Annotated in this window: 61 protein-coding genes; 34 read left to right on the top strand and 27 right to left on the bottom strand. The window is 44.6% G+C overall.

The genetic code is table 11. The annotated features are described in order from the left end of the window. Positions 1 to 49 precede the first annotated feature (49 nt). Together V1358_RS08660 and V1358_RS08665 are read left to right on the top strand one after the other, a co-directional pair. Positions 50 to 1,435 (top strand): hypothetical protein, encoded by a 1,386-nt coding sequence (locus V1358_RS08660; RefSeq protein ID WP_347393246.1) that lies wholly within the window; start codon positions 50 to 52, stop codon positions 1,433 to 1,435. A 164-nt stretch (positions 1,436 to 1,599) separates the two neighbouring features. Next, on the top strand, positions 1,600 to 3,663 hold the full coding sequence (locus V1358_RS08665) for a S9 family peptidase (protein ID WP_347389588.1): 2,064 nt from the start codon (positions 1,600 to 1,602) through the stop codon (positions 3,661 to 3,663). Positions 3,664 to 3,726: 63 nt separating this feature from the next. Here V1358_RS08665 and V1358_RS08670 read toward each other — a convergent pair whose 3' ends face one another. The 5 genes from V1358_RS08670 to V1358_RS08690 form a co-directional block, all read right to left on the bottom strand. Next, complete coding sequence (locus tag V1358_RS08670; protein WP_347393247.1) at positions 3,727 to 5,649, bottom strand: alpha/beta hydrolase family protein; 1,923 nt, start codon at positions 5,647 to 5,649, stop codon at positions 3,727 to 3,729. 71 nt (positions 5,650 to 5,720) lie between these two features. Further along, positions 5,721 to 8,909 (bottom strand): TonB-dependent receptor domain-containing protein, encoded by a 3,189-nt coding sequence (locus V1358_RS08675; RefSeq protein ID WP_347393248.1) that lies wholly within the window; start codon positions 8,907 to 8,909, stop codon positions 5,721 to 5,723. A gap of 970 nt (positions 8,910 to 9,879) precedes the next feature. Beyond that, complete coding sequence (locus tag V1358_RS08680) at positions 9,880 to 11,802, bottom strand: alpha/beta hydrolase family protein (protein ID WP_347393249.1); 1,923 nt, start codon at positions 11,800 to 11,802, stop codon at positions 9,880 to 9,882. A gap of 71 nt (positions 11,803 to 11,873) precedes the next feature. Beyond that, positions 11,874 to 15,062 carry a TonB-dependent receptor domain-containing protein gene (locus V1358_RS08685; protein WP_347393250.1) on the bottom strand — a complete coding sequence of 1,063 codons (3,189 nt, stop codon included), beginning with the start codon at positions 15,060 to 15,062 and terminating at the stop codon, positions 11,874 to 11,876. Positions 15,063 to 15,542: 480 nt separating this feature from the next. Then, on the bottom strand, positions 15,543 to 16,082 hold the full coding sequence (locus V1358_RS08690; protein ID WP_347393251.1) for a flavodoxin family protein: 540 nt from the start codon (positions 16,080 to 16,082) through the stop codon (positions 15,543 to 15,545). Positions 16,083 to 16,155: 73 nt separating this feature from the next. Between V1358_RS08690 and soxR the strand changes: the two genes are divergently transcribed. Continuing rightward, positions 16,156 to 16,611 carry a redox-sensitive transcriptional activator SoxR gene (gene soxR / locus V1358_RS08695; protein WP_347393252.1) on the top strand — a complete coding sequence of 152 codons (456 nt, stop codon included), beginning with the start codon at positions 16,156 to 16,158 and terminating at the stop codon, positions 16,609 to 16,611. 70 nt (positions 16,612 to 16,681) lie between these two features. Beyond that, positions 16,682 to 17,881 carry an Nramp family divalent metal transporter gene (locus V1358_RS08700; RefSeq protein ID WP_347393253.1) on the top strand — a complete coding sequence of 400 codons (1,200 nt, stop codon included), beginning with the start codon at positions 16,682 to 16,684 and terminating at the stop codon, positions 17,879 to 17,881. On the opposite strand, the gene V1358_RS08705 is transcribed toward V1358_RS08700, so the two are convergent. Further along, on the bottom strand, positions 17,878 to 18,114 hold the full coding sequence (locus V1358_RS08705) for a hypothetical protein (protein WP_347389594.1): 237 nt from the start codon (positions 18,112 to 18,114) through the stop codon (positions 17,878 to 17,880). The genes V1358_RS08700 and V1358_RS08705 overlap by 4 nt on opposite strands. A 161-nt stretch (positions 18,115 to 18,275) precedes the next feature. Between V1358_RS08705 and V1358_RS08710 the strand changes: the two genes are divergently transcribed. The 4 genes from V1358_RS08710 to V1358_RS08725 all read left to right on the top strand — a co-directional run bounded on the left by V1358_RS08710 (position 18,276) and on the right by V1358_RS08725 (position 21,022). Beyond that, on the top strand, positions 18,276 to 18,791 hold the full coding sequence (locus V1358_RS08710; RefSeq protein WP_347393254.1) for a hypothetical protein: 516 nt from the start codon (positions 18,276 to 18,278) through the stop codon (positions 18,789 to 18,791). 35 nt (positions 18,792 to 18,826) lie between these two features. Next, positions 18,827 to 19,312 carry a GNAT family N-acetyltransferase gene (locus V1358_RS08715; protein WP_347390087.1) on the top strand — a complete coding sequence of 162 codons (486 nt, stop codon included), beginning with the start codon at positions 18,827 to 18,829 and terminating at the stop codon, positions 19,310 to 19,312. A 35-nt stretch (positions 19,313 to 19,347) separates the two neighbouring features. Further along, entirely contained in the window at positions 19,348 to 20,418 is a 1,071-nt protein-coding gene (locus tag V1358_RS08720) for an energy transducer TonB (RefSeq protein ID WP_347393255.1), read from the top strand. Positions 20,419 to 20,545: 127 nt separating this feature from the next. After that, positions 20,546 to 21,022, top strand: a complete 477-nt coding sequence (locus V1358_RS08725) for a hypothetical protein (RefSeq protein ID WP_347393256.1) — start codon at positions 20,546 to 20,548, stop codon at positions 21,020 to 21,022. Here V1358_RS08725 and V1358_RS08730 read toward each other — a convergent pair. Next, positions 21,019 to 22,224 carry an anhydro-N-acetylmuramic acid kinase gene (locus V1358_RS08730; RefSeq protein WP_347393257.1) on the bottom strand — a complete coding sequence of 402 codons (1,206 nt, stop codon included), beginning with the start codon at positions 22,222 to 22,224 and terminating at the stop codon, positions 21,019 to 21,021. The two genes, V1358_RS08725 and V1358_RS08730, sit on opposite strands and share 4 nt — an antisense overlap. A 215-nt stretch (positions 22,225 to 22,439) precedes the next feature. On the opposite strand from V1358_RS08730, the gene V1358_RS08735 reads away from it, so the two are divergent. Beyond that, positions 22,440 to 23,741, top strand: a complete 1,302-nt coding sequence (locus V1358_RS08735; protein WP_347393258.1) for an NAD(P)/FAD-dependent oxidoreductase — start codon at positions 22,440 to 22,442, stop codon at positions 23,739 to 23,741. Positions 23,742 to 23,744: 3 nt separating this feature from the next. On the opposite strand, the gene V1358_RS08740 is transcribed toward V1358_RS08735, so the two are convergent. The 6 genes from V1358_RS08740 to V1358_RS08765 all read right to left on the bottom strand — a co-directional run bounded on the left by V1358_RS08740 (position 23,745) and on the right by V1358_RS08765 (position 34,988). Next, positions 23,745 to 24,506, bottom strand: coding sequence for a substrate-binding periplasmic protein (locus tag V1358_RS08740; protein ID WP_347389600.1), 762 nt, complete (start codon positions 24,504 to 24,506; stop codon positions 23,745 to 23,747). Positions 24,507 to 24,629: 123 nt separating this feature from the next. Beyond that, positions 24,630 to 25,391, bottom strand: a complete 762-nt coding sequence (locus V1358_RS08745) for a substrate-binding periplasmic protein (protein ID WP_347393259.1) — start codon at positions 25,389 to 25,391, stop codon at positions 24,630 to 24,632. 93 nt (positions 25,392 to 25,484) lie between these two features. Beyond that, positions 25,485 to 28,100, bottom strand: coding sequence for a glycosyl hydrolase family 18 protein (locus V1358_RS08750; protein WP_347393260.1), 2,616 nt, complete (start codon positions 28,098 to 28,100; stop codon positions 25,485 to 25,487). A gap of 117 nt (positions 28,101 to 28,217) precedes the next feature. Next, complete coding sequence (locus V1358_RS08755; protein WP_347393261.1) at positions 28,218 to 29,813, bottom strand: lytic polysaccharide monooxygenase; 1,596 nt, start codon at positions 29,811 to 29,813, stop codon at positions 28,218 to 28,220. A 94-nt stretch (positions 29,814 to 29,907) separates the two neighbouring features. Then, the gene (locus V1358_RS08760; RefSeq protein WP_440589878.1) at positions 29,908 to 33,108 is read right to left on the bottom strand and encodes a glycosyl hydrolase family 18 protein; all 3,201 of its coding nucleotides are present in this window, start codon (positions 33,106 to 33,108) and stop codon (positions 29,908 to 29,910) included. Positions 33,109 to 33,434: 326 nt separating this feature from the next. Continuing rightward, a complete protein-coding gene (locus tag V1358_RS08765; RefSeq protein WP_347393262.1) occupies positions 33,435 to 34,988 on the bottom strand; it encodes a methyl-accepting chemotaxis protein in 1,554 nt (517 codons plus the stop codon). A 695-nt stretch (positions 34,989 to 35,683) separates the two neighbouring features. Here V1358_RS08765 and V1358_RS08770 point away from each other — a divergent pair. From V1358_RS08770 to pelG, 7 genes are read left to right on the top strand one after another with little or no spacing between them, the layout of a single operon-like run. After that, positions 35,684 to 38,443: an endo alpha-1,4 polygalactosaminidase gene (locus V1358_RS08770; RefSeq protein WP_347393263.1), complete on the top strand. Its 2,760-nt coding sequence runs from the start codon at positions 35,684 to 35,686 to the stop codon at positions 38,441 to 38,443. Next, complete coding sequence (locus V1358_RS08775) at positions 38,440 to 41,937, top strand: tetratricopeptide repeat protein (protein ID WP_347393264.1); 3,498 nt, start codon at positions 38,440 to 38,442, stop codon at positions 41,935 to 41,937. Before V1358_RS08770 ends, V1358_RS08775 begins: the two co-directional genes overlap by 4 nt. A 15-nt stretch (positions 41,938 to 41,952) precedes the next feature. Beyond that, positions 41,953 to 42,462: a hypothetical protein gene (locus V1358_RS08780; RefSeq protein ID WP_347393265.1), complete on the top strand. Its 510-nt coding sequence runs from the start codon at positions 41,953 to 41,955 to the stop codon at positions 42,460 to 42,462. A 7-nt stretch (positions 42,463 to 42,469) separates the two neighbouring features. Continuing rightward, the gene (locus tag V1358_RS08785) at positions 42,470 to 43,837 is read left to right on the top strand and encodes a PelD GGDEF domain-containing protein (RefSeq protein WP_347393266.1); all 1,368 of its coding nucleotides are present in this window, start codon (positions 42,470 to 42,472) and stop codon (positions 43,835 to 43,837) included. Next, positions 43,800 to 44,777 carry a tetratricopeptide repeat protein gene (locus V1358_RS08790; protein WP_347393267.1) on the top strand — a complete coding sequence of 326 codons (978 nt, stop codon included), beginning with the start codon at positions 43,800 to 43,802 and terminating at the stop codon, positions 44,775 to 44,777. The genes V1358_RS08785 and V1358_RS08790 overlap by 38 nt, the downstream gene beginning before the upstream one ends. After that, positions 44,764 to 46,269 (top strand): GT4 family glycosyltransferase PelF, encoded by a 1,506-nt coding sequence (gene pelF / locus V1358_RS08795; protein WP_347389610.1) that lies wholly within the window; start codon positions 44,764 to 44,766, stop codon positions 46,267 to 46,269. The genes V1358_RS08790 and pelF overlap by 14 nt, the downstream gene beginning before the upstream one ends. After that, a complete protein-coding gene (gene pelG, locus V1358_RS08800) occupies positions 46,257 to 47,624 on the top strand; it encodes an exopolysaccharide Pel transporter PelG (RefSeq protein ID WP_347389611.1) in 1,368 nt (455 codons plus the stop codon). Before pelF ends, pelG begins: the two co-directional genes overlap by 13 nt. Here pelG and V1358_RS08805 read toward each other — a convergent pair. Next, positions 47,621 to 48,445, bottom strand: coding sequence for an endo alpha-1,4 polygalactosaminidase (locus tag V1358_RS08805; RefSeq protein ID WP_347393268.1), 825 nt, complete (start codon positions 48,443 to 48,445; stop codon positions 47,621 to 47,623). The two genes, pelG and V1358_RS08805, sit on opposite strands and share 4 nt — an antisense overlap. Before the next feature lie 144 nt (positions 48,446 to 48,589). On the opposite strand from V1358_RS08805, the gene glsB reads away from it, so the two are divergent. Continuing rightward, complete coding sequence (gene glsB / locus V1358_RS08810) at positions 48,590 to 49,510, top strand: glutaminase B (RefSeq protein WP_347393269.1); 921 nt, start codon at positions 48,590 to 48,592, stop codon at positions 49,508 to 49,510. Here glsB and V1358_RS08815 read toward each other — a convergent pair. The 4 genes from V1358_RS08815 to V1358_RS08830 all read right to left on the bottom strand — a co-directional run bounded on the left by V1358_RS08815 (position 49,493) and on the right by V1358_RS08830 (position 56,679). After that, positions 49,493 to 50,464 (bottom strand): ATP-grasp domain-containing protein, encoded by a 972-nt coding sequence (locus tag V1358_RS08815; RefSeq protein ID WP_347393270.1) that lies wholly within the window; start codon positions 50,462 to 50,464, stop codon positions 49,493 to 49,495. The two genes, glsB and V1358_RS08815, sit on opposite strands and share 18 nt — an antisense overlap. 86 nt (positions 50,465 to 50,550) lie before the next feature. Beyond that, complete coding sequence (locus tag V1358_RS08820; protein WP_347393271.1) at positions 50,551 to 52,485, bottom strand: methyl-accepting chemotaxis protein; 1,935 nt, start codon at positions 52,483 to 52,485, stop codon at positions 50,551 to 50,553. 97 nt (positions 52,486 to 52,582) lie between these two features. Beyond that, entirely contained in the window at positions 52,583 to 54,739 is a 2,157-nt protein-coding gene (locus tag V1358_RS08825; protein WP_347393272.1) for a putative bifunctional diguanylate cyclase/phosphodiesterase, read from the bottom strand. 380 nt (positions 54,740 to 55,119) lie between these two features. After that, the gene (locus tag V1358_RS08830; protein WP_347393273.1) at positions 55,120 to 56,679 is read right to left on the bottom strand and encodes a sensor domain-containing diguanylate cyclase; all 1,560 of its coding nucleotides are present in this window, start codon (positions 56,677 to 56,679) and stop codon (positions 55,120 to 55,122) included. Positions 56,680 to 56,844: 165 nt separating this feature from the next. On the opposite strand from V1358_RS08830, the gene V1358_RS08835 reads away from it, so the two are divergent. From V1358_RS08835 to V1358_RS08845, 3 genes are all read left to right on the top strand, one after another. Continuing rightward, positions 56,845 to 57,237, top strand: coding sequence for a hypothetical protein (locus V1358_RS08835; protein WP_347393274.1), 393 nt, complete (start codon positions 56,845 to 56,847; stop codon positions 57,235 to 57,237). A gap of 134 nt (positions 57,238 to 57,371) precedes the next feature. Further along, complete coding sequence (locus V1358_RS08840) at positions 57,372 to 59,894, top strand: NERD domain-containing protein (RefSeq protein WP_347393275.1); 2,523 nt, start codon at positions 57,372 to 57,374, stop codon at positions 59,892 to 59,894. A gap of 98 nt (positions 59,895 to 59,992) precedes the next feature. Continuing rightward, complete coding sequence (locus tag V1358_RS08845) at positions 59,993 to 60,505, top strand: GAF domain-containing protein (RefSeq protein WP_347393276.1); 513 nt, start codon at positions 59,993 to 59,995, stop codon at positions 60,503 to 60,505. A gap of 113 nt (positions 60,506 to 60,618) precedes the next feature. Here the strand turns inward: V1358_RS08845 and V1358_RS08850 are convergent, their stop codons facing one another. Further along, positions 60,619 to 61,038 carry a hypothetical protein gene (locus V1358_RS08850; RefSeq protein ID WP_347393277.1) on the bottom strand — a complete coding sequence of 140 codons (420 nt, stop codon included), beginning with the start codon at positions 61,036 to 61,038 and terminating at the stop codon, positions 60,619 to 60,621. 248 nt (positions 61,039 to 61,286) lie between these two features. Between V1358_RS08850 and V1358_RS08855 the strand changes: the two genes are divergently transcribed. Beyond that, positions 61,287 to 63,263, top strand: a complete 1,977-nt coding sequence (locus tag V1358_RS08855) for a GGDEF domain-containing protein (protein WP_347393278.1) — start codon at positions 61,287 to 61,289, stop codon at positions 63,261 to 63,263. 1 nt (position 63,264) lies between these two features. Here V1358_RS08855 and V1358_RS08860 read toward each other — a convergent pair whose 3' ends face one another. Both V1358_RS08860 and curA read right to left on the bottom strand, forming a co-directional pair. Beyond that, positions 63,265 to 64,740, bottom strand: a complete 1,476-nt coding sequence (locus V1358_RS08860; protein ID WP_347393279.1) for a cytochrome c peroxidase — start codon at positions 64,738 to 64,740, stop codon at positions 63,265 to 63,267. A 190-nt stretch (positions 64,741 to 64,930) separates the two neighbouring features. Next, on the bottom strand, positions 64,931 to 65,959 hold the full coding sequence (gene curA / locus V1358_RS08865; protein ID WP_347393280.1) for an NADPH-dependent curcumin/dihydrocurcumin reductase: 1,029 nt from the start codon (positions 65,957 to 65,959) through the stop codon (positions 64,931 to 64,933). Positions 65,960 to 66,265: 306 nt separating this feature from the next. Between curA and V1358_RS08870 the strand changes: the two genes are divergently transcribed. The 6 genes from V1358_RS08870 to V1358_RS08895 all read left to right on the top strand — a co-directional run bounded on the left by V1358_RS08870 (position 66,266) and on the right by V1358_RS08895 (position 73,161). Next, positions 66,266 to 68,557, top strand: coding sequence for a TonB-dependent receptor domain-containing protein (locus V1358_RS08870; protein WP_440589882.1), 2,292 nt, complete (start codon positions 66,266 to 66,268; stop codon positions 68,555 to 68,557). Positions 68,558 to 68,608: 51 nt separating this feature from the next. Beyond that, the gene (locus tag V1358_RS08875; RefSeq protein WP_347393282.1) at positions 68,609 to 69,718 is read left to right on the top strand and encodes an alkaline phosphatase family protein; all 1,110 of its coding nucleotides are present in this window, start codon (positions 68,609 to 68,611) and stop codon (positions 69,716 to 69,718) included. Then, positions 69,715 to 70,788, top strand: a complete 1,074-nt coding sequence (locus V1358_RS08880; RefSeq protein WP_347393283.1) for an alkaline phosphatase D family protein — start codon at positions 69,715 to 69,717, stop codon at positions 70,786 to 70,788. Before V1358_RS08875 ends, V1358_RS08880 begins: the two co-directional genes overlap by 4 nt. A 97-nt stretch (positions 70,789 to 70,885) precedes the next feature. Further along, positions 70,886 to 71,794, top strand: coding sequence for a histone deacetylase family protein (locus tag V1358_RS08885; protein WP_347393484.1), 909 nt, complete (start codon positions 70,886 to 70,888; stop codon positions 71,792 to 71,794). Positions 71,795 to 71,896: 102 nt separating this feature from the next. Continuing rightward, positions 71,897 to 72,637 carry a ferredoxin--NADP reductase gene (locus V1358_RS08890; protein WP_347393284.1) on the top strand — a complete coding sequence of 247 codons (741 nt, stop codon included), beginning with the start codon at positions 71,897 to 71,899 and terminating at the stop codon, positions 72,635 to 72,637. A gap of 14 nt (positions 72,638 to 72,651) precedes the next feature. Beyond that, entirely contained in the window at positions 72,652 to 73,161 is a 510-nt protein-coding gene (locus tag V1358_RS08895) for a nuclear transport factor 2 family protein (RefSeq protein ID WP_347393285.1), read from the top strand. A 44-nt stretch (positions 73,162 to 73,205) separates the two neighbouring features. Here V1358_RS08895 and V1358_RS08900 read toward each other — a convergent pair whose 3' ends face one another. Further along, entirely contained in the window at positions 73,206 to 74,090 is an 885-nt protein-coding gene (locus V1358_RS08900) for a tetratricopeptide repeat protein (RefSeq protein ID WP_440589702.1), read from the bottom strand. Between the two features lie 317 nt (positions 74,091 to 74,407). On the opposite strand from V1358_RS08900, the gene V1358_RS08905 reads away from it, so the two are divergent. From V1358_RS08905 to V1358_RS08915, 3 genes are all read left to right on the top strand, one after another. Continuing rightward, positions 74,408 to 75,076 carry a substrate-binding periplasmic protein gene (locus tag V1358_RS08905; protein WP_347393286.1) on the top strand — a complete coding sequence of 223 codons (669 nt, stop codon included), beginning with the start codon at positions 74,408 to 74,410 and terminating at the stop codon, positions 75,074 to 75,076. Between the two features lie 177 nt (positions 75,077 to 75,253). Beyond that, on the top strand, positions 75,254 to 75,958 hold the full coding sequence (locus tag V1358_RS08910; protein ID WP_347393287.1) for a spondin domain-containing protein: 705 nt from the start codon (positions 75,254 to 75,256) through the stop codon (positions 75,956 to 75,958). 11 nt (positions 75,959 to 75,969) lie between these two features. Continuing rightward, positions 75,970 to 76,692: a spondin domain-containing protein gene (locus V1358_RS08915; protein ID WP_347393288.1), complete on the top strand. Its 723-nt coding sequence runs from the start codon at positions 75,970 to 75,972 to the stop codon at positions 76,690 to 76,692. Positions 76,693 to 76,788: 96 nt separating this feature from the next. On the opposite strand, the gene V1358_RS08920 is transcribed toward V1358_RS08915, so the two are convergent. After that, on the bottom strand, positions 76,789 to 77,103 hold the full coding sequence (locus V1358_RS08920; protein WP_347393289.1) for an ExbD/TolR family protein: 315 nt from the start codon (positions 77,101 to 77,103) through the stop codon (positions 76,789 to 76,791). Positions 77,104 to 77,968: 865 nt separating this feature from the next. Further along, positions 77,969 to 78,589 carry an SOUL family heme-binding protein gene (locus V1358_RS08925; protein ID WP_347393290.1) on the bottom strand — a complete coding sequence of 207 codons (621 nt, stop codon included), beginning with the start codon at positions 78,587 to 78,589 and terminating at the stop codon, positions 77,969 to 77,971. A gap of 267 nt (positions 78,590 to 78,856) precedes the next feature. Here V1358_RS08925 and V1358_RS08930 point away from each other — a divergent pair, with 267 nt between their 5' ends. Together V1358_RS08930 and V1358_RS08935 are read left to right on the top strand one after the other, a co-directional pair. Continuing rightward, positions 78,857 to 79,555: a tellurite resistance TerB family protein gene (locus tag V1358_RS08930; RefSeq protein WP_347393291.1), complete on the top strand. Its 699-nt coding sequence runs from the start codon at positions 78,857 to 78,859 to the stop codon at positions 79,553 to 79,555. A 288-nt stretch (positions 79,556 to 79,843) separates the two neighbouring features. Further along, complete coding sequence (locus tag V1358_RS08935) at positions 79,844 to 81,010, top strand: GGDEF domain-containing protein (RefSeq protein ID WP_347393292.1); 1,167 nt, start codon at positions 79,844 to 79,846, stop codon at positions 81,008 to 81,010. Positions 81,011 to 81,131: 121 nt separating this feature from the next. Here the strand turns inward: V1358_RS08935 and V1358_RS08940 are convergent, their stop codons facing one another. The 3 genes from V1358_RS08940 to V1358_RS08950 form a co-directional block, all read right to left on the bottom strand. Continuing rightward, positions 81,132 to 81,911, bottom strand: coding sequence for an outer membrane beta-barrel protein (locus V1358_RS08940; RefSeq protein WP_347393293.1), 780 nt, complete (start codon positions 81,909 to 81,911; stop codon positions 81,132 to 81,134). A gap of 208 nt (positions 81,912 to 82,119) precedes the next feature. Next, a complete protein-coding gene (gene deoD, locus V1358_RS08945) occupies positions 82,120 to 82,821 on the bottom strand; it encodes a purine-nucleoside phosphorylase (protein WP_347389637.1) in 702 nt (233 codons plus the stop codon). Positions 82,822 to 82,835: 14 nt separating this feature from the next. After that, positions 82,836 to 84,056 carry a phosphopentomutase gene (locus V1358_RS08950; RefSeq protein ID WP_347393294.1) on the bottom strand — a complete coding sequence of 407 codons (1,221 nt, stop codon included), beginning with the start codon at positions 84,054 to 84,056 and terminating at the stop codon, positions 82,836 to 82,838. A gap of 301 nt (positions 84,057 to 84,357) precedes the next feature. Between V1358_RS08950 and udk the strand changes: the two genes are divergently transcribed. Both udk and V1358_RS08960 read left to right on the top strand, forming a co-directional pair. Beyond that, positions 84,358 to 84,987, top strand: coding sequence for a uridine kinase (gene udk / locus V1358_RS08955; protein WP_347389639.1), 630 nt, complete (start codon positions 84,358 to 84,360; stop codon positions 84,985 to 84,987). Positions 84,988 to 85,001: 14 nt separating this feature from the next. After that, positions 85,002 to 86,225 carry a NupC/NupG family nucleoside CNT transporter gene (locus V1358_RS08960; RefSeq protein WP_347393295.1) on the top strand — a complete coding sequence of 408 codons (1,224 nt, stop codon included), beginning with the start codon at positions 85,002 to 85,004 and terminating at the stop codon, positions 86,223 to 86,225. Positions 86,226 to 86,590: the final 365 nt, after the last annotated feature.

Genomic DNA, 86,590 nt, shown 5'->3' on the forward strand with positions numbered 1-86,590 from the left:
TTGAATTTTTATCGTCATAAAGAGCAAGTTAACAAACATGGACTCAACAATGACACAATTCAATAACAACAAACTAACACCTATTTTTACTGCGCTTGGCAGCCTCGCCCTGCTTACATTAGGTGCTTGTTCCAGTGATTCTGACGACAGTTCTGATACAGGTGCCATCCAGTTATATAACGGCACTATTAATGGCCCGACGATGACGCTGACAATCGAGGATGTAGCGCGTACCTCCGCGGAACTGGGCGATGTCACCACAACACATAGCTATACCAGTGATGACTATAGCTACGCCATTCAATACACCAATGACCAAGGCAACTTGGTGGATCTCCTCACTGATGATATTGAAATTAAAGGAGACACTAAATCACTCCTAGTTATGTACGGCGACATTGCCGAGCAATTAACGATGAATATTGAGCTGCCAATGGATGATTTCGATGACGAGTTTACCTTGCAGCTATTAAACATTACGCAAGAAGGCCGTCACTTCGATTTATACATGGCAGAAGATGATGGCGTGTTCGACCAAGCAGAACTAATTACATCGGCTGCGTTCGAAACGCTTTCCGAGGCAATCACTATCGAAAATGACAGCTACACCTTCTACTTGACTCAAGCGGGTGATACCACACCGATTTGGCAGTCCGATGTTGTCAACATAAGTGCTGACGAAGCCTTGGTTTTTGTATTACGTCCAAGCTATGACAACAATAGCGACTTCCTTACTATGGATATTATCTCTAACAGTAATTCAGCTTATACACTGAAGAACCAAGATGCTGGCGCACAAGTTCAGTTCTATAACAGCATGGATGAATACACTAACACCACATTCAGAGCGACTAAACACAACGAAGTGCACAGTACAGAACCGGCGTTGGCTGATACCGTGACTCCCTATTTAGAGCTATCGGCAAATAGTTACTCAATTTCCATGCTCGATGAAAGCGGCGGATCACTGGTCGACAACTATTTGCTGACATTGGAGCAAGAGCAAAGTGTACTCGGTGTGTTTTATAATGATGAACAGTATGGTCCTCGCTTACTCAGCGTTACACAAAACCTTGTTCCAAGTAGCGTAACCCATGCAATCACAGTGGTGAACTTGGTGGATCAATATGCGGGTTTGCCAGTAACGAAATTAGACTTTTACTTCACCTTAGATGGTCAGCCGATTTCACAAACCGAACACCATCTAGATGGCGTAAGCCGATATAGCACCAAATCAATCAACCTGCTCGATAAAGCCTATGAGTTTTACGCTATTTTGGAAGACAACGGCCAACAAATCGTGATTCACCAAGAAGGAGACGTCGACTTTACCGACGATGGCAACTACATTCTCATTCTAGAGCGAGACACACAAAGTTCGTCAGGCTACAAGTTAACGCCTATCCATACCGTGTTAGAAGAAACCGACGAATAAAATGCGCTAATCCCAACCAGCGTTGCTGCTTTGTAGATTAAAGTAGCAGCGCTTATCTCATCTTGTGTCACTTATCCCACTGAGCCGCACCTTAATCGCAAACATTGGCATTGTTTGGGCTGATTTGTAAAATGTTCTGCGCACACAACAAGTGAAGGACAGATATGAAATTATTGAAGACAACCTTGGCATTGGCCATGGGTTTAAGTGCCAGCGCGCACGCCATCGCTAATGACACAATTACGGTAGAAGACATCCCTAAAATAAAGAGTGTAATTCAAACCGCTGTTAGCCCAGATGGTGAGCAGGTTGCATTCACTCGCTCTTTGCCGCGTGAACTATATGTTGACGAAAATGGCTTGAACTTCAGCGAACTCTACGTGATCGACGACGAAGGTGTTGAGCGCCCTTACATTACAGGTAAGGTCAACATTAAAAGCATCAGTTGGTCAGCTGATGGCAAAGACATCTACTTCCTTGCAAAAATGGCTGATGACAAGTTTACAGCCTTGTACCACATCCCAGTCGACGGTGGTCAAGCGCAAAAAGTAATGGCATTGAAAGGCCGCTCTATCTCAAGCTATGAGCTAAGCCCTAACGGCAAGCAAGTAGCATTACTTGCAATGCCTGCTAAAGACAAGTCAGAAAAAGAACTGAAGAAGCTCGGCTTTATGGCCGAAGTTTATGAGTTAGGCCTTGATGACATGCAATTGCATATCGTTGACCTAGCTAAAGCTGACAAGCCGCTTGACCCAGAGGCGTTAAGCATTTCTGGCTATGTAAGCGACATGAACTACTCTGCAAATGGCGAAAAATTGCTAATTAAGACGCAGCCGACAGCTTTGATCGATGACAAATACACCAAGTCACAATGGCACCTATTTGATATTGCGAGCAAGCAAGTAACTATGTCATTCAAGACTGAAGGTAAGCTTGATGGTGCTGAACTTTCACATGACGGTCGCTATGTTGCCATTCTAGGCGCTGAAGATAAGCACGACCCAGCGACTGGACGCTTATTCCTTGCTGATACTGAATCTGGTGAAATAAAAGAATGGCTTCCTAACTTTATGGGCCACATCAGCGATTTTGAATGGTCAAACAAAGCCAACACCCTTAACTTCGTTGCCCAAGTTAGCCCTGAGAGCTTTATCGGGCAAATTAAAGTTGGTTCAAACAAGTACAAGAAACTGGTTAAAGAAGGCAAGTTTATTGCGGGTTCTTTAAGTATTTCTGACTCTGATAAAACAATGGCCTTGCGCGCGAACACAGCAAAACACCCAAATGAAGTATTTATGGTGCGCGGTTCCAAAGCTACGCGTCTAAGTGACTCAAACCCTTGGTTAAATGACAAGCGTTTTGCTAAACAAGAAGCGCTGACATTCAAAGCCCGTGATGGCGTTGAGATTGGTGGTGTATTGGTTTACCCACTAGATTACCAAGAAGGTAAGAAGTATCCATTGATCATGGCTGTTCATGGCGGTCCTGAGAGCCATGACAAAAATGGTTGGGTAACAAGCTACTCAGATCCTGGTCAAATGGGTGCTGCACGCGGTTACGCGGTGTTTTACCCTAACTATCGTGGCTCAACAGGCAAAGGTGTTGATTACTCAAAGCTAGGCCAAAATGACTACGCGGGGAAAGAGTTCGACGATTTAGTTGATATGAAGCAATACCTCGTGGACATGGGCTTAGTTGATAGCAAACGTGTTGGTATTACAGGTGGTTCATACGGTGGCTACGCATCAGCTTGGGGCGCAACAAAACTGACTGAGCACTTCGCGGCAAGTGTTATGTTTGTGGGCGTAACTAACCAGCTATCTAAGTTTGGTACGACCGACATTTCAAACGAAATGCATCTAGTTCACGCGCGTTCATACCCTTGGGATAAATGGCAATGGTACCTAGAGCGCAGCCCGATTTACTGGGCTGGTCAATCAAAGACGCCACTTCTTATCATGCATGGTAAAGACGACCCTCGCGTACACCCTGCACAATCTATGGAGCTCTACCGCTACATGAAAGTGCAAGGCAAAGACGTGCGCTTGGTGTATTACCCAGGTGAAGGTCATGGTAACCGCAAAGTAGCAGCGCAATACGACTACAGCTTGCGTTTAATGCGTTGGATGGACAACTACTTAATGGATGGCAACAAAGACATGCCAGAATTTGAGATTGACCACGCAGCTAAGTTAAAAGCGGTGAAAGACGCTAAAAAAGAAGATTAATTCATGGTAGTAATTCGCTGAATTAATAGTAAAAAAGCCTGCTTATGCAGGCTTTTTTTTCGGTTATTTCAAACCACAGGTATTGTCTAACCAGTCAATCAGTTCTGAATAGAACTTCTGCTTATGACCGTAGAATAAGGTATTCATGAAGTGATCCGCATCTTCTAACACCACATATTTGTGTGGCTTGTTATGCTTTTTAAGCTCACTGACAAATGCATTACTGTGCTCGATGGGCACTCGACCATCAATATCACCGTGGATAACAAGTATTGGTACGTTTACCTTTTCAACTTGCTCTACAGGTGAAACACCTTTGATAGTCGGGCGTTGAAGTCGACTTAATAATGGGTTGTCATTCAATGTTGCATTGATACGCGATAAGTCACTCACGCCCGCTCCAGCTACCGTACACTGGTACATGTTGTTTTCACGCATGGATGCAGCAAACGCCGCATAACCACCGTAACTCCAGCCAAACATCGCCACTTTATCTTTCGATGTAATGCCTTTATCAATCATGTACTGAGCAGCGTCATCCAAATCATCCTGCATATTCAAGCCCCAGTTTTTATCACCGGCTTTCCAGTGCTCTAAACCGTAACCCGTAGAGCCGCGATAGTTAGGCTGAATAACGGCATACCCATGTGACACAAGCAGCTGCGCCCACTCATCAAAGGTGATGACATCACGCACCCAAGGACCACCGTGCGGCAATACGATGCTTGGGAAAGGGCCTTTGCCTTCAGGGACTGTCAGATAAGCGCGAATCTTACGGCCATCACGGGCGTCATAAGAAATATATTTGGATTCGGCAAGTTTCGACTTATCAAGAAAGGGCATGCGCTCGCCAATTTTGATAATGCTCTTTTTATCTTTCAGTAAATAATAAGTGCCTGGATCGGTGCCCGATTGGGTCATCAGTACAATGGTATTGTAGTCATCTGAAGTGCTTGATAGTGATACAAAACTATCAGGAAACGCCTGTTTAACTCCCTCATAAACTGCCTGATATTCTGGTTCAGTGATGTAATATTCTGGGTGCTTGCTGTTATATGAGAACCCTCGGACATTACCTTGTTTGTCAAAAATGACGTTATTGGTATCCACTGTTTTCAAACCGAACAATCGGTCCGAGTACGTCTGCGTCTTCACATCAAATAGATAAACGCCTGTTTTGTCTTCGCCTTTGTTCGCAATGACATACAGTTTGTTTGGGTCTTCGTTCGATATACCTTGGATGTCAAAGGTTTCACGGTTTTCACCACTATTAGAGTAGATTTTTTTCCACTCTTCACTACCCTTTTCTCGAACAAAGGTATCGATTGATTGGTCGGCTCTATTCCACCCCGTTGCAATGCGAACATCACCGTCTTTGTCAGCAACGAAGCCGCCCGTGATCTTGTCGTTGCCTCGCATCACCAATGATTCGCGACCAGTGTTGATGTTGAGCTTAACCACATCAGGGATCCAGTTATCATTAATGTCGACTTCTACTAGCACTTCGTCTTTTTGATCTGGCAATATATCGATAATGCTAAAGCCAACATTACCTTGTTTCTTCAACGGTACGAGCCAATTACCTTTACCATCTGCATCAGTAATGGCGAACTTACTCACCCAATATTTTTTGCCACTGTCTTCAAGTAACTGACGAAATACAACGAGGATCTTGTCATCGTTTAACCAACTCACGCCCGACACCCGCATTTTGTCAGCGCCTAAGCGAACGGGGTTTTGCCCAAGTTTAGCAGTGTCATGCACTTCGATGATGTAATCACCATCCTTGGAAGTCGCACGCTGCATCACCAACTTTTTACCATTCGGTGACACTTTAATCGATTGAATTGCAGGAAGAATTGAAAAGCTCTCTATTAAGCTAATATCCTTCCCTGATGTATCTTGTTGAGCATCATTTGCTCCAGCAACCTGCGTAAACAGCAATCCGGCTACTACAAGTGATTGTATAAGACGTGTTGTTTTCATCACTTTCTCCTGAATTGAAAATGGCTTCCCGAGAGAAGCCATATCGTTATCATCAACTGATTAAGCTGGTATTAGAATGCAGCTTTGAAGTTGATGAACGGTGTACGACCAAAGATGTCATAGCCAACACCCAATGGGATGTTGTGGCTTGAGAATGAACCAGCTGGGTCAACTTTTGGTGGCTCGTCGTTGAATACGTTACGAACACCTGCGTTGATGCTGAATGAATCAAACTTGAAGTTGAAGCTGATGTTATGTACCCAGTAGTCTTCAGTGTATGCAAGAGGACGACACATAAGTGCTTCACCAGATGCATTCAATAGACCCGTACAACCGTCAGTGTATTCTTCGAATTCACCTAGGTCATCTTCTTCACCTTTACCAATGTAACGTGCTTCCCAGTTTACTGAGTAGTCGTCATAAGCAAGCTTAATACGACCGTAACCACGCCATTCTGGGTAGTCTGGCTCACCTACGTTATCATCAATTGTACCTAATACATCGTACATTGACTCGCTCATCTTCGTTGCTTGAAGATCAACTGTTAAACCAAGGTTTCTCTCATTCACTACGAAATCTTGGTCGTAGAAAATGTTGAAGTCAGTACCTTTAGACGAAATCAAACCAATGTTGATGAATGTCCCGTCTACTAGGTTGATTTGACCATTTTCGTCACGATTGATGCGTTCACAGAATGCACGGTTACCGTCTGCTGCATAACACTGATTAACGCTGTATGCTGCTGAAGGCTCCGCAATACTGTTGGTCACTTCAATATCGAAGCGAGTTGCAGAAAGTGTTAGCTCAAAATCATCGCTGAACGGTTGTTCAAAGATGAAACCGTATGTTTTAGCCACTGATGTTTCTGGGTTTAGCAACTCAGAACCACCCGAATTAACTTCTATGTTTGTAGCTTGGTTGAACGCAGGGCTACCATCTTGGCCAAGACCCAGTGATGTTGGATCGACGCCTGATGCACGACATGCGTCAAGTGTTGCTGCAGAACGCTCATCAAGAGAAGCATCATACACAAATGAATCTGGTACTAGAGGGTCACCTACACGCGCATCACCAGGAACAACACAGGTATCAGTTACGTCTGTAAAGCCAGTTGTACCGTTTAGGAAGCGCTCACGTAAGTTAGGTGCGCGGTACGAAGTACCTTTCGTTGCACGTAATGTGAACCACTCAACTGGACGATAGATTGCTTTTAAGCTGTATGTGCTTTCTGCGTCATAGAAGCTCTCTTCCGAGATACGACCTGATGCAGTTACTGTGAGTTCTTCTGCAAACTTAGCACCACGTGCAAGAGGGAAGTCCATCTCAGTGAATACTTCTTTCAAGTTACGAGAACCATCAGCTCCTTGGTCAGAGAAGTAGTGCATCAAACCGCCGTTAGCAGCAACATCATTCGGATTTGACTCAATCTCATCGCGACGGAACTCTGCACCCACGATGATGTTCACAGCCTCATTGTTCCAAGGGATATTGAACATTTCACCGCCAACAAAACCATTAACCACTAATTGGTTAACTTTGGTTTCCATGTAACGCTCAGTGAACAAGAATGCCGCTTCAGCATCCGTGAAGGCACCACCACCGGTTTGGTAGATATTGTCGGCAAATAGGTTTACTGGCACACAGCCATTTGACTCATCAGCACAGCTCACAGTGCCGTCATCAGCTACTACTGTGGCTAGAGATTGCGCAAGGCGTGCGCGGTCAATACCATTTAATGAGTTTGTACCTTTTGACGCACTGTACGACGCATAAACATCATAGTACCAACCGTGCAGATCAGCAGCTTCAAATACAGGTAGGTCACCGGTTAAACCAGCCACTACGCGGTATTGATCAACTTCCACATTGCTTTGGTCACGGTCACCACGAATATTAACAACAGGTTGAACCCATTGTGGACCCGTTGTGCCAGCACCTAGCATTTCATAACAGTCAATACCGTATACACCACATGGGTTGTAGGCGTTGTCAGCACCGACAGTAGGGAAGAACTGAGCACCAGGGCTGAATGAATCAGATTCACGCTTAGCGTATAAACCTTCGTAGTAGAAGGTTGTATTTGAATCACCACCTAGTGTGTGTTCACCGCTTAACATAATTGAGTAACGCTTATTCTGGCTTAAGTAATCACCGCTACGGTAGTAGTCAGAATTTTGGAACGCGTAGAACGGGTCAGAGAAGTCAACATCACGAAGACCATCGCCATCACCGTCAATAAACACGCCATCGCCTTTGTCAAAATCGATGATGCCGTCACCGTTGAAGTCGCCACCAACCCATCCAGGTAGATAACCTTCAAGGCTTGAGCTTACCGTAGTTTCACTGAAACCAGGAATACCCGTATTTGAGAAGCCTGGCGTTGCATATACATAGCCCCAGAAAGCGTTATTAACATACATGCGATTAGTTAGAGGGAAAATATCACAGGTACTCTCTTGAGCGATTGGGCCGTTACCTGAGTTACGAGTGATGATATCACCTTCTTCAGTTTCCCAAATACGCTCTTCACATCCTTGTAAGAATGGGTTACCAGCGCGCGATTGTGCTTTTTGGTCAGTGTACTCAGCACCAATGGTTACGAAACCATTGTCGTAAGTATTACCCCACATTGCAGAAAGTACGGATTCTTCACCACCGTCGCCTTTAGGTTGCTTGTATGAGCCCTGTACTTCGAAGCCTTCAACGTCTTTACGTAGCATGATGTTAGCAACACCCGCTACCGCGTCAGAGCCGTATACCGTTGATGCACCATCAAAAAGGTTCTCAACGCGTGAAATCATAACACCTGGAATTAGGTTCAAGTCAGCAGCGGTTGGTGCGCCACCTACACCGGCTGGAGCCATACGACGACCGTTGATAAGTACAAGCGTACGCTCAGCCCCTAGACCACGGAAGCCGATAGTTGCAGCACCCGGGCCATTATCTAGTACATAACCACCGAAGGTGTTATCAATCTGTGTACCCGATGCTTGGTTCGTTGTTTGTAGCATCTCACCTGCGTCGAAAAGACCCATTTCACGAGAGAAGTCACCGCTGATAACCTGAATAGGAGAAGCGTTTGAGAATTCAGCGCGACGGATTCGCGAACCCGTAACTTCAATGCGCTCTGGTGCTTCTTCTTCAATTGTTGTTTCTTCCTTGTTCTCTTCTTCTGCAGCATATGAAGAAAATGCAGTAACACTCGAACCAAGAAGCAAAGAGTATTGAATCGCCCTGCCGATTTTAGATTTGTTAAACATTTTTATTCCCTGAAAATTATAATAATTAAAATCCCGACCCTCTTAATAATTAAATAGCACAGAAGATCAGCCCTATATTTATTAACATGAGGAACAACAACATGACAACAAAAAAATAGATAAGTAAATATCTATATTTAAAATAAAATGTACATAACTTTTTACCTTCCCACCAAAAACAAAAAACAATAACTCACAACACAAAACACCAACTCATTGATTAGTAACGATTTTATTTAAATAGCCATGCAAGCTACATAATCCTAAAAATACAAATAGTTAACAATTCAAACCGTTAACAACTTATTTATATTGCTTAAAACAAGATAGTGCATTTACATTTTATTAATTCAAAAATACACTTACATTAATTAAACAATTAAATTATTTACCACCAAATCCTCGACATAAATTTATATACTAAATTTAAAAAGCAACTAGTGAGCTTAATTGTCTTAATATAGAAGCCAAAATTTAGTGTAAACCTACCCATTAAGCTCTCTGAATTTGCGTTCATCATCATCTAAATTGTGCATTAACACTGTCTCAGAGCAGAAATAGAGACGACATACCTTGGTGGTGGGTATGTAACAATCGACCAAAGAAGTAAATTTAGAGTATTTAGATTTCCACAATAGCCGTATCTAGGCCCCCCCTGATTGTGTCAGAGGCAACATACTGAGAGACAATTACTTAGATGTGTTGGCAAGGAAGTTAAGGAAACAGATGTAACGAATGCCGCTGCTTAATTATTAGCTTAACCTCACTCTTCATCCTTACATCCACTGAGACTTCATTAACGGTATAGGCGTTCTGAAGGAATGAGTTGAAGGTATTAGCGAATGCCTAATTTGGAATTAGCCATGCAACTAAGTTAAAAGCGGTGAAAGACGCTAAAAAAGAAAGTGAATGAGGTGAATGAGTTCACGAACTAAATGAAAAAGCCTGCATGATGCAGGCTTTTTTTCGGTTATTTCAAACCACAGGTATTGTCTAACCAATCGATGAGTTCAGAATAGAACTTCTGTTTGTGACCGTAGAACAAGGTGTTCATGAAGTGATCTGCATCTTCTAACACTACATATTTGTGTTGTTTGTTATGCTTTTTAAGCTCACTCACAAATGCATCACTATGCTCGATAGGTACTCGGCCATCGATATCACCGTGGATTACAAGTATTGGCACGTTTACCTTTTCAACTTGCTCTACAGGTGAAACCCCCTTAATAGTCGGGCGCTGCAATTTATTTAAAAGTGCGTTGTCATGAAGTCGCGCGTTGATACGCGATAAATCACTCACGCCCGCTCCGGCAACAGTACATTGGTACATGTTGTTTTCACGCATGGATGCAGCAAACGCTGCGTAACCACCGTAACTCCAGCCAAACATTGCCACTTTGTCTTTTGATGTGATGCCTTTATCAATCATGTACTGAGCAGCGTCATCCAAATCATCCTGCATCTTCAAGCCCCAGTTTTTATCACCGGCTTTCCAGTGCTCTAAACCGTAACCGGTAGAGCCACGGTAATTAGGCTGAATAACGGCATACCCATGTGACACTAGTAGTTGAGTCCATTCATCAAAAGTAATGACATCACGCACCCAAGGACCGCCGTGCGGCAGCACAATACTTGGGAATGGGCCCTCTCCTTCTGGCACTGTCAAGTAGGCACGAATCTTTCGACCATCACGCGCTTTATAAGAAATGTACTTAGAGTCAGCAAGCTTAGTTTTATCGATGAACGGCATGCGCTCGCCAATTTTGATAATGCTCTTCTTGTCTTTCAGTAAATAGTAAGTCCCCGGATCGGTGCCAGACTGGGTCATAAATGCGATAGTATTGTAGTCATCGGAGGTGCTTGATAGTGATAAGAAGCTACCAGGGAATGCCTGTTTTACACCTTCGTACACAGCCAAATATTCAGGGTCTGTTATGTAGTATTCTGGATATTTGCCACTGTAGGTATAGCCTCGGATATCGCCATGTTTGTCGAAAATTATGTTGTCTGTATCAACCGTTTTTAAGCCGAAAAGCCTGTCTGAGAACTTTCCAGTTTTAATGTCATACAAGTAAGCGCCAGTTTTATCTTCACCATTATTCGCTATGACATAAAGTTTGTTAGGATCGTCATTTGAAACAGCTTTAATCACAAACGTTTCACGGTCTTCACCGGTATTAGAGTAAATAGTTTTCCACTCATCGCTACCTTTTTCTCGAGCAAATGCATCAACTGATTGATTATTTTGATTCCAACCAGAAGCAACACGAATTTCACCGTCTTTATCAGCTATAAAGCCGTTATTTACTTTAGTACTTCCACGCAAAATCATGCGCTCGCGACCGGTTTTGATGTTGAGCTTAACCACATCAGGGATCCAGTTATCATTCACATCAACTTCAACCAAAACTTCATCTTCATGATCTGGCAGAATATCAATAATGCTGAAACTTACATTACCTGATTTTTTAAACGGTTGAAGCCAATCACCTTTTCCATCGGCATCAGTAATGGCGAACTTATTCACCCAATATTTTTTACCACTGTCTTCTAGCAGTTGGCGAAATACAACGAGGATCTTGTCATCGTTTAACCAGCTTACGCCTGACACTCGCATTTTGTCAGCGCCTAAGCGAACGGGGTTTTGCCCAAGTTTAGCTGTGTCATGCACTTCGATGATGTAATCACCATCTTTGGAAGTCGCACGCTGCATCACCAACTTCTTACCATTCGGTGATACTTGAATCGATTGAATTGCAGGAAGAATTGAAAAGCTCTCGATTAAGCTAATATCTTTCGCTGATGTATCTTGTTGAGCATCATTTGCTCCAGCAACCTGAGTAAACAGCAATCCGGCTACTGCAAGTGATTGTATGAGGTTTTTTGTTTTCATCACTTTCTCCTAAATTGAAAATGGCTTCCCGAGAGAAGCCATTTAATTTTCATTAACTTATCAAGCTGTTATTAGAATGCAGCTTTGAAGTTGATGAACGGTGTACGACCAAATGTGTCGTAGCCAACACCCAATGGGATGTTGTGGCTTGAGAATGAACCAGCTGGGTCAACTTTTGGTGGCTCGTCGTTGAATACGTTACGAACACCTGCGTTGATGCTGAATGAATCAAACTTGAAGTTGAAGCTGATGTTATGTACCCAGTAGTCTTCAGTGTATGCAAGAGGACGACACATAAGTGCTTCGCCAGATGCATTCAATAGACCCGTACAACCGTCAGTGTATTCTTCGAATTCACCTAGGTCATCTTCTTCACCTTTACCGATGTAACGTGATTCCCAGTTTACTGAGTAGTCGTCATAAGCAAGCTTAATACGACCGTAACCACGCCATTCTGGGTAGTCTGGCTCACCTACATTGTCATCCACTGTACCTAATACATCGTACATTGACTCGCTCATCTTCGTTGCTTGAAGATCAACGGTCAAACCAAGGTTCTTCTCATTTACTACGAAGTCTTGGTCGTAGAAGATGTTGAAGTCAGTACCTTTAGATGAAATCAAACCAATGTTGATGAAGCTTGCATCAACGTCGCTGATACGGCCATCCGCACCACGGTCGATACGGCTACAGAACGCAGCGTTACCGTCTGCTGAATAACATTGGTCAACACTGTATGCAGCTGAAGGCTCAGCAATACTGTTAGTTACTTCAATGTCAAAACGAGTTGCAGAGAAGGTTAGCTCGAAATCATCGCTGAACGGTTGTTCAAGGATGAAACCGTATGTTTTAGCTACTGATGTTTCAGGGTTAAGCTCTGTAGTACCACCGGTAGTTACTTCAACGCTTGTGCCTTGAGTAAAGGTGTTAGTACCGTTTTGGCCAAGACCAAGTGAAGTTGGGTCTACGCCATCAGCCGAACACGCCGCTAGTACTGCTGCGCTACGTGAATCACCGTTTGCATCATACGTAGGTGGTGCAGTTGGGTCTGTTGGATCAGATACACGCGCTTCATCAGGAACAACACACACGTCAGTTACGCTGTTGAAACCAGATGTACCGTTCAAGAAACGCTCACGTAAGTTAGGTGCACGGTACGAAGTACCTTTAGTAGCACGAAGTGTAACCCACTCAACTGGACGGTAGATTGCTTTTAAGCTGTATGTGCTTTCTGCGTCGTAGAAGCTCTCTTCTGAGATACGACCTGATGCAGTTACTGTGATTTCTTCCGCGAATTTAGCGCCACGTGCTAGTGGGAAATCAAACTCAGTAAACACTTCTTTTAGGTTACGCGAACCGTCTGCACCTTGGTCAGCAAAGTAACCCCAAGCAAGACCTTCTGCAGAAACGTCATTCGGGTTAGATTCAATCTCATCACGACGGTACTCAGCACCGATGATCATGTTCACCGCTTCGTTGTTCCAAGGAATGTTGAACAACTCACCACCTACGAAACCGTTAATCACTAGCTGGTTAACTTTGGTTTCCATATAACGGTTGCCGAATAAGAATGCCGCTTCAGCATCTGTTAGCGTACCGCCACCTTCTTGGTAGATGTTTTCAGCAAATAAGTTTACTGGCACACAGCCGTTTGACGTGTCAGCACAGCTTACTGTGCCGTCTGCTGCAACTACTGTATCAAGCGCTTGAAGAAGGTTTGATTCAAGAATTGCTTGGCGATTATCTGTACCGTTTGACGCACTGTATGAAGCATAAATGTCATAGTACCAAGCTTTCTGCTCAGCAAACTCAAAGATAGGTAGGTCGCCAGTGAAACCAGCTACTACGCGATACTGTTCAACTTCTACGTCAACACGATCACGGTCACCACGGATGTTCACGATTGGGCGAACCCACGTTGGGCCACCTTGCGCACCTAGGAATGACAAACAGTCGATGTCGCTGTAAGCACCACACGGGTTGTATGCGTTTGAAGGTGATACCCACTCAAATAACTGCGCGCCTGGGCTAAAGATTGGTGATTCACGCTTAGCGTACAAACCTTCGTAGTAGAACGTAGTGTTTGATTCACCACCCAGTGAATGCTCACCGTTAAGCATTAAAGAGTAGCGCTTGTTACGGCTTAGGTAATCACCGCTGCGGTAGTAATCAGAGTTCTGGTATGCGTAGAATGGGTCAGAGAAGTCAACATCACGAAGACCATCTAGGTTGCCATCAACAAATACACCATCGCCTTTATCAAAGTCGATGATACCGTCACCGTTGAAGTCACCAGGAACCCAAGTAGGGAAGAAACCAGCGTACGCTGAGTTTACAGTCGTTTCACTTAGGTTAGGAATGTCTGTGTTAGTAAAACCAGGCGTGTAGTACAAGCTGCCCCAGAAGTTGTTCAACTGAACACGGTTTGTAAGAGGGAAGATGTCACACACGCTTTCTTGTGCGATTGGGCCATTACCTGAGTTACGAGTGATGATATCACCTTCTTCAGTTTCCCAAATACGCTCTTCACAACCTTGTAAGAATGCGTTACCCGCACGTGATTGTGCTTGTTGGTCTGTGTACTCAGCACCAATGGTTACGAAACCATTGTCGTAAGTGTTACCCCACATTGCAGAAAGAACAGTTTCTTCACCGCCGTCGCCTTTAGGTTGCTTGTAAGAACCTTGGATTTCGAAGCCTTCAACGTCTTTACGCAGCATGATGTTAGCAACACCTGCTACCGCGTCAGAACCGTATACGGTTGACGCACCGTCAAAAAGGTTTTCAACGCGTGAGATCATTACACCCGGAATTAGGTTCAAGTCAGCAGAAGTTGGCGCACCACCTACACCGGCTGGAGCCATACGGCGACCGTTGATAAGTACAAGCGTACGCTCAGCACCTAGACCACGGAAACCGATAGTTGCAGAACCTGGGCCGTTATCTAGAACGTAACCACCGAAGGTGTTATCAATCTGTGTACCCGATGCTTGGTTCGTTGTTTGTAGCATCTCACCTGCGTCGAAAAGACCCATTTCACGTGAGAAGTCACCGCTGATAACTTGGATTGGAGAAGCGTTTGAGAATTCAGCACGACGGATACGAGAACCCGTGACTTCAATGCGCTCTGGCGCTTCTTCTTCGATTGTAGTGCCTTCCTTGTTCTCTTCTTCTGCAGCATACGCGCCAGTTACAAAAGAAGCAGAGCCAAGCAATAGCGAATAGGTTACAGCTTTGCTTAGTAATGTTTTCTTAAACATTGTTAATACCCCTGAGATGTTATTATTTTGATGTCGTATTTTGTTACATGTAAGACAATACGACTAGGCTAATACTTACATAAAAAACCCAAAAAACACAACAAAATAAGTCAATCGCAATAATAAATATTGCCCCACTGTAAATAAAACGTTACCCACACAATCAAAGGCACCCAATACCTCACTAAATACAAGCACTTAGTGATTATTTAACTAATTAAAACAATGAATTACACCACTTCACTTACTCACCTATTGCACCCAAATATTGCAACAAGGGCGCTTAGGGCGATATAAAAAACAGGTAAAATGCCCACCTCTTGTTAAATTAAAATGATTAAACGGCGTTTTCTCAGCGAATTTTTTGTTTAGAAAACACACCCACTCACTTTGTACAACTTTGTAACAACTAAGCAATTAAACCGATTCACAGCTTCGATTTGACGAGAGATTTCAGCAAAAAACTAGGGCGACTTTGCATTATTTGTTAATCATTACACCGTGAAAAAGGCGATTAAAACGTGCCATGCGGGGACGTTGACTGCGGCCGAAGATGGTTATTTTGTTCGGTTTATTCGATCTAGCGTGATAATGCGCCTTAAAACTCATACCTAAATAATCAGCTGTTAATTTGAAAGGGGCGACAAAGGCATCGACACCCTCAATTGCATTACTGGTGGACAATACTGACATGTGCTTTTTCCTCAATTGCCGTAGTTGTGGTTGCAGCTGTTTGTCGTCCATGTAGTCAGTGATTCGGTCGAAGAAGTTTTTGATGCCGATAGTGGTGTTGTACCAATACACTGGAGAAGCAAAGACCCAATGTTCAAATTTCAACAATTTCTCCATCAATTCTGTGAAATCATCATTGTGCTGCGCCGCCTCGTAGTCATAGGCATTAATTTTATAGTCATCTAAGTACAGAGTTTGTGCACCTAAGCGGCTGGCTAGCGTTTTCGCTGCTGTGTAAGTGTTACCCTTTCGTCTTGCGCTGCTAAAAATAATTATGTATTCGCTCATGTCTCATTGCCTTGTTCGATAAATAAGAATAGGCTCAGTCTAAAAGCTCAACTTAAGTTTAGGTCAATGAAAAATGACATTAGAAGCTAATTTGTCTGTTGGAACAGTCGCAAAAAGGGCTGATGTGGCAGTATCCGCGCTCCATTTTTACGAGAAAAAAGGCTTGATTCGCAGTTGGCGAAATGAAGGGAATCAACGACGGTACAAACGTGATGTGCTCAGGCGTATTGCCGTTATTAAGGCAGCGCAAAGAATGGGAATCACGCTTGAGGAAATAAAAGAGACCTTGAGTTCCTTGCCTCATAATCGCACACCGACAAAAGCAGATTGGGAAATGTTGTCGCGTCACTGGCAACAACAATTGGATGAAAAAATTGCGTATATGCAACGAGTGCGAGACTACGTAGATGGCTGTATAGGCTGCGGTTGCTTGAGCATGCAACGCTGTCCCATATATAACCCTGAGGATAAATTAGCCAGTGTCGACAGCGGCGCTGTGCTGTTGGATCACCCTGAAATTAATGACTAATACCTAGCACTCGTGTATCAATGGGGTCTGCTGACCCTAACAAAACAATAAAAATAGTAAGGCTATCTCTATGAAAAAATTTGGCCCAGGTCTTCTCGTTGCTGCCGCCTTTATTGGCCCCGGAACTATTACTACAGCTTCTGTAGCAGGTGCGAATTTTGGCTTTACCCTACTTTGGGCATTAGCTTTCTCGGTATTCGCAACCATATTATTGCAATCAATGGCTGCGCGACTTGCTGTTGTCAGTGGACTGGATTTAGCCCATGCGCTACGCGCGAATATCACTCACCCTATCGCCCAACTCATTGCTATCTGCTTGGTAATAGGCGCAATAGGCGTCGGCAGTGCAGCGTATGAAGCGGGCAATTTGACTGGTGCAGGAATTGGTCTGCAAGCACTATTTACCCACGTCCCTTCTTGGATTTGGGTGCCACTCATTGCTTTTGTCAGCGGCGCGTTACTGTACAGTGGCATATATAAGTTAATTGAAAAGGCGCTAATTGCCCTAGTTTTACTGATGAGCCTTGTGTTTATAAGCACTCTCTTTATCGCCGCACCAGATATCATGCAATTGGTTGGAGGCTTTCGTCCTAGTATTCCAGATGGCTCTGTGGTGACCATACTCGCCCTGATTGGCACAACCATAGTGCCTTACAATCTATTTCTTCATTCTGGCATCATCGCCAGAGAAAAAACTCCCCCTGAATTCACCGAAAAGGCCGTTAAAACACACAACATGGATACGACTATTTCAGTCAGTTTAGGTGGGCTTATTACGCTCGCCATCGTGGCTACAGCGAGCGTCGCGTTTTTTGGGCAAAGTTCAGGACCATTAAATGCCGCCAATATGGCCAAGCAACTTGAACCTCTTCTTGGTAGTTACGCCCAGTACTTTTTTGCTTTGGGACTTTTTGCAGCTGGGATGACAAGCGCTGTGACGGCACCGCTAGCCGGCGCCTATGCAGTGTGCGGCATGCTGGGGTGGAAACTGAATGTCGAAGATAGGCGCTTTAAGTTTATCGCATTAGCGATACTCGCCTTTGGTACTGTGGTAGCAAGCTTAAGCTTAGACCCAGTGGCAATTATTATCTTTGCTCAAGCAACGAACGCCATTTTACTACCGATTATTTGTTTATATTTATTATGGCTACTCAATAACACCAATGTGATGGGGAAATTTAAAAATTCCTTGCTATTGAACTGCTTGAGTATTCCTGTAGTGCTGACAGTAGTGGGGCTAAGTGCTTACAAATTGTATTCTCTCATTTAATCGTTGTAATTAGGCTCGCAAACCCTCTGGTTTGCGGCCTCGATGCACGAAACCTCTATCGGCTTTTGCCCACGAATTAATGCTCCCAGCACGGCTTTATCAATTTCAAACCCAAGTTCAGTCAGAGGCAGATTCTCTTGGCTAGTATCAAACTCACTATCTATTGCCACACCAATAACCGTGCAACCACCCAAGCAATGCATCATTAAAAGCACCAATAATTTGTTCGCCATAATTACCCTGTAAAGGCTGTTGTTCAACTTGGTAAACCTTAGCAAATAGCCAGCTTAAGTAGTGTAAGAATTTGTTAAATATGATTTTTATCTTCAAACTTGTATACACAAAGAAATTAGTTCACTCTTAAGAACTGCAAATAACAATCGCTAGGCGCACTATGAAATACATCATCACACTCAGCTTATTACTTATAAGCGTGTTCAGTCATGCAAGTACTAAATTGGACCCTAAACTAGCCATTTTCGAACCTTACTTGGGCACGTGGGAAGCCAGCTTTAGTATGGCTGAAGGCCAACCACCGATGACTGACGTCGGAACTTGGGAGCGCGCATTAAATGGCAAAGCAATACGTACTAAACATAGTATTAATGATGGTGTATATGGTGGTGAGTCCTTTATCTTTTGGGACAAAGAAAAAGAACAAATGGTGTTCTATTACTTCACTACGGCAGACTTTTTTACCGAAGGTACACTGGAGATAACTGAAGACGGTTCATTCATCGCTTATGAAGATGTAACTGGCAGCAGCGAAGGTATAACTCAAGTAAAATCAACTAGTTCTTTCAAAGATGGACAATTTACGGTGACGACTCAGTATTTAAAAAAGGGTGAATGGACTGAGCCACAGCAGCGCATTTACTCTCGCTCTAACAAAGAAGTTATTTTCAAATAATTGCAGCACACAAGCAAAGGATGGCAGTGCATAAGATGAGAGTGTCACTACGTGAGGGAACATTGGCTGATGCAGAATTTATTGTTGCATTGCTCAACGATCCCAGCTTTATCAATCATATTGGCGACAAACAAGTGCGCACTCAAAAGCAAGCGCACCAGTATATAAAGAACACCTTTATCGAGCCCTTGGAGTTAGGCTTGGGCTCGAGAGTAATTACTTTATTAGACGGCCAACCCGTTGGCATGGTTGGCCTTTTCCAACGCCCCATTTTAGATAGCCCAGATCTCGGTTTTGCTATGTTGAGTGAGCATCAAGGCAAAGGCCTGATGTACGAAGCCGCTAACTCCTTTTTAACTCTTCATACCCAGAAGTTTTCAACCTTGTACGGCATTACATCACAGACAAATGAAACCAGTTACTCCCTGCTTAAAAAGCTCGGCTTTACCTATTTGTCAGAAATACAGCTTGAAAATAAAACCACTAAAGATAGGCTGTTAACTCTACAACGCAAAGAATAAAACAATAACAAACGCACATCATCAAGGAGCAGATAATGCTAACAAAAATAGTCCCTTTGGCCGCCGCCATTCTCATCAGTGGCGCTGTAAACGCGACCAGTGACGACTTTAACAGTGCCTACCAGCAGTATTTGGATGCGGTTGAGTCAGGAAGTAACGTAGAAGAGTTCGCCAAGCAAGCGTATCAGTTAGGTAGCAAAAAGTTCGGAGCAAGCTCTGAAAGCACTGCGAATTTAGCAATCAATTACGCAAATGTTCTCAAAGTGAGCTCTGAGGAAGAAATGATAGCGAAAAAAAGCCTCTACAAACTCGCTATTGCCAATTTACAACAGGTTTATGGTGAGGATGACATATCAATCATCGATCCTCTTTTAGGTGTGGCCGATTCGACTAACAACTTTAGTGAAGCAAAAGATGCTACCGAACGAGCAATACAAATAGCTAAGAAGCAAGGTGAACAACAATTGGCGGCAGAGGTTTATTTAAGCTCAGCAGAAATCCTCTTGAAACAATTCAACAATAAAAAACGAAATACTATCGAAGAGTACTTGCTTGCCGCTGAAGATTACTTTGGCCAAAACCAAGTTGAGAATAGTATTAACAACGTAAAAGTTAATATGTATTTGGGAGTGTATGAAAGCCGATTTGGAGATACGTCTAATGCAATTTCGCGATTAAACCAAGTAGTAAAAGTATTCGATGATAATCTAGAGTTCGACCACCCTATCGAGCTTAAGGCCCATTCTCTATTAGTCAATTTGTATGAAGGTCAAGGTTTAAGTGATGAGGCAACAAAACACTGTGTGGCCATTGCAAAAATGAGGCCCTGGACACAAGACATCGAACAACAACCCTTGTATCAGGTTCACCCTAAGGTATCGATAGACATTGCAAAAAATGGCAGAGATAGTGCGGTCACAGTTGAGCTGACAATTGATAAATCAGGCTTCGTTTCCGACACCGAAGTGATAGCAGCAAAGGGCGATAGAGGATTCGAACGCGCAACGGTCGAAGCGGTTAAAAAGTGGCGCTACGCACCCAAATTCGAAAATGGCGAAGCCGTAGTAGCAAAAACCCAAGTGCAGATGGAATTGAATATAAAGTAGGACTGCGCACATTGAATCGCTGAGTAATGACATACTCAGCGATTATTCGCACAAAAAAGGGGCATGTAATATTTCTGTCATCTAGCTGCTGCATAATTGTCCGCAAATCATCAACAATCTATTGGATATGTCGCAGTTTCGTTCACCTTTAGCTGTATTTGCACTTCGAAATGAAGAACAGTTAGCAGACTTTGAGAGTATGACTCAACACCCGTATACATTGGGCGGCCCTTGCGCACCGGTGCAATTTTTATGTCGCTTACCAAGCAATGCGCAACAGGGTGATTATCTGCATGCGAGTGTTACTTTTGCGGAACAAAGACAATCCATGCTGACTGCACAGTATTCGTTGAACCAGCGAGACATCGACAGCAATATGGTTGCGTTGACTATGTTGAGTACCGTACCCGTGAAGTTGGCGACCTTATCTGATTTTGCCCTGTTGCAATTGAACTTACATGGTCGTCACAACATCATCAAAGAGAGCGCACAATTTACCGTAAAAGTGCACCCTGAAACTGAACTGGCTCGCCACCCCGTTTTGACACCTTCCACCAGCGTTGGTAAACGCTTGATAGGGTACTGTCAACGTTTGTTGAGCTAGTCAGGAAAGCTAAATTTCCCCATGGTAACAGCGGGCATTGAACCGCTATTATCCACTTTATCTGCAGCATTTCCCGCTAGCGTTTCGTTAGCAAGCAGCGCAAACAGTACTGCTTCTTTGGCATCCGGGTCTATTCCTAACTCAGACAGTGATGATAAGGTAATTCCCTTTGCGCTCAGGGCGCGGATCCTTTCAATAAGCAATGGGTTATGTAGTCCTCCACCGCTCACATACACACCGATTTCACCAAAGTCATTTGCCAAGGCATTCAGCTGCTTAGCAATACAGCTCGCGGAAAACTCAGTAAGCGTCGCTAATATATCCTCATGGGATAATCTCGCCACACCACTACTATCAATACATGTTTGCAAGTAAGCCAAATTAAAGACTTCAGGACCGGTAGTTTTTGGCATACCTAGAGATAAGAAGGAGTGGGCCATTAAAGACGAGAGCAATGGCGAGTTCACAGTTCCCTGTTTTGCCTTCTCACTGTCCTTGTCGTATTGCAAAGGCGCAAAATGCTGCTGGATATAGGCGTCAATCATAGTATTGCCCGGGCCTAAATCTGCGCACATCGCTTGTTGCATAGAGGCGCCCTTTGGCAGCACTGTAATGTTGGCGATACCACCAATATTGAGCAATACACGGTGTTCAGTTTTATCAGCGAAATATAAGTAATCACCATAGGCTGCTAGTGGCGCCCCTTCGCCACCAGCGGCTATGTGCTTTTGGCGAAAATCACTCAGTGTCATCACCCCAGTAGTCACCGCAACGTGACACCCGTCGCCAATTTGCAACGTCGCATTAGGAAATTCTGCAAGCCCATGCTGTTTCTGTGGGCAGTGATACACAGTTTGCCCATGACTGGCGATAGCATCGACTGCACTGACTGGCACCTGCCATTTTGCTAGGCATTGGTTAACGAGTTCGCCGTGCAACTTACCTATCCATGCATTTAAAAGCGTCAAATGCTGCAGGTCGATATCTCGTTTCGCAAAAATTTCTCGCACATATTGCTGATATTCATCTGGGTAGCTACAAGTTTCAAAGTGCGTCACCTCGATATGGGTATCAGGCCCTGCACCTGTGATCTTGCAAAGCGCGACATCAAGGCCATCCATAGACGTGCCACTCATCAAGCCAACAATAGTGCGCTGCGGCTTAGAAGATATATCGCAAAGGGTTGCTATGTGTGGGTGCATACTGATGACCTAAGAATAATTTATGCCGAATTTAAGTTATTACATATGATAACTCAATAGTTAGCCGGCTAATGACTTTTGTTAACAGAAAGCGTAAGCTTGGCCTAACTCTTCCTCAAAAACAAGAGATTGGCCAGCGCCCTTGGCCAAATATACCCAAGCGCATTTGACGCTCCGGTACGTGCATTTGGGTATGCAATTTTTGAGGAATAACTATGAACGACGAATCAATACCCCGTATCGTAATTGTCGGTGGTGGCGCTGGAGGATTAGAACTCGCTACAGGCTTGGGCCATAAATTAGGCAAAAAGCACAAAGCTGAAATCATACTCATAGATCGTAATCGTACTCACATCTGGAAACCTCTACTTCATGAGGTTGCAACTGGCTCACTCGATGCTAGCTTAGATAGTGTTGTCTATTCTGCACATGCGGCAAAGCATCATTTCATTTTTCAACTCGGCACTTTTTATAACGTTGACCGCCTGACTAAAACAATTTTACTCGCGCCCTTATTAGATGATCGCGGGCAAATCGTGCTCCCTGAGCGCGCCCTCAAATACGACAAACTTATCCTTGCTATAGGCAGCGTTAGCAACGACTTCAGTACACCCGGCGCGCAAGAGCACTGTTTCTTCTTGGATTCTGTCAGTGGTGCTGAGCGCTTTCAACACACTTTATTAGATAGTTTTACGCGTTTACAGCAAGCAGATGAAAACACATCACAGCTCAATGTCGCCATTATAGGTGCCGGTGCGACAGGCGTAGAACTCTCCGCTGAGCTTTACCATGTCACCGGTTTGTTGAAAATCTATGGGCTCGACAAAGTCAATAAAGAACGATTAAACATCCACCTTATCGAGGCCAGTAATCGCATTCTCCCCGCGCTGCCTGAACGTATCGCCACTAAAGCGACGATGGAGCTTAAAAAAATTGGCGTAACCTTACATTTGGGTAAACGCGTATTGCAAATTGATGAACGTACCATCCATTTTGAGGACCAATCTTTAGATTGCGACATAAAAGTGTGGGCTGCGGGTGTGAAAGCGCCTGACTTTTTAAAAGAACTCAATGTATTTGAGCTTAACCGCAACAACCAAATTGTGGTGAATGCCTATTTGCAAGTACATGACGATGAGAACATTTATGTAGTGGGCGATTGTTGCGCATTCACCCAAGAAGACGGCTCTCTTGTGCCACCACGAGCACAATCGGCGCATCAAATGGCCAGTACCGTAAAGAACAACCTCATTCGTGAGTACCAAGGCAAAGCGTTGCAACCTTTTATCTACAAAGACCATGGCTCGTTAGTGAACTTGGCCCGATTCAGTGCGGTAGGCAATTTAATGGGTAACCTAAGTAGTGATGTGTTTATTGAAGGTAAAATCGCCCGGTGGATGTATATGAGCTTGTATCGTATGCACCAACAAGCTGTGCATGGAACATTGAAAATGATGGCACTGTGGCTAAGTGAAAAACTAATGAGAGTGGTTAGGCCGAAAATGAAATTACATTAGACGCTAGGGTTGCACAACGTACCCTTGTTCAAGAATTTGCGCGATAGCCTCTTTGTTTTCGTCTATCGCGCGGTTTAAACGCACCATAAATTCAGCGGTTCCTTTACTATGGCTTATTAAAAAATGAACGTCTTCTGTCGCCATCACTGTCGGATGAAACTTAATGTGACTACCGGGATAAGCATGCTTTAGGTGCATCGCCACGTATTTATCTTCAAGCGCCATATCAACCCTATCTAAAAGCAACATTCTATATCGCTGGATGGGCGTGGCTACATCGAATATTTGCTTTGTAAACCTTGGGTCAGTGCGCAACCTCTCCACTTGTGGACCATAGTAAGCACCCGCATTAATCACGAGATATTTACCAAGCTCCAGTAACTCTTCAAACCCTGTCTGGGTGCCTGTTACACTGTTGGTGTTGATTAGTAGCCGCACTTCTTCTTCACGATAAGTGTTTGAGTAAACGCCATACTGTAACCTTGCGTTAGTGAAACTTGCGCCTGGCACCAAGTCGACTCTATTGGCCTCCAATTCGGTCAATAACCGCACTGAAGAGGGTAAGCGCACAAACTCCACACATTCATCCATAGATGCAGCCAATAGCGCCACAATTTCCATATCCGTGCCACTGATGGCGCGATCTGTCAGTATGATGTAGGGCGGCCAATGGGTGTTGACGCCCACGCGTATTGGCTCAGCACACTTAGCTTGTGCAAGCATAGGTAAAAGTAAAAAGCAGATCAGTAACCACCGAGCATACATCGAGCAATGATCCCCAGAACATTGTTCATTACATTATTGAAGCTAATACCCATTTACGCAATTTTAGGAGGATGTTACTTTTTGTTTTTTATTGAAAATTTGGCTGTAACACCTTTCAATTTGCTAGTTCGAAAACCGCACCGATGCCAATTTGTTTTCAATATCAGCGTGTTTACTTTCAATGGCGTTGTTAAATTTGGCGAGAAACTCGGCGCTGGCAATCTTCTTATTAATAAGAAAATACACAGGCTCACGAGCAATTGGGGCGCGACTAAAACGCAGCCCATTATGTTGACTAAGTTTTATTAGATGACTTGCAACTAGCTCATCAATCACGGTCATATCAACATGCCCGCTGGCAACCATTGCAAATCTTAATGGCACCTTGGAAACATAAACGATTTGCCGGGCAAACTTGGAATCGTCCATCACCTCTGCAACCGCCTTACCAAAATAGGTGTTTTGAGTAAGCACCATGGTTTTGTGCTGTTTCATTAACTGTCGCAACGGCAAGTCCGGGTTCACCTTAACTTGCTCATTTACCATTAAGCGTAATATTTCTTCTCGATAAGCGATGGAGAAATTTCCCAAATTTGCCCGCTCTTTGGTATAACTCGTGGCCATGAGCATGTCGATACGCCCTGCCTCGAACTCTGTTCGCATGCGGTTGGGGGAAGGTAGGCGAACAAATTGCGCGCAGTGCCCGATGTTTTCCAAAATAAGGGCGGTGATATCAAGATCCACCCCTGACAGTTCGTTATCTGTAACGACGAAATAAGGTGGCCAGTGAGCGCCGACTCCAACGCGAATGGGCTTGTCACATTGCGCAAACGCACTGTGGCTGAATACTAAAAACAGAACTACTACTACTACTCGTTTGTACACATTGGCGTTCCAGTCGAATCATAAATTAAGCCTATTTTAACAATTAAAAAAAGGCAACTTATGAAGTTGCCTTTGCTGATGGGTACGAATTAACTAGAGTGCTTTCCACACATCGGCAACACCCGGTTCTTCTCCTTGCGTCCACCATTTCGCTTCATAGCGCGTGCCATTGTGAGTCACAATCGTGCCGCCTACATAGCTTGCCGATGATTGCCAAACAAGATCACCACCGTCTGTAGGTACGCTTACGAGCTCCCACGGACCACCTAGGTCAGGTTGGTCACCTTGGCTCCACCATTTTGCTTTATATTGCAAGCCGCCATAGATCACTGTATCGCCACCCACATAGATTGCGGCTGCGTCCCAGGTGTCTCCTGGTGTTGTAGTCGTGCTATCAAGTACAGTTACATTGAATGTTTGCGTTACTTGTGCCTGGGAATCACTCACCGTAACACTGACTTGATAAACGGTGTCTTGGTTTACTTGCACTGCTGTTAACGAAACACTCGCACCATCACCCGACAACGTCAGTCCCGCGGGTACGTCCCAGCTGTAGGTAAGTGGGTCATTGTCGGCATCGTTTGCTGACACTGAAACATTGACGCTTTGTTCTTCGGTCACACTCACGTCATTGATAGCTTGTACTACTGGCGCGTTGTTTTCACCTACAACAACGTCTGCTTTTACATTGACGGTCAAAACCTTAGTCACGCTGTCTTTACCATCACTCACTGCAACACGAAGGCTGTATGAGGTATCTTGAGTGACAGAAGGAGCACTTACAGTAACCGTTGCGCTGTTTGCGTTAACCAAGCTTAAGGCGCTATCACCTTGCCAATTGAACGTCAGCGGATCATTGTCTGCATCTGTGGCCGTTGCTGTCACATTTACTGATTCACCGCTTTGCACGGTTACACTGCTAGCTACACTCACAACAGGTAATTTATTGGCGTTTGCAATGTCACCCAAACTTTCGTGCATCGCATTGAGGATATCGCCGTTGTCAGCATCAATCTCCCACGCAAACAAACCACCAAGGTTATGCTGGCGTACATACTGGCCCTTTTCTAACACAGTTTTTGGTGTATCTAAGGTGATTAGTTTACCGCTAGTGCGATTCCACACCCATGCTGCTTTGGCTTGGGCGTCATAACCCACTTCAAAACCATTTACACCTTGGAAATCAGCACCCAGCATGTTGGCTTTTACGCCCTTATAGTCAATCACGCCATCTTCCCACACGCCTTCTGTGGTTGACCCCTTAAGCTTGCCATTACCCGGTGCTGTCATTGGATTATCAGCAACCATTGCATTTTGAGGATAAACGCCTTCCCAACCACGGCCATACATTGCAGCACCGACGACAATTTTCTGCGACGGAACATTTTGCGCGAGCAACAAATTAATCGCATTGTCGATTGTGTAAGCTGGACCTTTGTATGGTTGACCATCTTCATCGACACCGGTGCCATCGCACTGACCAGGGCGGAAGTGCTCACCACAGTAAATAGCCGTTTGGTGACCAGTGATATTATTCCACGCACCGTAGAAGTCATAAGTCATGGCAAAAATATAATCCATGTACTGAACGGCTTGACCATAATCCACGTCTTGTATTTTATCTGCGCCCGCGCCGATAGCCGAAGTAAGCTCATATTCCCTACCCGTTTCAGCTTCAAGCTCATCAAGCATGGCGCGCAACTCTTGCATCAGTGCCACATATGCCGTGCCGTCATTAGCAGGATCGCCCAAGGATGGGTTTGCACCATCACCGCCTGGGTATTCCCAGTCGATGTCGACACCGTCATAAAATTTCCATGTTTTCAGGAACTCTTTCATCGACGCAACGAAAGTGTCGCGGTTCGCCTTGTCGGTGAATGAGTAGAAAGGATCTGACAGCGTCCAGCCCCCAACGGAAGGCACAATTTTCAAATCAGGGTAACGTTGTTTTAGCGCCATCATTTGCGCGTAAGTGCCGCGTATCGGGTCGTTTGCATCCACACCCGGAAGTGCTTTTTGAAATGCTGCCCATGGATCGTGGACCACTACCTCAAAATCTTGCGCGCCTTGGCAGGCTTTATCCAAAGCTTGCTTAGGACCTCCTGTTAGCGAGTCATTTGGGCCACAAATAGGAATGAAACCATACAGAATATGGCTCAGGTTATGAGCTGGAATATTAGTGACATCAAAGTCGCGGCCATAAATACCCCATTCTACAAAGTAGGCACCAGTAACCATGCCATCTTTGATGCCATAGTCGCCATTGTTCGGGTCATAGTCCATAGGCAACGGCGCTAAATGCGCACCATCCGTGTCAGCGATAACAATCGGTTTTGCATCACTGCGGGCGCACACCTGCCCTTCACATAGTTCCACATACAGGTTATGACGGCCCGCTTGTTCATAAGGGAAGCTGATAGTGCCGCCCATAACACCTGCGCCAACACTGCCTTCGTTGACCAATTGGTCATCAAAATACACCTTGTAGCTGTCGGCGCCATCACCACTGTATGCGTTCCATTTAATTTCAATATTGACAACATCTTGGCGCTGAACAAGGGCGTGATAGCCACCAGTACCTTCAAGATCGACTTCAACAAATGAGTACTCTTGTGGCTCCCAACTGATGCTGGGGGTAGAAGGAGCGCTCAAGGCACTGCCTGACGCACATGCCAACGCTATCGCTGCTGTAAGTTGTGTTAATTTCATAATTTTCTCTTTTTCTTGTGTCGTTATTTGGCTCAGCACAACGCATTCGCATAAGCCTGTTTGTTGCTGAAAAAGGCGCGTCCTTGCGACCTATAACAGCAAGGGAAATCGATATAATTAAAGTGCTTCCCACACTTGGGTTAACCCCGGCTCATCACCTTGAGTCCACCATTTGGCGCGATACTGCGCACCTTCATGAACAACAACCGCGCCGCCTGAATACGGGGTATTGATGTGCCACTGCAGTGGTTCATCAGTGTTACTGATGCGCTTCCAAGCCTCGGAAGTATCTGGCTGTGCACCTTCATTCCACCACTTTGCTTCATAGTCGTTGCCAGCAAAGCTCACTCGTTCAGAAGCTTGGTATTGCGCTGTGGCAGACCACTGTGGGTACTCGCCGATAGTGGTTTGATCATTTACAACAGTTACTTGGAAACGAGTGGACGCGCTCAAGGCACCATCATCTACTGTCACGGTGATAGTAAAATTGCTGTCACTGTCCACTTGTGGCGCATTAATGGTGATATCGCCGCCGCTGCTTGAATAACTCAATGGCTGAGGTACATCCCACGTGAAGTTCAGTATCGATTGTTGATCATCAAACGCGTGCACATGCACACTTTGCGTGGTGCCCTCAAGCAAGGACACATCATCTGGTTTCATTACCGTTGGAGGAGTATTTTCAGGGGCAACTTGGACGCTGAGTTGGAAAGTGTAATCGCCATCTTTGCTGTACACCTTGTTGACTAAGGGGTCCTGTGATTGATAGCTGATCTCGCCTTGAGCGTCTTGCAAACCAACTTGAACAAGGTGGCCGTAATCTTGATTGAGTGACACTGCGACATGCTCTTGCCAGTTCGCGTGATACTCGCTGGTAACCGCATAAAATTGATCGATCACCTCACTTCCTGAGGCATCAAACAAACGTACCCAAATGCTGTCTCCAACTTGCGCCTGCTGACCTTGTTTTACAAAGTGACCCACGTCCTGCCACTGCGTCGGATCGACAGGTGTGGTATCTGCTTTAATGACGATATCCGAACAATTAAAGAACCCTTCACCTGCCGCATCTTCACGCTGCCAATGAGTGTACAAAATGGCATCGCCACTGCGTCCGGCCGGGACAGCAACATTCATTTCGTAATAACGCTCACCTTCTGGCGATACTGTGGTGTCGATATTTTCGAAGGTATCGATAAGGGTTAAGTCGTTCCATGTCAGCGCTTGTGTACTCGCATCAAAGTCAGGTTTACTCAAATAAAAGCGCCAAAAGCTGGGGTTGTGAGGTACAACCGCTTTAAAACGTACTTTTATTTCACCAACGCCATTGACGGTCATTTCTGTACGCGGCCAATGAATCGATGGAATATCGATGCCTCGCTTGTTGTTATCGCCAGCGCTGCACAACTGACCATCGGGGACGCTTTGTTGGATTGCAGCTTGATTACGGTAATCAGCGGTGTTTGCTGAAAACTCATGCTCTTGCACGAATTGGTAATGCCCAGCCTCCACAAATGCGGCTCGACATGCCAAATTGGCGATGCCAGAACCATCTTCAGGCCACCAGTAGCCCCCCTGTTGCTGACAAAATGCCTGACGTGCTTTGGGCACATCCATAAATCCGTGAGCATGCGCTTGTGAGCTTGCCAAAATTGACAGTACACAAACGCCAAGCGCACTGATGGAGAAAAGAGACACAGAGTTCACTTTCATAATGTATGTTCCTTGGTTGTGATTAATTGAGGCTACGCGCGTAACTACGCAGCCTCGGAACGAAGTCTCGGAACGAAGTTCTCGGGATGAAACCCTAGATGCCACACACCTCTAACCAATCTGCACTGGTGCCGGGCTCAGTTTGAGTCCACCATTTCGCTTCATAGACGGTGTTGTTATTGATCATCAGGTCCCCGCCCACCGCATGGCTAGGATTGCCCGCCCAATCAGTTTGTGGCCAATTTGGATAAGCCGGAATATCGGCAATATTGACGCCTTCACATGCACCTGCAGAGCCGCCATCACCGCCACCATTGTTGCCGCCGGTATCGCCAGGCGTACCATCGGCTAGGTGTGGATATTCAGATTTAAACGCATAGGTTTTGCCGTTGTGCTCAATGGTGAAGTTCGCAGGGCCTGTGATAGGCATGTAATACATCACTTCGGCATTAACGGTTTGCCCAGGTGCAAAGGGTTTATCTTCCCCGCCCCATTCATTGTTCAAAGTGATAGAAAAGCGGTGGAACTCGTTGTCGAATCCACCGATATTATTGCCTGCAGCGTTTGCACCATTGGTTTCAACAGCCATCCCCAACTTCTCTTGCGCATTCCAGTTAGATTTGAAGATGGCCGAGGTTGATACCGGCACATCAAAGGAGATTTTTGCGCCGCTGAGATCCAATTGGGAATTGTTCGTGAAGGAAAAAATAGGTGAGATTGGGTAGTTGTCGTCACCGACTGGGAACCCTTTTGCCTCAAAGCGAATATCAACCGCTTCTGTGGGCACAACAAATGACTTATCACCGCGTTGGATGTCATATGCAACGCCGCTTTGGTTGAATTTATCGTATGCTAGCGAAGTGAGCGTTGAGCCCATGAAGTATTCACCTGACGCGGTGTCATAATCATAATCACCGGCCAACTCCCAGAACATGATGCCGCCAATGCCTTGGTCAATAACGTATTGCACTTTGGCTGCCATAGATTGCTCATCTTCCATCGACAAAAACACCTGCTTGTCTTCATTCCATAACCAAGGAGCAATGGCAACGCTGTCATAATGACGAGTATAAGTGCCCATTAATTGGTCATCAGGATCGTTTTGCGGTGATAGGCCATAACTCTGGGCGTAACTTGGGTAAATACCATTTTCTAGGTTTTTAGCGTGCCATAAAGGATTTGAGCCCGCAGGCATTTCCACACCATTGACATCTTTGTCATGCCACAGGTTATCTATCCCCACCGCGCCATTTCCGCAATAGTTACCCTCACCCGAGCCTGTGCCCGTTGGACAATCACTTTGATTTTGCAGGCGGGCTTGTCCCCACAGACCATTATCACCCCCTTGCACGTCTTTAAAGCCGCGGGTGTAGTAAGGAATACCAATGTTGATGCGTCCCGCCGATAGCGCGCCACGGAAATAACGTACGGCCCAATCGGTATTGAGATAACCAATGCCCTCAAACTCTTTCGTGGAATACACATTCCACTGCGCTAATTCTGAGTCTAAACCGGTATCAAATAGCGCCGCATTGTGACCTACATGTGAGTTCCAAGCACCGTGCAAGTCATAAGACATGATATTCACATAGTCCAGGTATTTGGTGACTTGGAACGTTTCCATACCACGTAATAAGTAGCCAGACGAAGGCGATGCAATGGTCAACATGTAATGCTTGCCGTCTTGCTCGCCTGCTTTATCGAGCGCTTCACGTAACGCTTTCATCAGCTCTTGATAAGACGCATTGAGGCTGGCCCGCAGCGGGTTTGAGATAGCAAAATCATCTGGATGGCCTGCATCATTCATCGATGATGGGTATTCATAATCGATATCAACACCATCAAAGCCATAAGTGCGAATAAACTCAACCGAACTTTGCGCGAATGTTTTAATACCTTCGTGATTAATCGACCCATCAGGGTTCGTAGTCATAGAATAGAAGCCACCGCTGTTAACGCGCGTGCCATCTTCTGCAAAAAAGCCACCTGTTTCAGCCCAACCACCAACAGAAATCAGAGTTTTCACATCTGGGTATTGTTTCTTGTATTTGTTCAGTAAGTTAAAGTGACCTGTGTAATTAAAACTTGGGTCCATTTCGGCCCCTGCGACACCAGGCCATTGCATATTCGTTGCGGGATTGTTCGCCGCTTGCGGATTGCCGATAGATAGCGTGTTGTCTGCACCTACGTGGGCAAAAGCATAATTAATGTGAGTAATCTTATCCCACGGTATATCGTTAACCAGATAGCTAGGCTGGTCATTTTGACCATTACGCCAGCTGGTGAAGTAGCCAATGATCCGACGTGGATGATCCGCTCCCATCAGTTCGCGGCCATTTTCATCATAGACGCTGCAATAGGGAGTGTTTACTCCTGGCGTTTGATACAAACCAGCAGGTCGACACTCGTCCACGCCTGTTCCTGGTTGTGAAATATCGATGACATTGAGCACAAGGCTTGCGCTCGCGCTCGCCCCTTCGTTGTCCGTCACGGTTAGTTCAAAATCAAATCGTCCAGCACTGGGGGCTTGCCAAGTAATTGATTCAGATGCTTGCGTTGAATTGACAAAGGCTTGGCCATTCACAGTTAACGCCATCGCAGCAATACTGCCATCGCTGTCAGAGCCAGCGAGATTAAAGGTGAGTGAATCACCAACCTGAATTTGACTCGGCTGATTTGCTAATTGCAAGGTTGCCGCTGGCGCTTGATTTTGATTAGCGTTGTCTGTATTCACGGTTACGTTAATGGTTTTTGCAGGCGATGCGGCTCCTTGATCGTCATATGCCACTGCTTTGATAACCACATTGCCAGCGACAGCCTGCCAATTTGTAGAGTAAGGCGCACTGGCATCGCTCACCAGTAATTCATCGTTTATAAAGAAGTGAACTTCAGCAATTTGGCCATCTTCATCTTGAGCTTCTGCCGCAATGACAACGCTGTCACCAGCAGCAAAAATTTGGCCTTCACTTGGGCTTAACTCTGTTACAGAGGGAGTTAAATTGACAGCGTTGTCACAACTTCCCATTAAAAACCAAGCATCGAATTCACCAGCTGCATCCACAGGGTTCAGTTGGTTCCACCATTTTGACTCATAAGCCTGACCTTGAGTCTGCACTTGCTCACCCGTAGGGTAGGCGTTTCCCTGCTGCCAATCAGGTAATTGGGTACAGTCTACAGCTAAAGCATTTGTGCTTAAAAGTGACACACCAAGTGCAGCCGCAACCAGATTGGGCCTGCATAACTTGTGGTTGGAAGTTTGCAATCCAACTTCTTTGTTAGAGATTAACTTTCTCACTATATTCTCCGTTAGTATTCATAACAATTAATTTACATTTATTTTATAAACTAACATAAGAAACTAGATGTTCAAGTTAAAACAGATGTTTTTTTGAACAAACAAAGAAAAAAACAACAACCTTTTCGATTAGTAAGTATTTGTTACTATAGTAATAAATGACTACTTATATGACTAATAAAGGGGTTGCCTACTACACGTAGATTAGCGAGATAAAAGTGAACAAAGTGTTAACTGAAATGAGTGCTAAATCAGTGATGGCTGAGTGATGACTAGAGTGGAATGAAAAAAGGCCTTTGATAGAACTACAAAGGCCGAAGGTTTAGTTACTTACGCGCGAATCGCTCTACAAGTTCACACAAATCATCAGAGATCTTAGTGAGACGAATAATTGCTTCCTGAGCTTGCTCTGAACTTTGTTGGCTATCGTTCGCCAATTCAGAGATCCCCACGACTTGCTGGTTAATGTCCTCTGAAACATGTGCTTGTTCTTCTACCGCAGCAGCCATCTGGTTTGCCATGTCGTTGATGTTAGCCACTGCTTGTGCAATGCCTGACAACATTTGCGTGCTACGCTCAACTTCTTGTAAACCAATTTGCGACTCTTGTTGGCCTTGCGCTGCAATCGCTACAGCCTGTTCACTGCGCGAGTTCAATTCATTGATAATGCCTTGAATTTCACCAGTTGAAGTTTGTGTGCGCTGTGCAAGTTGACGCACTTCGTCGGCGACCACGGCAAAGCCCCTACCTTGCTCTCCAGCGCGAGCAGCTTCAATCGCAGCATTCAGAGCAAGTAAGTTGGTTTGTTCTGCAATTTGCTCAATCATTTGTGCGGCTGCTGCAATGTAGCCCGATTGTTCAGAAACACCGCGCACTGAATTGCTAATTTGCTCAACAGTGTTACCCAAGGTTTCAATCGTAGCCCGTGTTTTGTGTGCTACTTCGGCCCCTTCCATTGCCAACTCATTAGCGGCTCTCGCTTGTTCAGAAGTGACATTTACGTTTTGCGATACTTCCGCAATGGTAGCTGTCATCTCGTTCATCGCAGTTGCCACTTGCTCAGTTTGCTGATGTTGAGCATCAATCTGTTGACCGGCATTTTTGGATAACATAAAGCTTTGCTGAGCATCTTTTGCTACTCGACTTGCGGCATCATCAATTCGTGTGAGTATGGTATTTAAATGGGCGCGTTCTGCTTTGACTGCCACATGCAGTCTACCCAATGCACCGTTGTTATCGGTGTAACTTTTGACTGCCAGCGGGTCATTGAAACTCCCTTGTATCAACTTATCTAAACGCGTTTTTAAGCGCACGCGTGAAAATGCATTAAACACCGCAAAGACAATAACGCTTACTATCAAGACCAACTCAGCTAAAACAGCACTGCCAGACAACCACAAAATGAATGCTATCACCAGCGCAATTGCCAAAGCAGAGAATTCAGCGTTTGCTGGCATTGAGAAAGGCTGCTTGTTCGCGTTTACACTGGCGTACAATTTACTGGCGCGATTCACATCTTCACGAGATGGACAGCTGCGCACCGACTCATATCCGACTATCTGACCATGTTCAGATATTGGCGTAACGTAGGCATCAACCCAATAAAAATCGCCGTTTTTACACCGATTTTTCACTAGTCCCATCCAAGGTTGACCACTTTTGAGATAGCGCCACATTGTTGCAAATGCTGCTGCGGGCATGTCTGGGTGACGAATAAGGTTGTGAGGTTGTCCAATCAATTCATCGCGGGTATAGCCGCTAATATTTTCAAATGCTTGATTACAATCGGTGATAACACCGCGTAAATCGGTAACCGAGATCAACTTTTGGTTTTTATCGAAATGAACCTCTTTTGTAGTCACCGGTAAATTAGTTCGCATTCACTGTCCCTCTTTATAACACAACGCAAGATTTAAAAAGCTCTCGCTCGATAATAGCAAATAAATCACGAACATGCGGATTTATAAGCAATAACAAGGTCATAAAAAGATGCGCCAATCCGCCAAGGGGATAGATGTGTAGTTAAAGCCATAATTACCCAACTAGCAAAGCTGACACCGCTGTCAAAAACGATCATTTTGTCGTTGCAAATAGGTAAAAGTTATTATAAATTGCCGCCGGATTTTCATTAACCCTAAATGAACGTGTGGTTAAAATAGCAAAGTTAAATATTCAACTATGCTATTAAATTTCGGTCAATCACGAGAATGTTATACCTGCAGCAAATTTGGGTTGCCCTAAAACTTCTCAAAACTCTACACCTGTACATATAATAGGTAAGTGACATAATGTACTTTAGGTAAAAAGTAGAGCCGACAGGAGTGGCTCATCAGGGTCTCATTCTTATGCTTGATTTGACTCAAAGTCTTATCAAAAAGAACGCATTGTAATGGACTCACACAAAAGCAAATTGTAATGTGCTGTAATAGCTTATTTTTAATTCGCAATGGTATAAAAGCCATTGTTTAGTAGACATTTTGTTCGTCAATGTGACAAAATCACATAAAAATAAACTTAAAGTATTAGAATAAAAGCTAAGACACTGAAATATAACAATTAATAAGGCTATCAATTCTTGGTTAAATTTGGACGTACTCTCTACTGCATCGCTATTTTGTATTTAGTGTCTTTTTCATCAGTGCAAGCGCAAGGTGTGCGCACGCAAGATAAAGCACATTCAATCGCTTTTTATTATGCAGATATTGACTCAATTAGAGAGCTCGTAAGCTATGAGCGTGTTGTGGTTGACCCGCAACATCTATCCGATATTCAATTGGCGCAGTTAAAACAAGCACAAACCAAGGTGTATGCGTATCTAAGTGTAGGTGAAGCTCCCGCCCAACTAGCACAAGAATTTAATGACGCAAAAATTGGCTATAATGATGTGTGGCAAGCACACATCATGGACAGTGCGAATATGCAATGGCGAGACTATCTTGTCAGCCAAGCTCAAAAATTGAAATCACAGGGTTATGAGGGGGTCTTTTTAGATACCCTTGATAGTCATCTCAGCGTTACAGACAGCGCAAAACTTCAAGACCAACAAAAAGCGCTAATAAGCTTAGTGGCGCAAATCCAAAACCAGCTGCCTGTAATTCTTAACCGCGGGTTTGATATTTATAAAAAACTGCCGCAGCAACCTGTGGCAATTGCTGCGGAGTCTTTGCTGTACTCTTACGATTACAATGCCCGCATGTATAAACAGCAAAGTGCACAAGACACGCAATGGCTGCAAGCAAGATTAAACGAGATTAAAACTGCAGGTATCGAAGCGATTGTTATCGATTACCTAGGAGCAGACACACAACAACGCATCAAAGCTGCACAGGAAATTACTGCACTAGGATTCACCCCGTATGTTAGTGATGCAATGCTCAGTCAATTCGGTGTGTCAACACACTACCCTTTTCCACGTCGCGTGCTGGCTTTTTATAACTCAAAGGTAAATCTTAAAAAGAACTCTGAGTGTCACAAGTTTTTAGCCACGCTGATTGAATATGTTGGATATGTTCCGCAATGCATCGATATTCATGATCCGCAATTAGCCGAGCTCGATTTATCGCGATACGCAGGTGCTGTATTTTGGCTGTCGCAGGCAAGTTATCAATACTCCTACACGCAAGATATCCTTAGTCGCAGCTTAGATACTTTGCCAACCACTGTGATGGGTGAATTGCCCGAACAAGCTAGCTTATTGCAAAAGCTGGGTGTTACAGCCGACGGCTCGTATATCGGTAAGATGAAAGTTGATGGTGCTGACACGCTTTACCCCTTGCCTGACGCTGCACCATCGCAATATGTTCAATATCTACTGGACACTCAAGCCGCTGAAGAAGTCATTACCTTAGTGGATGAAATGGGTAATAAAGGTCTTGGCGCTGCCAAAATGCCTTGGGGTTCGCTATGGTTAGAACCGCTTATAGTTCAAGAACTCATCGGCGATCGTAATCGTTGGCCAGTTGATCCGTTCACGCACCTGTTGCCATTGCTCGGACTGCCAACCATTCCAGCCCCAGATGTGACCACAGAGTCAGGGCTACGTATCCTGACAGCGCATATTGATGGCGATGGTTTTCCTTCAGTTGCTTGGCTGCCAAGTCGGCCCTATGCGGGTGAGTCAATCCTTGACTCTATTTTGAGAAAGTCCACTCTTCCTCACACAGTTTCTGTAATTGAAGCGGAAGTCGGGGATAAAGGCCTTTACCCTGAAATCGCGCCGCAATTGGAAGCGATTGCTAGAAAAATTTTCGCGTTAGACAACGTAGAAGTTGCCTCACATACATTTAGCCACCCATTTTTCTGGGATCCGCGTGTCAGTGCTAAAGAGAAACTCTACGGTGATTCACTTCCTGTGCCTAATTATGAGCTTGATTACGACACTGAAGTCTTTGGCAGCGTACGTTACATCAATGAACGTCTTGCTCCGAAAGACAAAAAAGTGAGCGTGTTTTTGTGGTCAGGCATGGCTAATCCAACAGAAGAAGTTATTAGCAAAACGAATCAACTGGGCATTTACAATGTCAACGGTGGTAATACCTATGTGCTTAATGACAACTATTCGGTAGCCCAAGTTTACCCGCATGTAAACTGGTATGAAGACGCCGTTCAGGTGTATGCACCGGTGATGAATGAAAACCTCTACACCGAACTGTGGACTGAAAACTTCAATGGCTTCTCTCGTGTTATCGAAACCTTTGAGTTATTGGGGGCGCCGCATCGTCTTAAGCCAGCAAGTATCTATTATCATATGTATTCTGGCGTTTATCCCGCGTCATTAAACGCCTTAAATGAAGTTTATGATTGGGTTGAAAATCACGAACTCACTGCGCTTTACTTAGGTGAGTTTGCTCAGCGGGCACATAGTCTTTACGAAACAGGCCTTGGTAAATCAATTTTTGATGACGCCTGGTACATCACCAGCACAGGAGTTCGCTCTGCAAGGTTGCTCCCTAATCTTGTACCTGCTGAGCAAAGCAAAGGGATTGCAGGTGTTAATAGTGGGCCAGATGGTAATTACCTGATCCTCTCAGCGCCACGCACTAAGCTCGTGGTCGCAAAAGAAACACAGCCGTTTTCTGGCAAACCTTATTTGCAACAAGCTAATGCAGTCGTCGAGCATTGGTCTGCACGAGCGAATATCATTGAGATGACGTTACTTAGCCATCAACCTCTGCAAGCAACCTTTGCTCATGCCGACAGTTGCAACCTTAAAGATAGTGACCAATCACAAGTATCAACGCGAAAGCAAGGCGACTCGCTTTACCTAATGACGAAGGCCAAAGGCCGTTTTTCACTTACCCTTGTTTGTGAAAAGAATGTGGAGCTTAACGGATGAATCCGCCACAGTTCGTTTTAGGTAGTCGTAACGACAAAGATAAACGCATCGTTCTTGCCAATCGCAGGACGTTGTTTACGCTGACGCTTGCTACCTTGGCATTACTGTGGATTTTACAGCCCAACCGAGCGTTGTTAATCGATGTACTCGATGACGCCCAAGATCCAACCGTGGCTTTGGCTTTTTTACGCGTACTAAAAGATGACTCGCCAGAAGTACAAATGGCTTTTGCCAAACAATATGCGCGTTTGGATGACTACGCAAAGGTGCTAGAGCACCTTGCGCCCTTATCGCAGTTTGACAACACTGAGTATACAGATAGAGCGCATAATCTCTATGCTGTGAGCCTGTTACGAATGAGTAATGATCCACAGCAACGTGCCCAGGCGCGGGCTCAACTTGTGGATTATCTTGAAAGTCTGCCGCCAGAGTTAAGTACAGAACAAGCAAAAGAGTTTATCGATTTTGCGCTGCAAGTGGGCGAACCCAATATTGCCTATACTTTATTAAGCCGCCAACCGGATGCCGATGAACAGCAGTTATTGACCTTAGCGCGACAAGCTGGATTAGGCCCTCAAGCTGCAGAGCACGCTCTTAATTTGTATCGCCAATCACCGTCAAAAAGCAATTTTGCACAAGCGCTGCGCATTTATCGTGAGCAAGGCTTGTTTCAAGGTGGCCTAGAGTTATTAATGGACCACGCGAAAACAACTATGTGTGGCCTTAAGTGCCTTCAACAGGGCATTGAATTTGCGCTTAGTGCTGACAGCGCAGCCTACGCAATGGCATTGGCACAAATAAAAGCAAGCCGTAGTGAAGAACCACAAGATTGGTTACAGGCTAGTCGTTTACTCGCCAGTGCGGGTGAAATCGATAAAGCTATTTATTGGCTTAGCAAAGCGAATGAGCAAACGCCTGCGGTTGAACACATTCAACAGCTACATGAATACTATTTATGGCAATCAGACACAGCAAATGCCCTCGCCATGAGCAAAAAACTCATCAGCCTTAAGCACACTGTTAAGCAATTAGAACAAGGTGTGAAAGAAGCACTGGCACAGAGCGATTTGTTGGCGTTAAGCGACTTTTATTATCAATTGGCACTAGAGCAAGAGCTAGATACTCCCACCACACTAGAGTGGATCAACTACAACGACAAAGCTTATGGTGCAAAACAAACTGTCGCGAGATTAGAGAAGCTACATAGTGAATTCCCAGACAATGAACTCTATTGGTTCCAGCTAGCGCGGTTTTACAATTTTGTAGGTGAACCAAACAAATCCGTCGCTTTGTGGCAGAAAATAAACGTACCAAAACCAAGCAATTACTCTGATTTGAATTTCTTTGCTCAGAGCTTCGTTGCCATTGGATTACAACAACAAGCCTTAAATATTTTACATGGTTACACTGATCAAGCAGCGCTGAACTTAGAGCAATTAATCATTATACAAGAGCTGGCTACCTATACCGCTTCACGCGACCTTCAAAGGTCATATCAAAAATTGCGCTTAGACAAAAACGATGACTCACTTGACCCTTATTTGATGCTAGCAACATACAGCAACTGGGATAACGATGATATTACAGTGCTTTGGCAGTACTATGAACAATCTCAATCACCAGTTATTTTGACACAGCTGCTTAATCGCGCGCTCGATGCAAATAACAATCAGCAGATTAAAAAGGCCAAAGAAGCGCTTGCCCAAAACCACGAGCAGGACAATAGCTTAGCTATGCAATTGTTGCGCATTCGTTTAGCTATGTTTGAGCAAGACCTCTTCTATGCAAAAACGCTCCTCCAAGAACTTCTCGCGCTGTACCCAGAAAATGACGATGTCCAACAAAATGCGCTGTGGTTAGCAATCGGCAGTCAAGATAGAATGTGGCTATCTCAACTTTATTGGCAGGTTACTCAGGAAAATACCAATTCACCACATCTATACCAAGCATTTGCTATTGCAGCTCAACAACTTGGCTTGTTCCAACAAGCACAGTTTTGGTTCCAACGCCTGAACAACACTGAATTCATGAGCGCTGCGGATAAACTTAGCTGGGCTTCGCTTAGTGAACAACAAGGTAATGAAGCGCTTGCTCAAACATTGCGCTGGCAAGTGTTTTCAAAACTAAGTAAAGAGTTAAAACAAAGCGCTGAAGGTGAAGTGAGTTACCGCTCACTGGTAAGTTTGTTTGTGTCACCTGCATTAGCTAATACAACACTCATCTATCAACTTATGTCCGCACCTAAAGCGCTCGATGCTGGCTCGCTATTGGCTGATCCACATCACGGTGCTTTACAGAAGCTCGCTATATTGCAAGCTCACACTCAATTACAAAATGTGGATTTAAATGACAGCGTGCAGCTTGCTATCGCCATTGCGAATAATAACAAAGACGCAATATACAATCTCGCGCTCAACTCAATAACTCTAAGCCAGTTTGAGCGCGCATCAGCAGTGGCTTTGGTGGGTGACAATGCAACTGGCTGGCATTGGGGTGAAGATTCTTTGGGTGAGCATACCGCGAAAAGGGATTTGGCTCCCCTGCAGCGATTTCTGACTCAGTTGCACCCGCTGCGCAGCCACGGTCTTCGCTATGAGCATGAAATCAAAGATTCATGGAATCTTGAATCTGAAAACTTGCGCTACTATCGCCCCGTTGGCGATGGTCAGTGGTTGTTAGCGTCGAACTATGATCACGGTAAGCCTGTGAGTAACCTACTTGATAACTACAACCATAAATCAGCGCAAGTTAGCTGGCGTTTTAGACCACAAAACTACATTTCAAGTGGCGAATTAGGCGTATTTGTTGGTTCACGTCATGGCCAACAAAACGTCGGCCAGTTCGCGAAAATAAACCTAGCCACTACCGGTCGCATCAGCCACAGCTTCGATATCCAGCACAATATGCCAACGGAGCAAAGTGAAAACTTATATATGCTCGCCCTCGAAGATAAGGCTCAATGGCAAATGAACTGGCAACCTACGCGCTACGAACAATTAAGCTTTAATCTGTCGCATTCATTATTTACAACCGATTTTGGTGATGACATCGCGACACAATGGCAGGGGTCATTGCGCCTAAGCGAACAATTTAGTTTTACTCCAATGTGGCAAACCTACATCCAATATGACCATCAGCAAAATAGCTTGGAACGTGGGCCTTTAGAATCTGTTTCTATGTATCTCAACAGACCAGAGCCTGTGATAGCTGAAGACTTTATTACACCGAAATATCGCCGACTGGCCATAGGACAACAATTGATGCACGGCAACGTCGGCGAGCCAGGAAGAGACGTGTCTGGTATTCGCTATTGGCTAGACACGGCAATCGGCTACAACTTTATCAGTGACGAAAGCGATTTTTCAGCGAACGCAGGCTTAGGCGTTCGCATATTTGGAAGTGACGAGTTATTTGTCAAAGGTGTGTGGCAAAGCGCCGACCAAAATGGTCGCGAAAGTCTCACTTTAAACATTGGCTATTTCTATGATTTTTAACCCGAGGAATGCAACATGAGAACCTTACTAACTACCGCATTGCTATTTGTTTTAGCGGGCTGTGCTTCGCAATATAGCGCTCAAAGCCCGCAACTGAGCAAGGCTAATACCTTGTATATTATGCCCTTTGCTAATCAATCAAATATGCCAATGGCGCAAGCTCAAGCTGAGCAACTGGTTGCATCTGCGTTTGCAGAGCAAGGCATCGAGGTGCGAGTTTATCCAAAAGCACAAATTGGTGACTTGCAGGCGAGTTTAGAACCTAAGCAACGTTTGAAAGAAGCACAAGCTTGGTTAGTTCAACAACCCGCAGGCTACGTGTTAAGTGGTTCTGTGCAAGAATGGCAATATAAGTATGGCCTAGATGGTGAGCCTGCGATTGGCCTAACATTAACCTTAGCCACCAACTCAGGTGAAGAGCTGTGGCGTGGTTCTGCGTCTAAAAGTGGCTGGGGCCGAGAGTCGTTGTCGCACGTTGCACTTGATGCTATTGAAGACTTAATTGACCAATTAGATTGGGAATAATATCGCTATGTCGAGTAGCAAACGCCGTGGAATAAACAAATTAATCAACAGGTTATTGCTTGGAAGCGATAATCAGCCGATCATGTGGTTTGAGCTTGGACTTATTACCTTCATTGCACTTGTGATTTGGGTATACCAATCTTCTTTACCGCACGAAGACGCAACAGATTATTTCTATTGGCCTATGTTTGGTCCATTGCTCATTGCTTTGCGATACGGGTTTGGCCGCGGCATGATAAGCTTTGTATTGCTGCTATTCGGCGCCAGCGTGTGCGAGCGAATTTTTGCTATTAGCATCGACGTAAGCTTTTCCGTTTCAGTGGGAACAGCCGTTGTCACTATGCTTGTGGGTGAATTTCGTGACCATTGGCACGAAATCAACCAACGTTTCGACTTGAACCACCGCTACATGGAACAAAAGCTTAAAAGCTTTACCCAAAACTACCACCTACTGAAAATCTCTCATGATCAGTTAGAGCAACGCGCCGCAGGTAAGCAAATGAGCTTACGTACTGGTATTCAGCTACTGCAACAAGCAGCCTCGGAACATGCAGAGAATCGCATTGCCAATTTGGCACAAAAAAGTTTGCAGGTTTTTGCCGACGTTATCACTTTATATCAAGCGGGGCTGTATGAGGTTAGGGATGGTAAATTGGTGCCGGGGGCATTAGCAACTGTTGGTAGCGAACACGAGTTACACCTAGATGACCCTATGCTCAACGACGTCTTCTTTTCCAAAGCCGTGTTGTCACCAGCGGATTTCATCGAAAAAGATGAATTCGATTTGCACTACCAGCTAGTTGTACCACTCGTCGATGTGAGTGGTGAAATTCAAGGCTTGCTGGTTGCCGAAAAGGTTAAATTTGTCTCTCTCACCGACAGCAATATTGCCCTCATGGCTTTACTCGCCAGCTATATTGCTAACTTTATGTCGCATCAACTCTTTGCGCCTATCCTTAAACCTGAGCAAAGACAGTTATTTAGTCAGTACATCGACAACCAACTCTGGTACAAACGCCACTATGGTGTAGATAGTGCGATTGTGGTGTTTTATGACCTCAGCGAAAGCCAGTATTTAGACCTCGACCATGTTACAGATTACCGCCGAGGTGCTGATATTTACTGGGCGTGCGAGCACAGAAATGGTCACCAAGCCTTGTGTGTGCTGTTGCCCATGACCACGATATTGGAAGCAAAACAGTTTATTGAGCGAATCGAATCGATTCTGGCCAGCAAAGGAAAAGTTCAAGAAGGCGACTTGGATATCGTTGGACCATTGCTGGTATTTGATCAGCACAGTCAGGTAAACCAAATTCTGGACGACTTAGGAGCATTTGATGAAGATTTGGTTGATTCTTCAAACAATCCTCTTTGAGTCGGCAAGTCTGTATTTACTTGGTGCTCAAGACCTCAGCCTACTCGGGTGGCTGAGCTATGCAGGTAGCCATGGCGCGGCTGCGGGCACCTTCACCTTTTTGTGCTGGTTAGTCTTACCTAGAAAATATAAGCAACCCGTTATTGCTTCGATGGCCTTTATCTTTGTTATCGCCTTTAGTATGCCTATTGTGGGTATGTTAGGTCTGGCAACTATTTTCATTACTGCATTGTATTTCCCTAAAGACAAGGTGGTAGCTCTTTGGAAACGCTCTGATGTGTTGGAGCTGCCATTACATCCAGATCAAATGGAACACGCCCATTACGGAGCGGCAGCGCTTAAGGATATTTTGTTATTCAATCCATCAAACGAACGCCGACAAATTGCCGTTAATGCCTGTCGCTTTTTGCCGGAAAAGGTCGCAATCCCCTTACTTAAACTAGCCTTGACCGACAAAGTCGATGATGTGCGTTTATTGGCGTATGCGGCAATTGAGAAAATTGAATTTTCAATCAACCGTCAAATTGAGGTGCTTAAAAAAGAAAAGTCTCCCGAACGCGCCTCTTTGCACTTTCAAATTGCCGAATTGTACTGGGAGTTATGTTACCTCGGGATTGCCGATGGCCCGCTGCGCTTACATTACTTGGAGCAAGCCAAGTCCTACTTGTTAAAAGCACAGGAACTCAAGCCCTCACCGCGTTCAGAACTACAGCTGGGTAAAGTACTGTTGGAATTACAAGATTATGATGGCGCGACGCAGTACCTTGAACAGGCGCTACACAGCGGCCTATTGATGAAACAAGTCGCACCTTATCTTGCCGAGGCGGCATTCGCGCAAGGTGATTATGACCACGCCGCACTACTCGTTAGCCACCTTCCAACAGAAAAAGGTGAAGCATTAAATGAACTAAGGGAGTTTTGGCGTCGTGAAACCCATTGATATTTGCTTGTTACTCGAAGGCACTTACCCCTACGTGCGCGGTGGCGTATCAAGCTGGGTGCACCAACTAATCAGCGGGTTACCGCAATTTAATTTTTACTTGGTGTTTATTGGCGGCAGCAAAGAGACTTATGGCGAACAGTACTACACCTTTCCCGATAATGTTGTGGGCATCGAGAAGCACTACCTCATGGATAACGATGGCTTGTTTTCACCGCGTCCGCGTCGTGGTAAGCGCGCGGCCTTCGATATGTGGCAGTCCGTATTAGAGCGTTTCAAACGCCCGCAAGAATCATTGTCTGCAGAGCATTTGCAGGGCTTACTAGACAATTTAGGTAAGAACAAAAGTCTTTCATACGACGATTTTCTTTATAGTGAACGCTCGTGGGAAGTAATTGTCGATTTGTATTTCAAACACGCTCAGTATCAATCATTTGTCGATTACTTTTGGACCTTTAGGCATATTTATAGTCCCTTGTTCACACTGGTTAAAATCGCCGAAAAGCTGCCACCTGCGCGCATGTATCACAGTATTTCTACAGGCTATGCGGGATTCCTAGGGGCGTTGGCGAAACAACGACAAAAAGTACCGTATTTACTGACTGAGCACGGCATTTACACCAAAGAACGTAAAATTGATTTAACCCAAGCCAGTTGGATTAAAGATAGGCATAGTGCGCTTGATACCAGTATTCATAAGAAAATGGAACAAACCCGCCAAACCTGGATTGATTTCTTTGAACAACTTGGGCGTACCGCATACGATCAAGCCGATAACATCATTGCGCTTTACGAAGGCAACCGCCAGCGACAAATTAGCGATGGCGCACCTGCAGACAAAACAGGTGTAATCGTAAATGGCATTAACATGGCACGTTTTGCACAAGCCTATCAGGCGCGACCAGAAAAAGCCCCCAAAGTCGCTGGCCTTGTTGGCCGTGTTGTGCCGATCAAAGACATTAAAACTTTCATTCGTTCTATTCGTGTGGCCGTTAATTCAGAGCCTGAGTTACAAGGGTGGATCATTGGACCAACAGAAGAAGATCCTACTTACTATCAAGAATGTCAGTTGCTCGTGAGTAGTTTGGGGCTAGAAGAGAACGTACTCTTCTTGGGTATGCAAAATGTGGCTGAAATTCTTCCTAAACTGGGCGCCTGTGTTTTGACGTCCATCAGTGAAGCTCAACCTCTGGTCTTACTTGAAGCAATGGCTGCCGGCATTCCGTGTATTGCCTCAGAGGTTGGTTCATGTCGCGAAATTCTCGAGGGTATGAATGATCAAGACAAAGAGTTAGGCCCTTGTGGCTACGTGACTAACATTGCCGATCCTAACCAAACCAGCGCAGCTTTGCTGAAACTGCTCAGCGACGATGACAAGTGGAAGCAAATGGGTGACAACGGCTTCGAGCGTGTAAAACACTTTTATCAAGAACAAACTATGTATAACAATTACCAAAGCTTGTATGAGGACTTATTAGCATGGCAGGAATAGGATTTGAACTACGCCGAATTCTGCAAAAGAATACGCTACTGTCCTACTTAGAAGCTTATGGCCTTGCCGCGGTTGTAGGCTCTGGGCCATGGGTACTGTCTATCATCGCACTCATGGTGATAGGCATGCTCAGTATCGGCCGCATTTTCCCAAGCGCGCTGATCATCCAATTTCTGGTTTTGGTAACTTACATGATGGCGGCGTCACTGATCCTCAGTGGCCTCTTTCAATTGTTACTCACTCGCTATATATCAGACAGATTATTTGAGAACAAAGACCACAAAGTAACGCCAAATTTGCTCGGCTGTATGCTTGTAGTGTCAGTGCTTGGAACTGCGTTGGGTGTTGCTGTTCTAAGTCAAACCAATCTCAATGCGGCTATTAAAATGTCGCTATTATGTGGTTTCGTGGTGTTGTGCAATTTGTGGTTGATCATTGTCTTCCTCAGCGGCATGAAACAATACTATCGTATCGTATTGACTCTTTGCGGTGGTTACACCGCGATGGTGTTAGGCTCATGGTTGTTACCCCCTTTTGGTCTACTGGGACTACTGATCACCTTTGCCGCCTGCCAAGGTCTGATCACCTTTGTATTGTTATTCTTCGTTCTTCGCAATTATAGCGCCAACGACCTGATTTCTTTTGAGTTCTTAAACCGTAAGAAAGCGTTTTATTCACTCGCGTGGTGTGGCTTTTTATACAACGTGGGTGTGTGGATAGATAAATTCGTATTTTGGTCACATCCTGATGTGTCATTTGCTGTCATTGATGTGTTCCGTGCATCTTATATTTATGATTTGCCAATATTTATTGCGTATCTCGCGATCATTCCTGGTATGGCGGTATTTATGTTGCACATGGAAACTGACTTTGCCGCATCAAACGAAAAGTTTTATAAAACCGTGCGAGAAGGCGGGACCCTTGAGTCGGTGTATTTGCTCAAAGATCAGATGGTACTAGATTGCAAAAATAGTCTGTATCAAATCTTTAAAGTTCAGGGTTTAACACTCGCCCTACTCCTACTTTGGAGCAAGGAAATCTTGATCTTGCTGAAAATAGACATCGCATATCTGCACTTGCTGTATGTTGACTTGGTTGGGGTCTCTTTGCAGGTGATTGTGATGGCGATTTTGAACGTTATGTTCTATCTTGACCGTCGTTACGAAGCATTAGCCTTAGTAACCATTATGACGGTTGCCAACTTCACATTGACGGAGCTGTCGATTGCCTTAGGCCCACAAATGTATGGCTATGGTTTTGCGCTTTCAATGCTTATCACCACCCTTGCTGGCTTAATTTGGTTGAATCGCCAATTCGCTCGTCTTGAGTATGAAACCTTTATGCTGCAACGTTAGTTGCAGCTAAAGCGATAAGCATCATTCAAAGCTACCGGCAATACAATCGTCGAAATTCCTAGCGGCTTGGTTTGTGCACAAACTGTATCTAGCTTGCCATCACCTACATCGGCAACACTCAAGTATTCGACGTGGAAAATCGCTTTTTTGGCATTATAAAAGGGCGATAATTTGGCGCACTCTGAAAAGCGGTAACAAGATTCATTGATAGCGAAATCAAAATAGGGCTGTAACTGTCCAGCGAGACCAACGTTATTTTTCATCCCAACATATAAGCCCAAACTACGCGCATACTCGGCAATGAAAATACTGTAATCCACAGTGTCCTCGGCAGTTAACTCAAAGCCAGAGTCGTTTATGTGGCCGTCCATGTTATCCGGCTCAACGGCATCGCAGCCCTTACTCACTGCCGATTCCATGCGGGACTTCATGATTTCTCGGACATTTTTGCTACGTGTATCTAGCCAACGCTCCTGGTCATAATTCGTCAAAACATTACCTAAATCCGTCTCAAAAAAAGCTCCGGCATCATCACGATACGACTCAAAGCTCCCTGCCGAAAAGTAGCAAATAACAAAGCGTCCTTGTTGTTTCAGATCGGCTATTTGCTCTGCACTGTTAGTAGATAAATCGATGTCGTAAGCAAAGGTTTCATATTCATCATTTATATCACCAATTAGCTGCCACTGCCATGAACTGCCCTGAGGTGGAAAAGGTGGAGGGCCGCTCGCGTCAGTTTGTGTTTGTTCATCACTGCCACCACAGCCAATTAAGGCAACAATCACCATTACAAAAAGAAGAAAAAACCGAATATCTTTCATGTATCTATCTCAACAGCTAACAAGTAAAGACTCATTTTGAGCTTTGTACCCATTATAAAATTATCTGTGAACATTGATACCTTTTTTATCGTTATCATATTACGTATGATTGACGTCGCGTAAAGCAGTTCCAGAGTACAGCACATGCAAATCCAGAAAGTTATTGATGAAATCACCCACGACGTCCAATCAAAGCTAGCAAACTTCGATGGCGAGGTTGCAAGCTATATCCCTGCTTTGGCCAGCGTGCGGCCAGATCAATTCGCAATGGCTGTACACACTGTTGAGGGCGAGACCTTTTATGGTGGCGACTGTGAGAAGTTGTTTACCATTCAGTCAGTTTCTAAAGTACTCACGTTAACGCTGGCATTGCAACGTTACGGCAATGAATTGTGGCAAAGAGTTGGAAAGGAACCTTCAGGCACAGCATTCAACTCCTTAACCCAGTTAGAATTCGAACAAGGGAAACCTCGCAACCCCTTTATCAATGCCGGAGCCATTGTAACCTGTGATGCACTCTACTCTCGCCTGAGCGCGCCAACTCACCACATGCTGGAAACTGTTCGCTGGCTCAGTGGCAATCAGCGTATAAATATCAATCAGTTAGTCTCGCGGTCCGAATATCAACACCGTCATCGCAATGCAGCAATGGCACACCTAATGGCCTCATTTAATAATTTCGAAAATGAAGTGGATGAAGTGCTGAAGGTGTATTTTGGTTTCTGCGCGATTGAAATGAACTGTGTCGAATTAGCAAAGACTTTCAGTTACTTAGCTAATAAAGGCGTGGATGTCGCATCACAACAGCGGATTCTCAGCACCAAACAAAATTCGCAATTAAACTCTTTGCTATTTACTAGTGGGCTTTACGATGCCGCAGGCGATTTTGCTTATCGCGTTGGCATGCCTGGAAAATCGGGGGTTGGCGGCGCCATTGTCGCCATTGTGCCAGGTCAGTTTACCGTGGCGGTGTGGTCGCCGAAACTCAATAGTTACGGCAACTCCAGTGCAGGCTTGTATGCACTGGAGCAATTCGCTAATAAGCTATCACTGCACTTGTTCTAGCTCTAGCTTCGGCTGCTTAGCTTTCTTTTGTTGCGCAGTTGTTGGTTTGTCAAAAATACCTAAACGAATACGGATAAAGTGGAAGATTTCACGAGCAACGTCGATAGAGGTCGCTTGCTCAAGGCCTTCAAAACCTGGACTGGAGTTCGCTTCACAAATTTTAAAGTGCTGCTCGTCAAAAAGTAAGTCGATACCCGCTACATCCAAATCCAAGGCATTGGCCGTTTGAGTTGCCAACCATTCAATTTCTGGTGTGATCTCGAAAAGAGTACCTTTGCCGCCAATACTGACATTGGCTTTAAAGTTGTCACCACCACTGTTTCTCTGCATACAGGCAACCGCGCGCCCACCAATGGTAAGAACGCGCAAGTCACGGCCATGACTGCTCTTAACAAACTGCTGCAAAATGATATTTGCTTGCGGGCTAGTCGCTTCAATAAGCTGCATTAAATCATCAAACTCATTGCGCGTCTTGCTTAAAAACACCCCGCTGCCCTGCGACCCAGATAGGGTTTTAACCACAGCTGGGAAGCCAATTTGGCGCTCGACTAACTCAATGTTTACCGGAAATTTAACCAACATAGTTGTGGGGGTTGGTAAGTTTTGCTTGGCGAGGATTTGCTGAGCGTAAAGCTTATCTTTTACCGTTTCAATCGCATGTGCGCCATTGACACAATACACACCCAATCGTTCAAGGTGGCGGATAATAGCTAAAGCAAAGTAGGTAGTGCCTGCACCCATACGTGGCATTACGAAATCAGGAAGTGGCACAGATTTACCATTGATAAGAATGCTTTTGTCATCCTCTCGAGTTACAAGCAGATCGAATTGGTCTGGGGCAAACACCTCTAGCTCGATGTTCTCCTCTTTGGCGACAGCCACGAGACGATCGATTTCATATCGTTCTGGTTTGAGTAAATTGGCGCCATCAGTGTAGATAATCCAGCCGCGCATAATTCCCTCTCGCTAAGCAAAAGGCGGCATTATGCTTTTTTGGCCGAACCCGGTAAAACAAGAATATTTTATCGTCGCGATAAATTTTATACCTTGAACTGACTCACTAAGTCCTGCAAATGTTGCGCTCGAGACAACAAACTTTGCGTGCTTCGTTGCTGATGCTCAGCATTGTCATGAATTTCAGTGGCACTGTTTGAGATGTCATGAGCAGATTGATTGATATGTTCAACAACCGTACCTTGTTCTTCTGTAGCTGCAGCTACTTGATGGTTTCCTTGGCTGATTAACTCAAACTTTTGCTGAATTGCCTGCAAAGAAGACACTGCAACGTGCGTCAAGTCGGTCACTTTTTGACTGCTCTGAGTGCCTTGGGCAATGGCCTCTTGTGACTGTAAAGAAGAGTTCTGTAAACGGGTAATTTGCTCTCGAATTTCTGACGTCGACTTTTGTGTGCGTTGCGCTAACGAACGAACTTCATCTGCAACCACGGCAAATCCACGCCCTTGCTCACCGGCGCGCGCCGCTTCAATCGCAGCGTTGAGTGCCAGTAAATTAGTTTGTTCCGATATCGCGTTAATCACTTCAACCACAGAGTTAATTTCAGCAGCCTGATTTGCAAACTCACCAATACTTCTGTCCACATCAATCAGGATATCGTTGAGCTCTGTCATCGTTTTCGCCGTCACAGCCATACTTTCATTGGTGGCAACGGTTTCACGCACCGCCTCTTCGGTATCACTCGCAGTTCTGTGTGCAATGTCCGATACTTCCGTGATGGTCTGGCCCATCTCGGTGATAGCTGTGGCCACTTGGTCAGTTTGCGCACGCTGATTTTGGGTCGCAACAAAAGTGCTATCTGAAAACGCAGCGAGTTCACCTATACCTTCGCGCATAGCTTGCTCAGTGACGCTAATTTCATCCACCAACTCTGACACTTTACCGATAATCGCGTTAAAGCCTTTCGCAAGATGCCCTAATTCGTTATCAACGCTGTCGTCAAGGCGTTTGCGTAGGTCACCACCTTGTCCAGACATGTCGAGTAAATCATCACCGACTCGACGGATGCGCGTGCTCAACCAATTGGCAAAGTAGAGGGTCAATACCAAGAAAATACCTGCAAGTACAACGCTCACTATAATCGACATCCATACTACGGCATTAATAGCACCGGAAATTTCTTCTTCAGGCTGTAACGCTACCAATGTAAGCCCCATGCCTGAAATCGGCATTACCCCCGCATACATAAGTTCGTCTTGAAGCTCCACTTGAGCAAGTGAAAAACCGCTGGCACTGTTTTCAGTAATGGTTTGTAGTGCGCTTAACGCGCTTACCTGAGATAAGTTCTTGCCGATATAACTGCTATTCTCATGAGCGATGATGCGACCACTATCATCCACTAAAAATAAGTAACCTCGGTCACCTATTTTCCTTGAAGTCACAGTCTTGGCCACATCTGAAATATCGTATCCTAGACCCGCCACACCAACAGGACGTCCATCAATATTGACCATAGTATTTACGAACAGAGTCAACTGCCCGCCTTTTTCGCTCGCATCAAGTGCTAAAGCTTGACGCTGATTCTTACTTAAAAAATCAAAAAACCAGCTGTCTCTGGGTTCTGTTTGTGCAACTTGTTTGAATAAACCTGTTTCGGTGTAGTAATTGAGTGAATTCCTACTCACCCAAAATACTGCGGCGGCTCCACTTTTCTTTTGCAAATCAGCAAAATAATCCATAACCCGTTGATGAATTTCTGAACTTTGCTCCCCTTCTTTCATCCATTGATGCAACATAAGATTGTCAGCCAATGATTGCGACACCGAAATCGGGTATTTCATCTGCGCGTCAATTTCTGCCGCAACACGCCCTACCGCGTCAGGTAGCAGTTGCTGTTCTGTTTGTTGATAGTAAAGTTTGGAAAATTGCGTGGTGTTGATCAGTGCACTGACAACGGTAACAACAAATAGAGCAACGAACACAAAACCAATGAAAATGGTTCGAAGGGTTAAATTGCGCATTAAATGGACCTCATTATTTTGCCTTAATTAACACTAAGCCCTTCCATGCGCTTTGACTTTTTACTTTAGACAACAGTAGGTTGGTTAGCAAAGTAATTCAATTGTTGTACCTATTTAACAAGTCGATTGCCTTGTCTAACGGCACGGGCTGAGAGTAATAATAGCCTTGGCTAAAGTGACAACCATACTCCTGTAATTTAGCCTGCTCCTCTTGTGTTTCAACTCCCTCAGCAATCACTTCCATCTCTAATTCAGAAGCAATTTTAATTAAGCTTGCGATGACAACTTGATGTTTATGCTCAAACAAAATTTGTTGGGTAAAAGATTTATCAATTTTAATGTAGTCCGCTCTTACATCTATCAAATGGCTAAGCGACGAATAGCCGGTGCAAAAATCATCAAGGGCGACTTTGACACCATGCGCACGTAATTTATTTAGTTGATTTTCCACCTGATTTTGAGCATTTATGGACACCGACTCCGTGACTTCAATGGTCAACTGGGGCGCAGGAATATCATGTGTTTCTAGGGCTGATAAAATGTGCTCTACAGGGTGCAGTAAATGATTGAACTCAGTAGCAGAGCGATTCACAGTCATCGCAATGCTTTTATAACCGTGGCCATGAATTGCCGCCAAATCTGCCAACGCGCGATTTAGTACAAATTGTCCTAGCAAAGAAATAAGACCGAACTCTTCAGCTATAGCGATGAATTCATCAGGGTAGATGGTACCAAGCTCTGCGTCGTGCCAACGCGCTAGCGCTTCGAATTTGGTGATTCGGCCGGTACTGTTGTTTATGATTGGTTGATAAGCAACATCGAGTTCGTCAGCGCGCAGCGCTTTATGGAGCTTGTCTCTAAGCTGAATCTTGCGCAGGTACACTCCTTCCACTTTATCACTGAAAACCACAATGTTTTCAGTCGCCGCACGCTTAGCACTGAGCATCGCGTGGTTTGCGTTACGCACAAATACCGTTGCGCTATCAACGTCTTCATCAATATGATTTATGCCAATACTGCAGCTCAATTCAATGTTTAATTCGCCAAGGCGAATTGGCTGACACACCCGAGACAGGATGTTATCGGCACAAAAAAGCACTTGCTCTGGTGTGGAGTCAACAATGAGTATCGTAAATTCATCACCGCCATAGCGACTGAGCACATCAGAGCTCAAAACACTATTTTGCAATCGCAGAGCAACAGCAACAAGTACCTTATCGCCCACTTCGGGCCCGTATAAATCATTGATATCTTTAAATCTATCAAGATTCAAAAACAACAGTGAACTAGGTGACTTCGTAGTGCGATACAAAGAAATATGTTGCTCTACTCGCTCCAAGAAGCTGCGGCGATTGTGCAACCCAGTCAAAGGCTCTTGGCTGGCGTAAAATCGCAGTTGACGCTCACTTTCTTTCCAATCACTGATGTCTCTAAAGAGGCCGATATAATGACTGATGCTGCCATCCTCGTCCCTGTTTACCGTAATAGAGAGCTCTTCTGGGTAAACTTCACCGTTTTTTCTGCGGTTATAAATTTCACCACGCCAATGGCCTTGTTGTTTTAGTTGCTGCCACATGCGTTCATAAAATTTAGCGTCATGACGGCCCGAGGATAGAATCCCTGGCGGACGTCCCACTAACTCACTCTCACGATAGCCGGTATATAACTCAAACGCAGGATTAACACGCAGAATGTTGTTTTCACTATCCGTGATCATGATGGCTTCTTTGCTTTGTTCAAAAACAATATTGCGTAAAGAAAGCTCAGCAACCAGTCTGTTTTTCTTGTCTATATCAATATCGTATCGAGTTTGTGCAGCAACGATGAAGGCAAGATCTTGAAACCACTGTTGCTTTACTTCGGTGAACTGTTGAGACTCTTGGAATAACGCAACCAAAATGCCGATAGGCTCTCTTTTTACGTCACGTAAAGTGACACCTATGTATGCGTTTACGCCAAGCTCAGTCAACATCAAATCATCTGGGAACAGGGCCGCGACGTTATCTTCGTAAAAACAAACGTCCTTGCTTTCAATGGCGTCAGCGCAGGGAGTACAGTCCAGAGCATATTGGATGTTGGGCTGTGTAGTGCCATCAATGTGGAAGGCTTTGGTATCAATGTGTGTGCCGTGACTATTGAGGCGACCAACAAAACAGTATTTCGCCGCAAACACTTCATCAATCATAGTTAACGCCAACTCATAGGCTTGCGCGGAGCAAGTCGTTTGGTAAAGCGCGTTAAAAGACTGTGGCATGGGTTAAGGTTTTATTAGGACACACATGCTTAGTAGCTTAGCACAAACTTCATCATGTATATGGATATATTCTTTGACATCAATATGATGCATATCAATGTTTAGTAAATCGGAGAAACATAGCAACACTGTCAAAGATGCAGTAATTTGATACACTTATTGCATGGTTATGTCATTTGTTAATGTATGCAAAAACAGGTTAAAAAAAGTCGTAATACGTTACTTCGTGTTTGTTTGTTTTGCTGCTTTGTACTGAGCTTAAGTTGGCTATTTATTTCTGATGGCGCTGTGCTTTTGGTCATTACACTGCTTGTTATCCTTATTTTAGTATGGGGCATAGCCCAGCGCCTGATGCTTATACTGGATGTTCAAAAGCGCCGTTAACTAACTACCATCTGTGTTTGATTACGCCCTTGCTCCTTGGCCCTATAAAGCGCGTTGTCAGCCTCTTTAAGTACTTCATTTACATCCTTGTGCTCTTGCCAGACACTCACTCCTATCGACACAGTTACCCTTGGCACAGGCAAGAATTGATGCTCGGCGATTTGCTCACGCAGGCGCTCCGCTAAATCAAACGCGCGATGAAGCCCTATTCCAGGCAACAACAGCATAAACTCCTCCCCTCCGCTTCGAAACACACCATCGTATTCTCGGCATCCTTTTTTAAGCAGTGCAGCAAGGGACTTGATTACTTTGTCGCCGACATCATGCCCATAGGTATCGTTGATGCGCTTAAAGAAGTCTATGTCTAAGGTGATCACCGCAAAAGGCTGTGCTTGAGTACACATTTTCTCGAGGTAGGTTTGCATATAACGACGATTACCAATCCCAGTGAGCGGATCTGTGTGTGTTGCCAAGCTTAGCGCATCAATGCGTTTGACCTGCTCGTTACGGTACCCTTCAAAAGCACGTTTCAACGTTCTGATTTCGTGATACCACAGCGGAATATCCCTAAATTCATTATCGTTGTTACTGACTCGACTTGCCAATAGCTGCAACGGTGCACTGATTTTAGATGCCAAGAACCAAATGCCAAGTAGGGTCAATACAGTGACAGGCAGCGCATGATAAATTAACTCGTAAATAGTTTCCCCGACCGTACTAACAACCTTTTGTGAATCACTGCTGACAATTACAACCCAACCAAGCTCAGGCACAGTTGCAAAAGCCATTAGTTGCTCATGCGATTTATGCGGCGTGAGTGCGCCACTGCTGTGTAATTGCGAGCGTGTGAACGCCGGCCACAAGGCATTTGTGTTGTCTAGTTGGCTGCCAACATCTCTCTCATCCGTATCAAAAATCACAACACCATTGGCACTGACAACGCTAATACTTACTTTTTCACCATGAAAATGCGTTCCAAGCACGCGAGCGAGAACGTTGTCTCCGTGGAGGTAAATAGTGCCGGCTACATAACCAAGATAAAGCCCGTCATGCGCGTCAACAATAGGGTGAGACGGGCTAAGGATCAGATTGCCAGAAGGAGAGATAAAAGGCTGAGGTACGATCGGCATTTTTGCATTGAGGGACTGTTTTGCCGCTTCTGAGCGCAAAGAAATCCCGGCAACGCCCAGTGCTTTCGGTAACGCATCTAAAATGAGTGCGTCTTTATTAACTATCACAACCGAATTGAAAAAGTCATTTTGTTGTAACAACCGCGTAGCTTCAGCATTCCTTAGCTTTGGGTCATCGAAGTTGGTACTCAGTTCCTTGGCGCTGAATGCCAATTGTGCGCGTAAGGTGTTCATCGCCATGCTACTAATATCAGCAATTTTACGCGCATACGCTTCATTATTGCTCAGCGTCTGTGCCACTTCTCGTTTGGACTGAACGTGATAGTTAATGACAAACTGATTTGCCAGCGTAACGACAACGCTTAATAGACCAAAAGCCAGAATTACCTGCCTAAGGTTACAGGGGAATAATTTCGCGATTTGCATTCATGATCCACTAGGTACGTCTACTTCGTATACCAAGATACCATGAATAGAAAAGCCATAATTTGTTATTAGTCAAAATGATCAATCATTTTTTAACATGCGTATCAAGTAGTCACCAGAAACCTTATTCGCCTTACCAATGGCCATTGATTAGTTGGAAAGTACATGAGTAGCATTCATCAATGTATCGATCTATCATCCTTATCTAAAACAGAGATTTTTACCCTGTGGTTGTGCCTTCACACCAACGCTGACCAAAGGGCAGTACAAAGCCAACTCCAAGACGTGCTGTCCAGCGAAGATAAGGCACAGAAGATATTCGATGGCTGGCGTGAAGATATATTACGTCAGTTGCAAAATAAAGGCATGCCCGATTCCGGTGTGAAACACTCTGGTGAATTCGCGGATTTCCTCTTTTGCTTGCTCAGCAAAGTGCCGCAGATTGAGCAAAAATTCGCCCAAGAAATTATGCTAGTCCATCACTTAGAGCAAAATCCTGAAATAAATTACCAGTCAGAAAATACACTTTCATCGTGGTTTTCAGACGTTTTGCACTAAAATCCGTCGATTTTCACCCCGTTTGTGACATCATAGGCTATTGAATTAAAAAGACTCTACCTGAATGTAGCCTAAATTGTTGAATAACTGTTAGACTAAGCATAGATAACAGATTGTTTACGTATGTTCAGGAAATGAAACCAGCTTTTCTAATCTTCGCTTTGCTACTTGTTTTGGTAGGTCATGATTCAGAAGCCCGAGAATATAATCGGGCCATGTGCATTTTATTAAAACAACAAATGTCACAGTTTGACCACGCTCGCAATCACCCAAGCTATCGCAACGCGAGTCGTGAATATAACAATAACTGTTTAAACTTGGACCAAAAGCAACCTCAACAAAGCGCACAGCCAAAACCAACAACGCAAATTGACACCAGCACAGCAAAGAATACCGTCGATGAGCCCCTAACGTCGACCGAAGCACCATCGGAAAAAAGTGCTGAGCCACAAGATACCGCTGAAAATGCGCAGCTTTCAGCACAGCCAGAACAACAGCCAGCTAAAATCGCGGAAACTGAAATACAGACAACGCCAGTCGAGCCCCAAACGCAGCCAACAATTCAACCGCGTACACCCGCACCTGTCACTCAAAGTAATGCAAGCGACACGATGCAATATAGCGACAATCCACTTATTGCTCTGGCCTTCCCTGCTTTGGTTTGTCTAGTGGTATTGGGTGTGGGTATCGCCTTGTTACTCGCTGTACGAGGGAATAATGAAGATCAACCTCGCGTAGTTAAACCAAAAGGCTCTGGTAATGCCAAACCAATCCCGGTGCAAAAACCACAAGGTTTGAAAAAAGCATGGACCAGAATGGCGAAGAAAGGACCAGCTACACTCGATCCCCTGCTTTACAGTAAATTTTGCGCAATTCCAGTGCCCCTTGCTAACACCTCAAAAGCGGTGGCCATCGAACAGTTACTCATCAGTCAATTCGGGGTTTTCTTGGTCTCGCAGCCAAAAGCCCAAGGAGATATATACGGCAGTGCCAAGGCCCAACAATGGACAGCAAAAAGCATCGACGATGAGGAAAAATTCTCTAACCCTATCTCCGAGTTAGAAGCGCAAGCGCAAGCGATTGCGCAGTCGTTCGAAATTTCGTCTTCAGATATCCACCCAATAGTAATCTTCGATAACGAAGCAAAATTTAAGTCTGACATGCCAGCATATGTGATGCATAAAGAAGACTTCATAGATTATGTATCAAGCATTAGTGAGCCAATCTACACCGAAGATCAACTCTCTGAATTCAAAGATAAAGTTAAGCAAATGCTGTCTATGGGCAATAATGCGGCTCTTGGACCTACAACAACTAAAGGGCTTATTGAAGAAGCAAAGCAACAAGCTGAGCAACAAGCTGAGCAACAAGCTGAGCAACAAGCTGAGCAACAAGCTGAGCAACAAGCTGAGCAACCGCAAGCTAACGAATTGAACGAACAGGTGCAATCAACATCACCTACAGAATCTGTTAATGATGAGGATGATTCACATCCCCAATCACAGAATGTTTCGCCCTTTATGCGACCTGTGAAAACTCCCACTGAAGTGACAGAGAGCAACGACCCTGTACAACAGACGGCGCAAATTCATCCGTTTGTGAAAAAAGAAAATGAGCCCAGTGTCGTTGAACACAAACAAGAATCACCTTCTACCCCTGAGCCTGATGCTACACCGAGTTTTACTGATAATGCTCAGGATTGGTCGAGCATGTCTGATGAAGAATTCTTAGCGTATTTAGACCAAGCTAACGGCAGTAAAGCGCCTACCAACAATGATGATACAGCCCCGGCGAGCGACAGTGCCAACAGCGAAGTCCCTACTGATACGGAAAATAACAAGTCCATTTCTGACACTAACTTGACGCAACCGGTTGAAGACGATCAAAGTCATATTGAGTCACCAGCTTCGTATAAAGCACAAGAGCCTGAAGCTGAATTAAAGTCGAGCGATCCACTCGATGACTTTGACCCAAGCAAACCGCTGATCGATCACGAGTTCGATTCTGTCGATGATTTTCAGCCACCTGTTAGTGAACAGCAACAAGAAAGTGCGCAATTCACTGATGAACATACGATGGCTCAAGACTCGCCAACGCTTCCTCAAACCAATTTGAGCAAGGCAAGGGATATTGACGAGCTCACTTCTGAAGAGCCTGATTTTCTAGCCACAAGCACATCTCAAGATACGCTAAAAGAAGAAGAGCTTGATGACTTTGACCCAAGCAAACCACTGATCACTGACGACCAATTCGATGATGACTTGCTCAAAGATGATCTAGAAGTGGATGATTTAGCCAAGCCCACTGCGGATACAAGCATCATCACTGATGAAGATACTATCGATGAGCAATCATCTCCAGTGCCAACATCATCTGGGGAGCCTGAATTAGAGTCGTTGCAGCTACAAACTACGGGCGACCAATCATTAGATGAGGCGCTTGCCGAACTAGAATCAGCAATACAGCAAGAACAGCGCGAAAAAGTGAACGAAACCGATAGCAAAGCGGATAATCCTGAAAGTGATGAAGATGACCAAGATAAAAAGGACAAACCCAACCCATTTGCCAACCTATCACTGGATCCAAGCTTCAAACCTCAAGAAGAGCGCATAGATATCGGTGCGGGTCCGTTAGACGATCAAAAACCAAAGCGTTAATATGTTACTGTGCATCTAATTCGTTTAGATTGGGTTAATGCGCAGTACTTTAAAATGCCGCCTATACTTTATAAAGTCGATGACTCTTGGGGATACCAGTGGCTGATCTTTTTGAGCTAAACCTTACGCTAACCAATCCAAAACTCAGGTACACATCTAAGTTAAACGCTATCGTGAAAACAGCGGCTAACTGTGTTCCTCAAGCCGATATAACCAGTTTATGGGTGTGCGATGAAGACACCTCAGCCATTATCTGTATTGCCCGTTTCGACAAGCATAGTGATGAATTTTCTAGCGGCGGCGTAATCAGTAAAGAAAGTGCTCAGGTCTATTTTGACGCGATTCAGAAGCATGATTTTCTAGCTATCGAACAAGCCCGTGAACACCCATTTACTAAAGACATGAATTACGAGTATTTCATTCCGGCGGGTATTCACTCTTTGCTTGACTACGTTCTGCATGACAACTTCAAACCTAAAGGGGTGTTGTGTTGTGAAGCTCGCACGGAAGTACCAAAGTGGCAAGACGATGAAAAAGCGGTACTAAAACGAATCGCTAATAGCAGCTCAATGTTCTTCGACCTCTCGGCTTACGAAAGAGAGTGTGGTTAAAAAAGAGAGCTCTTGCTCAAAAATAACGATCACCACCTCCATAGGAGGTGGTTTAAGACTGACAATAAAAAACGCCCCTAAAGGGGCGTTTTTTGTTCTGCGGCCACGCATAATTAATGGCGGCGGCTAATAATCTCTACAATCTCCAAGCTGTTTTCTAGCAGCCTAAACACGTCTCCATGCATATCCACAATGATGTGTCCGTGGCGGTCACGGCGTAAAATTCTACCATGACGATATGTGTCGTAATCTAACCGGTGGCCTACACGCCAATAGCCATCGTGACGGCGGTGACTATGATGATCGCAACGATAATGGCGGCGATCATAATGATATCCGTAATAGTCATCGTGGCGATGTTTATCACGTTTGTGCTTTTTATGACGTTTGTGTTTTCTATCCCTATCACCATGGTGATCATGCATTTTTTTAGCGTGGCCCGGCGGAGTAAAATGCTCCGGCTTAGCCATTGCTTGCTCTAATGGCGCTAAACAAAATAGTGCTGCGCCAATACAAAGTGTAGTGAGTCGCATATCGACCTCCTTTTTCGGTCTCATGACCTATTTGTAATATGCTTACTCTAGTGTGGCGACAATGAACCTTAGCTAAACCGTCAAGTTCTTTACACTTTTTTACACTCGTAATTAGGTGTAGGAAAATTTCATGTGTTTTTAGCAAATCACTGAGTATTAACTATACTTTTGTACTATTTTAATTACATAGAGTCCTTAATAGTAATACCAAGTTATTGGACTTATCGACTTCACTATTTCGGGTATGTATGGAATCTACCGCTACTAACATGCTGCTTTTATTCGACTGTAAAGGGATTTGCAGTGCAGTGTTTCCGCAATGTTTTAAACATCACATCGGCCATCATTTTGATTCTTTTAAGTTTGTTGACTGCAGCAACACGCTGGTTGCCGAACATTTGCAAAGAGATGAGCTGTATAGTGTAAAAGTGACGTGTGACAATAAAGCTTTCAAAGGCGAAGTTCGTACCTGCTGTGGTGAACAAGTGCATATCATGGCATCCCTAAAAGTATGTGAAACTCAATATCACAAACTTAGTAGCGCCGAACGGCTACGCACCATTCTAGAGAGCACAGAAGCAGGAACATGGGAGTGGAATTTTCAAACTGGCGAGCTCACTCTGAGTGAACGTTGGGCAGAAATCATCGGATATACACTTGAGGAATTGTCACCAGTTTCGATTGAAACCTGGCTACAGGTCGCCCACCCAGACGATTTAGTCCGCTCGGATGAAGCAATTAAACGACACTGCAGTGGTCTTGACGATGTTTATCGATGCGACGTAAGAATGAAGCACAAACAGGGCCACTGGGTGTGGGTTCGAGATTGCGGGCGTATTGCCACTTACACTTCTGACCACAAACCCGAATGGATCACAGGTACGCATATTGATATTACCGACAGGGTCAATACCATTAACGAGCTTGAAAAAGTGCGCAACGAGCTAAATTCAATCATAGACAGTGTGCCTGCAGCTATTTTCAAAAGCGAGCTCAACGACCACGAAGGCTTTAACTACATCTCCCAACAAATTGAGCATATTACAGGCTATGGTACGCATTGCGTATCGCACAATAGCGCTTGGTGGTTAGAACAAATTCACGCTCAAGACAGAGAAGCAATGCAAGCCGAATTTAACCACTGGCAAAGCAAAGGTGCTGTTGGCGTATGTAAATACAACTACCGATTTCGCCACCAGCAAGGCCATTATGTGTGGCTAAGCGAACACCTGCAACGGGTCAAAAAGCCTGCGCTTTTTGATAGCGAAAAGGAATTAATCGTAGGCTCAATTTTTGATAAAAGCGAGAGCATCAGCTTAAATGCGCGCATGGATGCACTGGCGCAAATCATCCCAGGGATGCTGTATCAATTTGTGCTCACAGAATCACGCTCGTGGCACCTTCTTTATGCCAGCGAGGGCATTAAACGTGTATTTGAATTAACGCCCGAACAGGCCATACGCAGCCCAACAATAATGTTATCGAAAATTGCCCATGAAGACAGGGAGACCCTGCTTGATGCCATCATTAACTCCGCCAACCAGCTTGAAGACCTACAGTGCGAATTTAAAGTGATGCTGGGCGATAGCCACAAATGGCTATTTGCGCATGCTATCCCTGAGCGTCAGAGTAATGGCGATATCATGTGGACCGGTATGATGATAGATATCACCGAACGCAAACAACTTGAGCTGAGATTGCGAGAAGAATCAACCACCGATCCACTCACCGGCTTATACAACCGCCGCTATTTCTTCGAACAACTTAACGTCAAGCTGAGCCAAAGTGAACGTGAGCAACAGCCTCTGTCACTCATCATCCTCGACTTGGACTTTTTCAAACAAATCAATGACCAATATGGTCATGACTGTGGCGACACTGTGCTAAAAACAGTCTCACAAGCAATTTTAAGTGTCATGCGAAAATACGATGTTGTTGCTCGTATCGGGGGAGAAGAGTTCAGTATTATCCTACCCAACACACCTTTGCACTATGGGATGAATGTTGCAGAGAAAGTACGTGAACAAATACAAAACACCTGTATTAGTCACCATGATTTAGATTTACACATTACGGCAACACTTGGTGTCGCAAGCACGGAGCAAACCGGCGAGAGTATAGATGCACTATTTAAGTTGGCTGATAATTGCTTGTATCAAGGAAAAGATCAAACCAGAAACTGTGTCATTAGCCCAATGCAACCTCTGACACAGCCCTCAAACTAAGTTAAAGTAAGTTTCCATCCTCGTCATAAGCGACTAGACGTAACCCATCAGGATCCACTTCATCGCTACTAGGAACCCACTTATTCATACAAGCAGGGTCAACCGTGCACGGATCTGTTAATGTAGCTAGAAATGCGAGTAGATCATCAAGTTGGTCTTTTTCAATAGATGCCCTAGGCAATAAGGATTTTTCCTGATCTTGTAGTCTCGCTAATTGTGCTAATGCAAGTTCTGTATTTTCTTGCCAATGGGCATACTGAATGCCTGGCTGAACATCATCAGGCACATAATCCGCGACACTTTCACTCGGGTTGAAATGGTGTAATACCATGTCGCTCAGTTGCGTAAAGGCACCACTGTGACTCCAAGGCCCTGTTTGCATAACATTCAGTAAGGTCGGTGTTCTAAACGCATATTTGTCATCTTCGTCTTTTGTCTCTCGGAAACGACCGAAATCATCATCACCGTAGACCCCATCACCTTTACCGCGACCAATTTGTGGCACAGCGAGCACATGGAATGACTCATCAGAGAAAAAGCTTCCAGAGTGGCAACTAGCACAATCAAAACCGCCTTGGTTCTCAGACTTATAAAACAACAAAGCACCGCGCTTTGCTTGCTCACTAATAGCCTCTTTATCCCCGTTGAGATAAGCTGCCCATGGGTTCTCCACTAGTACCTGAGAGTTCTCATACGCGGCAATTGCCAAGGTGATGTTGTCAAACGTCAACAAACTAGCTGCGTCTGCTTGTGGTTGCTCTAACCCCTGACGAAAAGCCTCTAACCAGTTATTGATAGCCAACTCATTGGATGTACCGTTAAATCGTGCTGTTAATGCCCCGCGCAACTCTTCATTAGTACCTTGCTCAAAGGTAAAACCGCGCATTTCTTCCCTTGATGTAACTGGGAATCGAGCTTGGGCTTGAGCAAGAGACGTCCCAGCATTTGCATCTGCCTGACCTTTTGGTACATCTGGCGTACGCATGCTCCCTGAATCTCCTACCATCTCTATTCGACCATCGTGAAAGATACTCTTAGTGTAAAAAGCAATGTTAAACGTACTAGGTGAATTTCTTGGAACCGTAGGACCTGCATCATGGTGAACGCCATTTGCATCGTGCAAACGACCTGGACCAAGCAAATCCTGCTCCAGAGCTTCAACACCAACAGGTAAAACAAGTGCATCACCACCACCAAGGTTGGGATGATGACAACTAGCACAAGCTGTGTCCAAATTGCCACTCAGTGCTTTAGTAAAGAATAGATGCTTACCCAATTGTGCCAGCGGTGTCTCGATCAATACTCTATCCGATGGTGGCGTTAGTGCAGTGATCTGTTGTGTAGTAATAACACTTTGTAGCTCAAGCTCTACCATGGAGGCTTTAATTTCAGGGGGTTTTTCTTTGGCAGTATCATCTGAGTTACAAGCACCCAGTACAGAACATAAAGCTAAAGAGATGGCTATTTTAGTTTTCATTGTGCTTTCTCAAGAAGAAAATGGTTATTCGCTGTACGGTCACTTCCATGACCTATTCAGCAAACATTCAGAGAGCACTATAATAGTCTAGTTATCAAATTATTTACATATCTTTACATTACAGCATAAGTATTATTCTAATCTGGCTAGGAGAAATAAAGCCAAGGCGTTGCCTTGGCTTTAATTCTAGTTAGAGTGGTTCATTCACTTTAACGACCATTTTGCCGAAGTTACGACCATTAAGAACATCATTCAGTCCTTCTGGTGCGTTTTCCAGACCTTCAATTAAGTGCTCTTTGTACTTGATTTTGCCTTCATTCACCCACTGATGCATATCTTTGGCAAACTCTTCGTAACGATGACCGTAATCGTCATAAATGATAAAGCCTTTCATGGTCATTCGTTTAGAAAGCACTTTACCCATGAGCAATGCCATGCGATCTGGGCCATCTGGCAATTCAGTTGCATTGTATTGAGAGATAAGTCCACACACTGGAATACGTGCTTTGGTATTCAGAAGTGGGAGTACCGCATCAAAAACTTTGCCACCAACATTTTCAAAGTAAACATCGATGCCGTTGTTACACACTTTCGCTAATTGCGCAGCAAAATCATCCGCTTTGTGGTCAATGCACGCATCAAAGCCTAACTCTTCAACTACGTAACGGCACTTTTCCTCGCCTCCGGCAATACCAATAACTCTCGCCCCTTTGATTTTAGCGATTTGTCCTACGTTGGCACCAACCGCACCACTGGCCGCAGCTACAACAACAGTTTCACCGGCTTGCGGTTGGCCAATATCGAGTAACCCCATGTAAGCAGTAAAGCCAGGCATACCAAGTACGCCAAGCGCCCATGAAGGAAATGCTGGGTTCTTCCCTAGGTTGATAGCCATTTCACCTTTACTAATCGCATAGTCTTGCCAGCCGTTAATGGATAAAACCCAATCACCTTCGTTATATCCATCTAATTTAGATTCCACAACCTGCGCAACGGTTCCGCCAATCATTACTTCATCGATTGCCACGGGTTCAGCGTAAGATTCGGCATCACTCATGCGCCCACGCATGTAAGGGTCCAACGACAAGTAAACGGTACGCAGAAGCATCTCTCCTTGCTGCGGTGTTGGAATACTCACTTCTTGCAAGCGATAGTTCTCTGCTGTTGGTTCACCTACTGGGCGAGATTGTAAGACTATCTGACGGTTCTGTGTGCTCATGGAATTCTCCAGAATTTTTTGAATGATTACTCAAGTATAATAGGGGGCAATCTTTCGCTTTCAATACTAAAAGTAGTTATCTTTTGTAACCTTTGGCTGCACTCTCGCACAGAAACTCAGCGAAATTCACCTAAGTGACTTATTTTAGTCTTTTTTTGTTAACCAAAGCTTCAATCAAAATTAAGCTAAACGTAACAGTGACCTTTCATAATCGCCCCGAATTTAACTACAAATATTCGCATTTCGGGGAACAAAATGAACAAACAGCTAAAACTTAGCGCTCTGGCCACTTCAATATTGTGTGCCATGTCGATGAGCGCAAACGCTCAACAAACAAACACTCAATCTGACCAAGAAACGATTGAAGAAATTACCGTTGTTGGTAAGAGCGTTTCTTATGCAAACAACTCGGTAAGCCAAGACATGGTTAACCAACAATCAGCAATGACTAGTGCACTGGCAGTAATTGATAACTTACCGGGTGTGTTGGTCAATGAAGGCGACACTTTTGGCTCTGATGACTGGTCAACAACGGTGTCTATTCGTGGCTTTCAACTTTCTCTTGATGAACAACAAATCGGTATCACAGTCGATGGTATCGCCAACGGTAACTCGAACTATGGTGGTGGTGCCAAAGCCAACCGTTATATCGACACCGAAAACTTGGGCACAGTGGAGGTATCGCAAGGTACAGCGGATGTCGCATCACGTTCAAATGAAGCCCTTGGTGGCACTCTCAATTTCACCACCATGAACCCGGGTGAACAAGAGCGCCTGACTATCAGCCTAACTGGTGGTGATTTTGAAGCGAAGAAGTACTTTGCTCGTTATGAAACTGGCGAGTTGGCAAAAGATACCTATGCTTGGGTGAGTGTTTCGAGCAGCAGTAACTCAGATTGGGTGCAACAAGCCGCAAACAATGAACGCGACCATCTTGCGGCAAAACTCATTAGCCGTGTTGGTGAGATTGATTTAACGGCTTATGCTTCATATGACGATGTCGTAGAGGCCAACTATCAGCGTATCAATACAGCTCAGTTCAAAGCAGACCCAAGCTGGGATCGCTTAACGGATACTATCACAGGCATCCCTTATATTGACCAAGTCTATCGCAACGGGTGGCAAACACACCGCGAAAATACCTTTGCGTATGTTGACGCCGCTTACACAACCAATGAATTTGAAGTATCGGGTAACGTTTACTACCACAATAATTCAGGTCGCGGAGACTGGGTGCCACCTTACCTGGTAGACATCATTGATGACGGCGCTGGTAATGCCAATTCTGAACTAGCATCGAATACTGCATTTTTAGGCGGCGCGCCAATTGGCCGCATTTACTTCGTCAATAAAGATGGTGAGGCACTCTCACCAATCGCTGGTTGTGAGTCGAGCATTTCATTCCCTTATGGTGGCGCTGGTGCTGAATATGACCCAGCATGTTACGCAGCAGGCGCTATTCCTGTGGGTTCATATCGTCATACTCACTACGGTAAAGAGCGCTTTGGTATCAATGCTGATTTTGCATGGTACGGCCGTATCGGTGATATGGAAAACACCCTACGTGGTGGCTTGTGGTACGAAGACTACCAGCGTCAAGAATGGCGTGATTGGCACAAACGTATCGACGCACGCGTATCTTCAAACTTTGATGAAACCCCCTATTGGATTCAATACAGCCGCGAATTCAATGTCGATACCACCATGTTCTATCTCGAAGATGAATTAGATCTTGGCCTTGCGCGCGTGCGCTTAGGTGCCAAGAAGTTCTTAGTCGAGCTCGAAGGAGAAGACTTATTCGGTCAAAGCGCTGATGTGTCGGTGGATTCAGATTCGGATATATTGATCAGCGCCGGTGTTGTCATACCTATGCCTATTGAAGGTCTAGAGGCATTTGCGGGTTACGCAGAAAATTTCGCGGCAATTAAAGACAACGTTCTTGAACGCGATGCCTCTGCGCTTGAAAACATTGAACCAGAAACTGCTGAAAACATCGATCTAGGTCTGCGCTATGCATCGAACCTGTTTAACGCCAGCATCACTTACTATGACGTCAGCTTTGATAATCGTCTTAGCTTTATCGCGCCAGACTCACCTGATGGCATCGATTACTTGATAGGCACCAATGGCGGCTATGTAAATGTCGGTGGTATTGATTCAAGCGGTATCGAAGCGTCCGCAACTTGGTACATCACTAACGATTGGGGCCTATACGGTTCATACACCTATAACGACTCCGAATACACAGGCACGCTAGACGACTATCCAGCTGGCAATACAGTGTATGGTTCAGCCGAAGACTTGGCAGTACTAAGCCTTGATTGGGCACGTGGCAACTACTTTGCAGGTTTGTCTGGAAAATGGGTTGGCGATCGTTGGATGGATGCTGCCAACACCACACGTGTTGACGCCTACACAACGTTTGATTTCTATGCTGGTGTAAGCATTAGCTCGCCCATTCAAGGGGTGGAAGACATGGAGCTGCGCCTCACCATTAATAACCTAACTGATGAAAGCTACCTTGGCGGTATCTCAGGTCAATCTGCATGGATTGGCGCTCCACGCACGGCTGCGATTAACTTTAAGTTAGCGTTTTAATTTATATCGTTTTAGGCGGCCGAGTGCCGCCTATTTTTATAAGGAGGTTTTATGCGCAGCTTATTAACTGCACTGCTCATGCTAGGCAGCACGTGTGCCATTGCAGCGGATAATCTAGTGCTCGTCACTATTGATGGTGTGCGCTGGCAAGAGGTTTATCGTGGTTTAGATAACAGCCTAATCACTGAGGAAAACACACAAAACAGATCACAACTGTTGGCTGACTTTGACGCCCCAAGCGCCGAACAAAAACGCCAAAAGCTGATGCCATTTATTTGGGATACTCTAGCCAAACAAGGCACATTATTGGGTAATCGCGACCTAGGCAGTCACATGCAAGTCGCCAACCCCTGGTATTTCTCTTACCCAGGCTATAACGAAATTATCACAGGCCAAGTGGATGAGGGCATCAATAGCAACGATAAAATTGCCAACCCTCATATCAGCTTTATCGAATGGTTGAATAACCAAGATAAAAATAAAGGCAACAATGCCGCCTTTGCGAGTTGGGATGTCTTTCCTTATATATTCAACGAGCCGCGATCAAAGTTACATGTAAATGCTGGCTTTATGCCCGAAAAAACGCAAGACAGCGATACCCAACTACTCAATACCTTGCAAGAACAGATCCCCAGCCCGTGGGAAAGTGTCCGACTTGATGCATTCACTTACCACTTTGCCAAAAACTACATTCAAAGCCAGCAACCTAATGTGTTGTTTTTGGGGTTAGGTGAACCCGACGACTTCGCTCACAACGGCAATTATGAGCAGTATATTCGTGGCATTCATCGCAGCGACAAATTGATTGCTGACCTATGGAACACATTGCAAGCCATGCCTCAATACCGCGATAACACGGTTGTTTTGATCACCACAGATCATGGCCGTGGTAGCCATCTTGCGGATTGGCGGCATCACTCCTCAAAACGCGCGATTGAGAAAAAGTACCCCGCCATGCTTGAGCAATTCCCTAAAGGTATTGAGGGCTCTGAACATACTTGGCTCGCGGCTATTGGCCCAAATATCGCAGCAAATGGCGAATACAAAGCAAGCGATAACACCAATGCACAAATCGCCGCAACTGCACTGATGCTATTAGGGAAAGAGCCAAGCCAATACAGCGATAAAGTCGCTCCAGCAATTAACGAGGTGCTCAAATGAAAAAGCTCCTTGTCTGCGCCTTGCTCTGCGCATCTGTGGGCTCATCGTTAAGCAACATTACATTTGCTGGTGAAAACGAACACATCGAGCGTATTCGTTTCGGTTCTTGTAGCCATCAGTCCAAACCCATGCCAATTTTGGATGCCATTATCAAGGACCAGCCAGAGCTATTCATTTTCTTGGGGGATAACATCTATGGCGACACCGAAGATATGGCACTACTCAAGCGCAAGTACCAGCAACTCGGTGAGCAACCGGGAATAAAAGCCTTACGTGCACAAACTCAGACCATCGCCATCTGGGATGATCATGATTTTGGCGAAAATGATGCCGGCATGGAATACCCCAAAAAAGAAGCATCACGGCAAATCATGTTGGATTTTTGGCAAGAGCCCCAAGACTCCCCTCGCCGCACACGTAAAGATGGCATTTACACCTCGTATGAATATGGTGAAGGCGATAAGTTAGTGCGTGTGATCATGCCTGACTTACGCTGGAATCGCCCCGCTATCAATCATGTAAGTCACAGCGAATATGCTTTAAAGCGTAAGCCCAATAACCAAGGCCCCTATTCACCCAGTGAAGATGCCACTGCCAGTATGCTCGGTGAAACACAATGGCAATGGCTTGAAGCTGAGCTGAAAAAGCCCGCTGCAATTCGCATAATTGCTTCAAGCTTGCAGCTTTTACCTGAATTCACAGGTTGGGAGTCGTGGGCGAACTACCCGTATGACCGCACGCGCTTACTTGAGTTAATACGCCAAGAACAAATAGGTGGCGTGTTAATGATAAGCGGCGACACACACTGGGGAGAGCTATCCAAAGTAGAACAAACGGGTGCTTATCCGTTGTGGGAAGTCACAAGCTCAGGTTTGACTGAAAAGTGGAAACACGTGAGCCCCAACGAGCATCGCGTGGGTAATTTCACGAATGAGGTAAACTACGGCTTTATCGATATTGATTGGCAACAACCAGATCCAAGCGTGCACTTTGGTCTCAAAGATATAACAGGCAACACAGTCACTGGCAAAACCGTGCGCTTGTCCCAATTGCAGCCTACCCTGCTGTAACGATAAAAGGCTGTGTATACAGCCTTTTATTTTGCCAATACTTGCGCAGCGATGCACGGGTCGATAGGCTATAAAAAACTAGCAGTTGTTTATGACTATGGCGCTCAATCCAAATCTACCTTTGGTATATCACCCAAATTATTCGTTTAGCTTTGACCCAAACCATCGCTTTGTTATGAGCAAATTTGCGCGCCTTTACCATCACGTTAAAGACTTAGGGTTGATTGGCGATAACCTCCTTCAACCTGAGATTGGCTATCCTGATGACTTAGCCTTTATCCATTGTGATAACTATGTCCATGACCTTTGGCACAACCGCCTTGATGACAAAGCCATGCGCCGTATTGGTTTGCCTTGGTCTAAAAACCTCATGGCACGCACCTTTACCGCCCCGCTTGGCACCCTCAAAACGGCACGTCTAGCACTTGAACATGGGATTGCATGTCACCTTGCTGGTGGCACGCATCATGCCCACTATGACTTTGGTTCTGGGTATTGCATGGTTAATGACTTAGCGTTCGCAGCGCAAACCTTGATTCAATCGGGTGAAGTAACCAATGTGCTTATTTTCGATTTAGACGTGCACCAAGGTGATGGCACCGCAGCGATGTTACAGCATCAACCTTATGCGTTTACCTGCTCTATACACTGTGAGAAGAATTTTCCATTTAGAAAGTGTGCCAGTGATTTGGACATAGGTTTGCGCAATAACTTGGGTGATGATGAGTATTTAGCGATTGTCGATGAAACCTTATGCCACCTGCTAACAACGCTCAACCCAGATTTAGTGCTGTACGATGCCGGTGTTGATATCTGGCAAGAAGACGGCCTAGGCAAATTAGACATCAGTTGGCAGGGTATCGAGCGCCGTGACCACCTTGTTCTGAAACGCTGCCAACAACATAACACACCTGTAGCAACGGTTATTGGTGGTGGCTATGACAAAGACCATGCTCGCCTTGGAGCGCGTCATGCGATAGTGGTTGAGCAGGCTGCATTACTTTAATGACATTAGTCATTGCTAAGCAATTCACATTGACTTTAACTCCTAGTATTGTCAGATTTAAGTTATTGAGGATAAACGATCTTATGATACGAAGGAGTGCGCATGGCAAATTGGCTGGAAGCAGAAGTTACCCGAATTCACTGGTGGAGTGATAAGCTCTTTAGCTTAGTTGTTCACGCAGAAATTGCCCCCTTCAAAGCGGGACAATATACCAAGCTTGCGCTAGAAATAGGCAACAAACGAGTAGCCCGCGCTTATTCCTTTGTCAATCCACCGAGCAGTAATGAGCTCGAGTTCTATTTGATTCAAGTAGATGATGGTGCATTGTCAGAAGCGATGGCTAAACTCCAACCCGGTGACAATATAGCTATTGCCGAACAAGCCACTGGCTACTTTACCCTCGACGAAGTACCAAACTCAGAACAATTATGGATGCTCAGCACGGGCACGGCGATTGGCCCATTTTTATCTATGCTCCAAGAGCAAGAAGTATGGCAACAGTACCAAGATATCGTGCTGGTACACTGTGTGCGTACTAGCGAAGATCTCAGTTATCAAGCGCTGATAAAAGAAATACAGAATACACATCCTCAGTTAAAATATGTGCCTATTGTGACGCGAGAAGCAAACAGCACCGCACTGTCGCAACGTGTTCCAGAGTTGATAAAAAACGGTAAACTTTTTGATCACGTTCAGCTTGTGGCTAATCCCGAAGTGGCACAATTCATGATTTGCGGTAACCCCGACATGGTAAAAGACACCAGCCAATGCTTAGCGGATCTAGGTTATAGCCGAAATCGTCGGCGTAGTCCGGGGCAAATCACCGTTGAGCAGTATTGGTAAATCGAGGAAGTTTTATGAAACGCATGTGTTTATTTTTGTTAGCCATGTTAGGTAGCCACGCTGTTTTCGCAGCTGATAATGCAGTTACACAAGGCGAAAGCACACCTGAAATTGTCGAAAATCAACTCGATAAGAGCACTGCTAAAAAGCTCAATAAAGAACAACGTAATGCGGTGTCTATCGTTGACGCTGTTTCACAGGCATACAACGAGCAAGACATTGATCTATTTATCAGTTACTTCGCTGAAGATGTGTCGTTTTATATGTACCCTAACGAATTAATGTTTTCAGGAAAAGAACAGCTGATCGCCCGCTATGGGGTGATGTTCAAGAATTTGAAGTGCGTAAAAAGCACCCCGATTAAACGCATCGTTCATGGTAACTTTGTGATCGATCAAGAGCTATCTGAGTCATGCTCCAGTGACGCTAACGTTATCGACAAACGTGGTGAAGTTGTTGCTAGCTATGAAGTTGTAAATGGTTTAGTGAAACGGGTGTTGTTCTTTAAAGCGCCATCAAAGTAAATAGTTGTAGGTAAAAAGCGGCCAAAAAGCCGCTTTTTTAATGCTTAGCCATTAACGATTTCATTAAAGCTTTCATTGTCATGCAAACTTGCAAAAGCACTTTCATGCATCAACTCATTTCGTAAACTTGGCGAATACTCAAGGGCCATACGAATGTCAGCCATAGCGTCGCTATGCTGATGCTTCATGGCGTAGCCACACGCCCTTTGCCAATAGGCATAACCGTAATCTGAATCGATATCCAACGCTTGATTACACAATCCAATCGCTTGATTAGTATCACCCAGTTCAAGCAAAGCATCCGCTTTGTAGGCAATTGCTTCAACATCTTCTGGTTTGCGAGTCAGAATTTCATCGTAAATTTCAACTTTGTTGTTGTAATCACTTTCTAAGTTGGCACGCATCCACAATGAATGAATTTCATTGGTGATGGTGATTTTCTTTTGGTTATTGAGTATTTCTTCAGAGCGCTCGCGCAATTGACGCTCTAACCCAGCCAAACGTGACTCGTACTCTTCAGTAATCGCTTTCACTCGGGTGTTAACAATGTCTTCTACTTTGTTTTTTACGTCACGCAGTGAATTCCATCCCACCAATACGAGAATTGACACGGTAGCGGTAATCAAAATAAACAAATTGTTCATTGTATTCGCTGTGTAGCCAATTGCTCGGTCAGCTGTCTCTAGCTGCGCATGCGCTATTCTTTCAGCATATTCCGCACGTAACGCTTGCTGATCTTTGCGCACCGATTGCAACTCGTCCAAGATATATCGTTCGATCAAAGGGCGATACATGGGTTCTTGAAGTTGTGACACAGTTTGTTGTACTTGAGCTTGCTGCTGTGTTGTTAGTCCTTTGGCCTGCTGCTCTGGCAAAGTAATTTCACGCTGTTCATCTTTTGTAGAGGCATTCGCCCCAAAAGCGACCATCAACGTAAAACCAATGAGAAAATAACTTAGCCATTTGAGCATGCTTAGACCCTTAAAATATAAAATTGCGGCCTATATCATGCCAGCTTGCAAATCTCTTGCAATAAGATAGGCAAAAAAAAGCCAGCTACAAGAATAGCTGGCTAACCTGCTTAACAACAATAAAGGTTCAAAGGAACTTTAACAGGAGTGAATTTAAAAGGTACAACTTAGTCGCTGAACACATACTTAATTGATTTTGCTAAAAGATAATTTATAAACTAGTCTAATAACGAGTTCTCATTCGAGTAAAACTAGTGAAGTATCTGTTGTTGTTCTTGGCATTAATCAGCACACAAGGGTGGGCGATTGATCGAGTTAAAATCGTCACCGAAGACCTGCCGCCGCTAAGTTATAAAAACAATGAAGGTGAAGTAATTGGTGCCGCCACCAAGAGAGTAAGAGAACTCATGGCTCAAGCCCAGATAGACTATGACATCGCTATACTACCTTGGAAGCGTGCATTAAAGAGCACGTTAGAGGAACCCAATACACTTATCTACACCATTTTAAAAACCCCTCAACGTGAACACAACTTTGAGTGGTTTTGTCCAATAGCACGACCATTAAAAATATATCTTTACTCTTTGCCCGACAATTCACCCTCTCGTATGCAATCAATTGAAGATGCAAAGTCTTCTTTGGTAGGGGTCTCTCGCGGCTCAGTAGCACATGGGATTTTGCTTTCAAAAGGCTTCAAGGAGGGTCACAACTTAGTCGTGACAACAGGGATAGATGTCCTCAAGCAAAACCTTCAAAACGGTCGTTTGGACTATATTTTGGTTATCGATACCGCTGTAGCTGATATTCCTAATATCAGTAAAGTGCTACCGAATAGCTTTTCAACTGAATACATCCCCTGTTTAGCAATCAATAAAAACAGCGATGAAAAAATCAAAGAGCGTCTACGCTTAGCGTTTTCAAAACTGCCTGCCATAAATAATTAAAAAAACAATAAGTTATAAATTAAATTATTTTATCTGAAAGTATATTTTGGTCACTCTGGTCTTTTTTCTTGAGTGCTGAAAACGGCCGATTCACATTCAAACCATTCCGATAACCACATCGCCATTATTGCGATGTGAATGCTGCAATATACACAGTAATAATGAAGAGGATTTGAGATGAAATCGTTGCCAAAACTTACAATCGCAGGCGCAATTGTAGCTCTTGCACACAATGTAAATGCCGCCGAATTAGAAATCAGCGTACAGAACTTAACACACGGCATTTACTTCACGCCTTTACTGATCACCTCGCACAGCAATGAAGTACAACTCTTTAATGTTGCCGAAACGGCCAGCTCCGAGTTACAAGCGATGGCTGAAGGCGGTGCTATTGATGGCTTGATGGCATTAGCGTCAGGCGCCGGTGCCGACAACTTGGCCAATCCGGCCGGAGGCCTGTTGTCTCCAGGGCAAATCGCACAAGGCATGCTAAGTACAAGCGAAGGTAATACCCAGCTGTCATTAGTGGGGATGATGCTGCCAACCAATGATGGTTTTGTCGGCCTCAATAGTTGGACCTTGCCCACTGAGCCAGGCACATATCATGTTTACCTCAACGCGTACGATGCAGGTACTGAAGCCAATGATGAAATTCGCGGCGGCGGTGCACCGGGCACTCCAGGTATGCCTGTTCCCCCTCCCCTTGAACCAATGTTGGGCATGGGCGGAAGCGGTGTGACAAGCAGCATCGAAAACACCACTGTACACATCCACCCAGGTAATATAGGTGATGACGAAGCCGTGGCTGGACAAAGCGACGTGAGTAATACCGTGCACCGCTGGTTAAACCCAGTAGCAAAACTCACTGTCACAGTGCAATAGGAGGGATGTTTATGATGACCCTAATGCGACCCATAGTAAAAAACGCTGCGCTCGCTAGCCTTATACTCCTAGGCTTAATCGCCTGTGGTTCTGATAATGACGACATGGAAGTAACAACGCCACTTCCACCAGCCCCTGTTAACTACACCTATGAAATCACAGTAACAAATCTAACCAATGCCCAACCATTGAGTCCCATCGCAATCGCGCTACACCAAGCTGGGAACTTTTGGGTAGTGGGTGAAAGTGCCTCAAATGCGTTAGAAATGTTAGCTGAAGGAGGCGACAACTCTGCACTGTTAGCCGACTCCTCAGTGATAGCTAGCGCAACGAGCACTGCACCTTTGGGCTCAGGCGGGAGAGAAACCTTGAACGTGACAATTCAAGACATTAACGATGCCAAACTCACCGTTGCTACTATGTTGGTTAACACCAACGACGCATTTACGGGGGTGGATGCAGTAAGCCTCGCCTCTTTAAGTGTGGGCAGCTCTATGTCACTTTACGGTAACGTTTTTGACTCAGGTACTGAATTGAACAGCGAAGCCATTGGCACGATCCCAGGTCCTGCTGACAGCGGTGAAGGGTTTAATAAAGCTAGAGAGGACACCGGCTTTGTGTCTATGCATCCAGGTGTTGTTAGTATGGATGACGGGCTCACCGGTTCGGTACTCAGTGCAGCGCATAAATTCGATAACCCTGCAATCATGGTGAAAGTCACTCGTCTTGAGTAGGAATAACTGATTAAAAGTGAGGAGCTAACACTGCATGCTTAGCTCCTCGAATACGATAGCAGAACGCAAAAGCGTATTTCGGTTAAACGACTACCATCAGTTTGCCAGCGCTACAGGCCATGGCCCCATAGCTTTCACATCATTGAGCACCCGCACCAACATTTTGTGCGAACTACTGTTATGAGCCATAAGCTGCAATTGTTTAAATGGCATGATTGCCGCCTCCTTAGCTATATTTACAGCCAATTGCTCTGTAGCGATAAGCCGTCCTTGCACCCAAATTCTGTCCTGTGAATCAATCTGTATTTGCAAATTTTTTGCCTCACTTGGGTTTGCCAAGCTTGCCTTTGGGCGCTCAATATTCAAGCTATATGAGCGCGAAAATGTGGTCGTGACCACGAAAAATATCATAGGGTCTGTTGACCTTTGCTGTTTGTTTCTGCAGCAGCCTGAAGTGACTTTATACAAGGCAGAGCATGTGTGGTGTAGTTAGGTCTACACGAACTGCGATAACACAGTAGAAAGGCACTTCAGGCACTGCCCTACGGGTTCATCTAAATGCTTTATGCTCTTTGTTACTCGTTATTTACATAGAGCAACTATGCATCATAGCTCGCGTCGCGACCATAAAGCATTTAGATTGAACATAAAGTAAACCGCAAAGATAAACAGGCCCTGCCAAACATCACGTCTAACATAGGTGTCATATCTGCACTTGCATTGCCTTCAACCTGCATTTTTCTTTTCATATCCATTCCCTTTTCTTCTAGTCCTATTTAAAACTAGAACAGCAATGAAAAGATAAAGTTATAAAAACAAAGGAATATAATTTTATTTTTATGATATTTTTGTAAATACTTAATGGTAGATATCCGAACTTAGCCCCTACTCATCTCTAGACTCACCGAGGAGTGGTTTTATCGCTATTAATTAGCAATTAAAAAAGGAAAACAGATTGCACGACCCCGAGAACTCGAGACAAATTAACGAATTTAGTAATTGGTTTATTGCAGAAGTTTTTTATGTGCCATTAGAAGGGGGCTTTTTTGCTCTAGTGACGGATGAAAAAGAGCGCTTAATGCCATTAAATTTACCAAAAAACTACTGCCAACATGGCACAAAAGTAAGGGTGAAAGGCCAATTAAAAAACGACATTATGACCATTCAACAATGGGGTAGCCCTTTTCACATCGAAGCAATTGAGCTAATAGCACCTGCCCCAACCTCCACGCCTCACAACGATATATGAGCTTACAACCAAGAGCTTTTCATATCCTCAATCAACTCGTTTCGCTACAGCAATTAACACCTCATTGCGGCGCATGGAAGGGATTGTGAACGGACTATCATAACCCGCTGTTACAGGTTCTGAGAGGGCCATATAGTTATTCTGGGCAATCCATTTTTGTAATTCTTTTGTGTGCTTTACAACGCTACGCTCATTTATTGTACCGCTAAATTGAATTGCTGCTGCGGTGTAACCTTTAACCTCACTCACTACTAAGGTGGGGTCCAAAGGTTCGGGAGTTGTTTCCAGTGTGAATTTGCTAGGCATAACAAATGACATAATGCCACCGCCCTCACCTGCTGACATCAATACTGGAGCCGTCATAGCTATTTCCATTCCTTTTGCTTGGTTTTGCATAAAAACGGGCGCAGTCATCGCTATTTCCTTAGCCCCTTTATTGTTACCGGAAATATACCCAAAAAGTCGCCTAAAAGCGTTTGATTGCATGCTTGCAGATACTAACACCAAGGATTCATATGTTCGCACTTCTACGCGCGCTCCCTCATCTGCTGTTAGCAGTGTATAAGGGGCCGACTCTACCCCATTAACACCAAACACAGCACAGCCTGATAATAAAAACACCAAAGGAAGAACAAAAACGCGTTTCATTATTTCACTCCATTTCGACATTGAAGTTCCATACGCTCGAAAGTGTTATATGTATCAATTTACTTGTAATAAATACGCTTTAGTTGTGCACAGCCGAGTTGATAATCCTGTGTAGCTTGAATCTAGTGGGTGTTAGTTAGTCACTGCAAAACAATCATATTAAACACCTTATCCCTATATTGTTTGTAGTGCTTTGTAACAAAGCTTTCGTTTTCAGCAATGTGTAAATCACATAAGCTGAACACAACACATCAATAAGGAGCAATGATGAAAGACTTACAGAAACTAGTGGGAAGCTTGAACAAATCAGGCGCCCTTAGCGGCTTTCTTGGCGGCGTTGCAGGCGGTGGACTTACGAGCCTAGTAACGAGTAAAAAGGGTAAGAAAACAGGAAAGAAAGCACTAAAGTACGGCGCACTTGCTGCTGTGGGCGGCCTAGCTTGGAAAGCTTATCAGCAATACTCGCAAAAAAATGAATCCACTCAAGGCCAAGTACACAGAGACTTCGCCAACACAAGCGCTCGCGACAACCACAGTGGTCGAACGTTTGATTATACACCGTCGCATATGCCCGAGCAGAGCTTTGAGGAAGTGGTAGACGACAACAACGAGTCTGGGCAACTACTGCTCATGCGTGCAATGATTGCAGCTGCCTATGCTGATGGCCATATTGATGAGTTCGAGCGACAGAAGATCTTCGCCAGCGTTGAGCACATGGATTTGACTGTGAATGAAAAAGCCATGCTGTTTGACGAGTTACGAAAACCCATGATGCTCTCTGAACTTGTCGCAGCCGTACCAAACGCCCAAACAGGCATTGAAGTATACGCTGCCAGTGCCAGCGCCATTGACCTCAAACAACCTGTTTCTGGCCAGTATTTACAAGCTCTTGCTAACCAACTCTGCTTACCGCAAGAGTTAGTGAGCAGTATTCATAAAGAGCTTGGGGCACATATTACAATGTAATTACCTAATATACCCATAATCAAAAAACGGAACGGAAGTTTTATATAACTCCCGTTTCACCTTACTTTAAGGTAAAACGACATCAATTTGCGCACCTAATTTTATATGCTTTCCCGATTATCGTTTACTGGAATCTATATTTACTAAACCAAAACAGTGCACTCAATAAAATGGTCAAATTGCGACCCTGTACAAAAAAGATACACCGTGTAATATTAATACGAGTCCGTTTTGTGAATACAACACAAAGAGCACCACCAATACATTGTTCAAAGGAATGGAGAGCCAATGGATCATTACACCATACTAATCACGATGATAATTTCTAGTGCAATTATGACATTGACTTTATTTTCATGTTACTGCATAGATTTAAAACAAAAACACATCGCTGATTGGGCTCTCGCTGGCTTGTTTTTCATGGTAGCGAGCTTGACTTCTTTTGTATCACACTTCAGCGATACAAACATAAGTTTGATTATTCTAATTGTAAATTCATTCTTTATATGTGGCCATGCGCTTATACTTCATGGATGTTATCTACTTAAAGGAAAGCAGCAAAGGTATCATTACATTGCAGCCTTATTCTTATTAGTTGCTGCACTCCATTTAATACCTGCAATATCTGGTTCAACAAAGACAAGATTGATATTTTTATCTCCTATCGTTATATCAACTAACCTTTTAACCATATTCATCATTACTAGTAGTGGTACTAAGAGATTTTACAAAGGCTTGATTCCTGTCGCATGTACTGTTGGAGTATTTCTTGTCTTCTATTCTTACCGTTTTTTTTGGCTAAACCTTACGTCAACAAGCCCGATGCATCATGAAGATAGCTTCTTTTATAGCGGCAGTTTATTAGTTATTTCATCATATTACTTTATTTTGACTATAGCACTCATATATACAATTTTTTGGATAAAAGAAAATAAGTTAAAGGCACTAGCAATTACAGACGAATTAACAGGACTATTAAACAGAAAGACATTAGATACGCTTGCCACCAAAGAGTTGAAGCAGGCCATTAGAGAACAATCTAAACTGACATTTATGATGATTGATATCGATCATTTTAAGAGTATTAACGATAAACATGGCCATTTTTTGGGAGACTTGGTTCTTAAACATGTGTCAGAGTTAATTAGCCAACAAATAAGGGATTACGACTCCCTTTATCGGATAGGTGGTGAAGAGTTTCTGCTCGTAGCGACCAAAACCGATCACAACGCGGCTTTGGGATTAGCTGAACGTATCAGAAGAGCTATCGATCAAACTACAGCTTCAAACTCTAATGGAATCAATATCGGCGTAACGGTCAGTATTGGCTTTAGCACCAACCTACCTACGGACTCCAATTGGGAGGAAATTATGAAGAGGGCTGACTCTGCGCTTTATGAGGCAAAGCATAAAGGCCGCAATCGAGTTGAGTACACAATGTTAATAGGGGCCTAAAAACAAAGGTTTCCACGATTATGTAGTAAGCTCAGGGCAAATATAGCTATAAACAGTTTCTTGTTTAACTTTTTTAATAATAAAATTTTTTGGTACTACGTTTTGCCCCTTCTAAAAAAACTTAAAACCTAAACTCTAGATTAAGGTTTGCAGCAGTTTCGCTATTTGTACGATCAAACCACTTTGCATGGTGATAAACCACCTCTGCAGCAACAACAAACCACGAAGTAAACTCATACTCTAACCCTAGGTTTGCGCCATATCCTTTGCCATCTCCACCAAAATACTCAATCTGACAAATATCACTTTCTGTGCATCGTTGTGGACTAACCTCTGTGGACAATGCGCTGCGGATTTCTCCCTCAACATCGCCATCTTGATAGAATAAGCCGCCATACATCAATAAGCGTTCATTAAATCTATACCCTGAAATCAGCGCAACATCCAACGCCTGCTGTTCTAACTCCCACCATTGTGAAAAAGCTGGGTTCACTGAGAGTGAAGAACTTGGATTATAATCATCACGCTCAGAACGGATGTAACTTAAGCTTGTTGCTAGTGACACATTGCCTGCAGCTTTTTGTTCAAGAGGTGCCCCAAAAAGCTGATATTTAATGCCGATCTTATCTTCGCCGCTATTGCTGTACTTTATTTCGAAACCGTTACCTAATGTCATTGCTGCTGACAATCGAAGCGAAGATCCTTTGTCTGTTTTTTCTATTTCTGCAAGAGGAATTTGGTTGGAGCTATCACTGCCAACCGATAATTTAAAGTTGAAAGCTTCGCTGTTGACTTCAGAACTGTCAAAACGCGCCATGCGCGGTTTTACTTCCGGTGTAGAATAACAACCACTCAGTATCAAGCAATTAACGAATAGTAAAAAAATTCCAGCTTTTTTCATCACAACATCCTGTTTATATTTATTTTTTCGGATACATATCAATCCAACTGTACCTATAAATAAACTAATTGTTAATATCAAGCTACCTTGAGAACATTATTTCAACGAGATTGGAATTTGTCAGAAAGTGGATAAAAAAAGCCCCGCTTGTAGCGGGGACTTTTGAGGTTAACGTATTTTACGTATTACCAAGGAACTCTGTTGTTAGTTAGATTGACTCAAGGGCAATCTTAACCATTTCGTTAAAGGTGCTTTGACGCTCTTCAGCCGGTGTTGCTTCACCGGTAATTACGTGATCGCTCACCGTAAATAACGCCATCGCATTGGCGCCATATTCTGCGGCAACGCCGTATAGACCAGCGGTTTCCATATCAACCGCCATCACGCCGAGCTTGTCTAATTCTTGATAGAATGTTGGGTCAGCTTGATAGAAAGTATCGGTAGTGAAAACGTTACCCACTTTGGCATCAATTCCCAATTCACGCGCTGCACGAACACCATTTTCAAGCAAGCCAAAATTGGCCAACGCAGCAAAATCGTATCCACGCACTCGTGCGCGGTTTACATTTGAGTCTGTACTTGCGCCTTGCGCAAAAATCACATCACGAATTTTAGTGTCTTGAGCAATCCCGCCACAGGTACCGATACGAATGATATTTTTCACACCAAAACTGCAAATAAGCTCGCGGGCATAAATAGACATCGACGGAATACCCATACCAGAACCCATGATGCTCACTGGCTTACCTTTATAGGTACCAGTAAAGCCATACATGTTACGCACACCCGTTACTTGCTTGGCATCATCCAAGAAGTGCTCTGCGATGTATTGGGCGCGAAGTGGGTCGCCTGGCATTAAAACTGTTTCGGCGAAATCACCCATTTGTGCGCTAATGTGCGGCGTACTCATATGCAGTCCTCTTTTTATGCTGTTGCAGGCACCAGTGCCGACGCAAAGCCTTTACCATATTCTAATGTTGTTAAATCAAACCATTGCGCCAACGTCTGGCCAATGTCTGCAAAACTTTCACGCTCACCTAATGGGACACTTTGCATCCCCCTACGATAAGCAATTACCGGCACATACTCACGGGTATGATCCGCGCCTTTGGCCGTCGGATCACAGCCATGATCTGCTGTGATGATAAGTAAATCGTCATCTTTTAATTGCGCAATAATGCGCGGTAAGAAATCATCGAACACTTTCAATGCTTCTGCATAACCAATAGCGTTGCGTCGATGACCATATAACTCATCAAAATCAACTAAGTTAGTGAAGATCAATGAGCGCTCGGGCGCAACACTCATCACTTCTTCTGTTTTGGCTAGTAAATTCTCTAGACCAGGCGCTTTGTGCTTTTGCGTAATGCCTTGATGCGCATAAATATCGGCAATTTTACCAATACTGATCACTTCACCACCCGCATCGGCCAATTTATCCAACAAGGTAGGAGATGGTGGTAGCACAGAATAATCTCGGCGATTACCTGTACGTTTGAAGTCATCTGTATTATTGCCCACAAATGGACGCGCAATCACTCGGCCTATGTTGTATTCATCAAGCAGTGACCGTGCAACCTCACACACTTCATACAACTTCTCTAAGCCAAAGCTTTGCTCATGCGCAGCGATTTGGAACACACTGTCTGCCGAGGTATAACAAATCGGCATACCGGTTTTTACGTGCTCTTCACCAAGCTGTGCAATGATGGTTGTGCCAGACGCATGGCAATTACCTAAAATTCCGGGGATGCCAGTGCGCGCAACCAATTCATCAATAAACGCTTGTGGGAAACAAGGTACCGTTTGTGGGAAATACCCCCAATCAAACAGAACTGGCACTCCGGCCATTTCCCAGTGTCCTGACGGTGTATCTTTTCCGCTAGACAGTTCTTTCGCGTAACCCCAACCACCTTGCGGCTGTTGACGCTGTGCAACATTGAGGGTTCGAGATGACGCCGCCTCACAGGCATCAATCAAACCGAGGCGCGACAAGTTAGCTAACGCCAGTGGCTCGCCTTTTTCTTGTTCGTATGAATCAAGAATGTGGCCCAAGGTGTTGGCACCCAGGTCGCCAAATTTCTCGGCGTCAGGGGCAGCCCCTATACCAAGACTGTCAGCCATCAGGATAATTGCTCGTGCCATAATTGCCTCGCTCAATGCTTTAATAACTTCACTTTAACCACTTGCCGCGCACGTAAACAGGACAAAAGTCCTACAGCAAGTATAGGAAACCCGGGGTTCTATGCAGGTTCTCACTGATGTTTTTTCAAGCGGACATAAGTCCTTAATAGAAACACCCCAAAACCGATACATTTGTCGGAATAACGTGAGGATTTGCGTCACTTCGGCGCTTGATAGCGCTAAAGGATGGCATCTATTGAGATTATTTTTAGCTAATTTGCTAAAGTAATCCTTTGTCTTATATCAGTCTGGGTGCTTGTCAGTGACACAAACCATTATCGCGATTGCTGGTGCGTCTGCATCGGGCAAATCTTTGTTTAGCCAAACCATTTACAAAGAATTGGTAAACGAGTTAGAACCAGGCGCCATCGCCATTATTGAAGAAGATGCCTATTACAGGGATCAGTCTCATTTACCTATGGCGCACCGCGTTACTACGAATTATGACCATCCTGATGCGTTTGAGCATGAGTTAATGGTAGAGCACTTGCGCCAACTTCGCGCAGGTCAGGCAGTGGATGTGCCAGTTTATGACTACAGTGAGCATACCCGTAGTGAAGAAACTCGCAGAGTGTTGCCAGCTAAAATTCTTATTGTTGAAGGTATCTTGCTACTGAGTGACCCAGCATTAAGGGAAGAATTTAATATTAAGGTGTTCATCGATACGCCGCTCGATATTTGCTTGATGCGCCGCATGCAGCGTGATATTGAAGAACGAGACCGCACTTTGCAATCCGTGGTCGACCAATACAAACGTACTGTGCGCCCGATGTTTTATCAATTTATTGAACCATCAAAGCATACTGCGGATTTAGTCGTGACTCGAGGTGGTAAAAACCGCGTAGCGATTGACATAATAAAAAGTAAAATCAAACACCTACTACAAGAATAACGGGAACAACGGGCATGACAACATTTATGAGCCTGGTCGGCATGGTAGTTTTACTCGCCATCGCCTTCGCTGCGTCAACAAACCGAAAAGCGATTAATCTTCGCACGGTGGGCGTCGCATTTTTACTGCAAGTCATCATTGGTGGCTTCGTATTATTTTTTGAATTTGGTAAGAACATTCTGGCGTCGATGTCGGCGGCGGTGTCTCAAGTCATTAGCTATGCATCAAGCGGGATTGCTTTCCTGTTTGGGCCACTGGCATCAGAGAAAACACTAGGCTTTTTGTTTGCCTTTCAGGTTTTGCCTGTCATCGTGTTTTTCTCATCACTTGTAGCTGTGTTGTATTACCTGGGCATCATGGATTGGGTCATTAGAATCCTCGGCGGTGCTCTACAAAAATTATTAAAAACATCGCGCCCAGAGTCATTGTCTGCGACCGCGAATATATTTGTTGGTCAAACTGAAGCGCCATTGATTGTTAAGCCATTCATCGCAACCATGACCAAGTCTGAATTGTTTGCTGTAATGGTTGGCGGTTTGGCAACGGTCGCTGGCTCTGTTATGGCGGGTTACGTAAAAATCGGTGTTGATTTACAGTATCTAATTGCGGCTAGCTTTATGGCGGCACCGGGTGGTTTCTTAATGGCAAAAATGATTGTGCCAGAAACTGAGACCCCTAAAGAAGATTTAGCAGAGTTAGACGGCGACCACGAGCAGCCAGTTAATGTTATCGATGCAGCGGCATCAGGTGCTTCAAGTGGTATGCAGTTAGCCCTTAACGTGGGCGCAATGTTGTTAGCCTTCGTTGCACTAATTGCTTTGTTAAACGGCGTATTAGGCTGGGCAGGTAGCTTCTTCGACCACCCTGAGCTGACGTTGCAACAGATTTTAGGTTATGTCTTCGCTCCAGTAGCTTGGGTACTGGGTGTACCTTGGAGTGAAGCTATAACAGCCGGTAGTTTTATCGGGCAAAAATTAGTCGTGAATGAGTTTGTCGCTTATTTGGACTTTGTAAATTATCGTGATGAGTTAAGCCCACACACCCAAGCAATCGTAACCTTTGCTTTGTGTGGCTTCGCAAACTTATCTTCGATAGCCATTTTACTAGGCGGGATTGGCGGTATGGCGCCAAGCCGGCGAAAGGATATCGCACGTCTAGGGCTCAGAGCAGTATTGGCGGGATCAATGGCCAATCTCATGAGCGCCGCAATTGCTGGGTTTTTCCTCTCTATTGCTTAGAAACAAAGAGAAACCACGGTTGCAAAACAGGGTCTCATAGACCTAGGTTGTTGCTTTAAGGGGTTAAGGTAACAGCTAACTTGAACGATACTTCACCAAAGGGCCGACAGGCCCTTTTATCGTTTCTAAGGCATAGAAAATTTATTGCAGGAATTAAGTGCGTAAGTGCATTCGTTTATCTATCATTAGGGTGATGTTTGTCACAATCACAATTAAATGAATTATAGGCTGTTTCTTTCATTCCATCTGGTCGCTTTATTTGTTTGCTTAGTTAGTTCTTACAGCTGGGCTCACGAAGGCTTACACGTGGTTACGGAACTAAGCCCCCCAAATCAAATCCTAATCAATGGTAAGGTCGCGGGCAG

The organism is Pseudoalteromonas pernae (genome assembly GCF_039831865.1).
Classification (GTDB): Bacteria; Pseudomonadota; Gammaproteobacteria; order Enterobacterales; family Alteromonadaceae; genus Pseudoalteromonas; species Pseudoalteromonas pernae.

Coding starts and splice junctions, on each gene's coding strand:
- V1358_RS08660 (WP_347393246.1), top strand. CDS start 50: ATGACACAATTCAATAACAACAAACTAACACCTATTTTTACTGCGCTT.
- V1358_RS08665 (WP_347389588.1), top strand. CDS start 1,600: ATGAAATTATTGAAGACAACCTTGGCATTGGCCATGGGTTTAAGTGCC.
- V1358_RS08670 (WP_347393247.1), bottom strand. CDS start 5,649: ATGAAAACAACACGTCTTATACAATCACTTGTAGTAGCCGGATTGCTG.
- V1358_RS08675 (WP_347393248.1), bottom strand. CDS start 8,909: ATGTTTAACAAATCTAAAATCGGCAGGGCGATTCAATACTCTTTGCTT.
- V1358_RS08680 (WP_347393249.1), bottom strand. CDS start 11,802: ATGAAAACAAAAAACCTCATACAATCACTTGCAGTAGCCGGATTGCTG.
- V1358_RS08685 (WP_347393250.1), bottom strand. CDS start 15,062: ATGTTTAAGAAAACATTACTAAGCAAAGCTGTAACCTATTCGCTATTG.
- V1358_RS08690 (WP_347393251.1), bottom strand. CDS start 16,082: ATGAGCGAATACATAATTATTTTTAGCAGCGCAAGACGAAAGGGTAAC.
- soxR (WP_347393252.1), top strand. CDS start 16,156: ATGACATTAGAAGCTAATTTGTCTGTTGGAACAGTCGCAAAAAGGGCT.
- V1358_RS08700 (WP_347393253.1), top strand. CDS start 16,682: ATGAAAAAATTTGGCCCAGGTCTTCTCGTTGCTGCCGCCTTTATTGGC.
- V1358_RS08705 (WP_347389594.1), bottom strand. CDS start 18,114: ATGGCGAACAAATTATTGGTGCTTTTAATGATGCATTGCTTGGGTGGT.
- V1358_RS08710 (WP_347393254.1), top strand. CDS start 18,276: ATGAAATACATCATCACACTCAGCTTATTACTTATAAGCGTGTTCAGT.
- V1358_RS08715 (WP_347390087.1), top strand. CDS start 18,827: ATGAGAGTGTCACTACGTGAGGGAACATTGGCTGATGCAGAATTTATT.
- V1358_RS08720 (WP_347393255.1), top strand. CDS start 19,348: ATGCTAACAAAAATAGTCCCTTTGGCCGCCGCCATTCTCATCAGTGGC.
- V1358_RS08725 (WP_347393256.1), top strand. CDS start 20,546: ATGTCGCAGTTTCGTTCACCTTTAGCTGTATTTGCACTTCGAAATGAA.
- V1358_RS08730 (WP_347393257.1), bottom strand. CDS start 22,224: ATGCACCCACACATAGCAACCCTTTGCGATATATCTTCTAAGCCGCAG.
- V1358_RS08735 (WP_347393258.1), top strand. CDS start 22,440: ATGAACGACGAATCAATACCCCGTATCGTAATTGTCGGTGGTGGCGCT.
- V1358_RS08740 (WP_347389600.1), bottom strand. CDS start 24,506: ATGTATGCTCGGTGGTTACTGATCTGCTTTTTACTTTTACCTATGCTT.
- V1358_RS08750 (WP_347393260.1), bottom strand. CDS start 28,100: ATGAAATTAACACAACTTACAGCAGCGATAGCGTTGGCATGTGCGTCA.
- V1358_RS08755 (WP_347393261.1), bottom strand. CDS start 29,813: ATGAAAGTGAACTCTGTGTCTCTTTTCTCCATCAGTGCGCTTGGCGTT.
- V1358_RS08765 (WP_347393262.1), bottom strand. CDS start 34,988: ATGCGAACTAATTTACCGGTGACTACAAAAGAGGTTCATTTCGATAAA.
- V1358_RS08775 (WP_347393264.1), top strand. CDS start 38,440: ATGAATCCGCCACAGTTCGTTTTAGGTAGTCGTAACGACAAAGATAAA.
- V1358_RS08780 (WP_347393265.1), top strand. CDS start 41,953: ATGAGAACCTTACTAACTACCGCATTGCTATTTGTTTTAGCGGGCTGT.
- V1358_RS08785 (WP_347393266.1), top strand. CDS start 42,470: ATGTCGAGTAGCAAACGCCGTGGAATAAACAAATTAATCAACAGGTTA.
- V1358_RS08790 (WP_347393267.1), top strand. CDS start 43,800: ATGAAGATTTGGTTGATTCTTCAAACAATCCTCTTTGAGTCGGCAAGT.
- pelG (WP_347389611.1), top strand. CDS start 46,257: ATGGCAGGAATAGGATTTGAACTACGCCGAATTCTGCAAAAGAATACG.
- V1358_RS08805 (WP_347393268.1), bottom strand. CDS start 48,445: ATGAAAGATATTCGGTTTTTTCTTCTTTTTGTAATGGTGATTGTTGCC.
- glsB (WP_347393269.1), top strand. CDS start 48,590: ATGCAAATCCAGAAAGTTATTGATGAAATCACCCACGACGTCCAATCA.
- V1358_RS08815 (WP_347393270.1), bottom strand. CDS start 50,464: ATGCGCGGCTGGATTATCTACACTGATGGCGCCAATTTACTCAAACCA.
- V1358_RS08820 (WP_347393271.1), bottom strand. CDS start 52,485: ATGCGCAATTTAACCCTTCGAACCATTTTCATTGGTTTTGTGTTCGTT.
- V1358_RS08825 (WP_347393272.1), bottom strand. CDS start 54,739: ATGCCACAGTCTTTTAACGCGCTTTACCAAACGACTTGCTCCGCGCAA.
- V1358_RS08830 (WP_347393273.1), bottom strand. CDS start 56,679: ATGCAAATCGCGAAATTATTCCCCTGTAACCTTAGGCAGGTAATTCTG.
- V1358_RS08835 (WP_347393274.1), top strand. CDS start 56,845: ATGAGTAGCATTCATCAATGTATCGATCTATCATCCTTATCTAAAACA.
- V1358_RS08840 (WP_347393275.1), top strand. CDS start 57,372: ATGAAACCAGCTTTTCTAATCTTCGCTTTGCTACTTGTTTTGGTAGGT.
- V1358_RS08850 (WP_347393277.1), bottom strand. CDS start 61,038: ATGCGACTCACTACACTTTGTATTGGCGCAGCACTATTTTGTTTAGCG.
- V1358_RS08855 (WP_347393278.1), top strand. CDS start 61,287: ATGGAATCTACCGCTACTAACATGCTGCTTTTATTCGACTGTAAAGGG.
- V1358_RS08860 (WP_347393279.1), bottom strand. CDS start 64,740: ATGAAAACTAAAATAGCCATCTCTTTAGCTTTATGTTCTGTACTGGGT.
- curA (WP_347393280.1), bottom strand. CDS start 65,959: ATGAGCACACAGAACCGTCAGATAGTCTTACAATCTCGCCCAGTAGGT.
- V1358_RS08870 (WP_440589882.1), top strand. CDS start 66,266: ATGTCGATGAGCGCAAACGCTCAACAAACAAACACTCAATCTGACCAA.
- V1358_RS08875 (WP_347393282.1), top strand. CDS start 68,609: ATGCGCAGCTTATTAACTGCACTGCTCATGCTAGGCAGCACGTGTGCC.
- V1358_RS08880 (WP_347393283.1), top strand. CDS start 69,715: ATGAAAAAGCTCCTTGTCTGCGCCTTGCTCTGCGCATCTGTGGGCTCA.
- V1358_RS08885 (WP_347393484.1), top strand. CDS start 70,886: ATGGCGCTCAATCCAAATCTACCTTTGGTATATCACCCAAATTATTCG.
- V1358_RS08890 (WP_347393284.1), top strand. CDS start 71,897: ATGGCAAATTGGCTGGAAGCAGAAGTTACCCGAATTCACTGGTGGAGT.
- V1358_RS08895 (WP_347393285.1), top strand. CDS start 72,652: ATGAAACGCATGTGTTTATTTTTGTTAGCCATGTTAGGTAGCCACGCT.
- V1358_RS08900 (WP_440589702.1), bottom strand. CDS start 74,090: ATGGTCGCTTTTGGGGCGAATGCCTCTACAAAAGATGAACAGCGTGAA.
- V1358_RS08910 (WP_347393287.1), top strand. CDS start 75,254: ATGAAATCGTTGCCAAAACTTACAATCGCAGGCGCAATTGTAGCTCTT.
- V1358_RS08915 (WP_347393288.1), top strand. CDS start 75,970: ATGATGACCCTAATGCGACCCATAGTAAAAAACGCTGCGCTCGCTAGC.
- V1358_RS08920 (WP_347393289.1), bottom strand. CDS start 77,103: ATGATATTTTTCGTGGTCACGACCACATTTTCGCGCTCATATAGCTTG.
- V1358_RS08925 (WP_347393290.1), bottom strand. CDS start 78,589: ATGAAACGCGTTTTTGTTCTTCCTTTGGTGTTTTTATTATCAGGCTGT.
- V1358_RS08930 (WP_347393291.1), top strand. CDS start 78,857: ATGAAAGACTTACAGAAACTAGTGGGAAGCTTGAACAAATCAGGCGCC.
- V1358_RS08935 (WP_347393292.1), top strand. CDS start 79,844: ATGGATCATTACACCATACTAATCACGATGATAATTTCTAGTGCAATT.
- V1358_RS08940 (WP_347393293.1), bottom strand. CDS start 81,911: ATGAAAAAAGCTGGAATTTTTTTACTATTCGTTAATTGCTTGATACTG.
- deoD (WP_347389637.1), bottom strand. CDS start 82,821: ATGAGTACGCCGCACATTAGCGCACAAATGGGTGATTTCGCCGAAACA.
- V1358_RS08950 (WP_347393294.1), bottom strand. CDS start 84,056: ATGGCACGAGCAATTATCCTGATGGCTGACAGTCTTGGTATAGGGGCT.
- V1358_RS08960 (WP_347393295.1), top strand. CDS start 85,002: ATGACAACATTTATGAGCCTGGTCGGCATGGTAGTTTTACTCGCCATC.